The 115,343-nt window shown below is 69.6% G+C and carries 90 protein-coding genes, 2 tRNA genes, 2 pseudogenes and 1 riboswitch (2 of these 95 only partly in view); of the genes and pseudogenes, 53 read left to right on the top strand and 41 right to left on the bottom strand.

All coding sequences use genetic code 11. The features are described 5' to 3' along the window. Positions 1-631, bottom strand: the 5' portion of a protein-coding gene (gene hisC, locus ACFY12_RS14485; RefSeq protein WP_390716107.1) for a histidinol-phosphate transaminase. 449 nt of this gene lie to the left of the window's left edge; 631 of the gene's 1,080 nt are visible here — the first part of the coding sequence; it begins with the start codon at positions 629-631; the stop codon falls past the left edge of the window. A gap of 417 nt (positions 632-1,048) precedes the next feature. Here hisC and ACFY12_RS14480 point away from each other — a divergent pair, with 417 nt between their 5' ends. The 3 genes from ACFY12_RS14480 to ACFY12_RS14470 all read left to right on the top strand — a co-directional run bounded on the left by ACFY12_RS14480 (position 1,049) and on the right by ACFY12_RS14470 (position 4,709). Continuing rightward, positions 1,049-2,149: a LacI family DNA-binding transcriptional regulator gene (locus ACFY12_RS14480; protein ID WP_390716106.1), complete on the top strand. Its 1,101-nt coding sequence runs from the start codon at positions 1,049-1,051 to the stop codon at positions 2,147-2,149. Between the two features lie 307 nt (positions 2,150-2,456). After that, positions 2,457-3,581: a metallophosphoesterase gene (locus ACFY12_RS14475; RefSeq protein ID WP_390716105.1), complete on the top strand. Its 1,125-nt coding sequence runs from the start codon at positions 2,457-2,459 to the stop codon at positions 3,579-3,581. Positions 3,582-3,806: 225 nt separating this feature from the next. Beyond that, a complete protein-coding gene (locus ACFY12_RS14470) occupies positions 3,807-4,709 on the top strand; it encodes a hypothetical protein (protein ID WP_390716104.1) in 903 nt (300 codons plus the stop codon). A gap of 47 nt (positions 4,710-4,756) precedes the next feature. Here ACFY12_RS14470 and ACFY12_RS14465 read toward each other — a convergent pair whose 3' ends face one another. Both ACFY12_RS14465 and thiC read right to left on the bottom strand, forming a co-directional pair. Then, positions 4,757-5,299: a hypothetical protein gene (locus ACFY12_RS14465; protein WP_390716103.1), complete on the bottom strand. Its 543-nt coding sequence runs from the start codon at positions 5,297-5,299 to the stop codon at positions 4,757-4,759. 73 nt (positions 5,300-5,372) lie between these two features. Next, positions 5,373-7,169, bottom strand: a complete 1,797-nt coding sequence (gene thiC / locus ACFY12_RS14460; protein WP_390716102.1) for a phosphomethylpyrimidine synthase ThiC — start codon at positions 7,167-7,169, stop codon at positions 5,373-5,375. Beyond that, positions 7,164-7,320, bottom strand: a riboswitch (TPP riboswitch). (Overlaps the previous gene by 6 nt.) A 47-nt stretch (positions 7,321-7,367) precedes the next feature. Here thiC and ACFY12_RS14455 point away from each other — a divergent pair. Next, a complete protein-coding gene (locus ACFY12_RS14455; protein WP_390716101.1) occupies positions 7,368-8,759 on the top strand; it encodes a YibE/F family protein in 1,392 nt (463 codons plus the stop codon). Between the two features lie 155 nt (positions 8,760-8,914). Here the strand turns inward: ACFY12_RS14455 and ACFY12_RS14450 are convergent, their stop codons facing one another. From ACFY12_RS14450 to ACFY12_RS14440, 3 genes are all read right to left on the bottom strand, one after another. Then, the gene (locus ACFY12_RS14450) at positions 8,915-9,337 is read right to left on the bottom strand and encodes an SsgA family sporulation/cell division regulator (RefSeq protein ID WP_390716100.1); all 423 of its coding nucleotides are present in this window, start codon (positions 9,335-9,337) and stop codon (positions 8,915-8,917) included. A 768-nt stretch (positions 9,338-10,105) separates the two neighbouring features. Then, on the bottom strand, positions 10,106-10,330 hold the full coding sequence (locus ACFY12_RS14445) for a DUF5326 family protein (protein ID WP_390716099.1): 225 nt from the start codon (positions 10,328-10,330) through the stop codon (positions 10,106-10,108). A 233-nt stretch (positions 10,331-10,563) separates the two neighbouring features. Continuing rightward, on the bottom strand, positions 10,564-10,881 hold the full coding sequence (locus tag ACFY12_RS14440) for a cupin domain-containing protein (protein ID WP_390716098.1): 318 nt from the start codon (positions 10,879-10,881) through the stop codon (positions 10,564-10,566). A gap of 48 nt (positions 10,882-10,929) precedes the next feature. On the opposite strand from ACFY12_RS14440, the gene ACFY12_RS14435 reads away from it, so the two are divergent. The 5 genes from ACFY12_RS14435 (at position 10,930) to ACFY12_RS14415 (ending at position 14,711) form a co-directional block, all read left to right on the top strand. Beyond that, positions 10,930-11,307 (top strand): phage holin family protein, encoded by a 378-nt coding sequence (locus ACFY12_RS14435; RefSeq protein WP_390716097.1) that lies wholly within the window; start codon positions 10,930-10,932, stop codon positions 11,305-11,307. A 3-nt stretch (positions 11,308-11,310) separates the two neighbouring features. Beyond that, positions 11,311-11,916 carry a low molecular weight protein-tyrosine-phosphatase gene (locus ACFY12_RS14430; protein WP_390716096.1) on the top strand — a complete coding sequence of 202 codons (606 nt, stop codon included), beginning with the start codon at positions 11,311-11,313 and terminating at the stop codon, positions 11,914-11,916. Further along, positions 11,913-13,040 (top strand): cystathionine gamma-lyase, encoded by a 1,128-nt coding sequence (locus ACFY12_RS14425; protein WP_390716095.1) that lies wholly within the window; start codon positions 11,913-11,915, stop codon positions 13,038-13,040. The genes ACFY12_RS14430 and ACFY12_RS14425 overlap by 4 nt, the downstream gene beginning before the upstream one ends. A 246-nt stretch (positions 13,041-13,286) precedes the next feature. Further along, the gene (locus ACFY12_RS14420; protein ID WP_390716094.1) at positions 13,287-14,183 is read left to right on the top strand and encodes a LysR family transcriptional regulator; all 897 of its coding nucleotides are present in this window, start codon (positions 13,287-13,289) and stop codon (positions 14,181-14,183) included. A 48-nt stretch (positions 14,184-14,231) separates the two neighbouring features. Beyond that, positions 14,232-14,711, top strand: coding sequence for an NUDIX domain-containing protein (locus tag ACFY12_RS14415; protein WP_390716093.1), 480 nt, complete (start codon positions 14,232-14,234; stop codon positions 14,709-14,711). An 87-nt stretch (positions 14,712-14,798) separates the two neighbouring features. Here the strand turns inward: ACFY12_RS14415 and ACFY12_RS14410 are convergent, their stop codons facing one another. From ACFY12_RS14410 to ACFY12_RS14395, 4 genes are all read right to left on the bottom strand, one after another. Further along, the gene (locus ACFY12_RS14410; RefSeq protein ID WP_390716092.1) at positions 14,799-16,661 is read right to left on the bottom strand and encodes a globin domain-containing protein; all 1,863 of its coding nucleotides are present in this window, start codon (positions 16,659-16,661) and stop codon (positions 14,799-14,801) included. Between the two features lie 447 nt (positions 16,662-17,108). Continuing rightward, complete coding sequence (locus ACFY12_RS14405; RefSeq protein ID WP_390716091.1) at positions 17,109-17,744, bottom strand: HAD family hydrolase; 636 nt, start codon at positions 17,742-17,744, stop codon at positions 17,109-17,111. A 139-nt stretch (positions 17,745-17,883) separates the two neighbouring features. Then, positions 17,884-18,342: a heme-binding protein gene (locus ACFY12_RS14400; RefSeq protein WP_390716090.1), complete on the bottom strand. Its 459-nt coding sequence runs from the start codon at positions 18,340-18,342 to the stop codon at positions 17,884-17,886. Positions 18,343-18,517: 175 nt separating this feature from the next. Continuing rightward, positions 18,518-19,738 (bottom strand): MFS transporter, encoded by a 1,221-nt coding sequence (locus ACFY12_RS14395; protein ID WP_390716089.1) that lies wholly within the window; start codon positions 19,736-19,738, stop codon positions 18,518-18,520. A gap of 132 nt (positions 19,739-19,870) precedes the next feature. On the opposite strand from ACFY12_RS14395, the gene ACFY12_RS14390 reads away from it, so the two are divergent. Next, entirely contained in the window at positions 19,871-20,410 is a 540-nt protein-coding gene (locus ACFY12_RS14390; protein WP_390716088.1) for a MarR family winged helix-turn-helix transcriptional regulator, read from the top strand. 101 nt (positions 20,411-20,511) lie between these two features. Here the strand turns inward: ACFY12_RS14390 and ACFY12_RS14385 are convergent, their stop codons facing one another. The 6 genes and pseudogenes from ACFY12_RS14385 to ACFY12_RS14360 form a co-directional block, all read right to left on the bottom strand. After that, positions 20,512-21,252 carry a TetR/AcrR family transcriptional regulator gene (locus ACFY12_RS14385; protein ID WP_390716087.1) on the bottom strand — a complete coding sequence of 247 codons (741 nt, stop codon included), beginning with the start codon at positions 21,250-21,252 and terminating at the stop codon, positions 20,512-20,514. A 424-nt stretch (positions 21,253-21,676) separates the two neighbouring features. After that, entirely contained in the window at positions 21,677-22,813 is a 1,137-nt protein-coding gene (locus ACFY12_RS14380) for a pyridoxal-phosphate-dependent aminotransferase family protein (protein ID WP_390716277.1), read from the bottom strand. Positions 22,814-22,936: 123 nt separating this feature from the next. Beyond that, positions 22,937-24,400 (bottom strand): serine hydrolase domain-containing protein, encoded by a 1,464-nt coding sequence (locus ACFY12_RS14375; RefSeq protein ID WP_390716086.1) that lies wholly within the window; start codon positions 24,398-24,400, stop codon positions 22,937-22,939. 106 nt (positions 24,401-24,506) lie between these two features. Continuing rightward, positions 24,507-25,202 carry a hypothetical protein gene (locus ACFY12_RS14370; RefSeq protein ID WP_390716085.1) on the bottom strand — a complete coding sequence of 232 codons (696 nt, stop codon included), beginning with the start codon at positions 25,200-25,202 and terminating at the stop codon, positions 24,507-24,509. A gap of 22 nt (positions 25,203-25,224) precedes the next feature. Further along, entirely contained in the window at positions 25,225-26,490 is a 1,266-nt protein-coding gene (locus tag ACFY12_RS14365) for a MerR family transcriptional regulator (RefSeq protein ID WP_390716084.1), read from the bottom strand. Positions 26,491-26,597: 107 nt separating this feature from the next. Further along, positions 26,598-26,755: pseudogene (locus tag ACFY12_RS14360) on the bottom strand (helix-turn-helix domain-containing protein); the annotation flags it as partial. A 475-nt stretch (positions 26,756-27,230) separates the two neighbouring features. Here ACFY12_RS14360 and ACFY12_RS14355 point away from each other — a divergent pair. Beyond that, positions 27,231-27,497, top strand: coding sequence for a hypothetical protein (locus ACFY12_RS14355; RefSeq protein ID WP_390716083.1), 267 nt, complete (start codon positions 27,231-27,233; stop codon positions 27,495-27,497). Positions 27,498-27,645: 148 nt separating this feature from the next. Beyond that, positions 27,646-28,077, top strand: a complete 432-nt coding sequence (locus tag ACFY12_RS14350; protein ID WP_390716082.1) for a hypothetical protein — start codon at positions 27,646-27,648, stop codon at positions 28,075-28,077. A gap of 208 nt (positions 28,078-28,285) precedes the next feature. Here ACFY12_RS14350 and dnaB read toward each other — a convergent pair whose 3' ends face one another. Beyond that, a complete protein-coding gene (gene dnaB, locus ACFY12_RS14345) occupies positions 28,286-30,694 on the bottom strand; it encodes a replicative DNA helicase (RefSeq protein WP_390716276.1) in 2,409 nt (802 codons plus the stop codon). Positions 30,695-31,363: 669 nt separating this feature from the next. Here dnaB and ACFY12_RS14340 point away from each other — a divergent pair. Then, positions 31,364-32,701, top strand: coding sequence for an MATE family efflux transporter (locus tag ACFY12_RS14340; RefSeq protein WP_390716081.1), 1,338 nt, complete (start codon positions 31,364-31,366; stop codon positions 32,699-32,701). 41 nt (positions 32,702-32,742) lie between these two features. Continuing rightward, complete coding sequence (locus tag ACFY12_RS14335) at positions 32,743-33,615, top strand: trypsin-like serine peptidase (RefSeq protein ID WP_390716080.1); 873 nt, start codon at positions 32,743-32,745, stop codon at positions 33,613-33,615. An 85-nt stretch (positions 33,616-33,700) separates the two neighbouring features. On the opposite strand, the gene rplI is transcribed toward ACFY12_RS14335, so the two are convergent. From rplI to rpsF, 4 genes are all read right to left on the bottom strand, one after another. After that, a complete protein-coding gene (gene rplI / locus ACFY12_RS14330; protein ID WP_390716079.1) occupies positions 33,701-34,147 on the bottom strand; it encodes a 50S ribosomal protein L9 in 447 nt (148 codons plus the stop codon). 18 nt (positions 34,148-34,165) lie between these two features. Continuing rightward, positions 34,166-34,402, bottom strand: a complete 237-nt coding sequence (gene rpsR / locus ACFY12_RS14325) for a 30S ribosomal protein S18 (protein ID WP_003978893.1) — start codon at positions 34,400-34,402, stop codon at positions 34,166-34,168. 113 nt (positions 34,403-34,515) lie between these two features. Next, positions 34,516-35,097 carry a single-stranded DNA-binding protein gene (locus ACFY12_RS14320; RefSeq protein WP_390716078.1) on the bottom strand — a complete coding sequence of 194 codons (582 nt, stop codon included), beginning with the start codon at positions 35,095-35,097 and terminating at the stop codon, positions 34,516-34,518. An 82-nt stretch (positions 35,098-35,179) separates the two neighbouring features. After that, positions 35,180-35,470 (bottom strand): 30S ribosomal protein S6, encoded by a 291-nt coding sequence (rpsF, locus tag ACFY12_RS14315; RefSeq protein WP_006604399.1) that lies wholly within the window; start codon positions 35,468-35,470, stop codon positions 35,180-35,182. A gap of 228 nt (positions 35,471-35,698) precedes the next feature. Here rpsF and ACFY12_RS14310 point away from each other — a divergent pair, with 228 nt between their 5' ends. The 3 genes from ACFY12_RS14310 (at position 35,699) to ACFY12_RS14300 (ending at position 38,365) form a co-directional block, all read left to right on the top strand. Next, the gene (locus ACFY12_RS14310; RefSeq protein WP_390716077.1) at positions 35,699-36,016 is read left to right on the top strand and encodes a hypothetical protein; all 318 of its coding nucleotides are present in this window, start codon (positions 35,699-35,701) and stop codon (positions 36,014-36,016) included. 138 nt (positions 36,017-36,154) lie between these two features. After that, on the top strand, positions 36,155-37,273 hold the full coding sequence (locus tag ACFY12_RS14305; protein ID WP_390716076.1) for a lipid II:glycine glycyltransferase FemX: 1,119 nt from the start codon (positions 36,155-36,157) through the stop codon (positions 37,271-37,273). A 60-nt stretch (positions 37,274-37,333) separates the two neighbouring features. Beyond that, the gene (locus ACFY12_RS14300) at positions 37,334-38,365 is read left to right on the top strand and encodes an alanine racemase (RefSeq protein ID WP_390716075.1); all 1,032 of its coding nucleotides are present in this window, start codon (positions 37,334-37,336) and stop codon (positions 38,363-38,365) included. Positions 38,366-38,462: 97 nt separating this feature from the next. Here ACFY12_RS14300 and ACFY12_RS14295 read toward each other — a convergent pair whose 3' ends face one another. Together ACFY12_RS14295 and ACFY12_RS14290 are read right to left on the bottom strand one after the other, a co-directional pair. Next, complete coding sequence (locus tag ACFY12_RS14295) at positions 38,463-39,947, bottom strand: glycosyltransferase family 87 protein (RefSeq protein ID WP_390716074.1); 1,485 nt, start codon at positions 39,945-39,947, stop codon at positions 38,463-38,465. A gap of 155 nt (positions 39,948-40,102) precedes the next feature. Next, entirely contained in the window at positions 40,103-42,784 is a 2,682-nt protein-coding gene (locus ACFY12_RS14290; protein ID WP_390716073.1) for a transglycosylase domain-containing protein, read from the bottom strand. A 361-nt stretch (positions 42,785-43,145) separates the two neighbouring features. Here ACFY12_RS14290 and ACFY12_RS14285 point away from each other — a divergent pair, with 361 nt between their 5' ends. The 4 genes from ACFY12_RS14285 (at position 43,146) to ACFY12_RS14270 (ending at position 47,008) form a co-directional block, all read left to right on the top strand. Continuing rightward, positions 43,146-43,826, top strand: coding sequence for a helix-turn-helix transcriptional regulator (locus tag ACFY12_RS14285; RefSeq protein WP_390716072.1), 681 nt, complete (start codon positions 43,146-43,148; stop codon positions 43,824-43,826). 46 nt (positions 43,827-43,872) lie between these two features. Further along, the gene (locus tag ACFY12_RS14280; protein WP_390716071.1) at positions 43,873-44,955 is read left to right on the top strand and encodes an inositol-3-phosphate synthase; all 1,083 of its coding nucleotides are present in this window, start codon (positions 43,873-43,875) and stop codon (positions 44,953-44,955) included. Positions 44,956-45,033: 78 nt separating this feature from the next. Beyond that, positions 45,034-46,293 (top strand): MFS transporter, encoded by a 1,260-nt coding sequence (locus ACFY12_RS14275; RefSeq protein WP_390716070.1) that lies wholly within the window; start codon positions 45,034-45,036, stop codon positions 46,291-46,293. A 109-nt stretch (positions 46,294-46,402) separates the two neighbouring features. Then, positions 46,403-47,008, top strand: coding sequence for a hypothetical protein (locus ACFY12_RS14270; RefSeq protein ID WP_390716069.1), 606 nt, complete (start codon positions 46,403-46,405; stop codon positions 47,006-47,008). A 191-nt stretch (positions 47,009-47,199) separates the two neighbouring features. On the opposite strand, the gene ACFY12_RS14265 is transcribed toward ACFY12_RS14270, so the two are convergent. After that, positions 47,200-48,702, bottom strand: coding sequence for a CCA tRNA nucleotidyltransferase (locus ACFY12_RS14265; RefSeq protein ID WP_390716068.1), 1,503 nt, complete (start codon positions 48,700-48,702; stop codon positions 47,200-47,202). A 250-nt stretch (positions 48,703-48,952) separates the two neighbouring features. Between ACFY12_RS14265 and ACFY12_RS14260 the strand changes: the two genes are divergently transcribed. The 3 genes from ACFY12_RS14260 to ACFY12_RS14250 all read left to right on the top strand — a co-directional run bounded on the left by ACFY12_RS14260 (position 48,953) and on the right by ACFY12_RS14250 (position 55,330). Continuing rightward, positions 48,953-51,211, top strand: coding sequence for a DUF6049 family protein (locus ACFY12_RS14260; protein WP_390716067.1), 2,259 nt, complete (start codon positions 48,953-48,955; stop codon positions 51,209-51,211). A 49-nt stretch (positions 51,212-51,260) separates the two neighbouring features. Further along, a complete protein-coding gene (murJ, locus tag ACFY12_RS14255) occupies positions 51,261-53,510 on the top strand; it encodes a murein biosynthesis integral membrane protein MurJ (protein ID WP_390716066.1) in 2,250 nt (749 codons plus the stop codon). A 107-nt stretch (positions 53,511-53,617) separates the two neighbouring features. Continuing rightward, positions 53,618-55,330, top strand: coding sequence for a protein kinase family protein (locus ACFY12_RS14250; protein ID WP_390716065.1), 1,713 nt, complete (start codon positions 53,618-53,620; stop codon positions 55,328-55,330). A gap of 95 nt (positions 55,331-55,425) precedes the next feature. On the opposite strand, the gene ACFY12_RS14245 is transcribed toward ACFY12_RS14250, so the two are convergent. After that, the gene (locus tag ACFY12_RS14245; RefSeq protein WP_390716064.1) at positions 55,426-55,635 is read right to left on the bottom strand and encodes a hypothetical protein; all 210 of its coding nucleotides are present in this window, start codon (positions 55,633-55,635) and stop codon (positions 55,426-55,428) included. Between the two features lie 174 nt (positions 55,636-55,809). On the opposite strand from ACFY12_RS14245, the gene sigM reads away from it, so the two are divergent. The 4 genes from sigM to trxA all read left to right on the top strand — a co-directional run bounded on the left by sigM (position 55,810) and on the right by trxA (position 58,963). Continuing rightward, positions 55,810-56,493, top strand: coding sequence for an RNA polymerase sigma factor SigM (gene sigM, locus ACFY12_RS14240; protein WP_390716063.1), 684 nt, complete (start codon positions 55,810-55,812; stop codon positions 56,491-56,493). Beyond that, complete coding sequence (locus ACFY12_RS14235) at positions 56,490-57,500, top strand: anti-sigma factor family protein (RefSeq protein WP_390716062.1); 1,011 nt, start codon at positions 56,490-56,492, stop codon at positions 57,498-57,500. Before sigM ends, ACFY12_RS14235 begins: the two co-directional genes overlap by 4 nt. A gap of 115 nt (positions 57,501-57,615) precedes the next feature. Next, the gene (trxB, locus tag ACFY12_RS14230; RefSeq protein ID WP_390716061.1) at positions 57,616-58,590 is read left to right on the top strand and encodes a thioredoxin-disulfide reductase; all 975 of its coding nucleotides are present in this window, start codon (positions 57,616-57,618) and stop codon (positions 58,588-58,590) included. A 46-nt stretch (positions 58,591-58,636) separates the two neighbouring features. Further along, the gene (gene trxA / locus ACFY12_RS14225) at positions 58,637-58,963 is read left to right on the top strand and encodes a thioredoxin (RefSeq protein WP_390716060.1); all 327 of its coding nucleotides are present in this window, start codon (positions 58,637-58,639) and stop codon (positions 58,961-58,963) included. Positions 58,964-59,087: 124 nt separating this feature from the next. On the opposite strand, the gene ACFY12_RS14220 is transcribed toward trxA, so the two are convergent. The 9 genes and pseudogenes from ACFY12_RS14220 to rpmH form a co-directional block, all read right to left on the bottom strand. Continuing rightward, the gene (locus tag ACFY12_RS14220) at positions 59,088-59,705 is read right to left on the bottom strand and encodes a GNAT family N-acetyltransferase (RefSeq protein ID WP_390716059.1); all 618 of its coding nucleotides are present in this window, start codon (positions 59,703-59,705) and stop codon (positions 59,088-59,090) included. A gap of 310 nt (positions 59,706-60,015) precedes the next feature. Beyond that, positions 60,016-61,113: a ParB/RepB/Spo0J family partition protein gene (locus ACFY12_RS14215; protein ID WP_390716058.1), complete on the bottom strand. Its 1,098-nt coding sequence runs from the start codon at positions 61,111-61,113 to the stop codon at positions 60,016-60,018. Next, entirely contained in the window at positions 61,110-62,180 is a 1,071-nt protein-coding gene (locus tag ACFY12_RS14210) for a ParA family protein (protein ID WP_390716057.1), read from the bottom strand. The genes ACFY12_RS14215 and ACFY12_RS14210 overlap by 4 nt, the downstream gene beginning before the upstream one ends. Positions 62,181-62,486: 306 nt before the next feature. Beyond that, positions 62,487-63,212: a 16S rRNA (guanine(527)-N(7))-methyltransferase RsmG gene (gene rsmG, locus ACFY12_RS14205; protein ID WP_390716056.1), complete on the bottom strand. Its 726-nt coding sequence runs from the start codon at positions 63,210-63,212 to the stop codon at positions 62,487-62,489. A 144-nt stretch (positions 63,213-63,356) separates the two neighbouring features. Beyond that, positions 63,357-63,863, bottom strand: coding sequence for a protein jag (locus tag ACFY12_RS14200; RefSeq protein ID WP_390716055.1), 507 nt, complete (start codon positions 63,861-63,863; stop codon positions 63,357-63,359). Positions 63,864-63,877: 14 nt separating this feature from the next. Then, positions 63,878-65,002: a membrane protein insertase YidC gene (gene yidC / locus ACFY12_RS14195; RefSeq protein WP_390716054.1), complete on the bottom strand. Its 1,125-nt coding sequence runs from the start codon at positions 65,000-65,002 to the stop codon at positions 63,878-63,880. Positions 65,003-65,005: 3 nt separating this feature from the next. Then, positions 65,006-65,323, bottom strand: a complete 318-nt coding sequence (gene yidD, locus ACFY12_RS14190; protein WP_066929178.1) for a membrane protein insertion efficiency factor YidD — start codon at positions 65,321-65,323, stop codon at positions 65,006-65,008. Positions 65,324-65,409: 86 nt separating this feature from the next. Continuing rightward, positions 65,410-65,778, bottom strand: a pseudogene (gene rnpA / locus ACFY12_RS14185) (ribonuclease P protein component); the annotation flags it as partial. 24 nt (positions 65,779-65,802) lie between these two features. Next, positions 65,803-65,940 (bottom strand): 50S ribosomal protein L34, encoded by a 138-nt coding sequence (gene rpmH / locus ACFY12_RS14180; RefSeq protein WP_003949374.1) that lies wholly within the window; start codon positions 65,938-65,940, stop codon positions 65,803-65,805. Between the two features lie 378 nt (positions 65,941-66,318). Between rpmH and dnaA the strand changes: the two genes are divergently transcribed. The 11 genes from dnaA to ACFY12_RS14125 all read left to right on the top strand — a co-directional run bounded on the left by dnaA (position 66,319) and on the right by ACFY12_RS14125 (position 81,328). After that, positions 66,319-68,256 (top strand): chromosomal replication initiator protein DnaA, encoded by a 1,938-nt coding sequence (gene dnaA / locus ACFY12_RS14175; protein WP_390716053.1) that lies wholly within the window; start codon positions 66,319-66,321, stop codon positions 68,254-68,256. A gap of 936 nt (positions 68,257-69,192) precedes the next feature. After that, positions 69,193-70,323 carry a DNA polymerase III subunit beta gene (dnaN, locus tag ACFY12_RS14170; protein ID WP_390716052.1) on the top strand — a complete coding sequence of 377 codons (1,131 nt, stop codon included), beginning with the start codon at positions 69,193-69,195 and terminating at the stop codon, positions 70,321-70,323. Positions 70,324-70,530: 207 nt separating this feature from the next. Continuing rightward, complete coding sequence (gene gnd / locus ACFY12_RS14165) at positions 70,531-71,409, top strand: phosphogluconate dehydrogenase (NAD(+)-dependent, decarboxylating) (RefSeq protein WP_390716051.1); 879 nt, start codon at positions 70,531-70,533, stop codon at positions 71,407-71,409. 80 nt (positions 71,410-71,489) lie between these two features. Further along, a complete protein-coding gene (gene recF / locus ACFY12_RS14160) occupies positions 71,490-72,626 on the top strand; it encodes a DNA replication/repair protein RecF (protein WP_390716050.1) in 1,137 nt (378 codons plus the stop codon). A gap of 113 nt (positions 72,627-72,739) precedes the next feature. Further along, positions 72,740-73,273: a DUF721 domain-containing protein gene (locus tag ACFY12_RS14155; RefSeq protein ID WP_390716049.1), complete on the top strand. Its 534-nt coding sequence runs from the start codon at positions 72,740-72,742 to the stop codon at positions 73,271-73,273. 307 nt (positions 73,274-73,580) lie between these two features. Then, positions 73,581-75,635, top strand: coding sequence for a DNA topoisomerase (ATP-hydrolyzing) subunit B (gene gyrB / locus ACFY12_RS14150; protein ID WP_390716048.1), 2,055 nt, complete (start codon positions 73,581-73,583; stop codon positions 75,633-75,635). 50 nt (positions 75,636-75,685) lie between these two features. Next, positions 75,686-78,295: a DNA gyrase subunit A gene (gyrA, locus tag ACFY12_RS14145; RefSeq protein WP_390716047.1), complete on the top strand. Its 2,610-nt coding sequence runs from the start codon at positions 75,686-75,688 to the stop codon at positions 78,293-78,295. Positions 78,296-78,456: 161 nt separating this feature from the next. Further along, positions 78,457-79,023, top strand: coding sequence for a DUF3566 domain-containing protein (locus ACFY12_RS14140; protein WP_390716046.1), 567 nt, complete (start codon positions 78,457-78,459; stop codon positions 79,021-79,023). Positions 79,024-79,098: 75 nt separating this feature from the next. Next, positions 79,099-79,172 (top strand) — tRNA-Ile (locus ACFY12_RS14135). A gap of 188 nt (positions 79,173-79,360) precedes the next feature. Then, positions 79,361-79,495 (top strand): DLW-39 family protein, encoded by a 135-nt coding sequence (locus ACFY12_RS14130; RefSeq protein ID WP_003958712.1) that lies wholly within the window; start codon positions 79,361-79,363, stop codon positions 79,493-79,495. Positions 79,496-79,876: 381 nt separating this feature from the next. Next, positions 79,877-81,328: a hypothetical protein gene (locus ACFY12_RS14125; RefSeq protein ID WP_390716045.1), complete on the top strand. Its 1,452-nt coding sequence runs from the start codon at positions 79,877-79,879 to the stop codon at positions 81,326-81,328. Positions 81,329-81,337: 9 nt separating this feature from the next. Here ACFY12_RS14125 and ACFY12_RS14120 read toward each other — a convergent pair whose 3' ends face one another. Together ACFY12_RS14120 and ACFY12_RS14115 are read right to left on the bottom strand one after the other, a co-directional pair. Then, a complete protein-coding gene (locus ACFY12_RS14120) occupies positions 81,338-82,804 on the bottom strand; it encodes a serine/threonine-protein kinase (RefSeq protein ID WP_390716044.1) in 1,467 nt (488 codons plus the stop codon). Between the two features lie 81 nt (positions 82,805-82,885). After that, on the bottom strand, positions 82,886-83,434 hold the full coding sequence (locus ACFY12_RS14115; RefSeq protein WP_390716043.1) for a helix-turn-helix domain-containing protein: 549 nt from the start codon (positions 83,432-83,434) through the stop codon (positions 82,886-82,888). 126 nt (positions 83,435-83,560) lie between these two features. Here ACFY12_RS14115 and ACFY12_RS14110 point away from each other — a divergent pair. Beyond that, a tRNA-Ala gene (locus tag ACFY12_RS14110) sits at positions 83,561-83,633 on the top strand. Between the two features lie 272 nt (positions 83,634-83,905). Here the strand turns inward: ACFY12_RS14110 and ACFY12_RS14105 are convergent. Together ACFY12_RS14105 and ACFY12_RS14100 are read right to left on the bottom strand one after the other, a co-directional pair. Beyond that, complete coding sequence (locus tag ACFY12_RS14105; protein WP_390716042.1) at positions 83,906-85,210, bottom strand: sensor histidine kinase; 1,305 nt, start codon at positions 85,208-85,210, stop codon at positions 83,906-83,908. A 111-nt stretch (positions 85,211-85,321) separates the two neighbouring features. Beyond that, positions 85,322-86,785, bottom strand: a complete 1,464-nt coding sequence (locus ACFY12_RS14100; RefSeq protein ID WP_390716041.1) for a hypothetical protein — start codon at positions 86,783-86,785, stop codon at positions 85,322-85,324. 356 nt (positions 86,786-87,141) lie between these two features. On the opposite strand from ACFY12_RS14100, the gene ACFY12_RS14095 reads away from it, so the two are divergent. The 6 genes from ACFY12_RS14095 to ACFY12_RS14070 are packed head-to-tail and all read left to right on the top strand — an operon-like array spanning position 87,142 to position 92,683. After that, the gene (locus ACFY12_RS14095; protein ID WP_390716040.1) at positions 87,142-88,077 is read left to right on the top strand and encodes a 3-oxoacyl-[acyl-carrier-protein] synthase III C-terminal domain-containing protein; all 936 of its coding nucleotides are present in this window, start codon (positions 87,142-87,144) and stop codon (positions 88,075-88,077) included. A 26-nt stretch (positions 88,078-88,103) separates the two neighbouring features. After that, positions 88,104-89,504: an ATP-grasp domain-containing protein gene (locus ACFY12_RS14090; RefSeq protein ID WP_390716039.1), complete on the top strand. Its 1,401-nt coding sequence runs from the start codon at positions 88,104-88,106 to the stop codon at positions 89,502-89,504. Continuing rightward, entirely contained in the window at positions 89,494-90,786 is a 1,293-nt protein-coding gene (locus ACFY12_RS14085; protein WP_390716038.1) for a type III PLP-dependent enzyme, read from the top strand. The genes ACFY12_RS14090 and ACFY12_RS14085 overlap by 11 nt, the downstream gene beginning before the upstream one ends. 30 nt (positions 90,787-90,816) lie before the next feature. Beyond that, on the top strand, positions 90,817-91,080 hold the full coding sequence (locus ACFY12_RS14080; RefSeq protein WP_390716037.1) for an acyl carrier protein: 264 nt from the start codon (positions 90,817-90,819) through the stop codon (positions 91,078-91,080). Continuing rightward, positions 91,077-91,931 (top strand): hypothetical protein, encoded by an 855-nt coding sequence (locus ACFY12_RS14075; protein WP_390716036.1) that lies wholly within the window; start codon positions 91,077-91,079, stop codon positions 91,929-91,931. The genes ACFY12_RS14080 and ACFY12_RS14075 overlap by 4 nt, the downstream gene beginning before the upstream one ends. After that, complete coding sequence (locus tag ACFY12_RS14070; protein ID WP_390716035.1) at positions 91,928-92,683, top strand: 4'-phosphopantetheinyl transferase family protein; 756 nt, start codon at positions 91,928-91,930, stop codon at positions 92,681-92,683. The genes ACFY12_RS14075 and ACFY12_RS14070 overlap by 4 nt, the downstream gene beginning before the upstream one ends. Here the strand turns inward: ACFY12_RS14070 and ACFY12_RS14065 are convergent. Then, the gene (locus tag ACFY12_RS14065) at positions 92,637-93,389 is read right to left on the bottom strand and encodes a LuxR C-terminal-related transcriptional regulator (protein ID WP_390716034.1); all 753 of its coding nucleotides are present in this window, start codon (positions 93,387-93,389) and stop codon (positions 92,637-92,639) included. The genes ACFY12_RS14070 and ACFY12_RS14065 overlap by 47 nt on opposite strands. 258 nt (positions 93,390-93,647) lie before the next feature. Here ACFY12_RS14065 and sbnB point away from each other — a divergent pair, with 258 nt between their 5' ends. The 7 genes from sbnB to ACFY12_RS14030 all read left to right on the top strand — a co-directional run bounded on the left by sbnB (position 93,648) and on the right by ACFY12_RS14030 (position 113,112). Beyond that, positions 93,648-94,691, top strand: coding sequence for a 2,3-diaminopropionate biosynthesis protein SbnB (gene sbnB, locus ACFY12_RS14060; RefSeq protein ID WP_390716033.1), 1,044 nt, complete (start codon positions 93,648-93,650; stop codon positions 94,689-94,691). Positions 94,692-94,738: 47 nt separating this feature from the next. Next, a complete protein-coding gene (gene sbnA, locus ACFY12_RS14055; protein WP_390716032.1) occupies positions 94,739-95,740 on the top strand; it encodes a 2,3-diaminopropionate biosynthesis protein SbnA in 1,002 nt (333 codons plus the stop codon). Between the two features lie 134 nt (positions 95,741-95,874). Continuing rightward, the gene (locus tag ACFY12_RS14050; RefSeq protein WP_390716031.1) at positions 95,875-103,785 is read left to right on the top strand and encodes an amino acid adenylation domain-containing protein; all 7,911 of its coding nucleotides are present in this window, start codon (positions 95,875-95,877) and stop codon (positions 103,783-103,785) included. A 98-nt stretch (positions 103,786-103,883) separates the two neighbouring features. Then, positions 103,884-111,044 (top strand): amino acid adenylation domain-containing protein, encoded by a 7,161-nt coding sequence (locus tag ACFY12_RS14045; protein ID WP_390716030.1) that lies wholly within the window; start codon positions 103,884-103,886, stop codon positions 111,042-111,044. Between the two features lie 76 nt (positions 111,045-111,120). After that, positions 111,121-111,330, top strand: a complete 210-nt coding sequence (locus ACFY12_RS14040) for an MbtH family protein (RefSeq protein WP_390716029.1) — start codon at positions 111,121-111,123, stop codon at positions 111,328-111,330. Between the two features lie 5 nt (positions 111,331-111,335). After that, positions 111,336-112,301: an ATP-binding cassette domain-containing protein gene (locus ACFY12_RS14035; protein ID WP_390716028.1), complete on the top strand. Its 966-nt coding sequence runs from the start codon at positions 111,336-111,338 to the stop codon at positions 112,299-112,301. Next, positions 112,294-113,112, top strand: coding sequence for an ABC transporter permease (locus ACFY12_RS14030; RefSeq protein ID WP_390716027.1), 819 nt, complete (start codon positions 112,294-112,296; stop codon positions 113,110-113,112). The genes ACFY12_RS14035 and ACFY12_RS14030 overlap by 8 nt, the downstream gene beginning before the upstream one ends. Before the next feature lie 178 nt (positions 113,113-113,290). Here the strand turns inward: ACFY12_RS14030 and ACFY12_RS14025 are convergent, their stop codons facing one another. After that, a complete protein-coding gene (locus ACFY12_RS14025) occupies positions 113,291-114,037 on the bottom strand; it encodes a BTAD domain-containing putative transcriptional regulator (RefSeq protein WP_390716026.1) in 747 nt (248 codons plus the stop codon). 371 nt (positions 114,038-114,408) lie between these two features. After that, a protein-coding gene (locus ACFY12_RS14020) for a sensor histidine kinase (RefSeq protein ID WP_390716025.1) crosses the window boundary here: on the bottom strand, positions 114,409-115,343 show its 3' portion. The gene runs 133 nt beyond the window's last position; only the last 935 of its 1,068 coding nucleotides appear in the window; its start codon lies beyond the right edge, outside the window — the gene reads right to left on this strand; its stop codon occupies positions 114,409-114,411.

Genomic DNA, 115,343 nt, shown 5'->3' with positions numbered 1-115,343 from the left:
CCCGGTACAGATCGATACCGTTCGGCACCTCAGGGTCACATATGAACTCGCGGTACGCCTCGTCCAGCACCACCAGGACATCGCCCGGCACCCGGTCCAGGAAGGACTCCAGCTCCGCACGGCGGACGACGGTGCCGGTCGGGTTGTTGGGGTTGCAGACGAAGATCAGCCGAGTCCGGTCGGTGACCGCGGCCAGCATCGCGTCCAGGTCGTGCACCTCATCGGAGGTCAGCGGGACCTGCACGGAAGCGGCGCCGGAGACCTGGGTGATGATCGGGTACGCCTCGAACGACCGCCAGGCGTAGATCACTTCGTCGCCCGGTCCGGCCGTCGACTGGACCAGCTGCTGGGCCACACCCACCGATCCGGTGCCGGTCGCCAGATGCTCCAGCGGCACCGAGAAGTGCTCCGACAGCTCCGCCATCAGGCCCGTACACGCCAGGTCCGGGTAGCGATTGAACTCACCGGCGGCGGTCACCGCGCTCTCCAGGACCCCGGGCAGCGGCGGATACGGGTTCTCGTTGGAGGACAGCTTGTAGGTGACGGCCTCACCGGCGGGCGCCGGCTTGCCCGGCTTGTAGGTGGGAATGCCGTCCAGCGCAGCACGCAGCTTCGGGGTCTTCTCGCTCACCGCTGGTCCTCCTCGAACCGTCCCGCTCATCTCCAATACTGCACACCTTATGAGGATTCCCCCGTCCGACGGCAGCCCCAGTCGTCGCCGGTGCGGGCGCCGCACCCCACCCGCGCCCGGCCGCCCACCGCCCGGGCGGCGCTGCGCACGGCCTCCGGAGCGCGCCCCCCGGATGAGTGCGCGCCGGTGGCTCGCGCCGTGGCGCGCATCCCTCGTCAAGGTGACTTGAGACCTCTTTGAGACCTGAACCTGTCGGCAGGCAGAGGCGGCGAATATCCCCCTGAACTATCCACGCGATCACCAACTTTATTGACTTCACAGGCAATTGACGCATGATCACCTTGCAGAAACGTGCCTTCCTACAGCCGTCGGCCGAGCCCCGCGAATGGCCGTATTGAGCCCTACTATCGGCTCGCCATGACAGCAGCAGGGAAGCATCAGGTGAGCCGGTCGACCGGTCGCCGACTGGGACGGGCGGGCATCCGGGACGTGGCCGCCGCAGCCGGTGTGTCGATCACGACCGTCTCCGACGCGCTCAACGGCAAGGGCCGGCTTCCGGATGCCACCCGTAGCCATGTCCGCGAGGTGGCCGACCGGCTGGGCTACCGCCCGTCCGCGGCCGCCCGCACGCTCCGTACCGGCAAGTCGGGGCTCCTCGGCCTGACCGTGACCACGTACGGGGATGAACCTTTCACCTTCACCGAGTTCGCGTACTTCGCCGAGATGGCCAGAGCCGCCACCTCCGCCGCGCTGGCCCGCGGGTACGCCCTGGTCATCCTCCCCGCGACCTCCCGCCACGACGTGTGGTCCAACGTCGCGCTGGACGGCACCGTCGTGATCGATCCCGCGGACGGCGACCCCGTCGTCACCGAACTCGTCCGGCACGGCATCCCCGTCGTCTCCGACGGCCGCCCCGGAGGCACCCTGCCGGTCACCGGCTGGGTCGACAACGACCACGAGGCCGCCGTCCTCGGCCTGCTGGACCACCTCGCCGACGCCGGCGCCCGCCGTATCGGCCTGCTCACGGGCACCACCACCGACACCTACACCCGGCTGTCGACCACCGCCTATCTGCGCTGGTGCGAGCGGGTCGGCCAGGACCCGGTGTACGAGTCCTACCCGGCACATGACCCGTGCGCGGGCGCCGTCGCCGCCGACCGGCTGCTGGCCCGCCCGGACCGGCCGGACGCCGTCTACGGGCTCTTCGACCCCAACGGCACCGATCTGCTCGCCGCCGCCCGGCGCTACGGCCTGCGGGTACCGGAGGACCTGCTGCTGGTCTGCTGCAGCGAGTCCACGGTCTACGCGAACACCGAGCCATCCATCACCACCCTGTCGCTCAAGCCGCGCCGTATCGGCACCGCCGTCGTCCAGATCCTCATCGACGCCATCGAGGGGCTCGACAACGGGCGGCCCGTCGAACAGGTGATACCGACCGATCTGATCGTGCGGACCTCATCCCAGCGGCGCTCCCCCAGGACGACCGTCAGCCCGCCGCGGGGACCCGCCGGCGACTGAGCTTGCCGTCACACCCACGGACGTCACCCACGGACGTCACCTACGGACGGGCGTACCGGCCGACGCCGGGCGCCCCCCGTCTGCCGGGAAAAAACAGGGTGATCCCGGGAGAAAACAGCCGCGAATGCCGGGCCCCGCCGTATTGATCACCCCCGGGTGCGTCACAACCCGCGACCGGCATTCCTATGATGGGCGGACGACACCGCGGACCGCCGTCGACCAGGCACGGGTCCGAGAGGTGCACGGCGGCGCGACGGTGGAGGGGTCGATGACTCAGGGGGCCAGTCAGGGACCCATGGTGTGGACCATGGCGGGACAGACTCCGGAGTCCGCTCCGCTGCCCGGAACGCCCGCCGGCACATCCGGCGGTTCTCCCATCCCGCCCGTCGGCCCTCCGCTCCACGCGCCCGCCGAGCCCCCGCCCGCGCCGCCCATGTTCCCCCAGCTCTCCACTCGGTCCGAGCAGGGCGTCCCGCAAGCACCGGCCGAGGACTACACCCCGACCGCTCGTGACCTCCCCGTCGTCGACCCGGACCGTACGGACACCCTCATCGACCGCCCGGCCGTCGTCCCGGCCCCCGAAGCGGAACCCGACTCGCACGCGGCCGACGGACCGGGCCCGCTGTACGTCGTCGGCGATGTGCACGGCTACCACGACGAGCTGCGGGAGGCACTTGCCGCCGAGGGCCTGATCGACGCCGACGGCAACTGGGCGGCGGGCAACACCCGGCTCTGGTTCCTCGGCGACTTCACCGACCGCGGCCCGGACGGTATCGGCGTGATCGACCTGGTCATGCAGCTGTCCGCGCAGGCCGCGGCGGCCGGCGGCTACTGCAAGGCCCTGATGGGCAACCACGAGCTGCTGCTGCTGGGCGCCAAGCGGTTCGGCGACACCCCGGTCCAGTCCGGTGCCGGTACCGCCTCCTTCCAGGCCGCCTGGCTCCTCAACGGCGGCCAGAAGAACGACATGGACCGTCTGGAGGACCACCACCTCCAGTGGATGGCTCGGCTGGACGCCGTGATGGAGGAGGACGGGCATCTGCTCGTGCACTCCGACACGACCGCCTACCTCGACTACGGCGATTCCATCGAGGCCGTCAACGACACCGTGCACGAGGTCCTCACCCGCAGTGATGCCGACGAAGTCTGGGATCTCTTCCGCAAGTTCACCAAGCGTTTCGCCTTCCGTAACGAGGCCTCCGGCGCCCAGGCCGTCCGCGAGCTCCTGGACACATACGGCGGCGACCGCGTCGTCCATGGCCACAGCCCGATCCCGTATCTGCTGGGCGAGGTCGGCACGGAGGACGACGAGAGCGATGGCATCACGGTCGACGGTCCGCATGTCTACGCCGATGGTCTGGCCATCGCCATGGACGGCGGCATCACCATGGCCGGAAAGCTGCTGGTCGTTCAACTGCCCGTACCCGACTGAGCGTTCCGGGGACGGGTGTGGAGGCAGGCCGGCGGGTGGCCGGTCAGGTCGGAAACGGGAGGCGGCACGGGCGGAATCCGGTCGCGGCAGTACTCAATTTCCGCAAACTCTCTGTCACCCCATGCCGGAGGCGCTCTACCATCTGTCTATCCGTAGCAGGCTCTCCTCCGTTTCCGCCCACCGCCCGGCCCATGCCGGCCGTACGGCTCTACGGAGCATCGGGGGATGCACATGAACAGCGCTCCGCACCTGCTGAACGAGGACCGCGCGGAGTTCGCGCGGCTCCTTGATGAGGCGCTGCGTACCGCCGCACACCGCCCGGACGACCCCGGCGCCATCGCCGGAAAGCACCTCACCACCGAGCAGTTGCGCACGATGGCGCTCAACGCGACCACCGCCATCGCCGCCTGCGCCACGGCCGAATACCAGCGCTTCGTACAGCTGCGCGCCGCGTCGCGCGCGCCGGTGTCCGGGCCGTCCGGCACCGGCGCGCACGGCCCGGCACCGGACGAGGGGGCCGGCGAAGGACAGGGTCCGGCCACCGGACCCCCCGTGGCCGAGGCGGAGAACACCGGTGCCGGACTGGCTGCGATGGTCGGCGTCCTCGCCCCGGTCCTCGCCGGTATCGCCGCCGTGCTCTTTCTCCTCATCGGCTACGTCCTGCGCGTGATCAGCCCCGATGGCTCCCTGGCACAGTCGCTGATCAGCGTGGGCTGGACCTTCGCGGCTTTCGCCGCCGCCGGGGCACTCGTCGCGATGGGCGGCGTGCTCGTCACGGCGCTGCGCAACGGCTCGTCCGCGCAGAGCGCCGGAGCCGATGAGCGGGGCGAGGCGCTGGACGCCGCCCGCGAGGCCTGGCGGCACGCCCTCCTGGAACGGGGTCTGCTGCCCTTCCTCCGGGAGGCCCTGGCCGAGCCGGACGGCAACCGGCCCTCCGGTTCGGACGACGACCCCGTCCGCTACGTCCCGCGCCGCACCACGGCCCCCGAGAGCCGCATCCCCACCCTCGGCTACACCCGTCCCGAATTCACCAGTCCCGACCGCGGCTCATCGGCCTCCCGCCCGCACTACTCCAGCCCCGACTTCACCAGCCCGGACCACGGCGGGACGGACCACACCCCGGAATAGCCGCCCCGGGGAGGCCGTGCCGCAATGGCGGTCGGGCGAACCACTCGTCAGGCGAGGACGTCGCCGCGCCCCGGTTCGCGGTCGACCACGGAGACCTCGATCCTGCAAAGATGAGACCTGCTGAAAGCCTCACCGAGCAGTCCGCCGGTCACCAGTCCACCGAGGATGGGAGTATCGCCGCTCTGCTGCTGGGGGCCGCCGCCGGGGCACTCGGAGACATCGCCCGTATGACGGGGCGCGCTCTTCTTGGGTTCCGGGCGGGGCGGGTCCGCGGCCCATGCGCTGGTGGTCACGCAGCCGACCGCCAGCACGGCCGTGAGCACCGCCGCAGCATGTTTCTTCGTCAGCATCATCTCTACCTTTCCCGGTCGGGACAGCACGAACAGGGCGGTTCCGCACCGCCGACGGCTCTGTACCGCCGCCGGAAGGTCTTCCACCGCGCCGCCCGCGGAGACCGCGCCGGTCCCGGATTCCGCCCTTTCGGCCCATGACGAGGCGCCCTCGCTCTCCCCTCGCCGGAGCCCTCCATGCTCGCGGCGGACGACCGGAGCGGCGTCGCCGTCCGGCATCCGGCATCCGGCATCCGGCATCCGGCATCCGCTCAGGGTGACGTACCGGCCCGTGCCTCCACCGTGAGGTCGCGGGCCAGTACGTTCGCCGGGCTCAGTTCGCCAGCGGCAGGTACACCCGGTTGCCCGAGGCCGCGAACTCCTTGGACTTCTGGAGCATGCCGTCAGCGATCTCCTCGTCCGTGGCGCCGGACTCGTCACCGCCGAACTGCTCTGTGATGCTTCTGCTGATCTTCATCGAGCAGAACTTCGGACCGCACATCGAGCAGAAGTGGGCCGTCTTCGCCGGCTCCGCGGGGAGCGTCTCGTCGTGAAAGGCCCGAGCCGTGTCCGGGTCCAGGGCCAGGTTGAACTGGTCTTCCCAGCGGAACTCGAAGCGGGCGTCGGAGAGGGCGTCGTCCCATTCCTGGGCGCCGGCGTGGCCCTTGGCCAGGTCCGCCGCATGGGCCGCGATCTTGTAGGTGATGACGCCGGTCTTGACGTCGTCGCGGTCCGGGAGGCCCAGGTGCTCCTTGGGCGTGACGTAGCAGAGCATCGCCGTGCCCCACCAGGCGATCATCGCCGCGCCGATACCGGAGGTGATGTGGTCGTAGGCGGGCGCGATGTCGGTGGTCAGCGGGCCGAGCGTATAGAACGGGGCCTCTTCGCAGATCTCCTGCTGGAGGTCGATGTTTTCTTTGATCTTGTGCATCGGGACATGGCCCGGACCCTCGATCATGGTCTGTACACCGTGCCGCTTGGCGATGGTGTTCAGCTCGCCGAGCGTCTTCAACTCCGCGAACTGCGCCTCGTCGTTGGCGTCCGCGATGGAGCCGGGGCGCAGGCCGTCACCGAGCGAGTAGGTGACGTCGTACGCGGCGAGGATCTCGCAGAGCTCCTCGAAGTGGGTGTAGAGGAAAGACTCCTTGTGGTGCGCCAGGCACCAGGCAGCCATGATCGAGCCACCGCGGGAGACGATGCCGGTCTTGCGGCGGGCGGTCAGCGGTACGTACCGCAGGAGCACACCGGCGTGCACCGTCATGTAGTCGACGCCCTGTTCGGCCTGCTCGATGACGGTGTCCTTGTAGATCTCCCAGGTCAGCTCCTCGGCCTTGCCGTCGACCTTCTCCAGCGCCTGGTAGAGGGGGACGGTACCGATCGGGACGGGGGAGTTGCGCAGCACCCACTCGCGGGTGGTGTGGATGTTGCGGCCCGTGGAGAGGTCCATGACCGTGTCGGCGCCCCAGCGCGTCGCCCACGTCATCTTCTCCACCTCCTCCTCGATGGAGGAAGTGACCGCCGAATTCCCGATGTTGGCGTTCACTTTCACCAGGAAGTTCTTGCCGATGATCATCGGCTCGATCTCCGGGTGGTTGACGTTGGCCGGCAGCACCGCACGCCCGGCCGCGATCTCCTCGCGGACGAACTCCGGCGTGACGTTCTCGCGGAGTGCGACGTACTCCATCTCCGCAGTGATCTCGCCGCGCCGCGCATAGGCGAGCTGCGTGACCACAGCGCCGTCACGGCTGCGGCGCGGCTGGCGGGGGCGGCCGGGGAAGACCGCGTCGAGGTTCTTGAGCCCGCCGCGCGGTGAGGTGTGCTTGAGGCCGTCATCCTCCGGCCGCATGGGGCGGCCCGGGTACTCCTCGGTGTCGCCGCGGGCGATGATCCAGTTCTCCCTCAGCGGCGCGAGGCCACGCCGGACATCGGTTTCGATGGCGGGGTCGGTGTACGGCCCGGACGTGTCGTAGAGCGTCACGTCCTTGCCGTTGGTGAGGTGCACCCGCCGGACCGGGACCCTGAGATCCGGCCGCGATCCGGAGACATAGCCCTTGTGCCAGCCGATCCGCGGCTCGTTGCTGTCGCCGGCACCGTTGTCGTGTGTGGGCGTGCGTGCATCCTGCAGAGTCATAAAGACCCAACTCCCTACGCCGGCATTACCCGGTAACAGGTTCGGCGGTCGACGCAGCGGCTCCCATCCGTCGACGTTTCACGTGAAACATCGCTGGGATGGCGGTCAGCGCCCTCTCAGCCCGGTGCTCCGAGCTCCCGCGATTGCAAAGGTGCCACCACGGTAGCGGCCGCTGCGGCGGGGTGAACAGGGGGCCCCATGAAGTCTTGCGATGATCTCGCCGTGAGCCCTCACGAGTCGCACCACCACTCCGTCCCGCATTCCCACACACACGGGCACGGCCCGGCCACCCCTGTTTCCCGGCATCTGCGCAAGGTCATCGCGGCGGTGCTGATCCCGTTCGCGGCCGCGGTGGCGGTCGGACTGGTCGTGCTCTGGCCGGGCGGTGCACCGCCGCACAAACCGTCCGGCGTCGGCTTCGACCAACCGACGGAGCAGGCCAGGGTCGTCAAGGTGGTGGAGGTGAACTGCGCGGACGTCCACGCACAGCAGCCGTCCGAGCCGTCAGCGCCGCCCGGGCAGCACCCACCTGCCGGGCGAGCAGCCGAGGGCAAGCCCTGCCAGCAGGCGACGATCAAGGTCACCACGGGAGAGAACGCCGGACGGACCTTCCAGACGGTGGTGACGCCGGACGCCCTGCGGCGCTATACGACCGGGCAGGAGGTGGTGGTGGCGTACTCGCCCAAAGCGCCGAAGGAGCTGCAGTACTCGGTCACCGATGTCGACCGGACCCTTCCGATGTGGGTGCTGGCGGCGATCTTCGCTCTCGCGGTCGTGATCGTCGGCCGGCTGCGCGGAGTGCTCGCACTGGTGGCGCTGGCGGCCAGCTTCCTCGTGCTGACGCTGTTCATCCTCCCGGCGATCCTGCAGGGCTCCAATCCGCTGCTGGTGGCGGTCGTCGGGGGCAGCGCGATCATGCTGATCGCGCTGTACATGTGCCATGGGCTGACGGCCCGTACGTCGGTGGCGGTGCTCGGCACCCTGGCCTCGCTGCTGCTGATCGGGCTGCTCGGCTCGGTGTTCATCAACTGGGCACTGCTGACCGGCGAAACGGACGACACGACCAGCCTGGTACACGGCCTGTACCCGAACCTCGAGATCCGCGGCCTGCTGCTGGCGGGGATCATCATCGGGTCACTGGGCGTGCTCGACGATGTGACGGTGACCCAGACCGCCGCGGTGTGGGAGCTGATGGAGGCGGATCCGTCGGCCGGGCGGCGGGCGCTGTACGGAGCGGCGATGCGGATCGGCCGGGACCATATCGCGTCCGTGGTCAATACCCTTGTCCTGGCCTATGCGGGGGCCGCGCTGCCGTTGCTTTTGCTGTTCTCGATCGCACAGAGCAGCGTCGGTACCGTCGCCTCGAGTGAGGTGGTCGCGGAGGAGATCGTCCGCACGCTCGTGGGCAGCATCGGCCTGGTCGCCTCCGTCCCCCTGACGACGCTGCTGGCGACCCTGGTCGTCTCGGCGGACCGCAAGCGGCTTGGCGCGCCGGACGCGTCGGGAGGTACGGGAGCGGGGCCGGAGGCGAGAGCGGCGGGTGGCCGGTCGCGGCGGCGGGGCGGGCGCGGCCGACGGCGCAAGAGGTGAGGCGTACGGACCCCACAGCAGACGGCGGAAGTACCCGGGTACGGGGCATGACGGGCGTACCCGGGTAGGTCAAGCACGACCGGCGCACCCGGGGCGGCCCAAGAGGGAGCGGTGCGGCAGGAGGCGGGGTCAGCCGGCGGGGTCAGCCGGCGGGGTCAGCCGGCGGGTGCCTCTGTGAGGATCCGGTCGAGGACGGCCTCGAGCATGTCGCAGACCTCCTCCTTGCCCAGCGGTACGAGCCGGTCCGTGCGGTCCAGGAACGCCACCAGCGGCGCCGCGCTGACCCGGAACAGGGCGCGCTCGATGCCCACTTGAAGGCTGATGAGGACATCGCTGAGGTGCTCGGGGGAGGCCGGTTCGACGCGCACATCGCCCTCACCAGACGGCCGACTCAGCCCGTCGAGGAGCAGCTCACGTCCGAACGCCCAGGTCACTGGCGCATCGCCGGGCAGATCGAAGGTGAGCCGGACCGCGTACGGATCGGCGCTGTCGAAGTCCAGCTGCACCGGAATCCGGAACGCGAGCTCATCCGAGACGACGAAGCTCATGATCACTTCTGCCTGAACTGTGTCGGTCATCTACTACTGCCCCGCACTCGATCGGAGATGGCCGGGAAACATCCCCCATAGCCCTGTGGACGCCATCGTCTGCCACAGGCAGAAAGATCACAAGGAGTGAGTTTTCAGATACTGATAGAGAAGCCGAGCGTCGTTAGTATCACCTCCGTCATTTTGCGTAGTCACTCCGTAACGGATCGCAATCGGTGCAGTTCATGGGCGCGAAGGGGTACCGTCGACGTCGCGGCCGCCGCCCCGACCTGGAGGGGGACCGCCGAACACGCCGTTCCCCAGGGCATATTCCTGATACTCGACGGCCACCTGACCGCGACGGACCGTATCCACGCGGTGCAGCAGATCCCCCGCGCTACGCGTGGAGATGGGTGCCATGGACTGGATGGCGCGCCGCGCGCGACGCTCCTCTTCCTTGATGCCTCGTCAATCCGCGCGACCAGACACTGCCCGATCGCATGAGCGTGCGCCGCGGTACGAAAGTCGGCCTGCTTCTCCACCGACGGCCGCTCCGGCTCATCGGTGACCGCCCAGGGAGCACCGATGCGCAGCCATCGCCTCGAGCTGCTGGCTCCAGCAGCCGGAGTGCCACCACCCCGGCCGATCACGGTGGGGCAAGAGGCGGCTTCACCATTCGCCGTTGCCAACGCCCGCCGCTCCGCACTTCGGTTCCGCCGTTCGGAACACGGCGGCCGGAACCCGGAGGAGCCAACCCGCCATGTGCACGCGTCGGCGAGCGTGGACGGCGCCGTGGGGCAGGCCGGTCGCCCCGGTCGCCTACCAGTCGCTCTTCGACGAGGACGACGACGAGCCGGTGACCCTGCGGACGAGGTAGACGACTCCGGCGATCAGGGCCGCGGCAATCAGGATCTTGAACAACAGACCGATCAGGATGCCGAACACGGTGGCGAGCACTCCGCCGAAGACCACGAGCAGGATGACGGGCACCACGACCCAGGTGACCCACCACGGAAGCCCTGCGATTATCCCCTTACCAGCCACTGCTCTGCCCTGCTTTCTGTGTGTCGCGCTGTCTGTGCCGGTATCCGTACCGCGCTGTCTGTCGCCGGCGCTCTCTGTCGCGCCGATGGCGGCCGTTCCACGCGGCGCCGCTGACGCCTCGCCGCCTCCGGCTCTCCCATCACCCACGATGCTAGGGCGCGGAAGAGCGCCATGGGGGCTTCGCAACCCTGGCCCTACCCTGACTCTTCCCCTACGGGTTGCGGCCCCGCCCCTTAGCTCTCAGGAGGAGAGAAGACCACCATCACCCGCAGGTCCTCGCTGATGTGATGGAACTTGTGCGGGACTCCGGCCGGCACATAGACCACACTGCCGCGCGCGACCGACTCCGTCTCCGCCCCGACGGTGATCGCCCCCCGTCCGCTGACCACGAAGTACACCTCGTCCTGGCGGTGCGGCTGCTGCGGATCGACACTGCCGGCGTCCAGCGCGTACAGCCCGACCGACATGTTGCGTTCCCTGATGAACTGCAGGTACGCGCCGTCGTTCGCAGCCCGCTCCGCTTCCAGTTCATCCAGTCGGAAAGCCTTCATGCCGTTCGCACCCCTCGATGTTTCGGTCTCGTCTGCGACGATCTCACCATGAAGCATTTTCTGGTCAAGACGATCGCCAATGCCGCGGCGCTTGCCGTGGCCATCTGGCTGCTCAAGGACATCACGCTGACCGGCGAGAACACCGGCCGGAAAGTACTCACACTGATTCTCGTCGCGCTGATCTTCGGGTTGGTCAACTTCATCGTCAAACCCGTGGTGAAGCTGCTGTCGTTCCCCCTGTTCATCCTCACGCTCGGCCTGATCACCCTGGTCGTGAACGCGCTGATGCTGCTGCTGACCTCCTGGCTCGCCGGCAAGGCCGATCTCGCCTTCCATGTGGACGGCTTCTGGACGGCAGTGCTCGGCGGCGTGATCATCTCCATCGTTTCGTGGGCGATGCATGTGGTCCTGCCCGACGAGGACTGAGCCGTGACCGACCCGTTCCGCGTCTGCTTCGTCTGTACCGGCAACATCTGCCGGTCGCCGATGGCGGAGTCCGTCTTCCGCGCCCAGCTGGCGGAGGACGGACTCGACGGCCTGGTCGAGGTGGGCAGCGCGGGAACCGGCGGCTGGCACGAGGGCGACGGCGCCGACCCGCGCACGGTCGCCGTGCTGCGCGCGGCCGGCTACCCGCCCGCCCACACCGCCCGGCAGTTCCACCCCTCCTGGTTCGACCACCTCGACCTGGTCATCGCGCTCGACTCCGGCCACCTGCGCGAACTGCGCAGGCTGGCCCCCACCCGGCAGGCCGCCGCCAAGGTCCGGCTGCTGCGCTCGTACACGGAGAGCGGGGCAGACGCGGCGCGCACGGCGGACACAGGGGCGGACGACCTCGAGGTGCCCGATCCGTACTACGGCGGCTTCGAGGACTTCGAGGAGTGCCTGGACATGATCGAGGAGGCCTGCGACGGCTTGCTGACCGCGGTTCGCACCGCGGTCACGGCCCGAGCCCTGATCCAGGCCCGTACCTCCGCGCACGACGGCCGGCACACCACGCGGCCCCCACACAGCCCACAGCACCGGGAGAGCGCATGACCGACGACGGCACCCGCGTCGTACGAGCCGGGCTTCCGGAGCCCGATCCCTACGAGCCGGCTCTTCCCGGGCCGGTCTTCGCGGCGCACTTCCACCTCCCCGGTGACACCACCGGCCCCTATACCTACGGCCGGGACGGCAACCCCACCTGGACCCGACTGGAACAGGCCATCGGCGAGCTGGAATCACCGGACGAGGGCGCCCACACCGTCGCCTTCGCCTCAGGGATGGCGGCGATCAGCGCCGTTCTCTTCTCCCAGCTGCGCTCCGGCGACGCGGTGGTGCTGCCCAGCGACGGATACCAGCTGCTGCCGGCCGTCCGCACCCGCCTGGAGAGCTATGGCATCGAGGTCCGCACCGCGCCGACCGCCGACGACGCACAGCTGGGCGTGCTGAACGGCGCCCGGCTGCTCTGGATCGAAACGCCGTCCAACCCCGGACTCGATGTCTGCGACATCCGACGGCTGGCCGACGCGGCACACCGCCAGGGCGCACTGGTCGCCGTCGACAACACCCTCGCCACCCCGCTCGGCCAGCGCCCGCTCGACCTCGGCGCGGACTTCTCCGTCGCAAGCGGCACCAAGGCACTGACCGGCCACGGCGATGTCCTGCTGGGGTACGCCACCACCCGCGATGCCGCGCTGGCCGATTCCGTACGGCTGTGGCGCAAGACCGTGGGTGCGATCCCCGGGCCCATGGAGAGCTGGCTGGCGCACCGCTCACTCGCCACCCTCGCACTGCGCGTCCGCCAGCAGTCGGCCGGTGCGCTGGCGCTCGCCACCGCGCTTGCGGACCGCCCCGAGATCACCGGTCTGCGCCACCCCGGGCTGCCGTCCGACCCGTCCCATGAGCGCGCCGCCCGGCAGATGCGCCCCGGCCGCTTCGGCTCCGTGGTGTCCTTCACCCTGCCGGACACCTCACACGCGGAGCGTTTCCTCGCCGCGCTGAGCCTCGTCGACGCCGCCACCAGCTTCGGCGGCGTACGGTCCAGCGCCGAACGGCGCGCCCGCTGGGGCGGCGACGCCGTACCCGAGGGCTTCATCCGCTTCTCGGTCGGCGTCGAGGAGCCGGAGGATCTGATCGCGGATGTAACCCGCGCGCTGGATGCGGCCACACTGAACTGACCGGTGGGGACGACCAGTTGGCCGGCGGGACATCCCCCCTCGTCGCCCCGCCGGCCGCGGCTCCGCGTGGCACTCGTCCACGTGTTTCACGTGAAACCGCATGACCAGATGTTTCACGTGAAACGAACCGCCCGAACAAGGCTAGTTGACTGAGCGTCAGTGTCCAATCACGCTAGCGACACTGCCCTATCGACAAATTTATAGTTGGCCCGCGACCAGGCTTCCCAGCGGCGCAGGAGGTACGCGATGGATCTGGCTCTGCTGCGCACCTTCGTCACGGTGCACCGGGCCGGCTCCTTCACCCGCGCCGCAGCGCTTCTCGGCCTCTCCCAGCCCGCCGTGACCAGCCAGATCCGGGCGCTGGAGCGGCAGTTGGGACGCCCACTCTTCCTCCGCTACGCCCGTGGCGTCACCCCCACGACCATCGGCGATGAACTCGCCCACAAAGTGGCGCCGCACCTGGACGCCCTCACCGCGATCACCGAGACCGGCCTGGACCACGATTCGGTCGCCCGGACCCTCCACCTCGCCGGTCCCCCCGAGTTCCTCACCGAACGCGCGCTCCCCGCCCTGACCCCGCTCGTCGCCCAGGGCCTCTCCATACGGACCGTCTTCGGCTCCACCGACGAGCTGCTGACCGGTCTGGCCGCCGGACACCACGATCTGACCGTCACCACCTCCCGGCCGCGCGGCGGGCTGCTCACCGCCACCCCGCTCTGCGACGAGGAACATGTGCTGATCGCCGCGCCGCGCTGGGCGGCGCAGCTGGGCGGCCCGGCCACGGTGCAGGCCGGGGGCCGCCACGCACTGGACCCGGTACCGCTGGTCGACGTCCACGAGAGCCTGCCACTGATCGCCCGCTACTGGTCCACTGTCTTCGATGCCGAGCCCGCGGCCTCCGCCGCCGTCATCGCGGCCGACCTCCGCGCGGTGCTGACCTGCGTCACGGCCGGCGCGGGGCTCGCCGTACTGCCCCGCTATCTGTGCGCCGACGCGCTGCACCGCGGTGCGGTCGTCGCCCTCCTCGACCCGCCGGTCCCCCCACTGCGCACGTACTTTCTCGCCGTACGGACCGGAACGCTCGGTCTGACGCATATCGCCCGGGCGCATGAGTGGCTGCTGCGGTCCGCCATCGACTGGTGACCAAGGGGCAGGGGTTTCACCAGGCCGTGGTTGCGGCATCTGTCGACTATGACCGTACGGCCAGTCGTCAAACGCACCGCCCGCGCAATTCTGCTCGACGGTGATGATCTCGTTCTGATCAAGCGCACCAAACCGGGCCGGGCCCCGTACTGGATCACTCCCGGCGGTGGCGTGGAGCCCGGAGACGCCACCGTCATCGACGCCCTCCACCGTGAGCTGGACGAAGAGCTGGGCGCGAAGATCACGGACGTCGTGCCGGTCTTCGTGGACACCGTCGAGCACTTCAGCGACATCGGGGTGGACGGCGTGAAGGTACAGCACTTCTTCGTCTGCCGGCTCGACTCGATGGACCCCTCGCGCCGCCACGGCCCCGAGGTCGAGGAGCCCTGCGGGGACTACGAGATCGTGCGGGTGCCCTTCACCCGCGTCGGCATCGCCTCCGTCGAGGTCGTACCGCTGTCGCTGCGGCACTACCTGGACGGCAACATCGAGGGCGTACGGGCCATGCACGCCCCTGATCTGGGCTGAACGGCCGACCGGGCCGGAACACCGCCCGTAGCGTCGGCCGTCGCGCAGACCGGGTCAGCGGTCGCGGCCGGAGCCTCCTTCGGGGCCTCATTCTCCGGCCGAGACCAGCTCTTCCACTGAGTCGTGCCGTATGCGGTCGGTCGGGATGCCGACCCCCACCAACGCGTCCACGCCGCTGCGGATCAGCCCCGGCGGGCCGGAGAGGTAGGCGTCGTACTCACTGAACGGCCCGTATAGCCGTACGGCGTCGGGAAGTTGGCCGGTTTCGACGCTGATCCCGCCACGGGCCACCCGCCCGGTGGCTCCGGTGGCGACGACCGGGCGCACGGAGAGCCAGGGGTGGCTCCGCTCCAAGTGGAGCATGGTGTCGAGGTCGTAGAGATCATGCCCACTGCGGGCGCCGTAGAAAACCTCTACCGGGCGCCGGATACCGTGCTCCGCGACGTCCTCGACCAGGGCCTTGATGGGCGCGATGCCGGTACCGCCACCGACGCACAGCAGACCGCTGTGGGTGGAATGGTCGACGGTCATCGAACCGGCCGGTGCGCCGAGCCGGATGACGTCGCCGGGGCGGGCGCGATGGACCATGGCATTGGAGACCCAGCCGGCCGGGACCGCCTTGACGTGGAACGAGAGCAGGCCGTCGGCGCGCGGCGCGGAGGCGAAGGAGTAGTGCCGCCAGACCCGCGGCCACCAGGGCGTCTCGATGCTGGTGTACTGACCGGCGAGGAACGGATAGGGCTGGTCGGGGCGGACCGTGACCACCGCGATATCGGACGTACGCAGTTCGTGCGAGACGACCTCCGCCTGCCACCACGCGGGCGCCACGGCCTCGTTCTCGGCAGCCGCATCGATCATGATCTGCGAGATCGCGGTGTAGGCGCGCACCCAGGCGGCCTCGGCCTCCGGGCTCCAGCTGGACGGCGCATACCGCCCGAGCGCGGTGAGCAGGCATTCTCCGACGGCAGGGTAGTGGTCGGGCAGAGTGCCGTATTTGCGGTGCCCGCGGCCGAGGTTCGCCAGGTACGCGGTGAGCACATCGGCGTCGTCGACATGCCGGGCGGCGGTGAGCAGCGCCTTGAACAGCCGGTCACGCTGGGCGTCCATCGCGGCGGGGAACAACGCCCGGAGATCGGGGTGCTGGACGAACAGCAGCGCGTAGAAGTACGAGGTGACCTTGTCGGCCACCGGCTCGATCTCGGCCATGGTTCGACGGATGAGAATCGCGTCGGGTGAGGCGGGCGTTGCGGAGGCGGCGGCCGAGGCCTCCAGAGCCTGGAGGGAGGGCGCGGGGGCGGCAGCACGGGGGGAGGGCTCGGGGGGTGTGGGGTCTGTGGGGAATGAACCTGTAGGAGTGGAGCCTGTGGGGGCAGCGGCGGCGGCGTCTGCGGGAGCGACCGGGGCATGTGCCGCTTCGTGTAGGGGCTCGGGCTCTCGGTTCCGGGCGGGCCGGCGCTCCCAGCTGGGCGGAGAGAGCAGCCGACGGTCACGAGCCTGCTGAAGGGGGCGGGCCCTCTCGGGTCCTTGCGTCTGCTGGGGGTTACGGGGTTGCTGGGGCGGCTGCGGCAGCTCCACCTCTCGGCCTCGCTCGGCAGCGGTGCCCACCGGCCGGATCGGATTGACCGGCCGGCTGGGTATCCGTTCCCGCGCATGCCATTCAGCCCGGTCAGCGCAGTCTCTCTCCTCATTCCGCCGGCTCCGGCCGTACGGTTCGTACCGCTCGTTACGCTCGCCGGCGACGCCGTGTTCAGCACGATCGTCCGGCCCGCCCCGGTCGTCCGGCTCGGACCCGCCATCCCGTTCCTGTCCACCGCCTTGGACGTCGTATCGCCTCTGGCCTTCCGCCTGTTCCGCGGGGGACTTCTTCTCCGACGGAGTGAACCAACCCCAATCGCCCCCACTGCCTCCAGAAGAGCCGCCATCGGCCGAAGTCGTGGTCGGAGCGTCCATGGTCTGCCTCGCCTCGAACGTCTTACGGTTGTCTTCGCACTTCCGTGGTTCGGAACTGCCTGGAATTCCCCCGCCCTGCCCCGGAATTCTTCATCGACTCAAGTGACTCCGGCAAGACTCTTCAAAGCGGACATGCGCCACCACCTTGTGCTGGGCGGAACAGGTCCCTGTCGGCAGCATGCCACCCCGGACCACCGCAACAGACAAATAGTGGGAAGCCCGGGTGTCACGGGCCACTTCACCGCTAGGCTGGCGGACTTCGCCGCCGTCGGCGACCCAAGGGAGCCCTCAGCCGCACCGCCCCGGACTCGACCACACCGGCAGCGGCGGAAACCACAAGCCCTGATCTTGGAAAACTCCGCGCAGCCCTTCCGATAACTGCAGCCCTCCCCACAGAGCGCATTTTCGGCCGATACGCAGGGCGATTCCCTCGCGGAATGCAAAGAATTACCGACCGGTACGGACCAGTTCGTATGCCTCACGCAGATCACGTCCCGCGTATGCGTATAAGGCCAGGTCACTGACGTGGTGATCGGCATTCACGGCCACGGAACAGGGAACGGCGGCGAACAGTTCGGTATCCGAGCGGGAGTCACCGTACGCCACACAGTCGGCCCGGGTAAGGCCGTACTGCGCACAGAGTTCATCTGCGATCCGCAGTTTCGCGGCCGATGAGAGAATTCCCGCCGGCTCCACGGGCTGCCGGATGGGCACCGAGGGCCAGCGCGAACCGTGCGCGGTGTCGGCACCCCAGTCCAGCAGCCGCTCGACGAAGAAGCTGGGCGACAGGGATATCACCGCGCATCGCTCGCCATGTGCCCGGATGTCCGCCCATACCTCCCGGATCCCGAACAACCAGGGCGCACCATCGAAGGCCTCCGCCACATGATGCTCGGTCAGCTCGGCGGCCCACAGATCGCACGCCCGCTGTGCATACTGCAGCGGCGTCAGCCTCCCCGCCACGAACGCGTGCTCCAGCTCGGCGATCTCCCGTTCCAGCCCAAGCTGTCGGGAAATCTCGACACCAGCCGCGGATCCATGAAGCAGAGTCCCGTCCATATCGAACAGATGCAGCGTGCCCATGATGCGGAGCCTAGAACGCCGAGCTGAAACGCGCCTTCTCTGCCACGTAGTACGCCACATCGGCGCCCACCTCCTGGGACGGGCGCCCTTTACGGGGCGGACGCGGAGGGGGCGCCGCAGCCGGGCACTGGTCGTGACGTCAGGCGAGACCGGCCTCCGCTGTTGCCGCAGTGACGATGTGGTGGTCCTGTTCGGGGGCGCCGCCGCCGAAGCCGATCGCGCCGATCAGACGGCCGTCCCGGTGGAGCGGCACTCCGCCTGCAATGAAGAGAAGCGGCCGGTCCAACGCCGTCGGCAGCGTGTGGAAGGCCCCGTCCGGCCGTACGAGGTCGACGAGGTCGGCGGTTGGTGCATCCAACTGCAGTGCGGTGTAGGCCTTGCGAGTACTGGTCTCCCCGGAGATCAGCACGGCCTCGTCGTCCCGCCGGAAGCCGAGCAGGTGCCCGCCCGCGTCCAGGACGGTGATGCTGCCGCGCACTCCGAGGCCACTGGCAGTTCGCACGGCGGCCCGGATGAGGCCGTCGGCCTCGCGGGTGGTGAGGGGACGGACCGCCGGAGTGGCGGTAGCGGCGGGGGCGGAGGTAGGGGTGGGGGTCATGAGGGGTCCTTCTGGGGGTGTGGTGTCGGCCGCGCTCTTGGCGCGGGGGAACTGCCGTATGGGTGGGTGGGCGTGAGCGGGGCGGAAGGACCGCGGCCGGCAGCGATGGTGCGGCGCGGTGATGCGGTAGTGCAGTGGCGCAGGCTGTCGGTGGCCTGTTCGGCGGCCGGGGCCGTCAGCGACGTGCTGCCGGTATGAGTTCGTCGGCGACGGCGGCATGGCCGCCCGCGGCCACCACATGACTGCGGGACTTCTGACGCCGCTCCAAAGCGGAGGCGAACACCGCCACCGCGAGCGCCGCAGCCGTCATCAGCGCGCCGACCCAGTTGGGCGCGGTGTAGCCGAGGTCTGCGGCGATGACGACCCCGCCGAGCCAAGCGGCCAGCGCGTTACCGAAGTTGAAGGCCGCGATGTTCCCGGCCGAGGCGAGTGTGGGCGCCGATGCCGCCTGGTCCATCACCCGCTTCTGCAACGGCGGAACGGTCGCGAATCCGAAGGCGCCGATCAGCACGATGGTGACGGTCGCGGCGAGTTTGTCGTGTGCGGTGAAGGTGAACGCGGCCAGCGAGAGTGCCAGGCCGGCCAGCGACACATAGAGCATCGGCATCATGGCGCGGTCGGTGAAGCGTCCTGAGATCACATTGCCAGCGACCATGCCGAGGCCGAAGACGGCCGTCAGCCAGATGACGGAGGACGGTGCGAAGCCGGTGACCTCGGTCATCATCGAGGCAAGGTAGGTGACAGCCGCGAAGACGCCGCCGAACCCGAGGATCGTCATCAGCATCGCGAGACCGACCTGCGGATTGCGGAAGACCGCGATTTCGCTGCCTATCGGAGCGGCCGCCCTCGCCCGCTGCGCCGGGACCAGCCTGACGATGCCGAGCAGGCCGATCACGCCGAGGACGCCGATGGCGTAGAAGGTGGTGCGCCAGCCGAACTGCTGGCTGAGCACCGTGCCGGCCGGTACGCCCACGACATTGGCGACGGTCAGGCCGCTGAACATGAGAGAGAGGGCAGCGGCACGCTTCTCCGGTGCGACCAGGTCGGCGGCCACGAGGGCGCCGATGCCGAAGAACGCACCGTGCGTGAACGCTGCGACGATCCGGCCGGCCAGCATGATCCAGAAGTTGGGCGCAACGCCCGTGAGCAGGTTGCCCACGATGAACAGGCCCATGAGCAGCATCAACATCTGCTTGCGCGTGAAGCGTGTGCCGAGAGCGGTCATCAGGGGAGCGCCGACGACCACGCCGAGGGCGTAGACGGTCGTCGCATATCCGGCAAGCGGGATGGAGATGCCGAAGCCGGCCGCCATGTCGGGCAGCAGGCCCATGACCGCGAACTCGGTCGTTCCGATCCCGAATGCACCGATGGCAAGAGCCAGGAGTGCGAGAGGCATGACGGATCCCTTCGATCATTGCGCACATCCCTTACAGGCGTACACAATAATTGCATGCGCACTTTAATTGCAAGCGCTGGCTATTTCAAAGGTGTCCTATCCTGGTGAGTGCGCACCTTGAGGAGGTCTTCGATGACGCAGCAGACGCGCCAGAAGCGGCACCCGCAGAAGCGGACGGCGGCCTCACAGCCGGCCACCGCGGCCGAGCCCGGCTGCCCGCCGGCACCCACACCCGGGCTTGCGCAGGGCTGGTGCGCGCTCTCCGCCCTGCACGGCCGGATCGAATCGCACATCGAGCGCGCACTACAGGAACAGCACGATCTCAGCGTCCGCGAGTTCTCGGTCCTCAGCGTGCTCAGCGAGCAGCACGACGGACCGGGCGGCCACCTGCGGATGCACCAGGTGGCGGACGCCGTCGTCCTCAGCCAGAGCGCCACCACCCGCCTGGTCACCCGGCTCGAGGATCGCGGGCTGCTCTCGCGCTACCTGTGCCCCGATGACCGACGCGGCATCTATACGAATGTCACACTCCAGGGGATCGAACTCCTGGTGGAGGCACGGCCCACGCATGACGGCGCACTGTGCGAGGCCCTCCAGGACGCCGCGCAGCGGCCTGAACTGGCTCCGCTGGTCAACGCCGTCGAGACGCTGGCACCGACCGCCGACCGCTGACGGGCGAGGGAGACACAGGGCCGACGGCTGGTTCGTACGCCCAGCCGTCCGCCGTCCACCGTCCGCCGAAGACGCGGCACAGGGGCGCGTCCGGCTCACGTCTACTGTGCACGCCCGCGCGCCCGGTGGGCCTTCTGCCGACAGGCACCCCCGCAGTACCGCGCCGGCCGGCCCGTGCGCGCCACCGTCATCGCCGCACCGCACATTGCACAGCGGGTTTCGTTACGATTCCCCGGCCTGGACGGCAGTTTCGTTATGGCCGGCATCGGCCGCAGCGCATCACACATCAGCGCTGTCATCCGCCCGTCCGGCCCGCCCTCAGGCTCCGCACCCCGTCTGGCCCGCTCCATCGCAAGACAGCCCGCCAGGAGGGCCCTGAGGTCCGCTATTCCCACGTCCTTCCGTACGGCACCGGCCTGTTGGGCCCTGCCGAGCAGGGTTTCCAGAGCATCATCGAAGTCCTGCCCGACACGCGGCGACGGCTCGAAACGCCCTGCCGCTGCCGCTTCCAGCGCGTCACACAACGCCTTGTTCCGTGACGCGAGCCGTACCACCGAGGAGAGGAAGCGGAAGAACACCCCGGCGGGGTCCTCAGCGTCGGCCAAATCCCTTGCGGTATCGGTGAAAAGCTCGATCCGCTCCACGATTGCTGCCCTGAACAGGACTTCTTTGGAGGGGAAATGGCGATAGACGGTTCCCGCACCGACCCCTGCACGGCGCGCGATCTCCCCGAGCGGAACCCCCAACCCCTCTTCCTCGAAAGCGGATCGGGCCGCCTGAAGCACCAGTGCTCTATTGCGCCGCGCATCCGCACGTGCCGGCGTGACACCACCTGCCGTCATTGCCGAACCTCCTCAAGAACATCGGCATCCGGATCGGGAACTCCGGAACATCAAGCGGGTTGCCTGTTCCGATTCTAGAGGAGGCTTTGAACATGATCGCTAGCAGGCTGGCGGTGAAGGTGGAGCGCGCAGACGACACGAACGTCCTGCCATGCCGAAGCCCGCATCGACAGCGGGTACGACGCCTTCAGCGCCCAGCCTGTCCCTGGAGACTCCGACATGCCACCGCGCCTACTCCACGCGGGGAGGAAGTCCTGGCTGTACTGCCCCAACTCCTGAACGAGGCAAGGGTTTTGGGGCGCTACGCGGGCATCCGGGGGGGGCGACCTACCTCCGTGTTTCACGTGAAACGACGTCGCTTCGCCCAAACGAGCTGGGGCCGTGTTTCACGTGAAACACGGCCCCAGGAACACCAGCCACAACCTCAGCAGGCGATCACTGCATCCCAAGCTTCACCCGTCGCCACAGCCGCAGCGTCCGCGTCCACGGAAACGCCCCGTGCGCGCAGCCCGCCGGCCAGTGCCGACACCGAGGCCATGGCCACGGACCGATCGGCGGCGCGGCCATAGTGGTTCACCCGGATCATCTCCTTGGCGAGCGTGCCCGCCGCGGCCTGCAACGGCACCGTTGCGTCCACGGCGAGCGCGGCAGCCACGACCTCCCGGGCGTCGACGCCCTCGGGTGCCCTGAGCGTCGTCGCGGCCGGCGCGGCGTCCTCGTCGCGTACGACGTAGGGAGTGAGCCCGCCCAGTGCCCGCACACCGGCCCGGGTGGCCGCGGCCGCCGCCCGGTGCCGGGTGATCACCGAATCCAGGCCCTCGGCGTCGATACGGTCCACCGCCTGCTCCAGGGCGAGCATCTCCAGCTGCGCCGGGGCATGCGGCAGCACGGTGCGACCACCGTCGATCCAGCGCTCCTTCCAGTCCAGGAGCGACAGGTACGAGCGCCGCGGCGCCTGTTCATTGGCGCCGATCCGCTCCCATGCACGAGCGCTGACCGATGCCACGGACACGCCGGCGGGGCCGGCAATCGCCTTCTGCCCGCCGATGACACACAGGTCCACACCCCACTCGTCGGTCAGCAGCGGCTCGGCGCCCACCGAAGCGACCGCGTCCAGCATCAGCAGCGCACCGTGCTCCCGCACCACCGAGCCGATCTCGGCGACGGGGTTGGTGTTCCCGGTGGCGGCCTCGGCGTGCACAAGGCTGACGAAGTCGATCTCGGGGTGCTGCCGCAGGGCATCTGCCACCTGCTGTGGGTCCGCCGCACCGGTGAACGGCGCGCTGATGGTGACCACCTCGGCACCGCAGGAACGCAGCCAGCCGCCGAAGGTCTCACCGTACGGGCCGGTGATGATGTTGAGCGCGGTGCTGCCGGGCCGTACAGCGGAGCGGATGCAGGCCTCCAGCGGCAGCAGCGCCTCGCCCTGCATCACCACGACATCGCAGTGGGTGCGGATCAGCGCGGCGACCTTGTCCTCGATCCGAGCGAACCGGCCCGCGGTGAGCGGCGGCAGATCGAGCAGGTGCGGGGCAGTGAAGTTCGCGGTCGGGTCGGACACGGCAGTCACAGGGCCTTCCAGCGGTAGCGAGCCGCTCCGGCGCGGCTCCTGACGTCTGGCTCCGACTGTACGTGCCGCTCGCGGCCGCACCCTACGGACTGATACCCGTCCGCACAGGGGGCATCAGACCCGCCAGCCCTCCGGATCCACCCCGCCGGGCACCGGCTCCGACGGCTCGTACGGCCCGCGTGTGAACACAAAGGTGCCGAGGTCCAGATGGCTGACCGAGCCGTCCTGGTCCCTTACCACCTTCAGCGTCTCGCCCTGGTAGTAGCCGTCCAGACCGGTCCAGGTGCCGTCCTTCTCCGCCCGGAACCGCGAGGACCGCCCGGTCCGTGAGAGGGGTGCAAGCTCCAGTCCGCGCTCGGCCCGCAGCCGCAGCACATGCGGGTTCGCGCCCCAGTACCAAGGCCCGGCCAGCGCCAGCAGCTCAGGCTCCAGCGGTCCGGGCAGCGGGCACCACGGCTCCGGGATCCGGGGCTCATGCTCGGCCACGATCCCGGTGAGATCGGCCGCGATGGCCGGGACGGCCGGTCCCGACGTGCAGTTGGCGAGCACGATCCCGGCCGTGTCCTCCCCGGCATCGGTCCACAGCGCCGCCAGGAACCCGGGCATCGACCCGGTGTGTCCGACCAGCGTCCGCCCCTCGCGGCGTACGAGCTGAAGCCCCAGCCCGTACCCGGCGTCCCACCCGTCCGGCTCCGGCGGTACGGCCGGTGTCCGCATCTCGGCCAGGCTCGCTGAGCTCAGTACCCGCTCGTCGCCACGCAGCAGGAACGCCGCCCATCGGCAGAGGTCCTCCAGCGTCGACCACAGCTGCCCGGCCGGCCCCATCAGCCCCGTGTCCTGCGCCGGTTCCGGCAGCATCACATCGGCCCATGGGTGCACTGCCCAGCCCTGCGCATGCGGCATCTCCGGATGCCATGTCGTCCGGCCCATGCCGAGCGGTTCCAGCACCTCGCGCCGCAGCACCGCGTACCAGGGCGTACCGCCTCGCAGGCGTTCGACCAGCGCACCGAGGAGTGCGTAGCCGGGGTTGGAGTAGTGGTGCCGTCGCCCGGCAGGGAGCGGCCGCGGACGGTCACCGAACAGGTCGGCCTGCTCCGGCCGCAGTTCGCCGGGGGTCCGCTCCCACCAGGGCCCTCGCGTCTCCGACGCCAACCCCGCGCTGTGTGCAAGCAGTTGGGCGATTGTCGCGTCCGGCACCGGAGTACCCTCCAGGTGTCTGCCGACCGGGTCCTCCAGGCGCAGCAGCCCCTCGTCGTGGAGTCTCATCACCAGTACGGCGACGAAGGTCTTGGTGAGCGAACCGATCCGGTACTGCACATCGGCGTGCGGTACCTCCCCCTCGGCTGAACTCCGGGCCCCGGTCCACACGGTCCGCCCACCGCGGACCACCGCGCCCATCATCGAAGGCGCCCGTCCCTCGGCCTGTCCGATGGCCAATCGCCGCAGCAACGCGCGTCGCGTCCGGGGCAGCAGCTCCGTGAAGGTCTCGGCGGTGTCCAGTGGCACCGAGATACGGCCGTATGGCCCGGGCTCGCTCGCTCCGGCCCCGGGGGACTCTGCGGAGTCGGTGATGGTCATGGCGCTCCTCAACGACAGATCTGAACCAGCCGATGCATTGACGGCACACAGCTTCACCTCTCCGGCTCCACTGATCCAGCCCGGCCGACTCCCCGACCTCAGTGCGTCACCGCACCACCACCGCCTCGATCAGCTGCTCCAGCTCGGCCTGTTCGTCCTCCGGCAGCCAGCGGGCCGCATGCACCATGTGCAGCGCGGTCCTCAACCGCATCCGGTCCTCGTCCATTCCGAGGTAGCCCAGGTAGGCCGGAAGCGTCAGCCCCAGCGCCTTGATTTCCGCACGTGCGCACCACTGCGACAGCAGCCTCTGCACACGTCCGTCGATGGCATCCTCAAGAGCCCATGCCGTCAGGTCTCCTGTCTCCGTCGCATCCCCGCCGGCCACAGGGGCGGTATCCCGCAAGCCCTCCGCGATCGCGAAGCGGTTCCAGTCTCCGTACTGACCGACGGGCGCATCCCCCACCCGCTGTACGGCACGCCGGAAGTAACGGTGAGCCAGGGCGGTTTGGCCGAGCCTGCGGTAGGCATGCCCCATGTTCACGTACAGCGACGGGTAGAAGCTCCGCACCCGCTCGCCGCCCACCCGGTCGGCACGGTCCAGGCACTCCTGGTTCCAACGCAGCGTTTCCTGAGGCGAGTTCTGATGACGTGCAAGGTAGTGCGCTGCGATACAGGCCTCGTAGTCGTCGGCTGCGAGCTCCCAGGCCTGCTGGAAGAGGACAAGCGCCATCTCGGCCCGCCCCTCCGCCTCGGCCCTCATTCCCTCCACGCACAACCGCACCACGGGCAATTCCGGATCCATCGGTCCGCTCCCTCATCTGTCGTCAGTCATCTGTCGCCGGAGTGTGGTTCTCGTCCTCGATGCGGCGCAGCGGCATCACCAGCGTCGTGAAGCTTCCCTGGTCGGCGGACCGGACCACGACCGGCCGGTCCGGCGAGGCAATCTCCAGCAGCACATCAGGCCCCACTCCGGCTTCCAGTGCCGGCACCAACACCGCGGGATCGAAGGTGATCCGCAGTCCCGGTCCCGTGCGAATCAGCCGGAGGCGGATGGGCGTCCGCCCTCCACCGGATACCTCCAGCACCTGCTCGGCCGCAGGCCCAGGCGCTGTTTCACGTGAAACAGCGGGAGCCTGTACAGCAGCTGGCGGTGTTTCACGTGAAACCACGCCCCCGCTCCGACCGCCCGGACTGCCGCTCTCCCCGTCCCCCTCAGCTACCGACAACGACACTGCCCCCGCACGCCCGGCCACCGCGTCCCGTAGTTCCACACGGTCGACAATGACCCGATGCCGTACGGGCTCCAGGCCCTCCCACATCAGCCGATAGTCCGGAAACGCTGCCGGCTCCGATCCGCCAGCCCATCCGTCGACAGGTCCTTCGGCCACCACACGGGAGTCTCCCTCGCTCCGCAGCCGAACCCCCGTCATGTCCTCTGCGCACTCCACCTCAACGGCAACCTGCCGTATGGCCCACTCCGCCAGGCCCCGCGCCGTATCCACGGCGATCAGCACCTCCCGTGGCCCGCCCTCGAACTCCGTCGGCCGCAGGACCCTCATCGCCAGCCGGTAGCGGTCCGTGGCAACCCAGCGCACCTCGCCCTCGCGGAGTTCGAGCAGTACACAGCCCAGTACCGGGAATTCCTTCCGGGCCGCTCCGGTCGCGGCAGCAGTCACCGCCTGCCGTACCGCACTGGCGAGTTCAGCACCGCCCACCCGCGCCCGAGCCCAGTTCCCGGTGTGCTCGGTGTCGCCCGCAGCCTCCAGCAGGAAACCCGCCACCACGGCCCGCGCCTCATCCGCCGTTCGGCGCGTCCGCTCCAGATGCGCGCGTAGTACGCGGCGCGCTGCTTCGGCGGGGCCGTCCAGCACTACCGCGACATCCATCAGCGGCAGGCCCGCCTCACGCAGCCGCCGCAGCCGCTTCGCCCGCGCAGTCTGCCCCGCCCGGTACCGCCGGTACCCCGTCACCGCATCCACCCGAGCCGGCCGCAGCACCCCGCAGTCGTCGTAGAACCGCAGCGCACTCGGCGTCAGGCCCACTCGCCGGGCAAAGGCACCGATGCTCAACAGGTCTTCGCTGTCGTCCATGGACGCGATTGTGGAGCTTCAACCAAGCTGAAGGTCAAAGCTGAGGGGCACAGCGGCAGGTCAGTCCCACCGCAGTCGGCGTGACGGGCGACGAGGCTGAAAGGCTAGTCCGTGGATTCCAGCAGATGGCGGGCACGATCGATGCGCTGTCCGGCGAGCCACTGGCCGGGGCTCGTACCGCCTCGTCGCGGAACCGCCGGGTGAGGGTGCGCACGCCGACGCGGGCGTGCGCGGCGAGCGCGGCCAAGGTGAGGGGCTCGTCGAGCCCGACCAAGCCGGACTGTGCACTGTCTCCCAGCTGGCGCCCCGCGAGCAGATATCGGTAATTGCCCGTCACATTCGTGAGTCGGACCCGGAAGTCACGGAACTTACGCACCTTCAGCACGTGCCGGATGTTGCCCACACAGCGTCAGTTCCTGTCTCAGATGGGCTCTGGCGCCACTCTGACCAGCAGGTTCCCGCCGTGACGCCATTGCCCTGACCACCCGTCACGCGCGCACCCGGTCGGCGTGTCGCCAGGGCGACGAGGCACTCGATCCCATTGCCTGGCTGGCCAATTGGGGGTGTCGCCGACAGGTGAAGAAGCCGCTCGCGCAGCCGGTCCGGTCGGCCTCCGGGCGTGTCGAGTACACCGGATGCCAGCGCCGATGAGCACCCAGGCATATTTTCATATTAATCTCCACATCACTGCTCGAAGTTGATCTGTCACAGATCGCAACGGTTTCATCGATGGAGGAGAAATGCGCAAGCTCTACAGGGCGGCCGCCATGGCTGCCGTTCTCAGCAGTGTCAGCTTCCTCGGTACCGGCAACGCCTACGCCGGAGGAGAAGGCGGCTTCTGCAAGCAACACGACTTCAACATCGACATCCTCGGCCAGATCGGCATCCTCAACGGCCTTCTGGGCAACGCGCTGAACGGCGAAGGCTCCCCGGGCGCACAGTCCAGCCCGATCGGTTCCAGCATGGGCTGCAACGAGGACGGCCACGGCAAGGGCAAGGGCGACTAACGGGGAAGGGTCCCGGTGTCCGAGCCTCCCGCCCGGCACCGGGACCCCGCTTCCGCCCCTCTTCAGAGCCCGGGCCCGGACCGGTTCTTCGTCCATTGCGCCCGAGCATCGATCGTCATCGGCCACAAAGGGACAAGGAACGCCTTACATGTTCAGTCGGAAGAAGATCACCGTCGTCTCACTGCTCGTGGGCGGCCTCGCCCTGACCTGCGCCGGTGCCCCCCAGGCGTACGCCGCAGGAATCGCGGGCCACTGCACCCACGACGCGCAGGGCAACCGCACCTGCATCTACCGGCTCGAGACCATCCACACCACCAAGGACGGCAAGCGCACCGTCCAGCACACCCAGGGCTGCTCATCGACCTCCCGGAACATCGTGGCGTGGCCCTCCATCAGCGTGCTGAGCAACCAGCCTCCTCAGCACAGGAGGGTCGGCCCGGTCATGAACTGTTCCAGCTCGGCGGCACCACCACGCAGAGAGGTGAAGGAGAGCAGCGCCCAGGACACCCGGCCGAAATCGCTCTCCCTGATCCGCCCCGTGCAGGAACTGCTCCGGCCACTGACGTCACGTCTGGTCTGAGCACCTCGCCCCGGAGACTCTTCGGCATACGACGGCTCATGCCGCACGTGCAGTACGTGCTGGAGCGCGCGTGCCGGAGGGTCTCACGGCTCCTGGCTCCTGGCTCCGGGTGGCCAGAGCATCTTCGTCCCGGAGCCTTCGCGGCTGGGAACACGTCACGAAACCTGAGGCCGCATCCGAGGCCATTCTCAGGCCGGGTACCGGACGCTCACGTCTGCGCCATGTCCACGAACCGCGAATAGTGGCCCTGGAACGCCACCGTGATCGTCGCCGTCGGGCCGTTACGGTGCTTGGCCACGATCAGGTCCGCCTCGCCCGCACGCGGGGACTCCTTCTCGTAGGCGTCCTCGCGGTGCAGCAGGATGACCATGTCGGCGTCCTGCTCGATCGAACCGGATTCTCGCAGGTCGGAGACCATCGGCTTCTTGTCCGTACGCTGCTCGGGCCCACGGTTCAGCTGAGAGAGCGCGATGACCGGGAGCTCCAGCTCCTTGGCCAGCAGCTTGAGGTTTCGGGACATGTCCGAGACCTCCTGCTGACGGCTCTCGGCACGCTTGGAGCCACCGGACTGCATCAGCTGGAGGTAGTCGATGACCACCAGCTTGAGCTCATTGCGCTGCTTGAGCCGACGGCACTTCGCGCGGATCTCCATCATCGACAGGTTGGGCGAGTCGTCGATGTAGAGCGGCGCGGCGGAGACGTCCGACATCCGCCGGGCCAGCCGCGTCCAGTCCTCGTCCGTCATGCTGCCGGAACGCATATGGTGCAGCGCCACCCGCGCCTCCGCGGACAGCAGGCGCATGGCGATCTCGTTGCGCCCCATTTCCAGCGAGAAGATCACGCTGGGCAGATTGTTCTTGATCGAGGCGGCGCGGGCGAAGTCCAGCGCGAGGGTCGAGTTGTGGGTAGGGACCATCGACCACGTGGCCAGGTAGAGGTGCTCCGGGTTGTCCACCTGGACACAGCGGACCGGGACGCTCTCCACCGGGGTGACGGCGGTGACGTGCCGGGTGAGGTGCGTGCGCCCCAACTGCCGTTGTACAGAGCGTGCCTTGCGCGGCAACCGGGCCAGGGGGAGGTCGGTCGCCACGACGGCCTCCCATACGGCGGCGGCCTCCCCGGCGGGAGAGCGGACGGAGTCCGTGGTGACCGAGTCCGCGTGGGCCTCCGCTGCCGGAGCGCACTCGGCGCGGCGGCTGACCCGGGGCACACAGCCGAGGGTACGGACGAGCTCGCAGAAGCCGTCGACGAGCTCGCGGTCGGTGCCGGCGAACCGGTAGGCACCCTGGGCGTCGACCTCGCCATACGCGTCGATCAGGCCTTGTACCAGGGCGAGGCGCTGAGCGGTGGAGGCGCGCAGGTAGCCGGCGGGGATGCGGGTGCCCGCGGGCAGGTCGAGCGCACACCACGCTTCGCCCAGCCTGTGCACGGAGAAGTGTCCGTCGCCACCGTCCGGGCCGATGTCGTACCCGGCGGCGTCGAACTCCTTGACCAGCCACTCATGGTCGCGTGGATCGCAGACCACCCGGCCGGCCCGGGCGGCGTCCGCATCGCCCAGCAGATGCCCCAGCGCATAAGGGTCTATCGGCAACGTGGCCTCGGGGCACACAAGCGCCTTCGTCGCCGGAATCACATGGTTCGCTTCGCCGTGCATGCGAAGGGTGCGGGCGATCTCGGCGGTCGTACGGGGCGCGGGGGGCGTCCGGTGGCGCTCACCGGGCGCGTACGGCTGGGCCGATGACGGCTCGGGCGACCAGGACGGCCAGTTGTCGGGGTACGAAGACGGATCCGGTGCCGCGGCGTCGTAGGCCTCGCGCGTCTGCTGGTCCCAGGTGCGCCACTGGTGCTCGGCGTCCGCGATGACCGTGGTGCCGTCGTCGAAGGCCAGCTCGTAGCAGGGCCGCCCCGTCATCACCTCGGTGGCCGCCACCACACGCGTCGGCTTCCCCGTGGCGTCGAGCAGGTAGTCGCCGGGCTGTACCTCGCCCATGGTGGTCCACCCGGTGGGCGTCGGCAGAGGGGTGTCGAGAGCCAGCGCCTTACCCATGGCGGGGCGGGCCGCGATCACGATCATCTGGCCGGGGTGCAGGCCGTTCGTCAGGGAATCGAGATCGGTGAAGCCCGTCGGCACACCCGTCATCTGGCCCTGGCGTGAGCCGATCGCCTCGATCTCGTCGAGGGCGCCCTCCATGATGTCGCCGAGCGGGAGGTAGTCCTCACTGGTGCGCTGCTCGGTGACGGCGTAGACCTCCGCCTGGGCCTTGTTGACGATCTCGTCGACGTCTCCGTCCGCGGCGTATCCCATCTGCGTGATGCGGGTGCCGGCCTCGACCAGCCGGCGGAGTACGGCACGCTCGTGGACGATCTCGGCGTAGTACTCGGCGTTCGCCGCCGTCGGTACGGACTGGACGAGGGTGTGCAGATACGAGGCGCCGCCGACCCGGCCGATCTCACCGCGCTTGGTCAGCTCGGCGGCGACCGTGATGGGGTCGGCCGGCTCACCCTTGGCGTACAGATCGAGGACCGCCTGGAAGACCAGCTCATGGGCGGGGCGGTAGAAGTCCTCGCCCTTGAGGACCTCGACGACGTCCGCGATGGCGTCCTTCGACAGCAGCATGCCGCCGAGCACGGACTGCTCGGCGTCCAGGTCCTGCGGAGGGATGCGCTCGAACCCGCCGGCCCAGGAGCCGCCGTCCTCTCCGTCGCGCCCCGGCCGGTCGCCGCGGGCCCGGCCCTTTCCGTCGTCCCGTCGGGAGCGGGCGGCGGGCAGCAGGTCGCTGGGACCGGAGTCCGCCCAGGGGTCTTCCATGGGCTCGGGAATGCTCACCCCGGCACCTCCTCCCGTCCGCGGCGCGGACCTTGCTGTGCTGTTCTTTCTTACGGCACAGCTCTGACAATCGAGACGCCCGACTCCGGTTACGGCGCGTCGAGTTCGGACGGTTTCTCAGGCCGGAACAGATGGCGGGCGCCGGACCACGGTAGGCCCGTGGGCACCGTCCGCCAATCTGGTTATCCACAGGCCATGTGGATGACCGGCCCTTAGCTGTGGAGAAGTCCCCGGATCCTGTGCACGGCCCGGGGGAAACTTCTGTGGACAAGCACACACTCGCCCCACCTTCAAGCCTCTGACCTGGAGCTTTCTCATCCATAGGCTGTGGGGGAGAAAAACTTCGGCCGACCGCGCAAGATCACGACAAACGGCACGGAGGATACGACTCCGCACAGCGGAAAGTAAGGGATGCAGAGGAGTTGTGTCTCTTACCTGTGGAAGGTTACATTGAACGCCATGACCCAGGCCCCCGCGACCCCGCGGCGCATCGTCCGCCGCCACGACCGCGAGATCATCGCCCTCGCCCTGCCGGCCTTCGGCTCCCTGGTCGCGGAACCGCTCTTCGTCATGGTCGACAGCGCCGTCATCGGCCACCTCGGCACCTCGCAGCTCGCCGGCCTCGGCGTCGCCGCCGGCCTGCTGACCACCGCCGTCTCCGTCTTCGTCTTCCTCGCCTACGCCACCACCGCAGCGGTCGCCCGCAGGGTCGGCGCCGGCGACCTCCCCGCCGCGATCCGTCAGGGCATGGACGGCATCTGGCTCGCCCTGCTGCTCGGCGCCGTGGTCGTCGCCGCCGTGCTGCCCAGCGCCCCCTGGCTCGTCGAAGCCTTCGGCGCCTCCCCGACCGCCGCCCCGCACGCGACGGCCTACCTGCGCATCAGCGCGCTCGGCATCCCCGCGATGCTCGTCGTGCTGGCCGCCACCGGTGTGCTCCGCGGCCTCCAGGACACCCGCACTCCGCTCTACGTCGCCATCGGCGGCTTCTCCGCGAACGCCGCACTCAACATCGGCCTGGTCTACGGCGCCGGCCTGGGCATCGCGGGCTCCGCCTGGGGCACGGTCCTCGCCCAGTGCGGGATGGCCGCCGCCTACCTCGCCGTGGTGATCCGCGGGGCGCGGCGGCACGGTGCCTCGCTGCGCCCCGACGCGGCGGGGATCCGCGCCTGTGCCCAGGCCGGCGTCCCGCTGCTGGTCCGTACGCTCTCGCTGCGCGCTGTTCTGATGATCGCGACCGCCATCGCCGCCCGGCTCGGCGACGCCGAGGTCGCCGCCCACCAGATCGTGCTCACGCTGTGGTCCCTGCTGGCCTTCGCCCTGGACGCGATAGCCATCGCCGGGCAGGCCATCATCGGCCGCTACCTCGGCGCGGGAGACGAGGAAGGCGCCAGGGCCGCCTGTCGGCGCATGGTCCAGTGGGGCATCGCCTCGGGCCTGGTCCTCGGTGTGCTGGTCGTGCTCGCCCGGCCCTTGTTCATCCCGCTCTTCACGTCCGACCCCGCCGTACAGGGCCCGCTGCTGACCACGCTCCTGGTCGTGGCCGCGTCCCAGCCGGTCTCCGGCATCGTCTTCATCCTCGACGGTGTCCTGATGGGCGCGGGCGACGGCCGCTATCTCGCCTGGGCCATGGTGGCGACACTGGCCCTGTTCCTACCGGCCGCGCTCGCCGTACCGGCCTTCGGTGGTGGACTGGTCGCCCTGTGGTGGGCCATGGCCCTGATGATGACCGTGCGGATGCTGACACTCTGGCTGCGTACCCGGTCCGGCCGGTGGATTGTGACCGGGGCCTCTCGTTAAAGACCCTCCCGCCCCACAGAACGCATGCCGATAATGACCCTGTGCGCCCGCTTGCCAGGAAGTCCGTACTGCCCCTGACGATCATCGTCCTGATGGCTGCTGCCGTGGTCGGCTATGCCGCGGAGCACTCCGAGATATCCCTCAGCACCCACAGCCGCTACGCCAAGCCCAGCGAGTCCGCCGAGGCCGACGAGGACGACCCCGAGGACCAGGACCCGAACGCCTCGTCCCCGGCTGATCACGGCAGCGCGTACACCCCGCGCCGGACCGAGCAGAACGCCCGGGTCGGTGCGATCTTCGAGAAGGACGACACCGGCGACCACTTCTGCACCGCGAGTGTGGTGCAGAGCCCGGGCCGCAACATGCTGATCACGGCGGCGCACTGCGCCTACGACGCCGAAGCCGGATCCACGATGAACGATCTGGTCTTCGCCCCCGACTTCCGCGACGGCGAGGAACCCGCCGGCCTGTGGAAGGTCAGAAAGGTGATCGTCGACGACCGCTGGGCGAAGTCACAGGACGAGGACCTCGACTTCGCATTCCTCATCCTCGAAAAGAAGGACGGCAAGGAGATCCAGGACGTCCTGGGCGGCAACACCCTCGGGATCCACCGCGGCTTCGACAACTACGTCAAGATCACCGGCTACCCCACCAGCCGTAACACCCCGATCTCCTGCCAGAACCGCACCGAGAAGTACAGCGGCACCCAGATGCGCGTCAAGTGCACCAACTTCGAGGGCGGGACGAGCGGCAGCCCCTGGCTGGCCGACTACGACCCCAAGAGCCATACCGGCACGGTCATCGGCGTCCTGGGAGGCTACGAAAGCGGCGGCGACGAGGACGACGTCTCCTACGCCTCATACTTCGACGACGACATCGCCAAGCTCTACAAACGCGCCCAGGACGAGGCGTGAGACCGGGCCGTCGCGACGGCCCTCGGACACGGCGAAGGGCCGCACCCCGGTGACGGGAGTGCGGCCCTTCGGCGTTGTCCTGCGATCAGGCGGCGACGACCTCGACGCCCAGCTTCGCAACGACCTCGGCGTGCAGACGCACGGAGACCTGGTGCGCGCCCAGGGTCTTGATCGGCGAGCCCAGCTCGACACGACGCTTGTCGACGTCCGGACCACCGGCGGCCTTGATCGCCGAGGCGACATCGGCCGGGGTGACGGAACCGAACAGGCGGCCCGCCTCGCCGGCGCGAACGGCCAGCTTCACGCTGACACCCTCGAGCTGGCCCTTGACCTCGTTGGCCTGCTCGATCGTGGCGATCTCGCGGATCTTGCGACCGCGGCGGATCTGCGCGACGTCCTTCTCGCCACCCTTGGTCCAGCGGATCGCGAAACCGCGCGGGACCAGGTAGTTACGGGCGTAACCGTCCTTGACGTCGACGACGTCGCCGGCGGTGCCGAGGCCGGAGACCTCGTGGGTGAGGATGATCTTCATGTGTCGGTCACCCTTCCCTTATCGCGCGGTGGACGTGTAGGGCAGCAGCGCCATCTCACGGCTGTTCTTCACGGCCGTGGCGACGTCACGCTGGTGCTGAGTGCAGTTGCCGGTGACTCGGCGGGCACGGATCTTGCCGCGGTCGGAGATGAACTTCCGCAGCAGGTTCGTGTCCTTGTAGTCAACGTAGGAGATCTTCTCCTTGCAGAACACGCAAACCTTCTTCTTAGGCTTGCGAGCAGGCGGCTTCGCCATTGTCTCTCTCCAATGAGTTCAAGAAGTGTGTGCTGACGCCCTCAAGGCCGCCGCCGGCCGTTCCACGGCGATGTTTCACGTGAAACACCACCGACCGAGCCGGCTGTCCGGGCCTAGAAGGGCGGCTCGTCCGAGTAGCCACCGCCGGAGCCGCCGCCCCAGCCACCGCCGCCACCCTGCTGGCCGCCGCCGGCCGGGCCGCCGGTCGCCCACGGGTCGTCGGCAGGAGCGCCGCCCTGCTGGCCGCCACCGGGGCCGCCGCCCCAGCCGCCGCCACCCTGGCCACCGCCCTGCTGACCACCGCCGAAGCCGCCGCCCTGGCCACCGCGACCACTGGTCTTGGTGATCTTGGCCGTAGCGTTCTTGAGGCTCGCGCCGACTTCCTCGACGTCGAGCTCGTAGACCGTGCGCTTCACGCCCTCGCGGTCCTCGTACGACCGCTGCTTGAGGCGGCCCTGGACGACCACGCGGGTACCCCGCGTCAGGGACTCGGCGACGTTCTCCGCCGCCTGACGCCACACCGAGCAGGTCAGGAACAGGCTCTCGCCGTCCTTCCACTCATTGGTCTGACGGTCGAAGGTGCGGGGAGTGGATGCGACGCGGAACTTCGCGACCGCCGCACCGGACGGGGTGAAGCGCAGCTCGGGGTCGTCGACAAGATTGCCGACAACCGTGATGACGGTCTCGCCTGCCATTAGGGGAACCTCTCGGCGGGTGTGCTGCTGGCTGCTGGTGTTGCTGCTACTCGGACCCGGTTACCGCTGGACGCTGACGCGCTCAGTGGGTCTCGGGACGGAGGACCTTGGTCCGGAGGACCGACTCGTTCAGGTTCATCTGACGGTCGAGCTCCTTGACGACCGCAGGCTCGGCCTGCAGGTCGATGACCGAGTAGATGCCCTCGGGCTTCTTCTTGATCTCGTACGAGAGACGACGACGGCCCCAGGTGTCGACCTTCTCGACCTTTCCGTTGCCCTCACGGACGACGGAGAGGAAGTTCTCGATCAGCGGGGAGACAGCGCGCTCCTCGAGATCGGGGTCGAGGATGACCATCACCTCGTAGTGACGCATGTGGAACCCACCTCCTTTGGACTCAGCGGCCACGGTCGTTCCGTGGCAGGAGGGTCATATGCGTTCCGCGCCCGGTCCGGCCGGTCATCGGACAGACAGTAGGCGCAGACCGTACACAGTACCTGGCGGAAGCCTTCCGGTTGAAATCCGCCCGTGGTACCCCCCAATCTGGAACACAACGGGTGTGAGCGGCGTTACAGTGCGCCGCCCTGTCATCGGAGGTGCCGCGTGGCACAGGCAGCTAGGACCCAGCGCTCTCTGCTTTCCCTTCTCAACAGCGACGGCAAGGAGCATCCCGTCGAGAACACCTTTGCCGTGGTGACACTGGTGCTCGGCGCGATCGCCGTCCTCACCACGCTCTCTCCCAGTCTGCACCTGGTCAGTTCCTGGGTCGGCCTGATCGGCATCGGGACCGGCCTGTGGGGCCAGCTCATCTCGTCGACGACAGGCGAACGCTTCCTGTTGATCATCGGCCTCGGGGCGGCATCCCTCGGCTTCTACCTCGGCATGGCACACGGCGGCCTGTTCGGCGGTGTCCTCGGCTGACGCACGCCCGGCGGTCGCTCGGGGCGGCATGGCGCCGAGCCCGTACGGCCCAGACGGGGCGCTCCCCGGTCACAGTAGGCTTCGGCGCGAGAGCCGGAGCCCCGACCACGGGGACACACCTGCCGAGGAGCGCCCCGCATGAGCCTGACCCTGAGGACCATCAGTCGAGAGCAGCATCTGGCATACATCCAGAGCCTGCCGTCGGCGAGTCATTGCCAGGTCCCGGCGTGGGCTGATGTGAAGAGCGAGTGGCGCTCGGAGAACCTGGGCTGGTTCGACAAGACCGGCCAACTGGTCGGCGCGGGCCTGGTGCTCTACCGCCAGCTGCCCAAGCTCAAGCGCTACCTCGCGTATCTCCCCGAGGGCCCGGCCATCAACTGGTACGCCCCGAATCTGGACGAGTGGCTCCAGCCGATGCTCGCCCATTTGAAGAAGCAGGGCGCGTTCTCCGTGAAGATGGGCCCGCCCGTCGTGATCCGCCGCTGGGATGCCCCGGCGATCAAGGCGGGCATCCAGAATCCGGACGTCAAGCGCCTTCGCGACGTCGAGGCCACGCATATCGAGCCGCGTGCCTTCGAGGTCTCCGACAAGCTGCGCCGCATGGGCTGGCAGCAGGGCGAGGACGGCGGCGCCGGATTCGGTGACGTCCAGCCGCGCTATGTCTTCCAGGTACCGCTGGCCGATCGCTCGCTGGCGGAGATCCACAAGGGTTTCAACCAGCTGTGGCGCCGCAACATCAAGAAGGCCGAGAAGGCCGGCGTCGAGGTTGTCCAGGGTGGCTATGACGACCTTGCCGAGTGGCAGCGGCTGTACGAGATCACGGCGGTGCGCGACAAGTTCCGCCCGCGTCCGCTCAGCTACTTCCAGCAGCAGTGGCGGGCCCTCAACTCCGAGGACCCCAACCGCATGCGCCTGTACTTCGCCCGCCACAACGGCGTGAACCTTTCTGCCGCCACGATGCTCGTGGTCGGCGGGCACGTCTGGTACTCCTATGGCGCCTCCGACAACATCGGCCGCGAGGTCCGGCCGTCGAACGCCATGCAGTGGCGGATGCTGCAGGACGCCTACGCGCTCGGCGCCAGCGTCTACGACCTCCGCGGCATCAGCGACTCCCTGGACGAGACCGACCACCTCTTCGGTCTGATCCAGTTCAAGGTGGGCACAGGCGGCGAGGCCGTCGAGTACATCGGCGAGTGGGACTTCCCGCTCAACAAGCTGCTCCACAAGGCGCTCGACATCTACATGTCACGCCGCTGACCGCTCCACCGCACCGTTCATCACCCTGAGAGACCCACGAGAAAGGTTCCGGGCCCGGCCATGGCGCTCACCCTCTACGTCGACACCGCGCGCTGGCGGGCGCACCAGCAGAGCGTTCTCCAGCAGTTCCCCGGGCTGGTCCCGGTCTGCAAAGGCAACGGTTACGGCTTCGGCCATGAGCGTCTTTCGGAGGAGGCAACCCTCCTCGGTGCCGACCTCCTCGCGGTCGGGACGACCTACGAAGCAGCCCGTATCAAGGACTTCTTCAGCGGTGACCTGCTCGTCCTGACCCCGTTCCGGCACGGCGAGGAGCCGGTGCCGCTGCCCGACCGGGCGATCCGCTCGGTCTCCTCGGTCGAGGGCGTGGGCGGCCTGGTCGGCGCCCGGGTCGTCATCGAGGTCATGAGCAGCATGAAGCGCCATGGCGTCAAGCCGGAGGACCTGCCGAAGCTGGCAGCGGCCGTCGAGGACGTACGGCTGGAGGGCTTCGCGATCCATCTGCCGCTGGACCGCACCGACGGGTCCGACTCGGTCGAGGAGGTCATCGGCTGGATGGACCGGCTGCGCGCCGCCCGCCTGCCGCTGCACACCATGTTCATCAGCCACCTCAAGGCCGACGAACTCGCCCGTCTCCAGCAGCAGTTCCCCCAGACCCGCTTCCGTGCGCGGATCGGTACGCGGCTGTGGCTGGGCGACCACGACGCCACCGCCTACCGTGGTTCGGTGCTCGATGTGACCCGAGTGGCCAAGGGTGAGCGCTTCGGCTACCGCCAGCAGAAGGCGGCCTCCGACGGGTACCTGGTCGTGGTGGCCGGCGGTACCTCACACGGTGTCGGTCTGGAATCGCCCAAGGCGCTGCACGGGGTCATGCCGCGTGCCAAGGGCGTGGCCCGGGCCGGGCTGGCGACCGTCAACCGCAATCTCGCACCGTTCGTCTGGGCCGGGAAGCAGCGCTGGTTCGCGGAGCCGCCGCATATGCAGGTGTCGATCCTGTTCGTACCGGCGGACGCGCCTCAGCCGCAGGTCGGCGAGGAGCTGGTGGCCCATCTGCGGCACACCACCACTCAGTTCGACCGCCTCGTGGACCACTGAGCCGGGCCGTATCCGCCCGGCGCTCGGACGCACACCAAGGGCCCGGTACCGCAGACCGCTGCGGTACCGGGCCCCGTGCCTGTCCACTGCTGCCGCCTCAGTCCCGTACGACGCCCCAGCGCACCTGTGACGCTCCCTCGAACTGCGCCGCGTGCCGAGGCGGATGGTATGCGGCCCTTCCGAGCACGAACGCATCGGGCCTGCGGTCCAGGACCCCGCCCGACGGATCGTCGTCACCGTCCCTGCGGACCACATCTCGCTCCGGCATCAGCACGTCCCGTACGACCACGGCGCACAGGTAGAGCGTGCCCAGGAGGTGCAGAGCGATGGCGAGCTGGTAGCCCTCCGTCGGCAGGCCCTGGTGCTTGTCACCGTTGCCGGTGTAGGCGAGGTACATCCAGATCCCCAGGAAGTACATGACCTCGCAGGCCTGCCAGACCAGGAAGTCCCGCCAGCGCGGCCGGGCCAGCACGGCGAGGGGGGTCAGCCACAGCACGTACTGCGGTGAGTAGACCTTGTTGGTGAGGATGAACAGCGCGACGACGAGGAAGGCGAGCTGCGCGAAGCGCGGCCGGCGGGGGGCGTAGAGGGTCAGCAGCCCGATGGCGCCACAGCCGAGGATCATCAGCAGGGTGGCATAGGTGTTGGCGTTCTCCAGGGAGTAACCGGTGCGCTGCGAGATCAGCAGCCAGACCGATCCGAAGTCGATGGGCCGCTCCTGGCTGAAGGTGTAGAACTTCGCCCAGCCTTCTCTGATGTGGAACCCGCTCGCATCGTGCGTAATCATCACCGGCAGGTTCACCACCAGCCAGGACGCCACGGCACCCGCCACAGCCTTCCCGTACGCGCGCCAGGTGCCCGCACGCCAGCACAGCACCAGCAGGGGGCCCAGCAGCAGCACCGGGTACAGCTTCGCCGCGGTCGCCAGCCCGAGCAGCACCCCGGCCGCGAGCGGGCGGCTGCGGGACCACATCAGCATCCCGGCGGCGGTCAGTGCGATCGCCAGCAGATCCCAGTTGATGGTGGCGGTCAGCGCGAAGGCGGGTGCGAGGGCGACCAGGAGACCATCCCAGGGACGGCGCCGGTGGGTGCGGGTCACGCATACCGCGATCACCACGGCACAGATCATCAGCATCCCGGCGTTGACCAGCCAGTAGATCTGTTCACGGTCCTGGATCGTCCCGCTGTGCGGTGTCATCCAGGAGGCGACCTCCATGAAGACCCCCGTCAGCACGGGGTACTCGAGGTACTCCATGTCTCCCGGCAACCGGTCGAAGTACGGGATCAGCCCGTCGGCGAAACCTCGCCCCGTGTAGAGGTGGGGGATGTCGGAGTAGCACGCGTGCGTGTACTGGCTTGTGGCACCGAAGAACCAGCCACCGTTGTAACAGGGCAGCTTCTGCACCATGCCGAGCGCGAACATGCCGAGTGCGACCAGCGCGATGACCCGCACCGGCGTCAGCCGGCTCGTTCCGAGCAGCGCGCGCCGGCCGAGGGGCCCGCCGACCAGCTCGCTGCCGGCCGCCGCCACCTCATCCCGCCTCGTCGGCCGTACCGGCTCGTCCTGTCGCACGCTCGTCATGGCCCCATCCTGCCGTACGGCCCAGGGCAGAACGTGGCGAAGCCCCTGACCGGACGAGCCGGTCAGGGGCTTCGTGTCGCCCTGTTTCACGTGAAACCGTCGGCGTGTTTCACGTGAAACGAGGGGCCTGTTTCACGTGAAACGGTGGGCGGGCGTCAGTTGCCCATCCCGCCGAAGAGACCGCCATTGCCTCCCCCGCTGTTTCCCCCGTTACCGCCTCCGGGGGTGCCCGGGTCCGGGGTAGCCGTCGCACCACCATCGGTGGTGCCACCGTCCATACCACCGTCCATACCGCCGGTGTCCGTCCCACCGCTGTTCCTGCAGTCGACGTCCCACGGAGCGCAGGTGTCGGTCGGGGTCACGCTCGGCGTGCCCGACGGAGTGGCGGACTGACTGGGAGTCTGCGACGGGGTCGCGGACGGAGTGTCCGAGGGCTTGGGAGTCGGCGTCGGCGATGGCATACCTGCCTGGTCCGCCCGCTCCCCGATGGGCAGGGCGGCCGGGAACGGTTCCGGCGTGACGCCCTGCATCGCCTGCAGCATGAACTCGGTCCACACCTCGGTGGGGAGCGCGCCACCATGGATCGAGTCGAAACCGCCGACTCCGTTCATGGACAGCTGACGCGGGTTCTTGGGGTCCTCACGGAACATCGTGATGGCCGTCGAGAGCTGCTTGGTGTAGCCCACGAACCAGGCCGACTTGTTCTCGTCGGTGGTACCGGTCTTACCCGCTGCCGGCATGTCCAGCCGACTGGCTTTCTTGGCCGTGCCCTTCTTGATGACGTTCTCCAGCACCTTGGTCACATTGTTGGCGATGTTGGCATCGATCACCGACTCCTTCTTGGGCTTCTCGAAGCCCTGCACCTCTTCGCCCTTGGAGATCACCTTGGTCACCGAGTACGGCTCGACCTTCGTCCCCGATTCGGCGAACGTCGCATAGGCATCCGCCATCCGAATCGCACTCGGCGTTGAGGTGCCCAATGCGAAGGACGGGTTGAGGTTCTTGTCGAAGCTGGCCGGCAAGATGCCCGCGGCCTCCGCCATTTCACGGACCTTGACCATCCCGACATCCATGCCGAGCTGCACGAACGGGGTGTTGACGGACTGCTCCATCGCCTTGTTCAGGCTGATGTAACCCCAGGGATAGTCGCTCTCGTTCACCTGATAGAAGGGCGAGTTATCCTTTTTCATCACATAACTGCCGTCTGCCTTCTTCACCTTGAGGTGGTCATTGCCGTTGTACCGACTGTCCGGCGACAACCCCTGAGGCTGAGTCCTGGGCACGCCGTACTTCATCGCCGCCGCGAGCACGAACGGCTTCCAGGTCGAGCCGACCGGCACACCGTAGGTGTCCGCGTTGTTGCTGAAGTGCCCCTTGTTGTACCCCGCACCGCCGTACAGGGCCACGATCGCACCGTCCCCCGGGACCACGGAGGCACCACCGAACTGTACGTATTTGTCCCGTTCACGCTTCTCCGGGTCGATGTACCGCTTGTCGACCGTCTTCACCGCCGCCTCGAGCTGACGGGTCTTCTTCTCGTCGAAGGTGGTCTGGATCGTGTAGCCGCCCTTGTCGAACCGGGCTTCACTGATGTCCGCGTGCTTCAGCACGTACTTCTTGGCGGTATCCATCAGGTAGCCGATCTGACCGCTCTTGCCGGCCACCGGCTTCGGTGGGATAGGCGTGGGGAACCTGGTGTACTTGGCCCGCTCCCCCTGCGACATCATCTTGTTCTCGACCTCCCGGTCGAGGATCCAGCTCCACCGCGCCTGGGCACGCTTGGTGTTCGCCGCCCGCGTCGCACCCGGGCCGGTGCCGCCCGCCGGGTCGTACAGGTCAGCGCCCTTGAGCACGGTAGCCAGGAAAGCGCCCTCGTCCGGCTTCAGGTCCTTGGCGTTCTTGCCGTAGTACGCCTGGGCGGCCGCCTGGATGCCGTACGCACCTCGGCCGTAGTAGCTGGTGTTCAGGTAGCCCTGGAGGATCTGCGGCTTGGTCATCTTCCAGCCGACCTTGATCGCGATGAAGAGCTCTTTGAACTTGCGATCGATGGTCTGTTCCTGGGAAAGCATCGCGTTCTTGACGTACTGCTGGGTGATGGTCGAACCACCCTGCGTCTCGCCACCCCTGGCCATGTTCAACAGAGCACGCGCGATACCCATCGGGTCCACACCCGAGTCGTTCCAGAAGGAAGCGTTCTCCGCGGCGACCGCCGCGTTCTTCATGGACGGCGGGACGTCATATATGTCGATGTTCTGGCGGTTCGTGTGACCATCGCGCGCCATGACCTTGCCGTTGGACCAGAGGTAGACGTTGTTCTGCGACTTGGCGGCGTCACTCTCCTTGGGAACGGTCACCATGGCCAGCGCGACCCCGGCACTGCCCACGACCAGAGCGGCGAACCCGATGCAGATGCTGGCGACCTGCTTCCAGGACGGTACGAAACGCCGCCAGCCGGCCCGGCCGGCACGCGGATAGTCGACAAGGCGCCGCTTGGCAGGCTTCCCACCGCCACGGCCGCGCCCACGTCCCCCCTCGGGGCCGCCGCCACCACCGCCACCGCCGCGACGCCCGCCACCGCGGCCACCGCCGCCGACGGAGCCCAGCTCCATGGTGTTGTCGGACTCGCCCCGCCGGCCACCGCGCTGGGCCGCTCTACGCGCCTCGGCACGGCCGCCCGCCCGCGGCCCCCGCCCCGACCCCTCTCCATAGGGGACAGAACCACCGCCAGAGCCACGCGAAGGGGCAGCGCGACGCCCCGGCGACTGCTGTGCGGCGCGTCGGGCCGCGGCACGTCCGCCACCCTGCGGCTGTGGCGGTTTGCGACGGTGCTCGCTCATGGAACGGTTACTCCTCGGGCAGGCGTGCTCTCTCGTCGCCTGAAGGCGGCAGGTGCCCTCAGGTCCCCCCGATGCGCGGGCCGCTCCTGATGCGCGGCCCGCACTACACCGAGGACGGGGACACCAGAAATCGGCCCACGGTTCCCGGCAGTCTGCATGCCGCACAGACTACGCACGGCCAAAACCTGCCCAGTGTCGAAATTCACTCCAAATCAGTCAGGTCGCATCGCACGAATCGGTGATGTGATGCCGTTCACCCTCTTCCCACTTGTTCACCTCCAGGGGCCGTCCTATCGTCTGGATGTATCGAGTCGATACATCAGCACGGCATAAAGAACACACCGGCCCGAGGAGGCGGAGGATGAGCAGACGCTCCGGAATCCTCGAATTCGCCGTCCTCGGACTGCTCCGCGAATCCCCGATGCACGGCTATGAGCTGCGGAAACGACTCAACACCTCGCTCGGGGTGTTCCGTGCGTTCAGCTACGGCACCCTCTACCCCTGCCTCAAGGCGCTGGTCGCGAACGGCTGGCTCGTCGAGGAGACGGACGGCGCGCAGGAGGCCGTTCCGACTGCGGCACTGACGGGGCGCCGGGCCAAGATCGTCTACCGATTGACCGCGGCGGGCAAAGAACGCTTCGAGGAGCTGCTCGCCCACTCCGGCCCGGATGCCTGGGAGGACGAGCACTTCGGTGTCCGCTTCGCATTCTTCGGCCAGACATCGCGGGACGTACGGATGCGCGTGCTGGAGGGCCGCCGCAGCAGGCTGGAGGAGCGCCTCGAGAAGATGCGCACGTCCTTGGCCAGGTCGCGCGAGCGGCTGGACGACTACACCCTCGAACTGCAGCGTCACGGCATGGAGTCCGTGGAGCGCGAGGTCCGTTGGCTGAACGGGCTCATCGAGAGTGAACGTGCCGGGCGCGACCAGCGCCCACCGCGTCCCGCAGCGCAGGACCGGAAGAACCAGTCAGGAGATACGGGCGGCCTGCCCCGGCACCGGGGTGGATCCCGGCCGGACCCGTCCGACGACACCACCACATGAGGCTCTGCTGCACAGGCCCTCATCGAGAACACAGGGAGCAATCGGAATGGGTTCGGTTCGCGTAGCCATCGTCGGCGTGGGCAACTGCGCCGCCTCGCTGGTACAAGGCGTCGAGTACTACAAGGACGCCGACCCGAAGAGCCGTGTGCCCGGGCTCATGCATGTGCAGTTCGGCGACTACCACGTGCGTGACATCGAGTTCGTGGCTGCCTTCGACGTTGACGCCAAGAAGGTCGGCCTCGATCTCGCGGACGCCATCGGCGCCAGCGAGAACAACACCATCAAGATCTGCGACGTGCCGAACACCGGTGTGCAGGTCCAGCGCGGCCACACCCTCGACGGTCTGGGCAAGTACTACCGCCAGACCATCGAGGAATCCGCCGAGGAGCCGGTCGACGTCGTCCAGGTCCTCAAGGACAGGCAGGTCGACGTCCTGGTCTGCTACCTCCCCGTCGGCTCCGAGGACGCCGCGAAGTACTACGCCCAGTGCGCCCTCGACGCCAAGGTCGCGTTCGTCAACGCCCTGCCGGTCTTCATCGCCGGGACCAAGGAGTGGGCGGACAAGTTCACCGAGGCCGGCGTCCCGATCGTCGGTGACGACATCAAGTCTCAGGTCGGCGCTACGATCACGCACCGCGTGATGGCCAAGCTGTTCGAGGACCGGGGCGTCATCCTGGACCGCACGATGCAGCTGAACGTCGGCGGCAACATGGACTTCAAGAACATGCTGGAGCGGGAGCGCCTGGAGTCCAAGAAGATCTCCAAGACCCAGGCCGTCACCTCCCAGATCCGGGACCGTGAGCTGGGCGAGGACAACGTCCACATCGGCCCCTCGGACTTCGTGGCCTGGCTGGACGACCGCAAGTGGGCCTACGTCCGCCTCGAGGGCCGTGCCTTCGGTGACGTCCCGCTGAACCTGGAGTACAAGCTCGAGGTCTGGGACTCCCCGAACTCCGCGGGAGTCATCATCGACGCCCTGCGCGCCGCGAAGATCGCCAAGGACCGCGGCATCGGCGGACCGGTGCTCTCCGCCTCCTCGTACTTCATGAAGTCGCCGCCGGTGCAGTACTTCGACGACGAGGCGCGGGAGAACGTCGAGAAGTTCATCAACGGCGAAGTCGAGCGCTGACGCGCCCGCCACACCCGCCCTACGTGGGCCCCTGGGTATTCCACCCGGGGGCCCACGAGCTGTGTGAGGCTGTGCCTCATGCATGCTCTGCGCAGTCTGCGTGTGTTACTCCGGCTACGCGACTTCCGCTCGCTCCTTGCCGTACGGCTCCTGTCCCAGGCGGCCGACGGCGTGTTCCAGGTCGCACTCGCCACCTACGTCGTCTTCTCGCCCGAGAAGCAGGCCTCACCCACCGCCATCGCCTCCGCCATGGCGGTCCTGCTACTGCCGTACTCGCTCCTCGGTCCGTTCACCGGTGTTCTGCTCGACCGCTGGCGGCGCCGACAGGTCCTGCTGTACGGAAACCTGCTGCGGGCGCTGCTGGCCATGGCGACCGCTGCGCTGATCGTGTCAAAGGTCCCCGACTGGCTCTTCTACGCCTCGGCCCTCTCGGTGACCGCCGTGAACCGCTTCGTCCTGGCCGGGCTCTCCGCCGCGCTCCCACGGGTGGTCGACGGTGAGGAGAAGCTGGTCATGGCGAACTCCCTTGCCCCCACGGCCGGAACGCTCGCCGCCACGGCCGGCGGCGCACTCGCCTTCGCCGTACGGCTGGCCGGCTCGGATGTGGACGCGTTTGTCGTGCTGCTCGCCGCCGCCCTGTACTTCTGCTCGGCCCTGACCGCCCTGCGGATGGCACCACAGTTGCTCGGCCCCGACCCGACCATGCTCCAACCCGACCTCCGGGAAGCCCTGTTGAGCACCGCACGAGGTCTCGTGGAGGGACTACGGCACCTTGCCGAGCGACGTACCGCGGCCCGTGCACTGGCCGCGATGACGCTGGTCCGCTTCTGCTATGGAGCGCTCACCGTCACGGTGCTGATGCTGAGCCGGTACTCATGGTCGAGCACCGAGCCCGAGGGCCTGGCGCTGCTCGGCATCACTGTCGGAGTGTCAGGAGCGGGCTTCTTCATGGCCGCTGTCACCACCCCCTGGGCAGTCGCCCGGCTCTCCCCGTTCGGCTGGATCGCCTGCTGTGCCGCTCTGGGCACCGTACTGGTGCCGTCGCTCGGTCTGTTCTTCTTGCCGGGGCCGATGCTGGCCGCCGCATTCGTCCTCGGACTCAGCACTCAAGGGACCAAGATTTCCACGGACACCATCGTCCAGTCGTCGGTCGACGACGCCTTCCGTGGGCGGGTCTTCGCCCTCTATGACGTCCTGTTCAACGTCGCATTCGTCGGTGCCGCCGCGGTCGCCGCACTCATGCTGCCGCCGGACGGCAGGTCGAGCGCGCTGCTCCTCGTAGTGACCGCGCTCTACGCGATCGTCACCGCGGCGATGGTCCGTTTCCGACGGAGTTAGGCATCGAGGCCCCGTCTTCGGCGATCCCACTGGTGCAGTGCATCAACCGGACCGGATACCTTACGGGCGTCCTACACCAGCCTGTACATATCAATATCGGGGGAGTTCCATGACCACGCCGCCGCAGGGCCAGAACCCGTACGGTCAGGCGCCGTACGGTCAGGCGCCGTACCCGCCACAGCCATACGGGCAGCAGCCATACGGGCAGAGTCCGTACCCGCAGGCGCCGGCGCCTCAGCCCCCTTACGGCCAGCCGCCCCAGGGCGGATACCCCTACGCCCAGCAGCCGCAGGCTCCGTACGGCCCGCCGCAGCCGGGGTACCCCGCGCCGCCGCCACAGCCCCACATGCAGAGCGGGGCTCCGGTACCTCCGCCGCAGCCCGCCAAGCGCCGGTCCGTCAAGGGCATTCTGCGGGGGATAGGCGCCGTCATCGCAGTGATCGTCGTCGCGGTCGCCTGGTTCAGCAGTCGGGACAACGCGAGCTCCGCCGAGGCCGGCGACTGTGTGCACAAATCCAGCAGCTCGCTCGACGACGGCCTAGAGGTGGTGGACTGCAGCGACGCGAAGGCCCAGTACAAGGTGACCGCGGTACACAACGGCACCTCGGATACCTCCGTGTGCCCCGCGGGGGAGCCGTCCTACGTCAAGACAACGCACCGCCGCAGGCGTGCCGACACCGCCATGGTGCTCTGCCTGACCGCAGTGAAGAAGTAGCCGGACCGCACACACGGATAAGCGCTGGGGTGGTGTTTCACGTGAAACACCACCCCAGAGTCGCGACCCCGGTGTTTCACGTGAAACCGGCAGTGGGGTGACTGTCACGTTTCACGTGAAACAGGTGGGACGGGTCCCGATGTTTCACGTGAAACGTCAGGTTCGCCCGACCGTTCGTTTCACGTGAAACATCAGCCCTGAGAGCTCTGAGAGCCCTCTCCGGCCTCAGCCGCCCACCACTCCTTGAGTGCGGCGATCGCCACCTCTCGCTCCATCGGCCCGTTCTCCAGCCGGATCTCCAGCATCTGCTTGTACGCCCTGCCGACCTCCGGCCCCGGACGGATGCCCAGGATCTGCATGATGTCGTTACCGTCCAGGTCCGGACGGATCGCATCCAGCTCTTCCTGATCCTTCAGTCGCGCAATGCGCTCCTCAAGCCCGTCATAGGCACGCGACAGCGCAGCGGCCTTGCGCTTGTTACGGGTGGTGCAGTCCGAGCGGGTGAGCTTGTGCAGTCGTTCCAGCTGCGGGCCGGCGTCCCTGACATAGCGACGGACCGCGGAGTCCGTCCACTCGCCCGTTCCATAGCCGTGGAAGCGCAGATGAAGTTCCACCAGACGTGAGACGTCCTTGACCAGGTCATTGGAGTACTTCAGGGCGGTCATCCGCTTCTTGGTCATCTTCGCGCCCACCACCTCGTGGTGGTGGAAGGAGACCCGGCCATCCAGCTCGAAGCGCCGCGTCTTGGGCTTGCCGATGTCGTGCAGCAGGGCCGCCAACCGGAGCACCAGATCAGGTCCGTCCTCTTCGAGGTCGATCGCCTGCTCCAGAACCGTCAGCGAGTGCTCGTAGACGTCCTTGTGGCGGTGGTGCTCATCGCTCTCCAGCCGCAGGGCCGGCAGCTCAGGCAGGATGTGGTCGGCCAGACCGGAGCCGACCAGCAGCCGCAGCCCCTTGCGCGGGTTCGGCGCCAGGATCAGTTTGTTCAGCTCGTCCCGTACACGCTCGGCGGAGACGATCTCGATACGGTCCGACATCGCCGTCATCGCGGCCACGACCTCGGGGGCGACCTCGAAGTCCAGCTGGGCGGCGAAACGGGCCGCGCGCATCATCCGCAGCGGGTCGTCGGAGAAAGACTCCTCCGGCGTTCCCGGCGTCCGCAGCACCCGGGCAGCCAGGTCTTCCAGCCCGTCGTGCGGATCGACGAACTCCTTCTGCGGCAGAAGGACCGCCATGGCGTTCACCGTGAAGTCCCGGCGGATGAGATCTTCCTCGATGGAGTCGCCGTAGGACACCTCGGGCTTGCGGGAAGTGCGGTCGTAGGCCTCGGAGCGGTAGGTCGTGATCTCGATGTCGAACGAGTCCTTCTTGCAGCCGACCGTGCCGAAGGCAATGCCGACCTCCCAGACCGCGTCCGCCCACGGCCGGACGATCTTCAGGACGTCCTCGGGACGAGCGTCCGTGGTGAAGTCCAGATCGTTGCCGAGCCGGCCCAGCAAGGCATCCCGGACCGAGCCGCCGACCAGGGCAAGCGTGAACCCGGCCTCCTGGAATCGACGGGCCAGGTCATCCGCGACGGGGGACACCCGCAGCAGTTCGCTCACGGCGCGCCGCTGCACATGGTTCAGCGCGTTCGTCGACTGCGGCGTCCGCTCGGCGTGCGGGGTGGAGAGGTCATCGTTGGCGTTCGGCACAACAGAACAGGGTACGTGGCCGCGCCGCGCGAGGCGTCACGTAATAAAGGGGACAGGCCGGTCGCCCTGCCGTCAGGCCCTGCGATCATGTGGCGCAGTCCCCGGCACTCTGGCGCACCGGGCCTCGTTACCATTCGTGGACGCACATTCCGACGACCACTGACGACGACGAGGGACGGGCGAGCGCGTGGCCGAGGCGGCAGGGTTCCAGGGGAGTGAACGGCCGCGTGGCCGATGGTTGCGAAGGACTGTGACCGTGCTCACCGGCGCGCCCCTGCTCGCGGGGCTGCTCCAGCTTCCACACTCCGCTCCCGCCCAGGCAGCTCCGACCGGCTCCCGGACGGTCGACGTCTCCATCGACTCGATGTCCCCCTCCGCTCCCGGCAAGGGCGACACGGTCACCGTCTCCGGCACCCTGAAGAACGACGGCCACAGCACGATCACCGATGCACATGTGGGTCTGCGCCTCGGCGGCGAGGCGCTGGGCAGCCGCAGCGCCATCGAGGCCGCGACACATCGCACCGGCTATCTGCCCGGAGTGGACGGCCCGGAGATCAAGGGACACCAGGAGAAAGTCGACAAGCTGGAGCCGGGCGTCAGCCGCCCCTTCACCCTCAGCGTGCCGGCCAAGGACCTCGAACTCGGCGACGACGGCGTGTATCAGATCGGCGTCTCTCTGTCCGGGCGCTCGCAGGCCTCGCCGTCCGAGCAGGTCCTCGGCATCGACCGGACGTTCCTGCCCTGGCAGTCCGCCAACGTCGACAAGAAGACGCAGCTCACGTACCTGTGGCCGCTGGTCTCCACCACCCACCTCACCGCCGAGACCGGGGCCGATCCCCAGCAGACACCGGTCTTCCGCAACGACGATCTCGCCGCTGAGCTCGCGCCAGGAGGCCGGCTGCAGCAGATGGTCACACTCGGCAAGAACCTTCCGGTGACCTTCGTCATCGACCCCGACCTGCTCGCCACCGTCGATGCCATGACCAGGCCGTACCGTGTGAACGGTCCGGACGGCCCGATGGGCAGGAACCAGGCCGTCGCCAAGCAGTGGCTGCACGAGCTCGAAGAGGCGGTCAAGACGCACGAGGTCATCGCGCTGCCCTTCGCCGACCCCGACCTCGCCTCGCTCGCTCACCACGGCAAGGGCGTACCCAGCGCGCTCCGCCACCTCGGCCCGGCCACCAAGCTGGCCGACAGGACCGTCGACACGGTCCTCGGCGTCAAGCCCCGTACGGACTTCGCCTGGCCCGTGAACGGCGCGATCGACCGCTCCATCGTCGACGTCGCCACCTCGGCCGGGGCCCACAACGTGATCACCCGCAGCGACAGCCTTCGGGAGACCCGTGAGCTGGCGTACACACCGACAGCGGCCCGCCCCATCGGCAGCGGCAACACGGCGATCGTCGCGGACGCACAGCTCTCCCGGGCCTTCGAGGGCGATATGTCGAAGGCCACAGACGCCACCCACGCGGTGCAGGAGTTCCTCGCCCAGACCCAGATGATCAGCCTCCAGGACCCGGACCGGCAGCGCAGCATCGTCGTCGCCCCGCAGCGCATGCCGTCGGTGAGCCAGGCCCATGCCATGGCCGGCGCGCTGCGGCAGCTGACGGAGTCCGAACGCTGGACCCAGCCGCTGAACCTCAGTGGCGCGACCAAGGCCAAGCCTGACCCCGCGGCCGACCGCCAGGTGCCGAGCAGCAGCTCGTACCCGTACTGGCTGCGCAAGCAGGAGCTCCCCACCGACGCCTTCCGGCAGATCCAGGGCACCCAGACCGCGCTGGACGACTTCCGGGTGAACCTGGCCCAGCCGGAGCGCGTGGTGACCCCGTTCGGCAATGCCATCATGCGGGAGATGTCGACGGGGTGGCGGGGAGAGGCCTCCGATGCCGCCGCCTACCGGCGCTCCGTACGCGGCTACCTCGACGGGCTGACGAAGAAGGTCCACCTGATCCAGAAGTCGGGGGCCACGCTCTCCGGGCGCAGCGCCACGATCCCGGTGACGGTGCAGAACAACCTGCTCCAGGGCGTCAAGAACATGACGCTGAAGCTGACCTCCTCCCAGCCCAACCGTCTGGACGTGGGGAAGCCGCAGCAGATCACGGTGGACGGCGGGCACAGCCAGTCGTTCAAGTTCGACACCACGGCCAACGCCAACGGCCGGGCGTGGGTGACCGCACAGCTCTACTCGGCCGACGGAAAGCCCTACGGTTCCCCCATGACGTTCCAGGTGAACGTCACGGAGATCACTGCGACGGTGATGCTCGTCATCGCGGGCGGCGTCCTGCTGCTCGTCCTCGCCGGCGTGCGGATCTACCTCCAGCGCAAGCGGGCAGCGGCCCTGCGCGCCGAGGACGGGGCGGACGGCGACGGTGCCGACGGCGCGGCAGGCGTGGACGGAGACAACGGTGGCACAGACGGGGAAACGCCCGAGCAGCCGAGTGACCCCATGCCGGACACCGGTTCGGAAAACTCCGGCCCGTCCGGCTCAGGTGAGAAAGTGGACCGTTGATATATGGCGGGGCCGGATGGCCGGCGACGGATGAGGTGGGGCAGCAGCGATGAATGCGCCGTACGACGGTGACCGGGGCCGGGGCGCCAATGGCGAGCCCACGGGGCCGGTCCCTCCGACGCCCCCGTTCCCCACGGACCGGGACCCCTTTGTCCAGGACGCCTACCCTGCTGATCCGCCCCGGTCCCAGGACCCCACGGTCCAGGGACCGGTGACCGAGGCACTCCACGACCGCCCCACGTCCCCGCCATCGCCCCCGGGACAGCCTGGGCAGCCCACACAGCCGCTCTACCCGCAGCCCGCGCCGGGCGGGCACATTCCGGACCCCCAGCAGTGGCCCTCACCCCCGCCGCCCGAACCGCACGGGCCGCCCCACCACCTCTCGTACGGCGATGCCGCCGCGACCACCCAGTTCGCAGGCGTCAACGACCCCTTCCGCCAGGCCGCCGACGAGCGCCCAGAGGCCAATGCCTTTGCGCATCTGTACCGGGACCAGCAGCCCTATGAGCCCCAGCGCCCGGCGGCCGGACCACCTGCCGGTGTACCCGCCGGCCCTTCTGCCGGGCCGTCCGCGGCCGGTGCGGCGCCGGTCCCGGACGCCGTTCCCCAGCAGAGCGCGCCGACGCCGGAACCCGCACCCGTGGCGGCGGCCAGCAAGCCCTCCGGCGGCCGCGCCTCCGGCCTGCTGAAGTCCAGCGCGGTCATGGCTGCCGGCACGATGGTGTCCCGTCTGACGGGCTTCATCCGCTCGGCGCTGATCGTCGCGGCGCTCGGTGGCGCGGTGCTCGGCGACTCCTGGCAGGTCGCCTACCAGCTGCCGACGATGATCTTCATCCTGACCATCGGCGGGGGTCTGAACTCCGTCTTCGTCCCGCAGCTGGTGCGGGCCATGAAGGAGGACGACGACGGCGGCGAGGCCTACGCCAACCGGCTGCTGACGCTGGTCGTCGTGGTCCTGGGTGCCCTGACGGTGCTCGCGGTGGTCGCGGCACCACTCCTGGTGAAGCTGGTCTCCTTCGACATCTCACGTGATCCGGCGGCCAATGAGGTCGCCGTCGCCTTCACCCGCTACTGCGTACCCACGATCTTCTTCATGGGTCTGCATGTGGTGCTGGGGCAGATCCTCAACGCCCGTGGCCGCTTCGGCGCGATGATGTGGACCCCGGTCCTGAACAACATCGTCATGATCGCCACGTTCGGCCTGTTCATCGGGGTCTACGGCACGGCGAAAACCTCGCACATCGGCGTCACCACCATCCCCGACGAGGGCATCCGGCTGCTGGGGATCGGCACCCTCCTCGGGCTCGTCGTCCAGGCGCTGGCGATGATCCCGTACCTGCGCGACGCCGACTTCGTGCTCCGGCTGCGCTTCGACTGGCGTGGCCACGGTCTGGGCAAGGCCGCCAAGCTGGCCAAGTGGACTGTGCTGTTCGTGCTCGCCAACCAGGCGGGCGTACTGGTCGTGACCCAGCTCTCCACCTGGGCCGGCAACACCGCCGACCGGCAGGGCCACCCGGGCACCGGCTTCATCTCGTACGCCAGCGCCCAGCTGATCTGGAACATGCCGCAGGCGATCATCACCGTCTCCGTGATGGCGGCGCTGCTGCCGCGGCTGGCACGGTCCGCGCACGACGGTGACACCGGGGCCGTCCGGGACGACATCTCGCAGGGTCTGCGCACCTCCGCCGTCGCCATCGTCCCGATCTCGTTCGGCTTCCTCTCCCTCGGCATCCCGCTGTGCATGCTGGTCTACGGCTCGTCCGGCGCCGGCATCCCGATGGGCTACATGCTGATGGCCTTCGGCGTGGGCCTGATCCCGTTCTCGGTTCAGTACGTCGTCCTGCGCGCCTTCTACGCGTATGAGGACACCCGGACGCCCTTCTACAACACGGTGATTGTCGCCGCCGTCAACGCGGCGGCCTCCGGCTTGTGCTTCCTGATCCTGCCCGCCCGCTGGGCGGTGGTCGGCATGGCGGCCTCGTACGGCCTGGCGTACGTCATCGGTGTAGGTGTGGCCTGGCGCCGACTGGGCAAGCGGATGGACGACGACCTGGACACGACTCGTGTCGTGCGGACCTATGCGCGGCTGGCCGGCGCCAGCATCCCGGCCACGCTCGTCTCCGGGGCCGTGGTCTACGCCCTGATGCAGCTGCTCGGAAGTGGATTCCTGGGCTCGCTGACCGCGCTGATCGTCGGTGCCGCCGCGCTCCTGGGCGTGTTCTACGTCGCCGCACGCAAAATGCGCATTGAGGAAATGAACGCCCTGGTCGGCATGGTCCGGTCAAAGCTTGGACGTTGACCGGGCACAACCATCGACTGCCACTGTGTGTCGTGCATAGTGGCGGACTGTGGGCACAATTGTCTTGGCTCATTGAGCCTGCAACGGATGGGGAGGCAGGAACGACGGTGGCGGAACGGAGCACGGCTGCCGTCGACGTGGCCGACACGAGCGGTGTGGAACCGCTGCCCGCCAAGGCGGGCAAGGTCACGGACGACGGTGCTAAGGCCGAGAAGGTATCCGGCGGGGAGATGGACGCCGCACGCACCGACGAGAAGCGTGCCGAGGCGACCGAAGCCCAGCCACCGGAACTACACAGCGGCCACAAGCTCGCCAGACGTTACCGCCTGGAGGAGTGCGTCACCCGTCTGGACGGATTCAGCAGCTGGCGTGCGGTCGACGAAAAACTGCGCCGGGCGGTGGGTGTGCACATCCTGCCCGCCGACCATCCACGGGCGCGACCGGTACTCTCCGCCGCCCGCTCCTCGGCGCTGCTCGGCGATCCCCGGTTCGTCCAGGTCCTCGACGCCGTCGAGGAGAACGACCTCGTCTACGTCGTCCATGAATGGCTGCCGGACGCGACCGAACTCACCACCGTCCTCGCCAGCGGCCCCCTTGAGCCGCATGACGCCTACCAGCTCGTCAGCCAGGTCTCCCAGGCCATGGCCGCCGCGCACCGCGAAGGCCTCTCCCATCTGCGGATCACCCCCGGCTCGGTACTGCGTACGGAAACCGGGCAGTACCGCATCCGCGGGCTGGCTGTCATGGCGGCGTTGCGCGGCATCACCAGCGAGCACCCGCAGCGTACGGACACCGAGGCGATCGGCGCGCTGCTGTACGCCGCACTCACCCAGCGCTGGCCGTACGAGAACGATGCCCATGGCCTGACCGGCCTGCCGAAGGGCGTCGGACTGATCGCACCCGACCAGGTACGCGCCGGTGTGCACCGCGGGCTCTCCGAGCTCGCCATGCGCGCTCTGATCAACGACGGTGCCACGGCGTCCCGCCAGGATCCGCCCTGCACCACGCCGGAGGAACTGGCCAAGGCCGTCGCCGCCATGCCGCGCATCCGGCCTCCGGAGACGGCGTTCACCACACCGCCGCCTTACCAGCGCACGGGGTACCAGCAGGGGAGTTACCGGCAGACCTCCGCTCACAACGGCCCGGCCGGCCGCTCTCAGCCGGTGCCGACCCCCCCGCCTCCGCTGCAGAGCCGCACCGGCCGGGCACTGAAGTGGTCCGTCTCCGCACTGCTCATCGCCGCGCTGGGACTGGGCAGCTGGCAGCTTGCGGACACCCTGCTGAAGCGGGAGAACGACCAGGACGACCCGCAGAACTCACAGCCGGTCGACGGCTCCGCCAAGAAGCGCGCGGCAAAGCCTCTGTCGATCGTGGGCGCCACACAGTTCTCGCCCCTGGACACACCTTCCAGAGGGGAGCAAGCTCGCAATGCCGCGGACGGCGACCCGAGTACTGCCTGGGTGACAAAACGGTTCAAGGGTTGGCCGAACTTCGGAAACCTGCCGTCGTACGCAGACGGCAGTGGCATCATCGTCGACCTCGGGAGCGCCAAGGACATCTCCGAGATACAGGTCACGATGTATCGACCAGGCCAGACTGTGGACGTCCGCGCAGCAGCGCCCTCCGCAGCGAGCCCGAGGACGCTCAGCGATTTCTCGCGACGTCTCTCCAAGCCCGAAAAGGCTGGTGGCCAGCTGGATGTGAAACTCGACCAGCCGGTGCAGTCTCGATATGTACTGATCCGCGTCACGGAACTTCCCAATGATGGAGAATCAGATTGGTTCCGGGGAGGAATTTCAGAAATCAAAATTTCTGGCTGACCTCGCGAACAGGACATTCCCCGCATCCACCAGTGCCTTCGCCCACGGCGGGAGGGCCTGCCGAGCCATCAGCAGACCCTCCCGCCGCGTGATGCTCAGCCGCGTCCCTGGGTGTCCGTGGCGACGACGAAGTCCTTACCGCACTCGCCCCAAACCTCCACGTCCCGCGGCCTGCCCACGCGCCATATATCGTCTTGCCGCTGCTGCAATCGATCGACATCATCACGCGAAGCAGGGCATGTCACATACCCGCGAATTGCCGCGAGCAACAAAAACGGATTGAGAAATCCCAGGAAGAAGATCACCCACCCGCGAATACCTAGCACTTCTCCCGACATCTCCCTACCATGAAGAGCGGTGTGCGAGGCTGCTGCAAGCCTGCGAACTCATCACGATGCGGTGCGAGAGGTGGACGAGCGCCGCCGGTGTCTACACGGGTCAGGTTTCCGAGGATTCAGCCGCTGGGCGAGGGGGGTTGGATGGGTCTGCTGGACGATTCTGATGATCAAGACCTCCTCGCTCGTCATGTCGCCGGCGACCCTGATGCGTTCGGGGAGATCGTCCGGCGGCACCGTGATCGGCTCTGGGCTGTGGCACTTCGGACCCTCGGCGACCGCGAGGAAGCCGCTGACGCCGTGCAGGACGCCCTGGTATCCGCCTATCGCTCGGCCCACACCTTCCGTGGCCAGTCCGCCGTGACGACGTGGCTGCACCGCATCACCGTCAATGCCTGCCTCGACCGGGTTCGCAAGGCCGCCTCCCGGCGTACCTCCCCCATCGCCGAGACCGAACGGCTGGAACAGCTTCTCGAACCTGAGGAGTCCGCCGCGGCCCCCGCCGAACGCGAGGATCTGCATCGTGAGCTGCTCTGTGCGCTGCACACCCTCCCCGAGGAGCAGCGGGCGGCACTCGTCCTTGTTGATATGCAGGGCTACCCGGTCGCAGAAGCCGCCGCGATCCTCGATGTCCCCACCGGAACGGTGAAGAGCCGCTGCGCACGAGGCCGTGCTCGGCTTCTCCCCTTGGTCACCCATCTGCGCGCCGGCGACGGGGGTAGCGAACCGGCAAGCGGGGGAAGGAACCGGGCGCCGGGGACATCCGTCCCACCGACGGCAGGACCGACGGGCACTGGTGCCGTGAAGGACGGAGGTGGGCGAGCGTGACGTCGACGACCGGCACGGGTGAGCACCCCGAGGTCTCCGAGATCTCCGAGCTCTCCGACGGGCTGCTCTCCCTCTCCCGCACCGCGGACCTGCGCGACCATCTCGCGGCCTGTGAGCTGTGCGAGGACGTCTATGCCTCCCTGGAAGAGATCCGGGGACTGCTCGGCACGCTTCCCGGCCCACCACGGATGCCGACGGATATTACCGAGCGTATCGATGCCGCTCTCGCCGCCGAGGCACTGCTGGATGCCACCTCCCCTGGCTCGGGTGGCCAGGTTTCACGTGAAACAGTCGCCACCTCGGTCTCCGCTTCACATGAAACGGAAGACGTCCCCCTCGCTGTTTCACGTGAAACCGGCACCGCTGCGGTCTCCGTTTCACGTGAAACCGGCGCCGGAACCGACACTGAACCTGAGACCGCTTCTCGCGGCCGCGGAACGCCGTCCGGCCGACCCGCCCGTCGCCGGCGGGGGGCCACCGGGCCGGGCCGCGGAACGCCGAACGACCGCTCGCCCCGTGCACGGCGCCGGCCCCGGATTCTGCTGGTCACCGCAGCAGCCGCAGCAGTCCTCAGCGTGGGTGGCCTGCTTGTCCAGCACGCCGTCATGGACGGCACCCGGGCAAGCCAAGGGGAGGCCATTGCCACGCCGAAGCAGAGCTCGGACGGCCTCACCGCCGCCAGCCTCGGAGCGCATGTCCGCGATCTGCTCGCGTCCAAGCGACCACACACGTCCCCGGGGATCGGCGCACGCAGCTCCCCCGACACCCCCCTTCGGGGCGACACCGACGCGGTTCCGGTGTGCGTCCGCCAAGGCATAGGGCGCTCGGAGGCACCGCTGGTGTCCAGCCGCATCCGCTACCAGGGCAAGGACGCGTTCCTGGTCGTCCTGCCGGATCCGGCCGACCTCCAGCGCGTCTCGGCGTATGTGGTGGCTTCCTCCTGTGCCTCCGCCACACCACCGGCTCCTGGGAAGGTGCTGCTGTCGCGCTCATACCAGCGAGACTGAGCGGCGAGAAGTGCGCTGTGCCACTCCGGGAATGCTCGCCCCGTAGGATCCGTTGGGTGGGGTGAGAGTTCCCTAGAGCCCCAGCAAGCAGTCGGCAGAGACAAGGAAGACACCCGTGAGCGACGTCCGCAACGTGATCATCATCGGCTCCGGGCCCGCGGGCTACACCGCAGCGCTCTACACCGCCCGTGCGTCCCTGAAGCCTCTCGTCTTCGAAGGTGCCGTCACCGCCGGAGGCGCGCTGATGACCACCACCGATGTGGAGAACTTCCCCGGTTTCCGCGACGGCATCATGGGGCCGGACCTGATGGACAACATGCGCGCTCAGGCCGAGCGCTTCGGGGCCGAGCTCGTGCCGGACGACATCGTCGCGGTCGACCTCAGCGACGAGATCAAGACGGTCACCGACACCACGGGCACGGTGCACCGCGCGAAGGCGGTCATCGTCGCCACCGGCTCCCAGCACCGCAAGCTCGGCCTGCCCCGTGAGGACGAGCTGTCCGGCCGTGGCGTCTCCTGGTGCGCCACCTGCGACGGGTTCTTCTTCAAGGACCAGGACATCGCCGTCATCGGTGGCGGCGACACCGCGATGGAGGAGGCCACCTTCCTCTCCCGCTTCGCCAAGTCGGTCACGGTCGTCCACCGCCGCAATGCCCTGCGGGCCAGCAAGGCGATGCAGGACCGTGCCTTCGCCGACCCGAAGATCAAGTTCATCTGGGACAGCGAGGTCGCCGAGATCCATGGTGAGAGCAAGCTGGAGGGTCTGACGCTGCGCAACGTCAAGACCGGCGAAAACTCCGAGCTCCCCGTCACCGGTCTCTTCATCGCGATCGGCCACGACCCGCGTACCGAGCTCTTCAAGGGCCAGCTGAACCTCGACGACGAGGGATACCTCAAGGTCGACGCGCCCAGCACCCGCACGAACCTGTCGGGCGTCTTCGCCGCCGGCGATGTGGTCGACCACACCTACCGCCAGGCCATCACCGCGGCCGGCACGGGCTGCTCGGCCGCCCTCGACGCCGAGCGGTTCATCGCCGCGCTGTCGGACGGCGAGGCAGTCGCCGAGCCGGACAAGACCGCTTCCGTCTGACTCGCGCACCCAGCTTTCCCATCACCCACGCAGTAAGGAGATTGCCATGGCAGGCGCCACGGTGACCGTCACGGACGCCAACTTTGAAGAGGTCGTCCTCAAGAGCGACAAGCCCGTCCTCGTGGACTTCTGGGCCACCTGGTGCGGCCCGTGCCGCCAGATCGCCCCCTCCCTGGAGGCCATTGCCGCCGAGCACGATGAGATCGTCATCGCCAAGCTGAACACCGACGAGAACCCGGCGACCACCGCCAAGTACGGTGTGATGTCGATCCCGACCATGAACGTCTACAAGGGCGGCGAGGTCGTGAAGACCATCGTCGGCGCCAAGGCGAAGGCCGCGATCGAGCGCGACCTTGAGGACTTCCTCGTCTGAGTCACGCCGTCGCTGTTTCACGTGAAACGGGCCCGCCCATATCGAGGGGCGGGCCCGTTCGCTGTTTCACGTGAAAGAGAGCGCGTGTTTCACGTGAAACAGCCTGCTGTGCGAGCGCCCGGTCCTACAGCGGCCGCAGGGCCGGTTCCTTCTGGACGGCTCCCAGCAGACGGTCGAGTGCCAGCTCCACGTCTTCCTTCCACGAGATCGTGGTCCGCAGCTCCAGACGCAGCCGGGGAAAGCGAGGGTGGGGGCGTACGGTCTTGAACCCCACTGCGAGGAGATGGTCGGCGGGCAGCACACATGCCGGCTCGGTCCAGCGGGCGTCGCCGAACGCCTCGATGGCCTTGAAACCCCGCTGGATGAGGTCCTTGGCAACTGTCTGGACCATCACCCGTCCCAGCCCCTGTCCTTGGTAGCCGGGGATCAGCCACGCCGTCAGCAACTGCACCGCATCCGGCGACACCGGACTGGTGGGGAAGGCCATGGAGCGCGGTACATAGGCCGGCGGGGCGTACATCACAAACCCCACCGGCACCTCGTCGACATAGACGACCCGCCCGCAGGATCCCCACTCCAGCAGTACCGCCGAGATCCAGGCTTCCTTCTCCAGCTCAGGACGCCCCGCCTTTACCGCGGCCTCGCCACTGACGGGGTCGAGCTCCCAGAAGACGCAGGAGCGACAGCGTTTGGGGAGATCCGGAAGGTTGTCCAGCGTGAGCGGTACGAGCCGACGGCCCATGAAACCAGGTCCTCACTTCTCTCGCCTGCCGCACCACGCAGCGCCGTCAGCGCCGCCTGCTCCCTGAGCAGACCACCAACGAACCCTCCTACGGCTGCGAGGCCGAAACCCGCTGCCAGCAGTCCGGTGCGGCTCACCGATCGCATGGCCCTCTCCTCGCTATGAGGTGTCTCCACATGGACGCGTGCCATACCCGAACGCATCGTATCCACCCTTTACGGGCACGGGTACCGGGAGCGAGCAAAGGGCGGGCCGTGTTCCGGCAAGGACTCCGGAACACGGCCCGCCCACCGGAGCCAGAGGCGTCAGCTCACTCGTCGCCCTTCTGCTCCTCGACCAGCGACTGGCCCAGGACACGCCCTTCACCGGGAGCGAGGGTGCCGAGGATGCGCTCCAGATCGTCTATCGAGGCGAACTCGACAACGATCTTTCCCTTCTTCTGCCCCAGGTCGACCTTCACCCGGGTCTCGAAGCGATCGGACAACCGGGTGGCGAGATCGGTGAGTGCCGGGGACACCCGGGTACCCGCTCGAGGCCCCTTCGCCTTGCTCGCGCTCTTCGGCGTCGAGCCCATCAGCTTCACGATCTCCTCGACCGTGCGCACCGACAGCCCCTCCGCCACGATGCGGCGCGCCAGGTGATCCTGCTCCTCCACGTCCTCCACGGGCAGCAAGGCACGGGCATGTCCCGCGGAGAGCACTCCCGCGGCAAGCCGCTTCTGCACCGACGTCGAGAGATTCAGCAAACGCAGGGTGTTCGAGACCAGCGGACGCGAGCGCCCGATCCGGTCGGCCAGCTCGTCATGAGTGCACTGGAAGTCCTTCAGCAACTGGTCGTAGGCAGCGGCCTCTTCCAGCGGATTGAGCTGCGCCCGGTGCAGGTTCTCCAGGAGGGCGTCAAGGAGGAGTTTCTCGTCGTCGGTTTCCCTGACGATGGCGGGGATCTTCTCCAGCCCGGCCTCACGGGCCGCCCGGCAGCGACGCTCGCCCATGATGAGTTCGTACTTCTCCGGGCCGGCCTGACGGACGACCACCGGCTGAAGCAGCCCCACCTCCCGGATGGAGACGACCAACTCCGCCAGGGCGTCCTCGTCGAACTCCGTACGTGGCTGGCGCGGATTCGGTGTGATCGCGTCCAAAGGCACCTCGGCGAAGTGCGCGCCCGCCACCGTCGGCAGATCCGCTGTCGTGCCGTCTCCAGCCCGCGCTTCTGTTTCACGTGAAACAGCCTGCGCAGACAGCGATGCCACCTTGGCGGCCGCCACTCCTCGCTCCGATGTCAGGACCGGTACGGCTGACGGCGATGTCGCCCCCGGTCCCACTGCGGGTCCTGCATGGTCCGTGCGCTGTGAGGCCGCGGGGATCAGCGCACCGAGCCCCCGGCCCAGGCCTCTACGTCGTTCGCTCACTGGGTCCCCTCCGAGATGCTGTGCTGTCCTTCATAGTTGACGCTGAGGTCCTGGCCCCCGGTCTGCGGGACCCCACGCAACGCGATCTCTCGGGCCGCTTCCAGATAGGAGAGCGAACCGCTGGATCCCGGGTCGTAGGTGAGCACGGTCTGCCCATAGCTGGGTGCCTCGGAGATACGGACCGAGCGCGGAATGCTCGTCCGGAGCACCTCATGGCCGAAGTGGTTGCGTACCTCTTCGGCCACCTGCGAGGCCAGCCGGGTGCGCCCGTCGTACATGGTGAGCAGAATCGTCGAGACATGGAGCCCGGGGTTGAGATGCCCCCGCACCAGATCGACGTTCCGCAGCAGTTGGCCGAGCCCCTCCAGCGCGTAGTACTCGCACTGAATCGGGATCAGTACCTCGGCTCCGGCGACCAAAGCGTTGACGGTCAGCAGGCCGAGCGACGGCGGGCAGTCGATGAAGATGTAGTCCAGCGGCTGCTCATACGCCTTGATCGCCCGGTCCAGCCGGCTTTCGCGTGCCACCAGCGAGACCAGCTCGATCTCGGCACCGGCCAGATCGATCGTGGCGGGCGCACAGAACAGTCCCTCCACATCCACGACCGGCTGCACCACATCGGCGAGTGGCTTGCTCTCCACCAACACGTCATAGATCGACGGCACTTCGGAGTGGTGGTCGATCCCCAGCGCGGTCGATGCATTGCCCTGGGGGTCGAGGTCGATCACCAGCACCCGGGCCCCGTGCAGGGCCAGCGAGGCCGCCAGGTTCACCGTGGTCGTGGTCTTACCGACCCCGCCCTTCTGGTTGGCGACCACCATGACCCGGGTCTGTTCAGGCCTGGGCAGCCCCTCACCTGTGCGGCCAAATGTCTCCACCGCCAGCTGAGCTGCACGACCGATCGGGGTGTCATCCGTCGGGGGCACCGTTTCACGTGAAACGTCGTCCCCGAACGGTTCGCTACGGGGACCGGGGACCGGATCGGTCATCGGTCCCGCGATGTTGGCGTCGGACCGCAAGGATTCACTCTCCTCGACATCTGGCTCGCAGTGCTCAGAGCCTGCCATGCTTTCGGTGTCGTGAACCAGTGAGGTCCGTTCTCCTGTGGACAACTCCACGTCTGTGGACAGTCCCGTGACCCGTGTGGGTTTACGATCACGCGGCGCGGCGGCCGCGCGACCGCGGCCGATGATCCCATGCAGCAGAGAACGACGTTTCACGTGAAACACGATGCCAGCGTCGCGTCTGAATAAGCCGCGACACTCCGTCTTGTGTCGTTTGATGGGGTTTATGGGTTTCGCTCATTCCCCTGTTTCGCGGAACGGTGCGCACCTCACCACCATGCCGGGCCGGATTCCTCCGGCCCGAACGCCTCAGCGCCGGCGCCCCCTCGACGCACGGCTGGCGCGTGCCGCCTTCGCCCGCTTGGCCGCGAAGCGCACTCCACCAGGGCTCTCGCCCACCTCGACCCGCACCACGGTCGACGGCGGATCCACAATCCCCTCGCCGACATGCACCACCGAGGTCGCCACCACGCCCAGCTTGCCCAGCGCCGCCCGGGCGCCCTTCAGCTCCTCCTCCGCGGCATCGCCCTTGAGCGCCAGCATCTCCCCGTACGGACGCAGCAGCGGGACGCCCCAGCCGGCCAGCCGGTCGAGCGGAGCAACCGCACGCGCGGTCACCACATGCACCTGCGGAATCTTCCCCATGACCTCTTCGGCCCGCCCCCGCACGACCGTGACATGGTCGAGGCCGAGCAGTTCGACGACCTCCTGCAGGAAGGTCGTCCGTCGCAGCAACGGCTCCAGAAGCATGATCTTCAGATCCGGACGCACCAGAGCCAGCGGGATACCGGGCAGCCCGGCACCCGACCCCACATCACAGACCGAGACGCCCTCGGGCACCACCTCGGAGAGCACCGCGCAGTTCAGCAGATGCCGCTCCCACAGCCGCGGCACCTCACGCGGGCCGATCAGCCCTCGCGTCACACCGGCGTCGGCGAGCAGTTCGCCGTACCGCACAGCCTCTGGAAAGCGCTCGCCGAATACCTCCTGCGCCGCCTTCGGCGCAGGAGGGAGCTCCGCTGCTGCCTCCGCCACGGGAACCGCCCTTCCTCTGGACTGCTTTTCCTGTCGGGAACCGGGCCTACGCAGGCCTGCGCACCCGGAATAACACAGAACGCTGACAACTTTTGGCCCCGCCTGCGAGCAGACGGGGCCAAAGAAAACGGACGCGCTGAGCGGTCAGGCCGGGAGGACAACCACTCGGCGCTGCGGCTCCTCGCCCTCGGACTCGCTCCGGAGGCCCGCCGCCGCCACCGCGTCATGGACGACCTTGCGCTCGAACGGCGTCATCGGGTCCAGCTTCACCGGCTCACCGGTACCCCGGGCCTCCTCCGCCGCCTTCGCTCCGATCTTCGTGAGCTGCTCGCGCTTGCGCGCACGGTAGCCCGCGATGTCCAGCATCAGACGGCTGCGGTCCCCGGTTTCCCGGTGCACGGCCAGCCGGGTCAGCTCCTGCAGCGCCTCCAGCACCTCGCCGTCGCGACCCACGAGCTTCTGCAGGTCACGGCTGGACGTATCGCCGATGATCGACACCGCGGCACGGTCGGCCTCGACGTCCATGTCGATATCGCCATCGAGGTCGGCGATGTCCAGCAGACCCTCGAGGTAGTCGGCCGCGATCTCGCCTTCCTGCTCCAAGCGGGTCAGGGTGTCGGTGCCCTCGGCGGCAGGGTTCGTGTCCGTCACGAAAGGACTCCTTCTTACTTCTTGGACGGGTGCTTGGGGCGCTGCTGGCCCTTGCGCTGACCGGACTTGGCGGTACGGGACCCGGAGGCGCCGCCCTTCTCCTTGCCGTCCTGCGCGTCCTTCTTCTCCAGCGACGGCTGCTCCGCAGCGCCCTGGCCGGAGCGCGCCCGCGTCCGCTGCCCGCCGGCCGGGGCAGCGCCACCGGCCTGCCGCTTGGCCTTCGTCTGACGCTTGGGCTGCTGGCGGTTCTGGCGTGCCTCCTCGGCGGCCTGCTTCGCCTCGATCTCGGCCGGGCTCTCCACGAGCTTGCCCTTGGCCCGCAGCCGCTCCTGGCGCTCCACGAAGGCCTTGCTGCCCGGAGTCGGGTTACGACGGATGACGAACATCTGCTGGCCCATGGTCCACACGTTGGTGGTCAGCCAGTAGACGAGCACACCGACCGGGAAGCCCGGGACGAAGAGACCGAAGAGGGCGAACATGACCGGGAAGACGTACATCAGCATCTTCTGCTGCTGCATGAACGGCGTCTTCACCGTCAGGTCGACGTTCTTCGTCATCAGCTGGCGCTGCGTGTAGAACTGCGACAGCGACATCAGCACGACCATGATGATCGTGACGACCCGGACGTCGGTCAGCGAGGCGCCGAGCGCATCGAGCTTGGCCGCGGTGTCGTTGAACTTCGCCGCCAGCGGGGCACCGAAGATGTGCGCCTTCTGCGCGCTCTCCAGCAGAGGCTGGTCGATGACACCGACCACCTTGTTCTGCGCGATGTGGTTCAGGACCTGGTACAGCGAGATGAAGAACGGCGACTGGGCCAGAATCGGGAGACAGCTCGAGAGCGGGTTGGTGCCCGTCTCCTTGTAGAGCTTCATCATCTCTTCGGACTGGCGCTGCTTGTCGCTCTTGTAGCGCTCCTGGATCGCCTTCATCTTCGGCTGGAGCGCCTGCATGTTCCGCGTCGACTTGATCTGCTTCACAAAGAGCGGGATCAGGCAGATACGGATCAGCACCACCAGCGAGACGATGGACAGACCCCACGCCGCGCCACTGTTCTCGTTGAAGATCAGGCTGTAGAACGAGTGGAACTGGACGATGATCCAGGAAACGGCGATATAGAGAGGATTCAGGATCGTGTCCACGAATCAGGCTCCTTGGGCGTTGGGCTGAGTCTCGGGCTGGGCGGCGGGCTCATGGACAGCAGTCCCACCCAGACGGCTCCTCAGCCGCTGATGCCAGACCGGACGCTTCCGGGGAGGGACGTGGTCGACGCCACCGAGCGACCACGGGTTGCAGCGCAGGATGCGCCAGACTGTCAGCGCAGTCCCTTTCACCGCGCCGTGCCGGTCGATGGCCGTGTAGCCATAGTGCGAGCACGACGGGTAGTACTTGCAGACCGGGCCCAGCAGCGGGCTGATGGTCCACTGGTAGATCTTGATCAAAAGCAGCAGCGGGTACTTCACTGTGCGCTCCCTCCCGGGCCCCGTCCGGGGTTCCCGGGTCCCGCGGCGCGGCCGCTGCCGGTCGCGGCCCCCGGGGGATTGCAGCCTTTCGGCGCCCCTCCCAGCAGCCGCCCGAGGGCGGCGTCCAGGTCGCGGGCCAGCTGGTCGTGATCCGCGTCACCCGCGCCGGGCAGGGCCCGTACGACCACCAGGCTACCGGCGGGCAGCCGGTCCAGCCGGTCACGCACGAGATGGCGCAGCCTCCGCTTGACCTTGTTGCGCACGACCGCGGTGCCAATGGCCTTGCTCACGACGAAACCCGCACGCGGTGGGGGGATCTCTTCCCCCGGCGCGTGCGGGTCCGTTGCACCGCTACGACAATGCACGACAAGGAGCGGGCGCCCGGCCCTGCGTCCCCGGCGTACCGCGGTCGCGAAGTCCTCGCGCCGCCTCAGCCGATTTTCGGTAGGCAGCACGTCATGGACCTAGGTTCAGGCTGCTCAGGCCGACAGGCGGGCGCGACCCTTGCCACGGCGGGACGCGAGGATGGCGCGACCGGCGCGGGTCCGCATGCGCAGACGGAAGCCGTGGGTCTTCGCGCGGCGGCGGTTGTTCGGCTGGAAGGTGCGCTTGCTCACTCGGGGGCTCCAGAAATGCTTGTTGTCTCAGGGCTGAGACAGATGTGGGGCGTCGTTGGCTGTCACCGTGCGCCCACGAGTAGCTCGCAACGCCCGAGTGCACCGCTTCACGATCGCCCAGTGCGCGATCTTTGCCCATCGGAGGCAGGCGGCAGCAGCCATCGACAACTCGACCTGGTCACGGTACGCGCGGCTACGCCATCCGGTCAAACCCGCTCCACCGGAGCCCGCGCGGACCCTTGTCAGGACACAGTATGCACAGCCTGTGGACAACAACTTGAATCCCCAGGCCCGCCCTGACTACCGTGGCTGAACTTCATTTCCTTCCCGCCCGTCCTGAGAATCACACATTCGTGGGACTGTGAGAGAGCGTGCCCTGTGGCTGATGTACCTGCCGATCTTGCCGCAGTGTGGCCGCGCGTCCTCGATCATCTCCTCCGTGCGGAGGCCGATGGCCTCAAGCCCAAGGACCAGGACTGGCTGAAGCGCACCCAGCCGCTGGCGCTGGTGGCCGACACCGCGCTGCTCGCCGTCCCCAACGAATTCGCCAAGGGCGTGCTCGAAGGCCGGCTGGCGCCGCTGATCGGGGAGGCCCTCAGCCATGAGTGCGGCCGCCCGATCCGGATCGCGATCACCGTGGACGACTCCTCCGAGGCACCCCCGGCGCCGTCCCCGGCCGCATCACAGCAGCACCAGTCGCCCCAGCAGGCCCATCAGTCCCAGCAGCCCCCGCACCACCAGCAGCGTCCGGCACCGCAGCAGCACGACGCGTACGACTACGAGCCGCGGCACGAAACCCGGCAGGGGTACGGCCACCAAGGCGACGACCTGCCCCACGTCCGGCCCGCCTACCCCGAGTACCAGCAGCCCCGGCACGAGCCCGGCGCCTGGCCGCAGCACTCCGGCACGATGGCCGGCGGCCCCGGCCCCCGCGACGACTACGGCTGGCAGCAGCAGCACCTCGGCGGCTTCCCCGAGCGCGAACCGGCCCCGGAGCAGTGGCGCGAGCCCTATGGCTCGCCGTCCTCCCCCGTACCGCAGCACCAGCAGGCGCAGAGCGACTACCGCCCGCAGGCACCCGAGCACAGCGGGCCGCCGCAGCGCGCCGACGCCCCGCACCCCGCGTACGAGCAGCAGCGCCGCGATCTCCCCGAACACCAGCCCGGTGGCCACAACAGTCACACCAACCACAACGGCCGCTCCGGCGGCGCCCCTTCCGCGCCCAGCGGTGCGCCCGGTCCGCTCGCCGCGCAGCCCGCGCCGGCGACCGGCCCCGGTGAGCCGACCGCGCGGCTGAACCCGAAGTACCTCTTCGACACCTTCGTCATCGGAGCCTCGAACCGCTTCGCGCACGCGGCCGCGGTCGCCGTCGCCGAGGCACCGGCCAAGGCGTACAACCCCCTGTTCATCTATGGGGAGTCGGGCCTCGGCAAGACCCACCTGCTGCATGCGATCGGGCACTACGCACGGAGCCTGTATCCGGGCACCCGGGTGCGGTATGTGAGCTCGGAGGAGTTCACCAACGAGTTCATCAACTCCATCCGCGACGGCAAGGCGGACGCGTTCCGCAAGCGCTACCGCGACATGGACATCCTGCTGGTCGACGACATCCAGTTCCTGGCGAGCAAGGAGTCGACGCAGGAGGAGTTCTTCCACACCTTCAATACGCTGCACAACGCGAACAAGCAGATCGTGCTGTCCTCCGACCGGCCGCCCAAGCAGCTGGTCACCCTGGAGGACCGGCTGCGCAACCGCTTCGAGTGGGGCCTGATCACCGACGTCCAGCCGCCCGAGCTGGAGACCCGGATCGCCATCCTCCGTAAGAAGGCGGTACAGGAGCAGCTGAACGCACCGCCGGAGGTGCTGGAGTTCATCGCGTCCCGGATCTCGCGCAACATCCGCGAGCTGGAGGGCGCGCTGATCCGGGTGACCGCGTTCGCCTCGCTCAACCGGCAGCCGGTGGATCTGGGGCTCACCGAGATCGTGCTGAAGGACCTGATCCCCGGGGGCGAGGACGCCGCACCGGAGATCACGGCAACCGCGATCATGGCGTCCACCGCCGACTACTTCGGGCTGACCATCGACGATCTGTGCGGCTCCTCGCGCAGCAGGGTGCTCGTCACCGCCCGGCAGATCGCCATGTACCTCTGCCGTGAGCTGACCGATCTCTCGCTGCCGAAGATCGGCGCGCAGTTCGGCGGGCGGGACCATACGACCGTGATGCACGCGGACCGCAAGATCCGCGCGCTGATGGCCGAGCGCCGCTCGATCTACAACCAGGTCACCGAACTGACCAACCGCATCAAGAACGGCTGAGGCCGCTGCCGCAGGCGCTTCCAGGGCGCTCCGGGACCCGCTCCCGGGGCGCCCTTCGCCGTACGAAGACGGCGGCGGGCGCCTCCCGAGCACGTCCCGAGCCCGCCCCGAGCCCCTCCCGCGCCCGTCCCGATCCTGTTCCGCACCCATCCCGAAGCTGTGGAGCACGCCGACTCTGTTCGATTCCGTGCCTGGTCACGGCCTCTCTCCACAGATTGGGCAAGAATCTTCCGTCCACACCCTGGGGAGAGGAAAGTTATCCCTGTGGGATCCACAGGCCGGTGGGCTGACGGGGCATCGGACGAGGTCAGCAGCTTGGGGATTTGTGGCCAAACGGTTTCCACAGGGTGTGGACAACGACTTCGTCCACAGGGAGGTGGACGGCTTGTCCACCGGCCGCCCACAGCTGAGACGCTGTTGTCCCCAGCGATCACCAGCTTCTCCACACCGCTGTCCACTGTTCGGCAACACAACACCCGCACTCACCACGCCGAGTGAAAGCCGTCACATCAAGTTGCTGGGTTGGGCTGTGGGGAACCGGGGTAAAGCTGGGGATGGCACTGGGGAGAAGTGGCCGTTCCCTGTGTATGGGGTGTGCAGAACTTTCGGCGGTCCACAGCAACGCCGGTTTTTCCACGGCTGCCACCCACAGGGGCAGTGGATAAAAAATCCGTGCTGACCTGCGCGAAAGCAGTTGTCCACGGTTTCCACAAGGCCTACTACTACGACCACGGATGTCTACCGGGAAACTCGCTCGGAAACGGGGCCTGTGCACAAGTCGGCACCGAGGCCTCCGGACCCGGCCGAGCCGACTTGACCCCGAGCCGCACCGACTGTCGGTGGCGTACGTCAGACTGGTCTCCGGCACCTCAGCCGACGAAGATCACCAGCAGGGCGAGAGCCAGCGACAGCAGCAACAGCAGGAGGCGGTTTCCGGTGAAGATCCGGGTGGAGCGCGATGTACTCGCGGAGGCAGTGGCCTGGGCGGCCAAGAGCCTCCCGGCCCGTCCGCCGGTGCCCGTCCTCGCGGGCCTGCTCCTGAAGGCGGAGGAGGGCGCACTGAGCCTCTCCGGCTTCGACTACGAGGTCTCGGCGCGGGTCTCGGTCGAGGCCGAGGTGGAGGACGAGGGCACGGTCCTGGTCTCCGGCCGGCTGCTCGCCGACATCTGCCGGGCGCTCCCGAACCGCCCGGTGGAGATTTCCACCGACGGTGTACGAGTGACCGTCGTCTGCGGCTCCTCCCGCTTCACCCTCCACACCCTTCCTGTGGAGGAGTACCCGGCCCTGCCGACGATGCCCACCGCCACCGGCACCGTCCCGGGTGAGGTCTTCGCCTCGGCCGTCTCCCAGGTGGCCATCGCCGCCGGCCGTGACGACACCCTCCCGGTGCTCACCGGCGTACGGATCGAGATCGAGGGCGACACGGTCACCCTGGCCTCCACCGACCGCTACCGCTTCGCGGTGCGCGAGTTCCTGTGGAAGCCGGAGAGCCCGGACGCCTCCGCGGTCGCGCTGGTCCCCGCCAAGACGCTGCTGGACACCGCCAAGTCGCTGAGCAGCGGTGACACCGTCACGCTGGCGCTGTCCGGCTCCGGCCAGGGCGAGGGCCTGATCGGTTTCGAGGGCGCCGGGCGGCGGACGACCACACGTCTGCTGGAAGGCGACCTGCCGAAGTACCGCACGCTCTTCCCGACCGAGTTCAATTCGGTCGCCGTGATCGAGACCGCCCCGTTCGTGGAGGCCGTCAAGCGTGTGGCGCTGGTGGCCGAGCGGAACACCCCGGTCCGGCTGAGCTTCGAGCAGGGCGTGCTGATCCTGGAGGCCGGCTCCAGCGACGATGCACAGGCTGTGGAGAGGGTCGACGCCGATCTGGACGGCGACGACATCTCGATCGCCTTCAACCCCGGCTTCCTCCTGGAGGGCCTGTCGGCCATCGACTCCGCGGTGGCCCAGCTGTCCTTCACGACGTCCACCAAGCCCGCGCTGCTCAGCGGCCGCCCGGCCAAGGACGCCGAGGCGGACGACGCGTACAAGTACCTGATCATGCCCGTGCGGCTGTCCGGCTGACCGGCTGGGAGCTGGGTGCCCGGTCCCGCGGCGGATCCGTCGCGGGACGTACCGGCCCGTCCGGCGGTGACCGATCAGTCACGCGGACGACGCCTCTGACCTGCGGCGAATGAGCGGCCGAGCCCACAGGTGTGCGTGCGCGGCCGGGCGTAGGCTCGTCGTAGGTCAGGATTCAAGGGCAACGACTATGTGCAAAGAGGGTCTCTGATGGAGCTCGGTCTCGTCGGTCTCGGCAAGATGGGCGGCAATATGCGCGAGCGCATCCGCCGCGCAGGCCACACGGTCATCGGTTACGACCGCAATCCGGATCTCGCGGATGTCCACAGCCTGAAGGAGATGGTGGACGGGCTGCAGGGCCCCCGCGTCATCTGGGTCATGGTGCCGGCCGGCGCCGCCACCCAGTCCACGATCGACGAACTGGCCGAGCTGCTCTCGCCGGGCGATGTCGTCGTGGACGGCGGCAACTCCCGCTGGACCGACGACGAGAAGCACGCCGAGGAGCTCAAGGCCAAGGGCATCGGCTTCGTCGACTGCGGCGTCTCCGGCGGCGTCTGGGGCCTGGAGAACGGCTATGCGCTGATGTACGGCGGCGAGGCGGCCGATGTCGCCAAGGTGCAGCCGGTCTTCGACGCGCTCAAGCCCGAGGGCGAGTTCGGCTCGGTGCACGCCGGCAAGGTCGGCGCCGGCCACTTCGCGAAGATGGTCCACAACGGCATCGAGTACGCGATGATGCAGGCCTTCGCCGAGGGCTGGGAGCTGCTGGAGAAGGTCGACTCCGTCACGGACGTGCGCGAGATCTTCCGCTCCTGGCAGGAGGGCACGGTCATCCGCTCCTGGCTGCTCGACCTGGCGGTCAACGCGCTGGACGACGACGAGCACCTGGAGAAGCTGCGCGGTTATGCACAGGACAGCGGCGAGGGCCGGTGGACTGTGGAAGCCGCCATCGACAACGCGGTACCGCTGCCCGCGATCACGGCCTCGCTCTTCGCCCGCTTCGCCTCCCGCCAGGAGGACTCGCCGCAGATGAAGATGATCGCCGCGCTGCGCAACCAGTTCGGCGGCCACGCGGTCGAGAGCAAGAAGTAGCGAGCAGCAGCAAGAAGTAACGAGCAGCACACAGCAAGCAGCAGGAACAGGAAGCAGCCAGGGGAGGTCGGCGCACCGCCATGCACGTATCGCATCTGTCGCTCGCCGACTTCCGCTCGTACGCCCGGGTCGAGGTCCCGCTCGACCCGGGCGTCACGGCGTTCGTGGGCCCCAACGGGCAGGGCAAGACCAACCTGGTCGAGGCGGTCGGCTACCTCGCCACGCTCGGCAGCCACCGGGTCTCCTCGGACGCCCCGCTGGTGCGGATGGGCGCCCAGCGGGCGATCATCCGGGCCGCGGTCGTCCAGGGGGAACGGCAGCAGCTGATCGAGCTGGAGCTGAACCCGGGCAAGGCCAACCGCGCCCGTATCAACAGGTCCTCGCAGGTCAGGCCGCGTGATGTGCTCGGCATCGTCCGTACCGTGCTGTTCGCACCGGAGGATCTGGCGCTGGTCAAGGGCGACCCGGGCGAGCGCCGGCGGTTCCTGGACGAGCTGATCACCGCGCGCTCCCCGCGGATGGCCGGGGTGCGTGCGGACTACGACCGCGTCCTCAAGCAGCGCAACACCCTGTTGAAGACGGCGGCGCTGGCCCGGCGGCACGGCGGCCGCCAGCTGGACCTGTCGACGCTGGACGTATGGGACCAGCATCTGGCCCGCGCGGGCGCCGAGCTGCTGGCGCAGCGCCTCGACCTGATCGCCGCGCTGCAGCCGCTCGCCGACAAGGCCTATGAGCAACTGGCTCCGGGCGGCGGCCCGTTGGCGCTGGAGTACCGCGGCTCGGCGGGCGAGGCGATGGCCGCCGCGACGACCCGCGAGGAGCTGTACGGCGCGCTGCTGGCCGCGCTCGGCGAGGCCCGTAAGCAGGAGATCGAGCGCGGGGTGACGCTGGTCGGCCCGCACCGGGACGATCTGGTGCTGAAGCTGGGGCAGCTGCCGGCCAAGGGCTACGCCAGCCATGGCGAGTCCTGGTCGTACGCGCTGGCGCTGCGGCTGGCCTCGTACGATCTGCTGCGGAGCGAGGGCAATGAGCCGGTGCTCGTCCTTGACGACGTCTTCGCCGAGCTGGACGCGCGGCGCCGGCAGCGGCTGGCGGAGCTGGTGGCGCCGGGCGAGCAGGTGCTGGTGACCGCCGCGGTGGCCGACGATGTGCCCGGGGAGCTGGCCGGCGCGCGCTACGCGGTGTCCGAAGGCGCGGCGGAGAAAGTCACCCCGTGATCAGCAACCTCATGATCAGCAACCTCGTGATCAGTGACCCCATGATGAAGGTGCTCCATGGTGCTCCATGATCACGGCAATCCCATGAACAAGGTCATGAACAAGGTGACGTCGTGAGCGAGGAACGGTCCGACCAGCCCAAGCCCCCGGAGCTCTCCGGCGTGGATCTGGCCCGGCAGGCGCTCGTGGCGGCCAAGGAGCAGGCGCGTGCCCGGGGCGCGGCGGCGCAGCAGAAGAAGCAGGCCCGGCGCGGTGGGTTGCGCTCCGGCGCGCGCGCGGACGGCCGCGACCCGCTGCCGCTCGGTGCGGCGATCAACCGGCTGATCACGGAGCGCGGCTGGGAGACCCCGGCGGCGGTCGGCGGGGTGATGGGGCGCTGGCCGCAGCTGGTGGGGCCCGAGGTGGCCCAGCACTGCGAGCCGCAGCGGTACGACGAGGACGCCCGGGTCCTGACGGTGCAGTGCGATTCGACGGCGTGGGCGACGCAGCTGCGGCTGCTGGCCCCGACGCTGGTGGCCCGTCTCAACGAGGACCTGGGCCACGGCACCGTAAAGCTGATCAAGGTGCTGGGTCCGGGAGGCCCCGCCCGCCGGTACGGAGCGCTGCGCGCGCCCGGCAGCCGGGGGCCGGGGGACACCTACGGATGACGCCGAGGACACCGGTCAACCCCTGGGGCGGATGAGACTCCGCTCACGGTAGCCGCCGGTTGACAGTCGGAAGCGCTGAGTGCCGGTGTGAGCGTCCTGAGGCCCCTTCTCGGATATGGGGATTCGGCGGACCGCAGTTCAGGGCGGCACATGACGACTCAGGTGCCTGCAAACCCCCATGAGTGTCGGCGCCACCGGTACACTGGTGAGCAATCCCGCTTGCTCGCGGGATACGTCGACTAACACAGAACGACGCAGCCGCTCCCGCCTGTCCTCCTGGGGTGACCCCACTGGCGCGGAAAGGCTTGTGCTGTGCCAGAAAGGGCGCTTCGTGGCCGACTCCGGCGACCTCAACGAGAACAACACGGCTTCTACCGAAGAGGGGGTTTCTGCCGGCGCGATGGGCGACTCCTCGGTGGAGAAGTCGTACGACGCCAGCGCGATCACCGTCCTCGAAGGCCTGGACGCGGTTCGTAAGCGCCCCGGCATGTACATCGGCTCGACCGGCGAACGCGGTCTGCACCACCTGGTGCAGGAGGTCGTCGACAACTCCGTCGACGAGGCGCTGGCCGGGTACGCGGACACCATTGACGTGACGATCCTGCAGGACGGCGGTGTCCGGGTCGTCGACAACGGCCGCGGTATCCCCGTCGGCATCGTGCCGTCCGAGAACAAGCCGGCGGTCGAGGTCGTGCTGACGGTGCTGCACGCCGGCGGCAAGTTCGGCGGCGGCGGCTACGCGGTCTCCGGTGGTCTGCACGGCGTCGGTGTCTCCGTCGTGAACGCCCTCTCGCAGCGGGTCGCGGTCGAGATCCGCACGGACGGCTACCGCTGGACCCAGGAGTACAAGCAGGGTGTGCCGACCGCTCCGCTGGCCAAGCACGAGGCCACGGAGGAGACCGGCACGTCGGTGACGTTCTGGGCCGACGGCGACATCTTCGAGACCACCACCTACAGCTTCGAGACGCTCTCGCGGCGCTTCCAGGAGATGGCCTTCCTCAACAAGGGGCTGGCCATCTCGCTCAAGGACGAGCGCCCGGACCACGTGGACGAGGACGGCAAGCCGCTCTCGGTGCGGTACCACTACGAGGGCGGCATCGTCGACTTCGTGAAGTACCTCAACTCGCGCAAGGGCGAGCTGGTGCACCCGACGGTGGTCTCGGTGGAGGCCGAGGACAAGGAGCGCAACCTCTCCGTCGACCTCGCGATGCAGTGGAACACCCAGTACAGCGAGGGTGTCTACAGCTTCGCGAACATCATCCACACCCACGAGGGCGGCACCCACGAGGAGGGCTTCCGCGCCGCGCTGACCGGTTTGATCAACCGCTACGCACGCGACAAGAAGCTGCTGCGCGAGAAGGACGACAACCTCACGGGTGAGGACATCCGCGAGGGTCTGACGGCGATCATCTCGGTCAAGCTCGCCGAGCCGCAGTTCGAGGGCCAGACCAAGACCAAGCTGGGCAACACCGAGGTCAAGACCTTCGTCCAGAAGGTGGTCCACGAGCACCTCAACGACTGGCTGGACCGCAACCCCAACGAGGCCGCGGACATCATCCGCAAGGGCATCCAGGCGGCGACCGCCCGGGTGGCCGCCCGTAAGGCGCGCGATCTGACCCGCCGCAAGGGCCTGCTGGAGACCGCGTCGCTGCCGGGCAAGCTGAGCGACTGCCAGTCCAACGACCCGACCAAGTGCGAGATCTTCATCGTCGAGGGTGACTCCGCCGGCGGCTCGGCCAAGTCCGGCCGCAACCCGGAGTACCAGGCGATCCTGCCGATCCGAGGCAAGATCCTCAACGTCGAGAAGGCCCGGGTCGACAAGATCCTCCAGAACAACGAGGTCCAGGCGCTGATCTCGGCGTTCGGCACGGGCGTGCACGAGGACTTCGACATCGAGAAGCTCCGCTACCACAAGATCATCTTGATGGCGGACGCCGACGTCGACGGTCAGCACATCAACACCCTGCTGCTGACGTTCCTCTTCCGCTTCATGCGCCCGCTGGTCGAGGCCGGCCACGTCTACCTCTCCCGCCCGCCGCTGTACAAGATCAAGTGGGGCCGGGACGACTTCGAGTACGCCTACTCCGACCCGGAACGCGACCACCTGATCGAGCTCGGCAAGCGGAACGGCAAGCGGATCAAGGACGACTCGGTCCAGCGGTTCAAGGGTCTCGGCGAGATGAACGCCGAGGAGCTGCGCGTGACGACCATGGACACCGACCACCGCGTGCTCGGCCAGGTCTCGCTGGACGACGCCGCCCGCGCCGACGACCTGTTCTCGGTGCTGATGGGCGAGGACGTCGAGGCGCGCCGCTCGTTCATCCAGCGCAACGCCAAGGACGTCCGCTTCCTCGACATCTGAGCCCTGTCGGCCCTTCCAACAGCCGCAGCTCGAAAGGACTTTGAACCACCATGGCCGACGAGAACCCCCCTGTGACCCCGGACGGCGTGACCGCCGAGGGCGCGCCCGCCACCATCGAAGGCGTCGGGATGCGCGTCGAGCCCGTCGGGCTCGAGACGGAGATGCAGCGCTCCTACCTCGACTACGCGATGTCCGTCATCGTCTCGCGTGCGCTGCCGGACGTACGGGACGGCCTCAAGCCGGTCCACCGCCGCGTCCTGTACGCGATGTACGACGGCGGCTACCGCCCCGAGAAGGGCTTCTACAAGTGCGCCCGTGTCGTCGGCGACGTCATGGGTACGTACCACCCGCACGGCGACTCCTCGATCTACGACGCGCTGGTGCGCCTGGCGCAGCCGTGGTCGATGCGGATGCCGCTGGTCGACTCCAACGGCAACTTCGGCTCCCCGGGCAACGACCCGGCCGCGGCCATGCGGTACACCGAGTGCAAGATGGCACCGCTGTCGATGGAGATGCTCCGGGACATCGACGAGGAGACCGTCGACTTCCAGGACAACTACGACGGCCGTAACCAGGAGCCGACGGTCCTGCCGTCCCGCTTCCCCAACCTGCTGATCAACGGCTCGGCCGGCATCGCCGTCGGTATGGCCACGAACATCCCGCCGCACAACCTCCGCGAGGTCGCCGCCGGTGCCCAGTGGGCGCTGGAGCACCCGGAGGCCTCCCCCGAGGAGCTGCTGGACGCGCTGATCGAGCGGATCAAGGGCCCGGACTTCCCCACCGGCGCGCTGGTGGTGGGCCGCAAGGGCATCGAGGAGGCCTACCGCACCGGCCGTGGTTCGATCACCATGCGCGCGGTGGTCGAGGTCGAGGAGATCCAGAACCGTCAGTGCCTGGTGGTCACCGAGCTGCCCTACCAGGTCAACCCGGACAACCTCGCGCAGAAGATCGCCGACCTGGTCAAGGACGGCAGGATCGGCGGTATCGCGGACGTCCGCGACGAGACCTCCTCGCGCACCGGCCAGCGCCTGGTCATCGTCCTCAAGCGGGACGCGGTCGCCAAGGTCGTCCTCAACAACCTCTACAAGCACACCGACCTCCAGACCAACTTCGGTGCGAACATGCTCGCCCTGGTGGACGGCGTGCCGCGCACGCTCTCCCTGGACGCGTTCATCCGCAACTGGGTCACGCACCAGATCGAGGTCATCGTCCGGCGGACGAAGTTCCGGCTGCGCAAGGCCGAGGAGCGGGCCCACATCCTGCGCGGTCTGCTCAAGGCGCTGGACGCGATCGACGAGGTCATCGCGCTGATCCGGCGCAGTGAGACGGTCGACGTGGCGCGCGAGGGCCTGATGGGCCTGCTGCAGATCGACGAGATCCAGGCGAACGCGATCCTGGAGATGCAGCTGCGCCGGCTGGCCGCCCTGGAGCGCCAGAAGATCACCGCCGAGCACGACGAGCTCCAGCGCAAGATCAACGAGTACAACGCGATCCTGGCCTCGCCGGAGCGGCAGCGCCAGATCATCAGCGAGGAACTCGCCGCGATCGTCGAGAAGTTCGGCGACGACCGGCGCTCCAAGCTGGTGCCCTTCGAAGGCGACATGTCCATCGAGGACCTCATCGCCGAGGAGGACATCGTCGTCACGATCACCCGCGGCGGCTATGTGAAGCGCACCAAGACCGACGACTACCGCTCGCAGAAGCGCGGCGGCAAGGGCGTCCGGGGCACGAAGCTCAAGGAAGACGACATCGTCGACCACTTCTTCGTCTCCACCACCCACCACTGGCTGCTGTTCTTCACGAACAAGGGCCGGGTCTACCGCGTCAAGGCGTACGAGCTGCCCGACGCGGGCCGGGACGCCCGCGGCCAGCACGTGGCCAACCTCCTCGCCTTCCAGCCGGACGAGCAGATCGCCCAGATCCTGGCGGTCCGCGACTACGAGGCCGCGCCGTACCTGGTGCTCGCCACCAAGGCCGGCCTGGTGAAGAAGACCCCGCTCAAGGACTACGACTCGCCCCGCTCCGGCGGCGTGATCGCGATCAACCTGCGCGAGCAGCAGGACGGCTCGGACGACGAGCTGATCGGTGCCGAGCTGGTGTCGGAGGCCGACGATCTCCTGCTGATCAGCAAGAAGGCCCAGTCGATCCGCTTCACGGCGTCGGACGAGGCGCTGCGCCCGATGGGCCGGGCCACCTCCGGTGTGAAGGGCATGAGCTTCCGCGAGGGCGATGAGCTGCTCTCCATGAACGTGGTCCGGGCCGGCACCTTCGTCTTCACCGCCACGGACGGCGGCTACGCCAAGCGCACCGCGGTCGACGAGTACCGCGTCCAGGGCCGCGGTGGTCTGGGCATCAAGGCCGCCAAGATCGTCGAGGACCGGGGTTCACTGGTCGGCGCGCTGGTCGTCGAGGAGACCGATGAGATCCTCGCGATCACGCTCGGCGGTGGCGTGATCCGTACGCGGGTCAACGAGGTCCGGGAGACCGGCCGTGACACCATGGGCGTCCAGCTGATCAACTTGGGCAAGCGTGATGCCGTCGTCGGTATCGCCCGGAACGCCGAGGCGGGTCGCGAGGCCGAAGAGGTCGACGGGGACGAGGCGCCCGGGGAGACCGCGGCGGCCGAGGTCGCCGAGGGGACCGAGCCCGCGGCGGAGTAGCACAAGGAGCAGGTCGTGAGTGGAGCCACGGGCGCTACGACGGGTGGACCAGGAGCTGAGGACGGCTCCTGGCCGGGCCCGTAACCGTGACGGACAGCGCCCGTGGCTCCGCCATTTCCGACAGCGTCCCCCGAGAAGAGGGCGCACACCAGGGGGGACCCGTGACCGACAGCCGTCAACCACAGCCACAGCCTCACGAGCGTTATCAGTCCCCTGCGCGCTCCGGAGAGGCCCAGCCGGCCCATGGCGGCCGCCAGCAGCCGTACCAGCCGCCGCAGGCGTACGCCACCGCCGGCGGGCAGGCCGGCGGCGGGCAGACGGTCCGCAGGCCGCGTACGGGCGCCAGGACGGCCCCGCGGACCCGTAAGGCCCGGCTGCGGGTGGCGCGGGCCGATCCGTGGTCGGTGATGAAGGTCAGCTTCCTGCTCTCCATCGCGCTGGGCATCTGCACGGTCGTGGCGGTCGCGGTGCTGTGGATGGTCATGAACGCGATGGGGGTCTTCGCCGCGGTGGGCGGGGCGGTCAGCGAGGCCACCGGCTCCGGCGAGAGCGGCGGCTTCGACCTGCGGTCCTTCCTGTCGCTGCCGAGGGTGCTGGCGTTCACGTCGGTCATCGCGGTGATCGACGTGGTGCTGGCGACCGCGCTGGCCACGCTCGGTTCCTTCATCTACAACCTGTCGGCGGGTATCGCCGGGGGTGTGGAGCTCACGCTCGCCGAGGACGAGTGAGGCCCGGGGCGGGCCTCCGGGAACCGATTTTGGGAACGCCTCTGAAGTGCGCTAATCTTTCGGTGCAGCGAACGCGCGGCTATAGCTCAGACGGTTAGAGCGCTTCCCTGATAAGGAAGAGGCCCCAGGTTCAAGTCCTGGTAGCCGCACTGCACAATCGGCCCGGCCGGGGAACTCCCCGGCCGGGCCGATGCGTTGGAGGAGACGGAAGGTGGCTCGCGGCGGTTGCCGCGCCTACGGCGTTGCCGACCGCGGGCTAGGTAACCGATCGGTATCGGCCGGTGTGTATCATCGGCCGACATAGGTCCCCTACGTCAACGAAAGACGAGGTCGCGCGGTGAAGAAGCTTCTCCTGGTCGCACTGGCCGCCATCGGCGGGCTCCTCGTGTACCGCCAGATCCAGGCGGATCGCGCCGAGCAGGATCTGTGGACGGAGGCGACCGACTCCGTGCCCGCAGGTTCGGGTGTCTGAGACCCATAAACGCACAGCAGGTTCGTACGGACCCCGATCGCCCCTGGTGATCGGGGTTTCGTCTATCCGGGTTCGTGTATCCGGGGGCGGGCGGAGCGCGATGCGGGACCACACTCGTGGCCGGGCTGGTGACGGGGCTCGTGACCGGGCTCCTCATGAGTTTGCCTTAGCACACCATCAAATTGCAGCAGCAAAGTCGCTGTCCGTGAGGGACCTTCCTGAGGGATCTCCGTGAGGGATCTCCGTGAGGGATCAAGGCACGGCATGCCGGCGACGCAGGCGGCCGCCGGTGAATCGCCCGACGGGGCTACCGCCGGCCCTCAGATCCGCTGTACACCTGCTGCTTCCGAAGTGCCATGCGGATCCGAGGAGGGGTGGGTCATGGTGACGGGGCGTCTGATGGCTCGGGCCGTGTTTCACGTGAAACACGGCCGCAGGGCGGTCACCGTACTGGCAGTGCTCGGCGTGCTGGCGCTGCTGCCGGGGGCGGTGGGAACGGCCTCGGCCGACACCGTCCCCGCCTACCGGATGGCGGACGGCGCCACAGCGGTCAAGGGCACGCCCGGAGTCGCGGACGCACCGCGGCTGCCTCCCGGTCTGCACACCGACGCCATCGGGAGGGGTGAGCAGAAGTACTACGCGGTCACTCTGGACGACCGGCACAGCGCGTACTTCTCGGTGGTCGCCGCTCCCTCCCCCGGCACCAAGGTCGAGGACTACAAGGACGAGCTCACCATCAGCGTCCAGGACGGCGACGGCCGGACCTGTAGCGCGGAGGCGTCGCCGACCTTCAACGGCGGCGGTATGGCGTACCCCATCGCCGACTACGCCACCCGCCGCATCGGCGCCGACCGCACGAGTTGCCAGAAGGCCGGCCCGTACTACGTCGTGGTCACCCGGAAGGGAGCAGCGACGTCCGGGCCCGGCGCCTGGCCGATCGAGCTGGACTACGTCAACGAGCCCCTGCTCAGGGGCAGCGCCCCCGCCCGGCCGGGCAAGGGCACCTGGGGCACCATGGCGCCCGCCCCGCGCACTGACACCACCCGGCGCACCGTCGAAGGCGGCACCGGCTTCAATGACGCCGGTTCGGTCGGTACAGGGGTCTGGAAGGACCACATCAGGCCGGGCGAGACCCGCTTCTACCGCGTACCGGTGGACTGGGGCCAGCGCCTCAACCTGAGCGCCGACCTGCCGAACGCCCCGTCCACCTCGTCCACCCCACCTACCTCGTCCACCCCACCTACCTCGCCCTCCCGGCCCTCCTCCCGATCCTCCTCTCCGACCTCGTCCCGCGCACCCGCCTCACCTCGCTCGCCCATCTCGCCCCGCTCCTCCGCCTCGTCGGCCTTCCTCACCGACGCACTCGGGCTGAGCGTCTACAACCCGGCACGGGGCGCGGTCAGCACCGACCACTTCGTCGCCTACAGGGGGAAGCAGGCCACCGCCAAGAAGTTCACGGCGCCCGTCGACTACGGCAACCGCTTCGACCCGAGCCATTCGGTCAATGCGATGCGGTTCGCCGGCTGGTACTACCTCGAGGTCAGCCTGCACCCCGACACCGCGCGGTACTTCCCCGACGGCACCGAGCTCACCCTGCGCGTGGATGTCCGTGGCACCCCCAAGCCCGGACCCGGCTACGCCGAACCGGCCGGCATCTTCACCGTCACGCCGGAGGACCAGAAGACGGCGCACAGCGGCCGGACAGCTCAGGCAGTGGAACGGAGCGGCACTCTGATGACGGTGGGCTACGCCGGGATCGGCACCGGCGCGGTGCTGCTGGTGGGCCTGGGGGTGTGGACTCTGCTGGCACGGCGGTCCGCGCCCGGCAGGTAGGCCCTGTCGTCAGGCCGAGAGCAGCGCCCAGACCCCGACCGCGATGCACAACAGCGCCACGATCAGCACCGGGACGGCAACCTTCGCGGGTGGTCCCGGTCTTCTCGATCCCGGTCTTCTGTGGGGAGCGGGCGGTGCGGCAGCCGGGGTGGCGGGGGAATCCTGGGGTGACCGCTGCCCGGGGACCGGGTACGGGCCCGCCGTGTAGGGACGGGTCGCGGGGTTCTGCGGTCGGCCGCCGGCCGTGGGCTCGTACGCGGGCGGCGGAGGCGCAGACGGAGACGGGGACGGGGCCTGCGCGGGCATCGGCGGGTGAGCAGGCGAGGGAGCGGGCGAGGGGAGGGGCGGTGAGGCGGGTGTCGGCGGGGTACTCGGCTCCGGAGGCGCGAGGGGGAAGCCGCCGCTTCCCCACAGAGACGCGGAACCGTGCCCAGCGGCCCCCGTGGACCCAGCGGCCCCGGTGGTCCCCGTGGCCCCGGTGCTCCCGCTGGCGCCGCTCCCCACCTCCCCACCGGAACTCGCGGGCCCGTCGGCCGCCCCCGCCCTCGGCTGTCCGCCCGATCCCTCGGCCGTCAGCCGTCCGCCCGGCTCCCCGGCCGCAAGCGGCCCGTCCGGCCCGTACCCGGCCGGCAGCGGACCGATGTGGTCGAAGACCTCGACGACCTCCTCCTCGATCGTCGCCTCCGGCAGCAGCTCGACCGCCGACAGCACCGCCTTACGCGCCCCCGTGGCCGTCTTGAACCGGCAGTCCGGGTTCGGGTGCACCAGGGACGCCAGCACCTGCCACAGCGGCTCCGGCACGCCCTCGGGCGCATCGGGGACGCCGTGCTCGAAGTGCCCGATCAACGCGTCGGGGTCCGGCTTGACCCCGGTGAGCAGGTAGATCGCCACCAGGCCGACCGCGAAGAGATCCGCGGGGAAGTCCGGTTCGGCACCGAACATCTGCTCCGGAGCGAAGTAACCGGGCGTTCCCACCACGTAGTTGGCCTCGGTGAGCCGCGGCTCGCCCTTGCGCATCGCGATGCCGAAGTCCGAGAGCCGCAGATGCGGCCGGCCGGTGCCGGTGGCTTTCAGAAGGAGGTTCGCCGGCTTGATGTCGCGGTGCACCACACCCTCCGCGTGCACCGCGGTCAGCCCGGCCAGCAACTGGTCCAGCAGCGTGCACACGAACCGCGGTGGCAGCGGCCCGTAGTCGCCGCTCAGATGGGCCAGCGAGCCGCCGTTCACCAGATCCATGGTGAACAGCACCTTGTCATCGTCGGCGGCCCAGCTCATCGGGGCCAGCACATGCGGATGGTCGATCCGCAGCGCCTGTTCGCGGACGAAGCGCAACAACGTGTGCGCATCGCTCTGCTGAAGCACCTTGGCCGCCACATAGCGGCGCCGCCGGTGGTCCCAGGCGCGCCATACGGCTCCCACCCCGCCCCGCCCGATCGGGTCGATCAGCTCATACCGGCCGGCGAAGATCTCACCCATCGCGCCCCGTCCGCCCCCTGAACTCGAAACGTCCCCTGTGGTCCGGCTCGCCGTGGCGCCAAGGCCGACAGCCCTAGGGCCCTAGCCCTGATGCGCCTCGTAGTGAGCGACCGCGTCCGCGGTACGGCCGGCACCGTAGACCCTGAGGAACTCTGCCAGTTCGGGGTGTGTGGCGGCGAGGGCGTGGGACGCGTCGATGATCTCCCCGGCGTCGGAGACCGACCGCAGCAGCGACTGGATCTCACGGACCACGCGCCGCACCGTGGTCGCCCCCGTCGACGACGTCTGCTGTGCGGTGTTGTTGAGCACCGAGCCGCCCGCCGTCTTCTTGATCGCCTCCATGCGCTCGGTGGCCTCGGCGGCGCTGACGCTCCCGTCCGAGACCTGGCCGGCCAGCTCCTGCAGCGCCTGGACCCGCTGCACCACGGCCGGGTTGCCTATTTTCGCGCGCTGCCCGCTCATCAGCTGCGAGAGCATCGGCGCGGACAGACCGAGCACGGCGGCCAGCCGGGCCTGGTTGAGCCCGAGGTCGTCGATGAGACGGCGGAACAGCGCACCCAGAGGCTCCCCGTACCAACTGCGCTGCAGCTCCCGGGCCCGCGCGGTGGCTTCCTGCTGTGCTGCGTCCATGCCGTCTCCCCACTCTCCCCATCGCTTCGCTGCCGCGAATCTCGCGAAGCATCCTACGGAGAGCCGGGGTGCGCGGCGATACCCGGTCGGGAAAGCCCACGGACACCAGGTACCCTGGTCCGCGAAGGGGCCTTAGCTCAGTTGGTAGAGCGCTGTCTTTGCATGGCAGATGTCAGGGGTTCGACTCCCCTAGGCTCCACACGAATACACCCCTCTGGCCTGCGGAAACGCAGTCAGGGGGGTCTTTTTGTCCCGATTTTCTGTGCTGACGTGTCAGCACCACCGTGCTGACGAGCGGGCTCAGAGGCCCGATTTTGATGGACTACCGAGGGACCGGTGGCGGCGCGCTCGCCCCGTCGGCAGGCGCAAGCCTCGCCCCGTCGGCGGGCGCAAGCCCCGCCCCGGCGGCAGGTGCAAGCCAAGAGGCCCGGGTCGGGGACCCGGGCCTCTTGGTGGAGGGGATGGTGGTGGTCAGGGCATCGCCGTCAGGGTGCAGGGGATTTGGACGTTGGCGGTGGTGGGGCCGCCGAGGGGGCTGCTGATGCCGAGGGTGCCGTCGAAGGCGGCCAGGCGGCGCTGGATGCCGAGGAGGCCGCTGCCGGACTCCAGGTCGGCGCCGCCGTTGCCGTCGTCGGTGACGGTCATGGCCAGCGCGTTGGCCCGGTACTGGATGTCGATCAGGACCCGGCGGGCCCCGGAGTGCTTGGTCGCGTTGACCAGCAGCTCGCAGACGGCGAAGTAGGCGGCCGACTCCACGGCCGGCTCCGGACGGGACGGGAGGTTCGCGGTCACCTGGACCTGGAGGCGGCTCTCCATCGCGAGGGAGCGGACGGCGTCCACCAAGCCGCGGTCGGCGAGCACCGGCGGATGGATGCCGCGGACGAGGTCGCGGAGTTCTTCCAGGGCCCGTACGGAGGCATCGCGGGTCTCGGCGAGCAGGGTGCGTACGGCTTCCGGGTTCTCGTCCAGCAGCGATTCGGCCGCGTCCAGCTTCATGCCCATCGCCAGCAGCCGGGCCTGCGCACCGTCGTGCAGGTCGCGTTCGATGCGCCGGATCTCGGCGGCGGAGGAGTCCACGAGGTCGGTACGGGTCCGCGAGAGGTGCTCCACGCGCAGGCTCATCTCGGCCTTGGCCGTGGGCGCCAGCAGGGAGTGGGTGATGCGGGCGTGCAGCCGCAGGACATACGGAGCGATCAGCAGGCCGATCGGAATCTCGAGCAGGCCGAGACCGCCGGCGATCCAGGCGGCGTCCTCGCTGCGTACGGGAACGAACATGTACCAGGTGCCGTCCCAGGCACTGATGACCGGCTCCCAGATGAGCGGGAGCAGCATGCCGAACAGGCCGTGGACGAGCATCCCGAAGGGGATGATGGCCAGCAGGCCGGTGACCGTGACCGCGCACTGCGCCCACAGCATGTCCCGCCAGGTCGCGCTGTCGGTGAGGACCGCCTCGCATCTGCGCCAGGCGCCCTTCCAGCCACCCCCTCCCTGGGGAAGGGGAGGATAGGGCTCGGATATCTGCACGCCCGTGGCACCCGTCAGCCGCCGCTGGGCATTGGCGGACCAGCGCAGGGCCGCGATCAGGCCCGGCACGAGGAAGAGGCCGAAGCCCAGCAGCGCCAGGGACATCCCGACGAGGGCGAACCATGCGAGGAAGACGGCCAGCAGGCCGAGGAAGAACATGGTGAGGCCGCGACCCATCGCTAACCAGCCGGCCGTGAACCAGTTCCGTCCCTGACGGGCGCGCTCCACGGACGTGTACGTGACTGCGGTCATCTCTGTCGTCTCCAGGTTCCTGCTTGGTGCGGGGCTTGGTGTGGGGCGTGCCCCGGTGCCGTGCGGTATCCATCCTGCGGGGGCCGGCCCCGGGAAGCAGGGGTGCTAGGCCTACTTCTGAGGGGGCAAAACCCCTGTTGCCGGGCGGCACGGTGACACCCGGCGGGTTTTGGCCATGACAATGATCAGTGAGGGCAGGGTCAGCGCCCGCACCAAGGTGACGGTGAGCACGACGGACACGGCCGGCACGACGCACAGCTGCCCTACCGCGGCCGAGCCCATACAGGCACCGAGCAGGAACACGGCGCACAGGACGACGGCGGTGAAGGTCATACCGTCCGAGGCGTGTGCCACCGCGCGCGCGGCGGCCTCTGAGGGGGCCATCCCGGCGGTCCGGAGTGCCACGGCACGCAGGACGACGCCGCGCAGCAGGAGGACGGATACGGCGAGTGCGCTGACGAAGGCGAGCAGCGGCGGCCAGGTGGCCGAGGCGTTGAACTCCCAGGCGTCCAGGATCTGTTCGGGTTCCGTCAGCCACAGGAGCGGGGTGGACAGGCCGCAGGCGGATACCGCGGAGAGTGCCGCGGGGATCGTGACCACGGCGGCCGCCGGGGCGGAGCGGGAGACCGCGGCCAGCGCGGCGAAGGCCAGCAGCACGGTGATGCTGGCCATCGCGGCGCCGTTCAGGGCGGTGCTTCCGCAGCCGTCGAGGCCCGTTATGTCGTAGCGCAGCGCGGCTGGCTCACCGGGTGGTCTGGGCTGCCACCACACCAGCGGCAGAGCCGATACGGCATGCAGGACCACGGCGCCCGCCAGGGTCCACCCGGCACACCGGACGCTGGGCCGCAGCAGCAACGGCCACAGCCGCGGCGGACCGAGCCGGTAGGTGAGCCGCCACAGGAACGGCAGCCTGGGCCGGTCCAGATATCTGCCGAAGCGGGCGGAGACCGCGGGGAGCACGGTGATCGAGGCCGTCATCAGGGCGGCCATCGTGAGCACGACCCCGGTGGCCACCGAGGCCAGCGGCGCGTCGCCCGGGACGTAGAGCCCGCAGGCCACCGTGATCGTCACACCGCCGGAGCACAGGACGGTGCGGCTGGATTCGGGCACCGTCCCGGTGGCCCGCGGCCGGCCCGGAACTAAGCGGCGGGCCTGGCGCTCGGACAGGAGGTAGAGCACGCAGTGCGTGACGGCAAGCGCCGTCCCCAGAACGGCCACCAGGGCCAGGACGGAGGCGGAGGGGCCGAGGTCGGGCAGCAGCCGGGCCGCCACCGCCCACCAGCCGGCGGCCGCGGCCACGGTGCCCAGGGTGACCAGCAGCGACACCAGCCCGGGTGCGACCGCGGCGAACAGCGCGATCAGCAGGAGCAGGACGGTGCCGCTGCCCACGGCGACGTACCAGGTCATGTGCCCACCGGACGCGTCACCGAACACCTCGTCGACCGGCGTGTCCAGGGCCAGGGCCCCGGCGGTCGCGGAGACCACGACGATCCCCAGCCACAGGGACAGCGCCGGCCAGGGGTGCCGCGCACTCCAGCCCGCCGTCCTGGCCACGGCCGTTCTCAGGCCCGTCACACCCGTCACTCCCACCAGTCCACCTCTCTGCCCGGTCTGTTCTGTCCGGTCCGTCCGGCCGCTCCGGATTCCCTGCCCCATCCGCCTGGCACACCGGAGGAGGCGGGGACGGAGCGGCACGTTCCATGCTCAGTAATGCGCCTGCGGAAGCACACAGGTGTTAGAACGCCATGCGAAGTAGTGCTAGCACTACTGGAGTTCCGGCCCGAACGCGATACACACGCCCGCGTACGGAGTGTCCGTCATCAACCGGTCACTGGGCTGTCAGCCGAACTGGCCAGACTGTCCGGGAAAACGCATCGCTGGAGCGACCAACGTACGGGGGCGCGCGTGCCGAGACTTTCCGGAGCGACCGGATGACATCCTTCGCAGCTGTTTCCACATTCCTTCCCCCGAGTGTTCCGATTTCCGAACTCCGGGAGGAATCCCGGCTGGACGCCCGGCAGATCCGCCGTTTCGAGCGCTTCTACGGGCTGTCCGAGGTGTGCCGGGACCCGGAGCGGGACGAGGAGGAGCTGCTGCTCACCGCGGCGGCCAAGCTGGACGAGCTCCGCGGCCAGGAGGAGCGGGTCCGCTACCTGGTCCAGGCCCGTACCTTTCCCAGCAGCAGGCCGGACCCCACCGGTGCGCTGCGGCGGATCGGCGCGGAGCTGGGCCTGACGAACGCCACCGCCTTCTCGGTGACCGGCCAGGCCTGCGCCAGCGCTCTCCAGGCGGTGGACGTCTGCGGCCGGCTGCTGGCGGCCGACGGGGATCCGGACGCGCTGGCGCTCGTCCTCGCCGGTGAGAAGACCTTCACCCCGATCGCCCGGTGCGTACCGCGCAGCAATGTCGGGGGTGAGGCCGCGGCGGCCGTCCTGGTACGCCACGGGCGGGCGGGGGACGCCGACCGGGTGCTCGGCGGGGCCACGCGGACCTACGGGCAGTTCCACGACGAAGTCATCACCGGCGAGGCGTCGCCCCCGGAATTCGACAAGCTGTACCCGGAGGCGCTGGCCGAGGTGATGCTGGCGGCCTGTGAGGATTCCGGTACCGCCCTCGGCGATATCGACCTGATCATTCCGCACAGCGTGAACATCATTTCCTGGCAAGGGATCGCGAACAATTTCGACCTCCCTTTGGAACGAATTTTTCTGGACAACATTCCGGTGACCGGCCACTGCTTCAGCGCGGATCCCTTCATCAACTACGGGACGGCCGGCCAGCTCGGCCGGTTGCGCCCCGGCGCGCGGTATCTGCTGACCGCCGTCGGGCTGGGCGCGACGTTCTCGGCGATGGTCGTGCAGCACTGAGCCGCCATACCGGGCGAGGGGACAACATGGAAACGTTGCTGCCGGGCTTCAACGCCCGCTTGAAGGCGGCGGTGGCCGGGGACGAGAAGGCGGCGTTCGTCTTCCTCGGCAACTTCGAGGTCGAGGAGCAGTGGGCGGTCGGTGAACCGGGCCTGCCGCGGATGGGCTTCACCGGCGGCGGTGCCGTGGTGAACTCCATGGACGAGTTCGCCATGCTGCTGGCCGGCGAGCGCGACCACGTCGTGCTCAAGACCCGGCCGGACGCGGACTACCTGGCGTACTTGCGCGGCCTCGGCCTGGCGCTGCCCACCGTGCACGTCGTCGCCGAGTCCGATCCGGCGCGTACGGTCTCGCAGGACGCGCTGGCCGACCCGGCCCTCCAGGCCACACTCGCGGACGCCGCCGCGCGGGACGGCCTGATGCTCTACGCACACGGCGTCTCCACCATCGAGGAGGAGTTCGCCGAGCGTACGGGACTGCCGCTGGCACACCCGACGGCGGCCGTGTGCAAGGCGGTCAACAGCAAGATCTACAGCCGCCGGGTGGCCGATGCCCTCGGCATCCGCCAGGCGCGCGGCTGGGCCTGCGACACCGTCGCCGAGCTCACGGCCGCCCTCGAGGAGGCACGTGAACTCCTCGCGCAGGGACGGAAGTTGGTCCTCAAGGACGCCTACGGTGTGTCCGGCAAGGGCATCATGGTCATCGAGAGCGAGCGCCGGCTTGACCGGGTGCACCGCATGGTGCTCACCCGCGCCGAGGCGGCCGGCAGCGACCGGGCCGGGCTGGTGCTCGAAGAGTGGGTGACCAAGCAGGCCGATCTGAACTACCAGGTCACGGTGGGTCGTGACGGCTCGGTGCGGTTCGACTTCGTCAAGGAGGCGATCACCGAGAACGGCACGCACAAGGGCCACCGGATGCCCGCGCGGCTCTCCCCGGACCAGCTCGCCGAGCTCACCGACGCCGGACTGCGCATCGGCGCACGCCTCGCCGCCGACGGCTACTTCGGTGTGGCGGGCATGGACGCCCTGCTGCTGCCCGACGGCACGCTCTTCCCGGTGATCGAGATCAACGCCCGCAACAACATGTCCACTTACCAGGTCCTGTTGCAGGAGGCGTTCGTCGGCGAGGGACGTACCGCGCTCGCCCGGCACTACCCCCTCAAGCTCACCGCGCCGCTCCCCTTCGAGGAGCTGCGCCGCACCCTCGACGGGCTGCTGCTGGAGAGCCCCGACGGCGCCGGACTGCTGGTGAACAACTACGCCACCGTCAACGCCGCCGTCCACACCCGCGCCGAGTCCGGCGCGTCCGCCGACGGACGGCTGTACGGCCTGGTCGTGGGCGACACCGCGGAACAGGTCGCCGCGATCGACACCGAGATCACCGCCCGGCTGGCCGCGGCGGCGGAAGGAGCCCCCCATGCCGGCTGAGTTCGAGATCCAGGGCATCGGCATCACCGAGATCGCCGAGCGGCACGGTACCCCGCTGTACGTGTACGACGGCGACGCGCTGGCGGCGAACTTCCGGTCGCTCCGCGCCCGCCTCCACCCGCGCGCGGAGATCTTCTTCTCGCTCAAGGCGAACCCGAACATCTCCGTCTGCGCACTGCTGGGCGCGCAGGGCGCCCGGGCCGAGATCTCCTCGATGACCGAGCTGGTCACCGCCCGGCGGGCCGGTATCGCGCCGCAGGACATCATCTTCCTCGGGCCGGGCAAGAGCCGCGCCGAGATCGCGGCCTGTCTGGACGAGGGCATCTACGCGATCATCTGCGAGTCGCTGGACGAGCTGGCCCTCATCGACGAGCTGGCCCGCGAGCGCGGCATCACCGCGTCCGTGGCGCTGCGCGTCAACCCGAGCTTCGCGGTCAAGGGTTCGGGCCTGACCATGGGCGGCAAGCCGCGGCAGTTCGGCATCGACGAGACCCAGCTGTTCGACCGGCCCGATCTGGCCGCACAGCACGCCCACATCCGGCTGATGGGCGTCCAGGTCTACATGGGCACCCGCATCCTCAGCGAGGAGGTGGTGGCCGAGAACACCGGCCGCATCTTCGACCTCGCCGAGCGGCTGTCGGAGAAGCTCGGCTTCCCGCTGGAGCTGGTCGACTTCGGCGGCGGCTTCGGCGTCGCGTACTTCGACGGGGAGAGCGACCTCGACCAGGAGCGGCTGACCGCACTGCTCAACCCGGTGATCGAGGAGTTCGCCGCCCGCCACCCCGACACCCGGCTGATCAACGAGCTGGGCCGCTACCTCACCGCGCCCTACGGGACCTATGTCTCCCGTGTGCGCTACGTGAAGACGTCGATGAACGAGAACTTCGCGGTGGTCGACGGCGGCACCAACCACCACATGGCGGCCGTCGGCATCGGTTCCTTCGTCAAGCGGAACTTCCCCATCCGGCTGCTCAACCGTACCGGCGAGGCGGAGACCGAGAGCTGGAACATCACCGGTCCGCTGTGCACGCCCAACGACACGCTGGGCAAGAAGGTACAGCTGCCGCCGCTGCGCACGGGCGACCTGATCGGCGTGGAGCGCTCCGGCGCGTACGGCCCGACCGCCTCCCCCGTGCACTTCCTCAGCCACGGCTACCCCGCCGAGGTGCTGGTGATCGACGGCCGGGACCACCTGGTCGGCGAGCGGGAGTTCCCCGAGGACCTGCTGCGCCGCCAGCGCCTGTACCCGGCCGCGGCGCCCGCCGCCGAGACCGACAACTGACCACCCCACACTCTTCTCAGGAGTACCGCCATGTCACAGACCGCTGAATCCGCCGCGCAGGAGACCATCGCCGCCGTGCGCGGGGCGCTCGCCGACGTACTGGAACGCGAACTGCCCGACCTCGGCCCGGACGCCAACCTCTTCGACGACTACGGCCTGGACTCCACCGGCGTCCTCGACCTGCTGATGCGCCTGGAGGAGGTCTTCGACGTCGAGTTCGACACCGAAGAGCTGGAGATGAGCCACTTCGCCACCGTCCGTACGCTGGCCGACTACGTGGCCGCCGCACAGTGACGCTGCGCCTCGCGGGGGCCGCGCACCGCGCCTTCGAGGGCCGGCCGCCGGCCCCCGCCGACCCCTTCCTGGTCCGCCTCTACGCGGACATGGCCGAGCTGTACGGCACCACCTTCGACCAGGAGCGGCTGGAGCGGGCGAACCGCAACACCTTCTCCGACCTGGCCGAGGGCCTGCTCGACGCCCTGCCGGCCCTCGAGGAGCCGATCGACCTGGTCGTCGTCGCCTCCGACCGTCCGGACTTCGACCCCCGGACCTCGGGGGTCTCGTACCTGACCGAGACGGTCCCGGGCACGCCGCTGGCGTTCTCCCTCAGCGACCAGGGCGAGGCGACCCCGTACACCGCGCTGCGGCTGGCCGGCCAGTACGCCGCGGCGGGCCGGGCGGACCGGGTCCTGGTCACGGCCATGGACCAGACGACCTCGCCCGCCGACCCCGAGCCGCCCCGCCAGGGCCCGGAGGCCCGGGACGGCGCCGCCGCCCTCCTGCTGTCCGCGGACGGCCCCGGCGCACCGACCGACGTACGGCAGTACCCGGGGCTGACCCTCGACGAGGCCTACGGCCGGCTGGGCGAGGTCCTGGACGGCGGGGTGACGGAGCTCATCGTCGGCACCGGTCTCACCCCGGAGCGGATCACCCTGCCCTCCGGAGCGCCGACGGACGTCGTACCGGCGTCGTCGGAGTTCCCGTGCACCGGTGCGTGGGGACGGCTGGCCGCGGAGCTGCCCCGCTTCATCCGGGACGGCGGCACGGTCGTCGTCGCCGACTACGTACCGCACGGGCCGGGCGACGACACCGGCCGCGGGGAACTCGCCCTCTGTGTCGTCGACTTCGGCGCCGCGGCGGCGTGACCGGCGGGGTGACCGACGCCGGGTATCCGCCGGACGGCACCGTGCACGTCTGGCGGATACCGCTGTCCGGGCCACCGCACATGGTGGCCCGCCTGGCCGCGCTGCTCGGCCCCGAGGAACGGCAGCGCGGTGCGCGGGCGCTCCCCGACGACCGGCGGCGCTTCCTCCTCGCGCACGGCGCCGCCCGCTCGGTCCTCGGCGGCTACCTGGGACTGCCGCCGGAGCGGCTGCGCTACTCCCACGGCCGCTGGGGCAAGCCCGCCCTGGACGGCCATCCACAGCTGTGCTTCAACCTCTCCCACTCCGCGGATCTGGCGCTGCTGGCGGTCGCCGCGCGGCGACCGGTCGGCATCGATGTGGAGCGGATCCGCCCGGCCGACCGGTCGCGCAGCGCCGGGCGCTGGTTCCCGGCCGCGGAGGCGGACTTCGTCCGCGCGGCGGCCGGCCCGGCGCAGTCGGCGGCGCGCTACGCCCGGCTGTGGACCCGTAAGGAAGCGTGGGTCAAGGCGGCCGGAAACCGCATGGTGAACGGATTGCGGCTGCCGGTGGGAACCGGGCCGGACGCCGACGACGGCACACCGCTCACCGACCCCGAAGGGCGGGTGCCGGGGCACTGGTCGCTGTACGGGGTACCGGCCGGCGAGGGGTACGCGGCGGCGCTGGCCGTGGCGGCACGGCCGTCGGCGGCGCCGGTACGGGTCGAGGTCAGGCAGTGGCGAACGACCCGGGCGGCATGCGCGGCGGGGTGCTGAGCCGCGCGGCCGCCGGGGTACCGGCCGGCGTCCGGTCCGCCGGCCCGCCGCCCTTGGACGCGTCGTTGTTCAGGTACGTCAGCACCGCCTGCACCCGCCGGTTGTCGTCCTTCGACGGCAGCAGCTGGAGCTTGCTGAAGATGTTGTTGATGTGCTTGCCGATGGCCTTGTCCGTGACGAACAGCGACTCGGCGATACCGGCGTTCGACTTGCCCTCCGCCATCAGGCCCAGCACCTCCAGCTCGCGCTGCGTCAGCTGGCCCAGGGGCTCCTGGCGTGCGCCGTTGTGCAGCAGGCGCTCGATGACCTTGGGGTCCATGGCGGTGCCGCCGTCGGCGACGCGGCGCACGGCCTCGATGAACTGGCCGCTGTTGAGCACCCGGTCCTTGAGCAGATAGCCGACCGAACCCTCACCGTCGGCGAGCAGTTCGCGGGCGTACAGCTGCTCGACGTACTGCGACAGCACCAGCACGGGCAGTCCGGGGATCTGGCGGCGTGCTTCCAGCGCGACCTGGACTCCCTCATCGGTGAAGGTCGGCGGCAGCCGTACGTCCACGATGGCCACGTCCGGCCGTTCGTCCAGCAGCGCCCGCAGCAGTTCGGGGGCGTTGTCGACGGATGCGACGATGTCGCAGCCGTGGGCCGCCAGCAGGCGCTCCATGCCTTCTCTCAGGAGGAAGAGGTCCTCCCCGAGAACGACGCGCATCACGACCTCCCGGTGGCAGTCGGTTGTCCGACGCCGCACGCAGCGCCTCTAAGGAACCGGACTTTACCCGCTCCCCCTGACCCGCCAGTGACGGATCGATGACGAATCCGGCCACGCCCGAGGCGGTCGGAGCGGTAATCGAATGGTCATCGAAACGTCAGTGGAGTGGGGAAGTGTGGCTTTCCGGCACCGACGCCCCCTGACGCGCCCGCAGACCGCGGACCGACGTCACCATCCCAGATCAATGGTGGAGTTTCCATGCCCTCCTCTGGCACTGAGGTACCGTCGTTCTCCGTCATCTCGGGTGAGCAGGTTTCCCGAGTTGTGGACGGCCAGGAGAAGCAGATCGTCGATCTGGTCGACTACGCGTACCGCGTGCACGGCACCGGCGACACCGTCAACCCGCCCTCCTACTTCCTGAAGTTCGAGGACCGGCCGTCGTCGCGCATCATCGCGCTGCCCGCCTCGGTGGGCGGCGAGGTCGGGGTCGACGGCATCAAGTGGATTTCGAGTTTCCCCGAGAACATCAACTCCGGACTGCCGCGGGCGTCCGCCGTGCTGATCCTGAACGACCGGAACACCGGTTACCCGTTCGCCTGCATGGAGAGCTCCATCATCAGCGCGGTCCGCACGGCGGCCTCCGCGGCGCTGGCCGCCGACTGGCTCACCCGTGACGCCGGCCGTCCGACCCGGGTGGGCTTCATCGGCACCGGCCTCATCGCCCGGTACATCCACACCTATCTCGCCGGTACCGGCTGGGAATTCGACGAGATCGGTATCCACGACCTCAGCTCCGAGTACGCCGCGGGTTTCGAAAGCCACCTGCGGTCGGCCGGCTGCACCTCGCGTACGACGATCCACGACTCCGCCGAGAGCCTGATCCGCAACAGCGACCTGGTGATCTTCGCGACCGTCGCCGGCACTCCGCACGTCACCAACCCGGCGTGGTTCTCCCACAACCCGGTGGTGCTCAATGTCTCGCTGCGCGACCTCGGTCCCGAGGTGATCAAGGCCTCGTCCAACGTCGTCGACGACATCGAGCACGTACTGAAGGCGAACACCTCGGTGCACCTGGTCGAGCAGCAGGTGGGCAACCGGTACTTCATCAACGGGACGCTGCACCACGTGATGACGGGAACGGTCAAGATTCCGCGGAACCGGCCCGTGGTGTTCTCGCCGTTCGGCCTCGGCGTGCTCGACCTGACCGTCGCCAAGCATGTGTACGACGCCCTCGCCACCAAGGGTGAACTGCACGAGATCGGCGGCTTCTTCCACGAGCTTTCCCGGCACGGAAAAAAGTAGCCGCAAACCCTTCTACGGGATCACCCCTGCGGCCGGGAGGACCAGACATGCCTGTTATATCCGCACCGCATGAATTCAATGTGTCGGATCTGTTCATTGACCTGAAGTCCGTGCTCGGCGAGCATCTCTACCTCAAGTGCGAGGGATTCAACTTCGCCGGTTCCATCAAGTTGAAGGCCGCCGTGGAAATGATCGCGAGCGGCGAGCGGGCCGGCACCCTGCGGCCCGGGATGACCCTGGTCGAATCGTCGTCGGGAAACCTCGGCGTCGCGCTGAGCCTGGTCGCGGCGAGCAAGGGCTACCACTTCATCTGCGTCACCGACAGCCGGTGCACGCTGACCAACCGCCAGCGCATGGAGAACCTCGGCGCCCAGGTACGGATCATCACCGAGCCCGACGAGGACGGCGGCCTGCTCGGCGCCCGCATCCGCTACGTCAAGGAGCTGTGCGCGAGCGGCGAGGGCTACGTATGGCTCAACCAGTACGCCAACCGCGGTAACTGGAAGAGCCATTACCGCACCACCGGGCCCGAGATCGCCGCCCAGTTCCCGGACCTCGATGTGCTCTTCGTCGGTGCCGGCACCACCGGCACCCTGATGGGCTGCGCCCGCTACTTCCGGGAGAACCGGCCCTCGGTCACCGTCGTCGCCGTCGACAGCGTCGGCTCGGTCACCTTCGGCACACCGCCGGCCCCGCGCATGATCCCCGGCCTGGGCACCAGCGTCCGCCCGCAGATCCTCGACGACTCGTACGTGGACGACGTGGTGCATGTGGCCGAGACCGACACCATCCGGATGTGCCACCGCCTGGTCCGGCACGGCTTCGTCCTCGGCGGCTCCACCGGCACCGTGCTCAGCGGCGCACAGCAGTGGATCGCCGCGAACCGCGCGGAGCGGGACATCGTCGGCGTGGCGATCTCCCCGGACCTGGGGGACCACTACCTGGACACCGTCTACCAGGAGAACTGGCTCCGGGACATCTACGGCCTGGGCAGGGACGAGCTGTCCGGGGCGGACGAGCTGTCCTCGGCGGGCAGGGCCACGGCGTAGCCCGCGTCCCGGATCCGCCCCGGCGCACCGCGGAGGGTCCCCGTCACCGCACGGCACCGGCCACCGCGCAGACCTGGGCCGCCGGCCCGCTGAACACCAACTCTTCCCCGCAGGACCTCCAGGAGGCTGTCGTCATGAGTGCACGTATCGAACCGGGTCTGCCGCTCACCGCGGCACAGACCGAGATCTGGTTCGACGAGCAGTTCGCCGAGGGCGACCTCGCGTACAACATGGCCGACCACTTCGACATCCGAGGTCCCCTGGACCCCGCCCGCCTCGAAGCGGCGCTGGGCCTGGCCCTCACCGAGGCCGAGTGCTTCCGCGTCCGCTTCACCGAGGAGGACGGCGAGCCGCGCCAGGTGGTCGAGCCCCTGGAGGCCCTGCCCTGCATCACGGTCGACCTGAGCGCCGAGGACGACCCCGAGGCCGCCGCCCACGCCTGGATGAGCCGGGACCTGGACCGCCCGATCGAGGTGACGTCCTTCCCGCTCGTGCGGGCCGCGCTGCTCACCCTCGGTCCGGACCGCGCCTTCCTCTACCTGTGCGCGCACCACATCGTCAGTGACAGCTTTGTGCGCCCGCTGTTCTACCGGCGGCTGGCCGAGATCTACACCGCTCTGCACGAGGGCCGGCCGACCGAGGACGGTCAACTGCCGCCGCTGAAGGTGCTGGTGGACGACGAGATCGCGTACGCCTCCTCGCGCCGCGCCGAGCGGGACCGGGCGTACTGGGCCCGTGCGTACGCCGACGCCCCCGACCCGGTCAGCTTCTCCGGCCGCGAACCGGCCCCGGCCCGGGGCTTCCTGCGCCGCAGCACGACCCTGCCGCAGCCGGTCGTGCGGCGTCTGCGCGCCGCCGCGAGCCGCGCCCGGGTGACCTGGCCGACGCTCGTCATGGCCGCCGCCGCGGCGTACACCCAGCGGATGACCGGCGCCGACGAGATCCTGCTGACCCTGCCGGTCAACGCGCGCACCAGCGCCGCCGGCCGCTCGGTCCCCGGCATGGTCGCCAACTACCTGCCGCTGCGCGTCGCCGTCGCGCCCGACACCACGCTGGAACAGCTGCTGCGCACGGTCGCCGACGCGCTGCTGCGGACGCTGAACCACCAGCGGTACCGGGGCGACCGGGTGCGCCGGGACATGGGGCTGCGGGTCGACGACCGGCGGCCGTTCGGTCCGTTCGTCAACGTCCTGCCGCCCGAGCCGGAACTCGCCTTCGGCCCGTGCGCGGTCACCCTCACCAACCTGTCCACCGGCATCGTCAACGACTTCATGTTCGCGGTCTCCGACTCGTCGGGCGACGACGATGTGGAGATCCACCTCAACGCGAACCCCGACCTCTACGCGGTCGAGGACCTCGAAGCCCACCGGGACCGCTTCGCCGCCTTCCTCGACGCCCTCTCGCACGCGGCGGCCGACCGGCCGCTGGCGGGCGTGGGGGTGCTGACCGAGGCGGAGTCGCGGCGGGTGCTGGTGGACTGGAACGACACCGAGTGCGGTGGCGGCTTCGCGGGTGTGGTGGAGCGGGTGCGGGAGCACGCCGCCGCCCGTCCGGACGCGGTGGCCGTGGCGGACGGCGAGGTCCAGGTCTCGTACGGGGCGCTGGCGGTGTGGGCCGACGGGATCGCGGGGCGGCTGGTGGCGGCCGGTGCGGGTGTCGGGTCGCTGGTGGCGGTGCTCGGTGAGCCGGGTGCGCGGTACGTCGGCGGCGTCCTCGGTGTGCTGGGTGCCGGCGCCGCCTGGCTGCCGCTGGACGTGGACGCGCCGATCGCCCGCCAGACCGGGCTGCTGGCGGACAGCGGTGCGCGGATCCTGTTGACCGGGCCCGGTGAGCGGGCGCGGGCCGAGGAGATCGTGGCGGCGGCCGGTTCCGAGGTCCGGATCGTCGTCCTCGACGCGCCCTTCCCGGCCGTGGGTACCCGGGCCGAGGGCCTGGGCCCGGTGTGCGGCGACGAGGACGACCTCGCGTACGTGATCTACACCTCCGGTTCCACGGGCCGCCCGAAGGGCGCGATGGTGCACCGGCGCGGCATGGTCAACCACCTGCTGGCCAAGGTGGAGGACCTGGAGATGGCCGAGGGTGAGGTGCTGGTGCACAACGCGCCGGTGACCTTCGACATCTCGGTGTGGCAGATGCTCGCCGCGCTGGTGGCCGGGGGGACGACGCGCGTCGTGAACCGTACGGTGGCGGCCGACCCGGACGCGCTGTTCGCGGTGACGGACAACGAGGGCGTGACGGTCCTGGAGGTCGTGCCGTCGCTGCTGCGCGCGGCGCTGGACGCGTGGGAGACGGCGGGCGGTTTCCCGTCGCTGCCGAAGCTGCGGTACCTGGTCGTGACGGGTGAGGCGCTGCCGGTGGACGTGTGCCACCGCTGGCTCGCCCGTTACCCGGGCGTTCCGCTGGTCAACGCGTACGGCCCGACCGAGTGCTCGGACGACGTCACCCACGCCGTGCTGGAGGGCCACGACGAGCTGGGGACGCGCGCGCCGATCGGCCGCGTGGTGCGCAACACGCGCCTGTACGTGCTGGACGACGCCATGCGGCCGGTGCCGGTGGGCGTCGCGGGTGAGCTGTATGTGGCGGGCACCGGCGTCGGGCGCGGCTATCTCGGTGATCCGGGGCGTACCGCCTCGACGTTCGTCGCGGACCCGTTCGGGGCGGTGGGCGAGCGGATGTACCGGACCGGCGACCGGGTGGTCTACCGCCCGGACGGCCAGCTGGAGTTCCTGGAGCGCCGGGACCACCAGGTCAAGATCCGGGGCCGCCGGATCGAGCTGGGGGAGATCGAGGCGGCGCTCCGGGACGTCGACGGCGTGACCGACGGCGCGGCGCAGGTGCACACCGACGCCGCCACCGGCCGCCGGCGTCTCATCGGCCATCTGGTGGGCACGGCCGCGCCCGAGCGGGTGCGGGCCGATCTGCTGCTCGTGCTTCCCGAGTACATGGTCCCCGGCGAGTTCGTGATCCTGGACGCCCTGCCGCTCACCCCGAACGGCAAGGTCGACCGCAAGGCGCTCACGGCTCCCGACGCGGCCGCCACCACCGCGGGCCGGGCGCCGCGCACCCCGCAGGAGGAGATCCTGTGCGCCGCGTTCGCCGAGGTGCTGAGCCTGCCGTCGGTCGCGGCCGATGACGACTTCTTCGCGCTCGGCGGGGACAGCATCAGCGCCATCCAGGTGGTGAGCCGCGCCCGTAGCGCGGGGCTGGTGTTCGCGCCCCGGGACGTGTTCCTCCGCAAGACCCCGGCCGCCCTCGCCACCGCCGCCCAGGCCGCCCAGGCCGGTGCCGCGGTGGTCGGCGCGGACGACGGGGTCGGCGAGCTGGAGATCATGCCGATCGCCCACCAGCTGCGGGAGGACGGCGGCGCGGTCGCCGGACCGGTCGGCTCCTTCGCCCAGTACGTCGTGGTCCGGGTGCCGGACCACGTGGACACCGAGCGGCTGACCCGCGCGCTGTACTCCGTCGTCGACGGCCACGACGCGCTGCGCATGCAGCTGGACGTGCCGGTGGAGGGCCTGTGGACGCTGAACGTCCGGCCGCGGGGCACGGTCGATCTGACGGGTGCGGTGCACGAGGCCGAGGTGCCGGCCGGGGCGGACCCGGACGAGGTGGTCGTCGAACAGGCCGCCCTGGCGCAGCGGCGTCTGGCCCCCACCGCCGGTGACCTGCTCCAGGCCGTCCTGCTGAACGCCGGTCCCGGGCAGCCCCGTAGGCTGCTGCTGATGGTGCACCACCTCGCCGTGGACGGGGTCTCCTGGCGGGTACTGCTGCCCGACCTCGCCGCGGCCTGGTCGGCCGTCGAGGCGGGCGGCACGCCGGCCCTGGCCCCGGTCGGCACCTCGTACCGCAGCTGGTCGCGGCTGCTGGCCGACGACGCGCGCACCGCCGCCCGCACCGCGGAGCTGCCGCTGTGGACCGAGCATGCGCGCGGCCCCGAGCCGCTGCCCGGCGCGCGGGGTCTGGACGCCGCGCGGGACACCTACGCGACCGCGCACCGGCTGCGGCTCGTGCTGCCGGCCGAGCAGACCAGCGCGCTGCTGACCGAGGTCGCCCCGGCGTTCCACGCCGAGATCAACGACGTGCTGCTGACCGGGCTCGCGCTGGCGGTGGCCGACTGGCGCCGCCGTACGGCCGCCGCGGACGGCTCCCCCGACACCCTGATCGAACTCGAGGGGCACGGCCGCGAACAGGTCGTGGACAACACCGACCTCTCCCGCACCGTGGGCTGGTTCACCAGCGCCTTCCCGGTGCGGCTCGCGCCCGGCGACCTCGACTGGGACGAGGTCTGGGCGGGCGGTGACGCCGTCGGCGCCGCGTTCAAACGGATCAAGGAGCAGCTGCGGGCCATCCCGGACCACGGCATCGGCTACGGCCTCCTGCGCTACCTCAACCCGCAGACCAGCGCCCTCCTGGCCCGCCACGCCCGCCCGCAGATCGGCTTCAACTACATGGGCCGGTTCGGCGCCGCCGGCACGGCCGACTGGTCGCTGGCCGGCGACGGGGCCGCGGTGGGCACCGCCGCCGCCCCCGACATGCCGCTCCAGCACGTCCTGGAGGTCACCCCGGTGACCGAGGACCGCCCCGACGGCCCCCACCTGGTCGCCGACTGGCTCTGGGCCGGGGAGATCCTCGCCGACGAGGACGCGCAGGACATCGCCCGGACGTGGTTCCGCGCCCTGGAGCTGCTGGTGGCCCACGCGGCGCGGCCCGGCGCGGGCGGCCGGGTACCGTCCGACCTGCCGCTGGTGTCGCTGTCCCAGGAGGAACTCGACTCCTACGAGGCGCGGTTGGCGTCCACGGGGCTGGCGGACGTCCTGCCGCTGGCGCCGCTCCAGAAGGGCCTGCTGTTCCTGTCCGAGTACGAGCCGGACGGCGTGGACGCGTACGTCCTCCAGCTCGGCCTGGAACTCGGCGGAGAGGTGGACGCCGCCGCGCTCCGCGCCGCCTGCGCCGAACTCCTGCACCGGCACCCCAACCTGCGGGCGTCCTTCCACCACCGCGAGTCCGGTGCTCCCGTCCAGCTGATCCCGCACACGGTGCGGGTGCCCTGGCGGGAGGCGGACCTGACGGCCGGAGGGGCGTCCCCGGCGGAGACGGCCGATGCCGTCGCCCGCCTGGCCGACGCGGAACGCGCCCTGCGCTTCGACCTGTCCGACCCGGCCGCGGCGCCCATGATGCGCTTCGTCCTGGCGCGCACCGGCCCGGACCGGCACCACTTCCTGTGGACGATCCACCACAGCCTGGTGGACGGCTGGTCCATGCCGCTGCTGGTGCGCGAGCTGTTCACGCTGTACGGGGGCGACGCCGGCGCGCTGGCCGAACCCGTGCCCTACCGCGACTACCTCGCCTGGCTGACGGCCCAGGACACCGAGGCGGCGCTCGCGGAGTGGCAGACGGCGCTGCACGGCGTCGAGGGACCGACGTTGGTCGCTCCGGAGGGTGTCGAGCGTGCCGCGGTCCTCGCGGACACGGTCGGCATGGCGGTGCCCGAGCGCCTGGTGACCGACCTGGCCGCCTGGGCGCGTGCGCACGGGCTGACCCTGAACACCGTCTTCCAGGGCTGCTGGGCGCTGCTGATGGGTTCGCTCACCGGCCGCGACGACATCGTCTTCGGCGCGGTGACCTCCGGCCGCCCGGCGCAGGTGCCGGGCGTGGAGAGCATGATCGGTCTGTTCCTCAACACGGTGCCGGTGCGGGTGCGCACCCGGCCCGAGGAGACCCTCGCGGACCTGCTGGCCGGTCTCCAGGAGCGGCAGTCGGCCCTGATGCCGTACGAGCACGTCGGCCTGGCGGAGATCCAGAACCGGGTCGGCCTCGGCGAACTCTTCGACACGGTCCTGCTCTTCGAGAACTTCCCCCTGGACGAGGAGAGCGTCCGCGCCTCCGCCACCGGTCTGCGGCTGCTGGAGGCCGAGGCCCGCGACGGGCGGCACTATCCGCTGAGCCTGGCGGTCCTGCCGGGCGCCGGCCACCGCCTCGACCTGCGCTTCGACTACGCACCCGACCTCTTCGCCCGGGACGCGGTCGAACGTCTCGGCAACCGTCTGCTGCATCTGCTCCAGTCGGTCGTCACCGGCGCGGACCGTCCGCTGGCCGCCCTCGGACTCGTGGACGAGGCGGAGTCGCGGCAGCTGCTGGTGGAGTGGAACGCGACGGAGCGCGAGGGCGGCTTCGCCGGGGTGGTGGAACGGGTGCGGGAGCACGCCGTCACCCGGCCCGACGCGGTGGCCGTGACGGACGGCAACACCCCTGTCTCCTATGGCGAGTTGGTGGTGTGGGCCGACCGCGTGGCGGAACAGCTCGCGGAGGCGGGCGCCGGTGTCGGCTCGCTGGTCGCGGTGCTGGGCGAGCCCGGCGTGTCCTACGTGGCCGGCGTGCTGGGCGTCCTGGGCGTCGGTGGCGCATGGCTGCCGCTGGACGTCGATGCGCCCCTCGCCCGCCAGACGGGACTCCTGGCGGACAGCGGGGCCGGCATCCTGCTCACCGGTCCGGAGACCGCGGCCCAGGCCGCGGAGATCGGCGCGGCGGCCGGGGCCGGTGTCCGGGTCGTCGTCCTCGACGCGACACCGCCGGCCGCGCACACGCCGACGTGGGAACCGCGTCCGCTCGCCGGGGGCGAGGACGACCTCGCGTACGTCATCTACACCTCGGGTTCCACGGGCCGTCCGAAGGGCGCGATGGTGCACCGGCGCGGCATGGTCAACCACCTGCTGGCCAAGGTGGAGGACCTGGAGATGGCCGAGGGTGAGGTGCTGGTGCACAACGCGCCGGTGACCTTCGACATCTCGGTGTGGCAGATGCTCGCCGCGCTCGTCGCCGGTGGCACCACCCGCACCGTCGACCGCACCACCGCCGCGGACCCCGACGCCCTCTTCGCGCTCGCCCCGGCCGAGGGCGTCACCGTCCTCGAAGTCGTCCCGTCCCTCCTGCGCGCCGCACTCGACGCCTGGGAGACCACCGGCGACTTCCCCGCCCTGCCCGCACTCCGCCACCTCGTCGTCACCGGCGAAGCGCTACCCGCCGACGTCTGCCACCGCTGGTTCGCCCGCTACCCGGGCATCCCGCTCGTCAACGCCTACGGCCCCACCGAGTGCTCCGACGACGTCACCCACGCCGTCCTGCACCCGGACAGCGCATTCGGCAGCCGCGTCCCCATCGGACGCGTCGTCCGCAACACCCGCCTGTACGTCCTCGACGACGCGCTGCGCCCGGTCCCCGTCGGCGTACCCGGCGAACTGTACGTAGCCGGCACCGGCGTCGGACGCGGATACCTGGGCGACCCCGCCCGCACCGCGGCCACCTTCACCGCCGACCCCTACGGCCCGCCCGGCCACCGCATGTACCGTACCGGCGATCACGTCGTCTACCGCCCCGACGGCCAGCTCGAATTCCTCGAACGGCGCGACCACCAGGTCAAGATCCGCGGCCGGCGCATCGAACTCGGCGAGATCGAAGCCGCCCTCCGCGCCGTCGAGGGCATCACCGACGCCGCCGCACACGTACACACCGACACCGCGGGCCACAAGCGCCTCATCGGCCACCTCGTCGGCGCGGTGGACCCCGCGCAGGTACGCGACGCGCTGCAGCACACGCTGCCGCCGTACATGATCCCCACCGACTACCTCACCCTCGACGCCCTGCCGCTCACCGCCAACGGCAAGGTGGACCGCAAGGCGCTCACGGCTCCCGACCTGGCCGCCGCCACCGCGGGCCGTGCGCCGCGTACCCCGCAGGAGGAGGTCCTGTGCGCGGCGTTCGCCGAGGTGCTCAACCTCCCCGAGGTGAGCGCCGACGCCGACTTCTTCATGCTCGGCGGCGACAGCATCAGCTCCATCCAGCTCGTCGGCCGCGCCCGCAAAGCGGGCCTCACCCTCACCCCGCGGGACATCTTTCTCCACAAAACTCCTGCCGCCCTCGCTGCCACCGCGCAGGCAGCACCCGACGCGCCGCCCGCGTACCAGCCGGCGGCTCCCGACACGCCGCTGGTCGCGCTGTCGGACGACGAACTCGACGAGTTCGACATGGAATTCGGTGACTTCCAGTGAACGCGATGCAACCCAGGAATCCGGTCAACTCGGCGAAACCGCCGGTCAGTTCGGCGAAGAACCCCGTCAACTCGGGGAAGGAGAAGGAGAAAGGCGCCATGAAGCGTTCGGGCATCAGCGATGTGCTGCCATTGGCGCCGCTGCAGAAGGGGCTGCTCTTCCTCTCCGAGTACGACCCGCAGAGCGCGGACGCGTACTCGCTGCAGCTCTCCGTCGAACTCGACGGACCGCTGGATGCCGGCGCGCTGCGCGCCGCCTGCGCCGGTCTGCTGAACCGGCACCCCAACCTGCGGGCCTGCTTCCGCCGCCGCGCGACCGGTGACCCCGTACAGCTGGTGCCGCACGAGGTCACGCTCCCGTGGAGCGAGCGGGAGCTGCCGGGCGCCGACGCCGGGCAGCTGCGCGAGCTGGCCGACGAGGAGCGGCGGGGCCGCTTCGACCTCGCCCGGCCACCGCTGATGCGCTTCGTGCTCGTACGCCAGGCCGAGCAGCGGCACACCTTCATCTGGACCCTGCACCACAGCCTGTGCGACGGCTGGTCGCTGCCGATGCTCATCCAGGACCTGTTCACCCTGTACGCGCACGGCGGGCGGGAAGCCGACGCCGGGCTGCCCCCGGTGGCCCCGTACCGCTCCTACCTGGCCTGGCTCGCGGCCCAGGACGCCGATGCCGCGCACACCGCGTGGCGGGACGCGCTCGCCGGACTGACCGAGCCCACCCGTCTGGCGCCCGCGGCCGATCGCGTCCCGGCGCTGCCGCAGTCGCTGGTCATGAACGTGCCCGAGCGGCTGGCGGCGGACCTGGCGGCCCGCGCCCGCAGCCTCGGCGTCACCCTCAACACCGTCTTCCAGAGCGCCTGGGCCCTCGTCCTGGGCGCCCTCACCGGCCGTACGGACGTGGTTTTCGGCACGGTCACGGCCGGCCGGCCCGCCGAACTCCCCGGCGTCGAGACGATGGTGGGCCTGTTCGCCAACACGGTCCCGGTACGGGTGACGGCCCGCCCCGGCCAGTCGGTCGCCGCGCTGCTCGCCGACGTCCAGGAGCGGCAGTCCGGACTGATGCCGTACGAGCACGTCGGGCTCGCCGACATCCAGCGGCAGGCGGGCATCGGCGAACTCTTCGACACCGTGATGCTGTTCCAGAGCTACCCGATGGACGAGGACGGGCTGGCCGCGTCGCTGCCGGGGCTGCGCGTCGCCGACGCCGCCATCCGCTCCGTCACCCACTACCCCCTGGCCCTCGCCGTGCTGCCCGGCCCCGGTGGCCGCCTCGACCTGCGCTTCGACTACGCACCGGACCTGTACGAGGCCGCCGACGCCGAGCTGTTCGGGCGCCGCCTGCTGCGCGTCCTCGCCGCCGTCGCCGCCGACCCGGAGCAGCCGCTCGCCCGGATCTCGGTCCTGGAGGACGAGGAGGCCCGGCAGGCCGTCGACGAGGGAGTCACCACGGTCGCGTACCGTCCCGTGACCGAGGCCGTCGAGGAGCGCGTCCGGGAACTGCCGGACGACATCGCCGTCGTGTGCGGGGAGACCTCCCTGACGTACCGGGAGCTGAACACCCGGGCCAACCGCCTGGCGCGCGCGCTCGTCGCACGGGGCGCGGCCCCCGGCCGTACCGTCGCCATCGCCCTGCCCCGCTCCGCCGACCTGGTCGTGGCGGCCCTGGCGGTGCTCAAGTCCGGCGCGGCCTACCTGCCCATCGACCCGGACCACCCGGCCGAGCGCAACACGGTCGTCCTGGAGGACACCCGGCCGGTCCTGGCCCTGACCACGCGGGCCACCGACGGCGCGCTGCCGGCCTGCGGGGCGGCGAGCTGGATCATGGACGAGGACGGGGCCGAGGAGCTGCTCGCCGGCCTCCCCGGCACCGACCTCACCGACGCCGACCGGGCGCGCCCGCTCACCGCCGACGACGCCGCGTACATCCTGTTCACCTCCGGCTCCACCGGCCGTCCCAAGGGCGTCGTGGTCACCCGGGGCGGGTTCGCCAACATCGTGGCGGACACCCGGCGGCGGTACGCACTGGAGCGCGGTGAGAGCCTGCTGGCCGTCACCACCTTCGGCTTCGACATCGCCAATACCGAACTGTTCTGCCCGCTGGCGGGCGGCGCGCGGCTGGTCATCGCCGACCGGGAGACCGTACGGGACCCGGCCGCCCTGGGCCGGATGATCACCGCCACCGGTGCCACCGTCCTCCAGGCCACGCCCAGCCTGTGGCAGGCCCTGGTCACCGCCGCCCCCGAGGCGCTCGGCGGGGTCCGCGGCTTCACCGGCGGCGAGGCGCTGAGCGAGCCGCTCGGCGAGGAGCTGCGCACGGCGACCGCGAGCATCACCAATCTGTACGGACCGACCGAGACCACCATCTGGTCCACCGCCGCACCGGCGCTCGACGGCGTCCGTCCGGGCACCCCCGCCATCGGCCGCCCGGTGGCCCACACCCGGCTGCACATCCTGGACGACTGGCTGCGGCCGGTCGCGCCGGGCGTCGTCGGCGAGCTGTACATCGCCGGTGCCGGGCTCGCCCGCGGCTACCTGAACCGGCCGGGGCTGACCGCCGAACGCTTCGTCGCCGACCCGTCCTCCCCGTCCGGCGAGCGGATGTACCGCACCGGCGACCTGGTCCGCCGGGGCGCCGACGGCCAGGTGGAGTACATCGGACGCTCCGACCACCAGGTCAAGATCCGCGGGTTCCGCATCGAACTCGGCGAGATCGAGAACGCGTTGGGCGGCCATCCGGACATCGCCCAGGCCGTGGTGACCGTGCGCGCGCAGCAGTCGGGGGAGCAGCTGCTCGTCGGCTACCTGACGCCCGCCGAGGACGCCACCGTCCCGGACCCGGACGCCCTCCGCGCGCACCTGCTCGGGCTGCTGCCCGAGTACATGGTTCCCGCCGCCTTCGTCGCCCTCGACGCCTTCCCGCTCACCCCGAACGGCAAGGTGGACCGCAAGGCGCTGCCGGACCCCGAGCTGCGCCCGCAGGCGGCCGACCGGGCCGTGCGCAGCCCACAGGAAGAGCTCCTGTGCCAGGTCTTCGCGGAGGTGCTGGACCTGCCGCGGTTCGGCCCCGAGGACGACTTCTTCGCACACGGCGGCCATTCGCTGCTCGCCGCCCGCGTGGTGAGCCGCATCCGTACCGTCCTGGGGGCCGAGGTCCCGGTGCGCACGCTGTTCGACGCCCGTACGCCCGCCGGTCTCGCCGAACGGCTGCCGCGCGCGGGGGCGGCCCGGCCCGCGCTGCGCCCCGGCACCCGGCCCGAGGACGTACCGCTCTCCTTCGCGCAGCTGCGCCTGTGGTTCCTCAACCGGCTGGACGGCGCCCACGGCACGTACAACATCTCCCTCGGCCTGCGGCTGACCGGCGACCTCGACAAGGCGGCGCTCGGCGACGCGCTGCGCGACCTCGTCGGCCGCCACGAGAGCCTGCGCACGGTCTTCCCCGACCGTGACGGCACACCGCGCCAGCACGTACTGCCGCGGGACGAGACGGCGTTCGCGCTGCGGGAGAGCAGCACCGACGAGGACCGGCTGGGCGCCGAGCTGGCCGCGGCCGCGGCGCGCGGCTTCGACCTCTCGTGCGAGATCCCGCTGCGCGCCGAACTGTTCACTCTCGGCGCCGACCGGCACGTACTGCTGCTCGTCCTGCACCACATCGCGGGCGACGGCTGGTCGCTGACACCGCTCGCCGACGACCTCGCACGGGCCTACGCCGCGCGCCGGGACGGCACGCCTCCGCAGTGGTCGGAACTCCCCGTGCAGTACGCGGACTACGCGCTGTGGCAGCGTGCGGTGCTCGGTGAGGAGGACGACCCGGAGAGCCCCGCCGCCCGCCAGCTCGCCTACTGGAAGGCCGCCCTCGCGGGCCTGCCGGAGGAGATCGAGCTGCCCGCCGACTTCGCCCGGCCCGCGGTCGCCGGCCACGAGGGCGCGGAGCACGCCGCCCTCCTCGGACCCGATCTGCACCGCGCCCTGGCGGAGCTGGCCCGCGCCCACGGCGTGAGCCTGTTCATGGTCGTCCAGGCCGCGCTGGCCGCGCTGCTGACGCGGATGGGCGCGGGGGAGGACATCCCCCTCGGCAGCCCGATCGCGGGCCGCACCGACGAGGCGCTGGACGACCTCGTGGGCTTCTTCACCAACACCCTCGTCCTGCGCACCGACACCTCCGGCGACCCCACCTTCGCCGAACTGCTGCGCCGCGTACGGGAAACGGACCTGGCCGCCTACGAGAACCAGGACCTGCCCTTCGAGCGGCTGGTCGAGGTCTGCAACCCGGTCCGCTCGCTGGCCCGGCAGCCGCTCTTCCAGGTCATGCTGGCGTTCCAGAACACCGCGGACGCCCGGCTCGAACTGCCCGGTCTGTCGGCGGAGACGGAGCCCGTCGGCAGCGCCACCGCCAAGTTCGACCTGGCGTTCCAGCTCACCGAGCGCTCCGGCGGCGCCGAGGGGGAGTTCGGCGGCATCGACCTGGTGGTCGAGTACAGCACCCGGCTCTTCCGGCCGGAGACGGTCCGGCAGCTCGCCGACCGCTTCTCCCGCGTCCTGCGGTCCGCGGCCGCCGCCCCGAAGACGCCGCTGAGCGGTATCGACGTCCTCGGCGACGGGGAGCGCCGGCGCCTGGTCACCGAGTGGAACGGCGCCACCGCCGACGTCCCGCCGCTGACCGTGGACCGGATCTTCGAGGAGCACGCCGCCCGGCAGCCGGACCACGAGGCGGTCGTCTTCCGCGACGAGTCGCTGTCGTACGGGGAGCTCAACGCCCGCGCCGACCGGCTGGCCCGGCAGCTCGTCGGGCACGGCGCCGGCCCCGGCCGGTTCGTCGGCCTGATGCTGCCGCGGTCGGTGGACATGATCGTCGCGACCCTGGCCGTGCTGAAGTCCGGCGCCGCCTTCCTCCCCCTCGCCCCGGACTACCCGGCCGACCGCCTCGCGTACATGGTGGAGGACGCGGCACCGGTCTGCGTCCTGGCCGCGCCGGGCACGGCGGGCCTGCTGGCGGGAACCGACGCCCGGGTGATCGAACTCGGCGACGGTACGGAGCCGGGCGCCCGGATCGCGGCCGGCCACCCGGAGGCCGACCCGGCCGACGCCGACCGCACGCGCCCGCTCACGGGCCGCGACGCCGCGTACGTCATCTACACCTCGGGCTCCACCGGCCGCCCCAAGGGCGTGGTGATCGAGCACGCCGGGTTCGCCGCCCTCGCGGCCGACCATGTGCGCCGCTTCTCGCTCGGCCCGCACTCCCGCGTCCTGCAGTTCGCCTCGTCCAGCTTCGACGCGGCCTGCGCCGAGCTGGCGATGGGGCTGCTGTCCGGCGGCACCCTCGTCCTGGCCACACCGGAGAGCCGGGGCCCCGGGGAGCCGCTGGCCGATCTGATCGTGCGGCACGGCGTGAACCTCGCCGTCCTGCCGCCCGTCGTCCTGGCCGCCTTCCCGGAGGACATCACCCTGCCGGACACCCTGACCCTGATCACCGCGGGCGAGGCGCTGCCCGCCGAGGTCGCGGCCCGCTGGTCGGCCGGCCGGGCGCTGCACAACTGCTACGGGCCCACCGAGTCCACCGTCTGCGCCACCGCGAGCGACCCGCTGACCGGTGAGGGCAGGCCGCCGATCGGCCGCCCGCTGGACAACACCCGCGCCTACGTGCTGGACGCGCGACTGCAGCCGGTGCCGCCCGGCGTGACCGGCGAACTGTACCTGGCCGGCGCGCAGTTGGCCCGCGGCTACCTCGGCCGCCCCGGCCTCACCGCCGAGCGGTTCACCGCCGACCCGTTCGGACCGGCGGGCGCGCGGATGTACCGCACCGGCGACCTGGCGCGCTGGACCGCGGACGGCCGGCTCGTCTACGCCGGCCGCGTCGACCACCAGGTCAAGCTCCGCGGTTTCCGTATCGAACTCGGCGAGATCGAGAGCGCGCTGGCCGCCCACCCGGGCGTCGCCCAAGCGGTCGCCGACGTACGGGAGGACCGGCCCGGCGACCGCCGGCTGGCCGCGTACGTCGTGCCCGAGGATGCGCCGGTGTCCGCGACCACCCTGCGTGAGCACCTGTCCGGGCTGCTGCCCGACTACATGGTCCCCAGCGCCTTCGTGGCACTGGACGCGCTGCCCCTGACCCCCAACGGCAAGGTGGACCGCAAGGCCCTGCCCGCCCTGGACCCGGCCGAACCGGCCGCCCTCGGCCGGGACCCGCGCACGGCCCACGAGACGCTGCTGTGCCAGGTGTTCACCGAGGTCCTGGGCCTGCCCCGGGTCGGCGCCGAGGCGGACTTCTTCGAGCTGGGCGGCGACAGCATCCGCTCCGTGCAGCTCGTCGGCCGGGCCCGGAAGGCGGGACTCGACCTCGCGCTGTCCGATGTCTTCAGGCACAAGAGCGTCGAGGCCCTGGCCGCGGCGCTGGAGCACGCCGACCGGGTGGCGGGGACGACGTTCCTGGACCGCGTACGGCAGCGCCTCGACGACCACTCCGAAGGCACCGCGCCGCTCGACCCGTTCGGACCGGTCCTTCCGCTGCGCGCCACCGGGGACCGCCCGCCGCTGTTCTGTGTCCACGGCGGTATGGGCTTCGCCCTGCCTTACCTCGGCCTGGCCGCGCACCTCGGCGACCGGCACCCGGTCCACGGGCTCCAGTCGCCGGCCGTCACCGGCCCGGGGCCGCTGCCGGAGAGCATCGGGCAGGTCGCGGCCGAGTACATCGCGCGTCTCAAGGAGATCCAGCCGACCGGGCCGTACCACCTGCTCGGGTGGTCCTTCGGCGGTGTGGTCGTCCACGAGATGGCCGTCCAGCTGGAGCGCGCGGGGGAGGAAGTGGCCCTGCTCGCCAACCTGGACGGCTACCCCGCCGACCTCACCGACCCGGTGCCCACGGACGGCATGCTGCTGACCGCGGTACTCGAATACTGCGGTCTGGAGCGCGGTGACGACGCGGCCGAACCGACGGCCCAGATGGTGCGCGACGCCCTGCGCCGCGCCGACAGCCCCCTGGGTGACGTGGACGTCCCCCGGCTCGTGGACGTGATGCGCAACCACGTCCGTCTCGTCCGGGAGCACACGCCCGGACGCGTCCGGGCCCCGATGCACCTGTTCGTCGCGGACCTCGGGCTGACGCCGGCGGAGCGCGCCGCGCAACCGGGCCGGTGGAAGGGGCACACCGACAGTGAGCCCACCGTCCACCCGGTGCCCTGCGGCCACGAGTTCATGATGCATTCCGGGCCGCAGGCCGCCATCGGCCGCGCGGTCGCCGCCGAACTGGACCGCCTGCACGGCTGAGCCACCGACCACGACCTTCCGGGTACGACCCGACGGAACCTCGGGTACGACCCGACCGATCACAAGGAGAACTCTCATGGCCAACCCGTTCGACAACGAAGAAGGCACCTTCCACGTCCTGGTCAACGCCGAGGGCCAGCACAGCATCTGGCCCACCTTCGCCGAGGTGCCGGCCGGCTGGACGGTGACCCTCGAAGCGCGCCCGCGCGCCGAGGCGCTGGCCGCCGTCGAGCGCGACTGGACCGACATGCGGCCCAAGAGCCTGGCCGCACACTCCGGCAGCTGACGGCCATGGGGGCGGACACCGCGGTCTACGCGGAAGGGCTGCACAAGCGCTACAAGGGCCACCACGCTCTCCGCGGGATCGACCTGTCGGTGGCCGCGGGCTCGGTGCTGGGCGTACTGGGTCCCAACGGGGCGGGCAAGACGACGACCGTACGGGTCCTGTCCACCCTGCTGGCACCGGACGCCGGGCACGCCACCGTCGCCGGGTACGACGTGGTGCGCCAGAGCCGGGAGGTACGCCGGCGGATCGGCCTGGCCGGGCAGTACGCGGCCGTGGACGAACTGCTCACCGGCCGCGAGAACCTGGTCCTGCTCGGCAAACTGCTGCGACAGGGCCGGCGCGGGGCGCGGCGGCGCGCGGACGAGTTGCTGGCGCGGTTCGAGCTGGAGTCCGCGGCCGACCGTCCGGTGGGCACGTACTCCGGCGGTATGCGCCGCCGGCTCGACCTCGCCACCTGCCTGATCGCCAGGCCACCGGTGCTCTTCCTGGACGAGCCGACCACCGGGCTCGACCCCACCAGTCGCACGGTGCTGTGGAAGGTGGTGCGCGAACTCGTCGCCGAGGGCATCACCGTCCTGCTGACGACGCAGTACCTGGAGGAGGCGGACCAGCTGGCCGATCAGATCGTGGTGATCGACAGCGGCCAGGTGATCGCCGCGGGCACTCCCGCCCAGCTCAAGCGGACGGTCGGCACCGACCACCTGGAGGTGGCCGTTGCGCACCTCGACCACCTCCCGGTCGCGGTGTCCGCCCTCTCCGGTCTGACCACCGCGGAGCCGGTGGTGGAGACCGGGACCCCCCGCCTCACCGTCCCGCTCGACTCCGGGCTGGCGAGCGTCGCCGCCATCGCCGGCGCGCTGCGCTCCGCCGGCGTGGAGGTCACCGACTTCGAGCTGCGGCGCCCCACCCTCGACGACGTGTTCTTCCAACTGACCGAGCGCAACGAGCCGAAGGCTGCTGTCCATGAGTGAACTCGGCGTGGTGACCGCCCCGCCCGGCGGCATCGCCGCGGGCCTGGCCGACACGGCCGCTCTGGCCGGGCGGCGCCTGCTCCATCTGCGACGGGCGCCGGGAAAGTTCCTCGGCATCGTGATGAACCCGCTGGTGCTGCTGATCGCGGTGGGCTACCTCTTCCGCAACTCCATCTCGGTGCCGGGCAGCGGCGACTACCAGGAGTACCTGATGGCCGGGGTGGCCGTGCAGGTGGGACTGGCCGGCATCGGGCCCACCGCCATCGGCGTGGCCATGGACATGCGCGGCGGACTCGTGGACCGCTTCCGCTCGCTGCCCATCTCCCGTACGGCGGTGCTGGCCGGGCAGACCCTCTCCGACCTGATCGTCTCCGCCCTCGGCCTGGCCGTGGTGATGCTGGTCGGCCTGGTGGTCGGCTGGCGACCGCACGCGGACCCGCTGTCGGTGGCGGGCGGTTTCGCGCTGATCCTGGCGTTCATCTACACCATGCTGTGGGTGGGCGTGCTGATCGGCCTGCTCCTGCGCTCCCCGGAGACCATCGACTCGGTGGGCGCAATCGTGCTGGTGGCGTTCTCGTTCCTGTCCAACGCCTTCTTCTCGGTCCAGGGCCTGCCCTCGTGGATCCGGCCGCTGGCCGAGTGGAACCCGGTCAGCTCGGTGGTCACGGCCTGCCGGCAGCTGTGGGGCAATCCGGTCGTCACCGGTACGGGCTTCCCCGCCGACCACCCGGTACTGGTCACGGCCGGCACGCTTGCCGTGCTGCTGGCGGTGTGTGTTCCGCTGAGCCTGCGCGCGTACCGCAACGTGTAGAAGAGCGAAGAAGAGCGAAGAAGAGCACTGTGCGGCGCACTGTGGAGAAGGCGACGCGGTGCTCAACGGCAGGTCTTGCGACCTCTGTTGAGCACCGCGTCGTCCCTCTGATCGAAGAGTGTGGCTACGCCTGTGAGTGTGGCTACGGCTGTGGGTGTGGTTACGACTGTGGTACGGCCTACGTCCGGGCGTCCAGCACCGGGTCCTGGGCGAGGACCGACTGGTACAGCTCGCGCAGTGACCGCCCGACGTCCAGGCCGAGTTCGCTCCGGAGCCAGGCGCGGGTGCGCTGGTAGGTGTCGAGGGCCTCGCTCTGCCGGCCGCAGCGGTACAGGGCGATCATCAACTGCTCGCTGAACCGCTCGCGTCCCGGATGGGCCACGACCAGTTCCTGGAGGTCGGCGATCGCTTCGCGCTCACCGCCCGTGTGCAGCTTGACCATCACCAGGTCTTCACGGAGCGTCATCAGCCGCTCCTCCAGCTGCGCGGCCGTCGAGCGGCAGAGCAGACCCTCGCCGGCGTCCAGCAGCGCGGGCCCGCGCCAGAGGCTCAATGCCTCGTTCAGCACTTCCCCGGCGCGTTCCGGATCCGTACGCAGCAGCTCCGCACCACGGCCCGCCAACCGCAGGAATCGCGCGGCGTCCGTGGCGTCCTGCGGAAGATTCAGCAGATAGCTGTTGTTGGCGGTGAGAACCAGCTCATCGGGATGCCCTTCCAGGTCCCAGCTCTCCAGCAGCTTTCTCAACCGCGCCGCGTTTGCGTGCAACGCATTTCTGCTGTTCGCCAGGTCCTTGTCGGCCCATAACTCACTGACCAGCGTGTCCCAGGAAACCGTCCGTCCAGCGTGGAGTGCCAGAACGGTCAACAGCGTGCGAACTTTCTTCGCCCGGATCCGGTAGGTCTTTCCCCCGTGTTCGACGCCCATAGGGCCAAGAACATTGATCAGCACCGGTTTTCCCATCCCCGCTGGCGCTTGTAGAGCCGTACCTGCCATCGGCTGGATCTCAGCCCGGCAGGGGGTAAGGAAGCACATCGACAGCGTCCCATCCCCCGATCCGTGATGAGTGCCACCACGGATGCTAACGCTACGTACGCAGTGTGTTTTTGACGCTACTTCAATACTTCAGTGTCCTATGCACAGACTGTGACAGCTTCTCACCTTCGATCATGAACGTCAAGACAAAACCGAACGGGCGGTATAAAGAATGCGACAGCTTACGGAGCTGTGATCCCGGACACCATGCTTCTTTTGGCTTGAATTAGCCCTCTCCAGGTCATAAGGAGGGCATAGGGGCTCTATCCGCGCTGGGAGGGATGGCGGCCGCGGCCTTCTGCGCGGCGCGGCTCCAGGGGGAGGGCGAGGGGGAGGGTGGCGCGGACGACGGTTCCCAGGCCGGTGCCCGGGGAAAGTACCGAGAGGGTGCCGCCGTACGCCTCGCAACGCCAGTGCATGCCCGGAATCCCGTAGCCCGACTCGATCAGCCGCGAGTTCCGTGGAATGCCGCGTCCGTCGTCGGCGACGGTGACACTCACGCAGCCGCGCCGGTAGACCAGGGTCACTCTGGTGTGCCGGGCGTCCGCGTGCTTCACCACATTGCTGAGGGACTCCTGGACGATGCGGTAGGCGGTCTGGGCCACCCCGTCGCCGGCCTTCGGTTCGTCGAGGGGATCACCCTGGACGTGCACACGCACCGTCAGCCCGCTGTCGGCGGCCACACGGTCGGCGAGCGAACGGACCGTCGCGGTCAGGCCCGTTCCGCGCAGGGCCACCGGGTGCAGGCTGGCGATCACGCCGCGCAGTACGGATTCCTGCTCGTCGAGCCTCCGTACCGCCAGATCGACGGCCTCGTACCAGGCACCGGGATCCTCCTTGGCCCGGGCCGCGTCGAGCTGCCGCCTTGTCAGCGCGAGGAGTTGCAGCACCTCGTCGTGCAACTCCCCCGCCATCAGCGCGGCGTAGTGTTCCTGCCCGCTGATGAGTGCCTGGAGCTTCTCCCGTTCGACCCGGGTCTTCGGCCTGGACCAGACCACCACCGAGCACAGGGCCCCCGCCAGCAGGAACGCGAGGATCAGGTGTCCGGTCCGTGCGGACAGCCGGGGGCTCAGGGCGACGACCATGAAGCTGCCGGACACCAGGACCAGCAGCCAGCGGACCTGGTGCGCTGTGCCGGGCGGGAGAACCAGCCCCCCGATGGCGGAGACCACGGCCATCGCCGCCACTGTGCGGTACG

It is taken from the genome of Streptomyces sp. NPDC001339 (genome assembly GCF_042895955.1).
Taxonomy (GTDB): Bacteria; Actinomycetota; Actinomycetes; order Streptomycetales; family Streptomycetaceae; genus Streptomyces.
Note: the sequence above shows the minus strand (reverse complement) of the source record. Positions and strands in the feature narration are given on the sequence as shown.

Bases quoted from the DNA above. Each gene is read 5' to 3' on its own strand.
- ACFY12_RS14480 (WP_390716106.1), top strand. From the start codon at position 1,049: ATGACAGCAGCAGGGAAGCATCAGGTGAGCCGGTCGACCGGTCGCCGA.
- ACFY12_RS14475 (WP_390716105.1), top strand. From the start codon at position 2,457: ATGGCGGGACAGACTCCGGAGTCCGCTCCGCTGCCCGGAACGCCCGCC.
- ACFY12_RS14470 (WP_390716104.1), top strand. From the start codon at position 3,807: ATGCACATGAACAGCGCTCCGCACCTGCTGAACGAGGACCGCGCGGAG.
- ACFY12_RS14465 (WP_390716103.1), bottom strand. From the start codon at position 5,299: ATGCCGGATGCCGGATGCCGGATGCCGGACGGCGACGCCGCTCCGGTC.
- thiC (WP_390716102.1), bottom strand. From the start codon at position 7,169: ATGACTCTGCAGGATGCACGCACGCCCACACACGACAACGGTGCCGGC.
- ACFY12_RS14455 (WP_390716101.1), top strand. From the start codon at position 7,368: ATGAAGTCTTGCGATGATCTCGCCGTGAGCCCTCACGAGTCGCACCAC.
- ACFY12_RS14450 (WP_390716100.1), bottom strand. From the start codon at position 9,337: ATGACCGACACAGTTCAGGCAGAAGTGATCATGAGCTTCGTCGTCTCG.
- ACFY12_RS14440 (WP_390716098.1), bottom strand. From the start codon at position 10,881: ATGAAGGCTTTCCGACTGGATGAACTGGAAGCGGAGCGGGCTGCGAAC.
- ACFY12_RS14435 (WP_390716097.1), top strand. From the start codon at position 10,930: ATGAAGCATTTTCTGGTCAAGACGATCGCCAATGCCGCGGCGCTTGCC.
- ACFY12_RS14425 (WP_390716095.1), top strand. From the start codon at position 11,913: ATGACCGACGACGGCACCCGCGTCGTACGAGCCGGGCTTCCGGAGCCC.
- ACFY12_RS14420 (WP_390716094.1), top strand. From the start codon at position 13,287: ATGGATCTGGCTCTGCTGCGCACCTTCGTCACGGTGCACCGGGCCGGC.
- ACFY12_RS14415 (WP_390716093.1), top strand. From the start codon at position 14,232: ATGACCGTACGGCCAGTCGTCAAACGCACCGCCCGCGCAATTCTGCTC.
- ACFY12_RS14410 (WP_390716092.1), bottom strand. From the start codon at position 16,661: ATGGACGCTCCGACCACGACTTCGGCCGATGGCGGCTCTTCTGGAGGC.
- ACFY12_RS14405 (WP_390716091.1), bottom strand. From the start codon at position 17,744: ATGGGCACGCTGCATCTGTTCGATATGGACGGGACTCTGCTTCATGGA.
- ACFY12_RS14400 (WP_390716090.1), bottom strand. From the start codon at position 18,342: ATGACCCCCACCCCTACCTCCGCCCCCGCCGCTACCGCCACTCCGGCG.
- ACFY12_RS14395 (WP_390716089.1), bottom strand. From the start codon at position 19,738: ATGCCTCTCGCACTCCTGGCTCTTGCCATCGGTGCATTCGGGATCGGA.
- ACFY12_RS14390 (WP_390716088.1), top strand. From the start codon at position 19,871: ATGACGCAGCAGACGCGCCAGAAGCGGCACCCGCAGAAGCGGACGGCG.
- ACFY12_RS14385 (WP_390716087.1), bottom strand. From the start codon at position 21,252: ATGACGGCAGGTGGTGTCACGCCGGCACGTGCGGATGCGCGGCGCAAT.
- ACFY12_RS14375 (WP_390716086.1), bottom strand. From the start codon at position 24,400: ATGACCATCACCGACTCCGCAGAGTCCCCCGGGGCCGGAGCGAGCGAG.
- ACFY12_RS14370 (WP_390716085.1), bottom strand. From the start codon at position 25,202: ATGGATCCGGAATTGCCCGTGGTGCGGTTGTGCGTGGAGGGAATGAGG.
- ACFY12_RS14365 (WP_390716084.1), bottom strand. From the start codon at position 26,490: ATGGACGACAGCGAAGACCTGTTGAGCATCGGTGCCTTTGCCCGGCGA.
- ACFY12_RS14355 (WP_390716083.1), top strand. From the start codon at position 27,231: ATGCGCAAGCTCTACAGGGCGGCCGCCATGGCTGCCGTTCTCAGCAGT.
- ACFY12_RS14350 (WP_390716082.1), top strand. From the start codon at position 27,646: ATGTTCAGTCGGAAGAAGATCACCGTCGTCTCACTGCTCGTGGGCGGC.
- dnaB (WP_390716276.1), bottom strand. From the start codon at position 30,694: ATGCTGCTGTCGAAGGACGCCATCGCGGACGTCGTCGAGGTCCTCAAG.
- ACFY12_RS14340 (WP_390716081.1), top strand. From the start codon at position 31,364: ATGACCCAGGCCCCCGCGACCCCGCGGCGCATCGTCCGCCGCCACGAC.
- rplI (WP_390716079.1), bottom strand. From the start codon at position 34,147: ATGAAGATCATCCTCACCCACGAGGTCTCCGGCCTCGGCACCGCCGGC.
- rpsR (WP_003978893.1), bottom strand. From the start codon at position 34,402: ATGGCGAAGCCGCCTGCTCGCAAGCCTAAGAAGAAGGTTTGCGTGTTC.
- ACFY12_RS14320 (WP_390716078.1), bottom strand. From the start codon at position 35,097: ATGGCAGGCGAGACCGTCATCACGGTTGTCGGCAATCTTGTCGACGAC.
- rpsF (WP_006604399.1), bottom strand. From the start codon at position 35,470: ATGCGTCACTACGAGGTGATGGTCATCCTCGACCCCGATCTCGAGGAG.
- ACFY12_RS14305 (WP_390716076.1), top strand. From the start codon at position 36,155: ATGAGCCTGACCCTGAGGACCATCAGTCGAGAGCAGCATCTGGCATAC.
- ACFY12_RS14300 (WP_390716075.1), top strand. From the start codon at position 37,334: ATGGCGCTCACCCTCTACGTCGACACCGCGCGCTGGCGGGCGCACCAG.
- ACFY12_RS14295 (WP_390716074.1), bottom strand. From the start codon at position 39,947: ATGACGAGCGTGCGACAGGACGAGCCGGTACGGCCGACGAGGCGGGAT.
- ACFY12_RS14290 (WP_390716073.1), bottom strand. From the start codon at position 42,784: ATGAGCGAGCACCGTCGCAAACCGCCACAGCCGCAGGGTGGCGGACGT.
- ACFY12_RS14285 (WP_390716072.1), top strand. From the start codon at position 43,146: ATGAGCAGACGCTCCGGAATCCTCGAATTCGCCGTCCTCGGACTGCTC.
- ACFY12_RS14280 (WP_390716071.1), top strand. From the start codon at position 43,873: ATGGGTTCGGTTCGCGTAGCCATCGTCGGCGTGGGCAACTGCGCCGCC.
- ACFY12_RS14275 (WP_390716070.1), top strand. From the start codon at position 45,034: ATGCATGCTCTGCGCAGTCTGCGTGTGTTACTCCGGCTACGCGACTTC.
- ACFY12_RS14270 (WP_390716069.1), top strand. From the start codon at position 46,403: ATGACCACGCCGCCGCAGGGCCAGAACCCGTACGGTCAGGCGCCGTAC.
- murJ (WP_390716066.1), top strand. From the start codon at position 51,261: ATGAATGCGCCGTACGACGGTGACCGGGGCCGGGGCGCCAATGGCGAG.
- sigM (WP_390716063.1), top strand. From the start codon at position 55,810: ATGGGTCTGCTGGACGATTCTGATGATCAAGACCTCCTCGCTCGTCAT.
- trxA (WP_390716060.1), top strand. From the start codon at position 58,637: ATGGCAGGCGCCACGGTGACCGTCACGGACGCCAACTTTGAAGAGGTC.
- ACFY12_RS14220 (WP_390716059.1), bottom strand. From the start codon at position 59,705: ATGGGCCGTCGGCTCGTACCGCTCACGCTGGACAACCTTCCGGATCTC.
- ACFY12_RS14210 (WP_390716057.1), bottom strand. From the start codon at position 62,180: ATGGCAGGCTCTGAGCACTGCGAGCCAGATGTCGAGGAGAGTGAATCC.
- gnd (WP_390716051.1), top strand. From the start codon at position 70,531: ATGGAGCTCGGTCTCGTCGGTCTCGGCAAGATGGGCGGCAATATGCGC.
- recF (WP_390716050.1), top strand. From the start codon at position 71,490: ATGCACGTATCGCATCTGTCGCTCGCCGACTTCCGCTCGTACGCCCGG.
- gyrA (WP_390716047.1), top strand. From the start codon at position 75,686: ATGGCCGACGAGAACCCCCCTGTGACCCCGGACGGCGTGACCGCCGAG.
- ACFY12_RS14125 (WP_390716045.1), top strand. From the start codon at position 79,877: ATGGTGACGGGGCGTCTGATGGCTCGGGCCGTGTTTCACGTGAAACAC.
- ACFY12_RS14120 (WP_390716044.1), bottom strand. From the start codon at position 82,804: ATGGGTGAGATCTTCGCCGGCCGGTATGAGCTGATCGACCCGATCGGG.
- ACFY12_RS14115 (WP_390716043.1), bottom strand. From the start codon at position 83,434: ATGGACGCAGCACAGCAGGAAGCCACCGCGCGGGCCCGGGAGCTGCAG.
- ACFY12_RS14105 (WP_390716042.1), bottom strand. From the start codon at position 85,210: ATGACCGCAGTCACGTACACGTCCGTGGAGCGCGCCCGTCAGGGACGG.
- ACFY12_RS14095 (WP_390716040.1), top strand. From the start codon at position 87,142: ATGACATCCTTCGCAGCTGTTTCCACATTCCTTCCCCCGAGTGTTCCG.
- ACFY12_RS14090 (WP_390716039.1), top strand. From the start codon at position 88,104: ATGGAAACGTTGCTGCCGGGCTTCAACGCCCGCTTGAAGGCGGCGGTG.
- ACFY12_RS14085 (WP_390716038.1), top strand. From the start codon at position 89,494: ATGCCGGCTGAGTTCGAGATCCAGGGCATCGGCATCACCGAGATCGCC.
- ACFY12_RS14080 (WP_390716037.1), top strand. From the start codon at position 90,817: ATGTCACAGACCGCTGAATCCGCCGCGCAGGAGACCATCGCCGCCGTG.
- ACFY12_RS14065 (WP_390716034.1), bottom strand. From the start codon at position 93,389: ATGCGCGTCGTTCTCGGGGAGGACCTCTTCCTCCTGAGAGAAGGCATG.
- sbnB (WP_390716033.1), top strand. From the start codon at position 93,648: ATGCCCTCCTCTGGCACTGAGGTACCGTCGTTCTCCGTCATCTCGGGT.
- sbnA (WP_390716032.1), top strand. From the start codon at position 94,739: ATGCCTGTTATATCCGCACCGCATGAATTCAATGTGTCGGATCTGTTC.
- ACFY12_RS14050 (WP_390716031.1), top strand. From the start codon at position 95,875: ATGAGTGCACGTATCGAACCGGGTCTGCCGCTCACCGCGGCACAGACC.
- ACFY12_RS14045 (WP_390716030.1), top strand. From the start codon at position 103,884: ATGAAGCGTTCGGGCATCAGCGATGTGCTGCCATTGGCGCCGCTGCAG.
- ACFY12_RS14040 (WP_390716029.1), top strand. From the start codon at position 111,121: ATGGCCAACCCGTTCGACAACGAAGAAGGCACCTTCCACGTCCTGGTC.
- ACFY12_RS14035 (WP_390716028.1), top strand. From the start codon at position 111,336: ATGGGGGCGGACACCGCGGTCTACGCGGAAGGGCTGCACAAGCGCTAC.
- ACFY12_RS14030 (WP_390716027.1), top strand. From the start codon at position 112,294: ATGAGTGAACTCGGCGTGGTGACCGCCCCGCCCGGCGGCATCGCCGCG.
- ACFY12_RS14025 (WP_390716026.1), bottom strand. From the start codon at position 114,037: ATGGGCGTCGAACACGGGGGAAAGACCTACCGGATCCGGGCGAAGAAA.